Below are 93,158 nucleotides of genomic sequence, written 5' to 3' on the forward strand. Positions count from 1 at the left end.
CGCACGTCCGGTGGTGTGGGAGGGCGGTGAGCGCAAGCTCACCCCCTACCCGATCAGGGAAGGATTTTTTCGAGAACCCGGGCGGGCTCTTCGCTCTCGTGCGCCGTGCGGATCGCCGCGCGCACTTTCGTCACCAGCCAGTCGATTGCCGGATCGGAACCCGCCTGGGCGCGACGCAGTGCAATCACCGAGTGCGAGCCGTATTCGAAGGGCAGGGTGAGGATCTGCAGCCGCAGGCTGTCCGCGTAGCGGCGTGCCAGCCGCAGCGGAACGGTGGCGATGGAATCGGTCTGCGAGACCACGGTGAAGGCAATCAGGAAGCGCGGCACGCTTGCCACGACCCGGCGCGTAACGCCCAGTTGCTGCAACGGACGTTCGCCGACATCCGTCATGGTGCCGCTGGCCGTCACGATGACGTGACCCGCCGAGGTGTAGGCGTCGAGATCAATCTCGCCCCGGATGCGCGGGTGACGCTGCCGGGCAATCACGCAGTAGCGCTCTTCGTACAGCGCATCCGCATACAGCGCCTCCGGAAGCGGGCAGTCGAAACGGCCGATGGCCAGATCGATCTCGTCCAGCGAGAGCGCCCCGAGCGCTTCTTCGCCCATCAGCATTCGAAACGAGATGCGCGCATGCGGCGCCTCGCATTCGAAGGATCGCAGGATGCGCGCGGCTGTCAGCGTGCAGTCGAAGTCCGCACCGGCAAGGCGGAACTGCCGGTAGGTCGTGGCCGGATCGAATCCGCGACCGATGTCCATCGTCTCCTGCGCGCGCAGGATCAGATCATCGATCATCGGCGCGATTTCGAGGGCGCGCCGCGTCGGTTCGAGGCCATTGGGACGACGGATGAAGAGCGGGTCCTCGAACAGCTGGCGCAATCGGCCGAGTACGTGACTCACTGCCGACTGACTCAGTCCCAGGCGTTCGGCCGCAGCAGTCGTGCGGCGGCAGCGCACCAGTTCGCGAAACACCAGAAGCAGCGTTCCATCGAGACGCTTGATCCTGTTGCGATCGATGTGAGTCACGATGTCCCTGACCCCCTGCAAGTCTCTGCGCATGTGCGACGGCGACGATGCCGGCGCGCTGCGCGAGGTTGTTTAATCAATGCCGTCGCTTCGTGCGACCAGATACTGCAGCGACGTCGCCAGTTCAGTGACGCGCGTGCATACCTTAAATGCAAATTTTGACTTTATGCGAAGATTATCCTTAGGGGTTATCCGTATTGCAACGATAATTAGTCGACAATTGCCGTATTGAGCCGACTAAGTAAGATATTTCAGTCGGTTGACTGATTTATTGATGCACATACCATAGAATCAGAATATAGGGCATGCCCGGAAGATGCGGCACTGCAGTGCTGCGAAGCAACGCAGAAAAACTGCGTGTTTTCGAGATCTCTTCGCGGCGCGAAATACGGGGGAGGCATCGATGATGCGTGACTCGGGGAGGTTCGAGCCGCCATTCGGATCGGAGCGGCGCGGGCAGGCACGATTACCCGTACGCGGGTTCGCCGTCGTCCAGGGCAGGCGCGGGCAAGCGCAGGCGGTGGATATTTCGGCGTCAGGAGTGTGTCTTTCGCTGTCGTATCCGCTCAAAGTGGGCGAGACGTATCGCCTCGATCTGGAGATTCACGGCGAGCCGCCGCGTGTGAGGTCGGTGCTCGCCCGTGTGTGCTTTTGCCTGGCGTCGAACGGCACGTACCGGATCGGATTCAACTGCGCCCTGGCGGATTTCGTCGATTGAGACATAAGCCTGTGCGGGCGGGCTGTCAGGACAACAACTACCGCGGACGGCAAACAGATCGCCGTGGTTCGTCAGAAGGAAGCTCCTTGAATCTCAACGTCCTGCTGGATCTGGATGGCACGCTGACTGACCCTCGCGTCGGATTCGTGGCCAGCGTCAATCACGCTCTGGTGAAGTTGCGGATGCCCTCCCTCCCGGAGCGGGCGCTCACGCGCCACATCGGTCCGCCGCTGCGCGAAACGCTTTCATGCCTGCTCGGCCCGTCGCGTCAGCACCGGCTCGCGCTTGCCCTCCGGCACTACCGCGAACGCTATGCGGGCGGCGGCGTACTCGAATGCACCGTCTATCCCGATGTCGCCGAAGCGCTGGCGATGCTGCGCGAAGGCGGCGTTCGCCTGTTCCTGGCGACGTCGAAGCCGACGCTGTTCGCCGAACGCGTGCTCATCCATTTCTCGCTGCAACAGTACTTCGACCGGATCTACGGGAGCGAACTCGACGGCATGCATGCCGACAAGCACGCATTGATCGCGCATATCCTGGAGCGGGAGCGGCTCGATCCCAGGGCGACGGTGGTCGTCGGAGACCGATGTCATGATGTGCGCGCTGCGCGGGCGCACGGTCTGTCATCGGTCGGCGTGCTATGGGGCTATGGTTCGAGGTTGGAGCTGGCGGAGGCGGGTGCGACTTTTCTCGTTCGTCATCCGCAGGCGCTCGTCGACTCGCTGTTGCCTGATCCACGTCGCATCGCGCGTGCGCGCCTGGCAGCCTCGCCGCTGCGCGTGGTCAGGTCGGGATCGGCTCGATAGCGTCGCGCGCCTGGATCGGCGCGCGACGCGGGCATCGACGTCTGCCCTTACAGATGCTGGTTGAACCAGTCGGCAGCGGCGTTCGAACTGATTTCGAACGCTTTGTCGATATACATCTGGAAGTGCGTGGTGTCCGGCACTTCGATCCACTTCTTCGGTCCCTGGATGTCGGCGAATGCGGCACGGCTGGCGACATTGCCGCCCAGTTCCTCCTTCTCCGCAACGACCATCAGGATCGGCCGTTCACCCAGGAATCGGGCGTGGTAGAACGGGTAGTACTCCCGCACGGCCTGCTGGGTTTCGACGTCGACCATGCGCGGGATGGAGAATCCCGTTTCGTACTCGTCGCCCTGACCGGTGCGTGCGCGTTTGATTGCATCGGCGAGCAGCGCACCCTCGAGCTTGAGCGGGGCGGGCTGCGCGTTGCTGCCTCCGGGGATCTGCGCCACGACCGCCTTCACGCGCGCGTCCTGGCCGGCGACGGTGATGACGTGACCTCCCGCGAAGCTCGAACCCCACACGCCGATGCGCGCCGGATCGACGCCGGCTTCTCCCTGCAGATAGGAGATCGCATTGCGGAAATCCTCCACCTGGCGTGCAGGTAGAAGGCGTGTGCGTTTGATGACGACGTTCGCCTGCGTGCGCGTGAAGCGCACGGCATCGTCGTTCTTCAGACGATCGGTGACGGTCGGGAAGCCGTCGCTGCCGCCCCAGCCGCGGTAGTCGATCACCATCGCGACCAGTCCGCGCTCGGCGAAACGGGCGCCGTATTTCTCGATCGAGTTGTGATAGCCGGCCCAGCCCTGCCCGAGCACGACCCCTGCGAGTTTCTTGTCGGCAGAGAAGTTCTTCGGGAAGAACAGCTTCGCGTAGCAGGCAATGCCGTCGCTGTAGTAGATCACCTCGCGCGTCGTCACGCCGTCGGCGAGCTTGTAGGCCCAGTCCTGCGACGTGAGCCCGCGTTTGATGGGCGCGTCCGCCGCCATGGCGGTGGCGCCGAGCGCCAGGGCGGCTGCCAGCATCGGCGCCGTGATCAGCTTCAATCGCATCATGTCAGGTCCTCTTGGTGGGTGCTGCGGTCGAAAGGATGAGTTGCGTAGTCATTGAAGGGTCAACCCTCGGGCGGCGGCATCGCCGGCCCGGGAGACGGCGCGCGTGAGGGGCTCGCGCGCAGCGATCTCACGACGTACTTCGCGACGGCGTCGATCTCCTTGGGAGCGAGTGCGGCGCTCAGCGGCGGCATCTGGCCCTGGCCTTCGGCGATGATGAGTGCAACGTTCGCCAGATCGGTGCGTCCCGTGAGCGAAGGCCCGACGCCGCCCTGGCCCGTAGCGCCATGACAAGCTGCGCAGAGACGACCGAACACCTGTCCGCCGAGCGCGAGTTCCTCGGCACTGACGGGAACGGAGGCTGCAGCTGCTGTCTTGGTGACGGGCGCCGCCTGGACGGCGACGCCCGCGGCCGGCGGTGCTCCGCTTTCGCTGGTGCCGTCGAGGCTGAGCGCAATCATCTCGGCGGGGCGTCCGTTCTGTGAGACCGTGAGGACGACATACTGACGACCGCGATGCATGTACGTCATCGGCGCGCCGGTCACGAGTGCAGGCATGGCTTCCTGCCACAACACCGCGCCGTCGCGTTTGTCGTAGGCGCGCAGCATCGGGCCGCCGGTCTGGCCGGGCAGGCTCCCCGATTCGCCCATGAAGATGAGTTCCTTCGTGAGGACGAGACCCGGGCGGATGTCGTACTGCCCCATGCGGTCGAAGTCGAGCTTCAGGCCTTTCAGCGCCGGATGATTGCGGATGAAATCCGACGCGCCGCCGACCGGAATGCGCCACAGATGCTCGCCGCGATTCATGTCCAGTGCGACGAGTTCGCTGTACGGCGGTTTCAGGATCGGCAGTCCCTGCGGGCCGGTCACCACATGATTGCCGGAAGGCAGGTACGCGTAATTCGTGCGCGCAGGATCGGCCTTCGCCACCGCAGCGGCATAGGGTTTGTGGCGGATCGGGACGTAGAGCACGCCGGTATCGGGATCGAACGCGCCGCCGATCCATTCCGCGCCGCCGCCGTAGCCGGGATTGATCCAGGTGCCGCGCAGCCCGTTCTCGCCGGCAACGATCGGCGGCAGGAACAGCGGTCCCTTGGCGTAGCGCTTCATGATCTCCACCGCCTCGGCGCGAAGCTGCGGCGTGAAGTCGATGAGCTGATTCTCGTCGTAGCCGAGGAAGGACAGCGGCGCGGGTTTGCTCGGGAACGGCTGCGTCGCCGAGGTCTTCTCGCCAGGCACGGTGCTTTGCGGCACCGGGCGTTCGTGGATCGGCCAGATGGGTTCGCCGGTGATCCGGTTGAACGTGAACACCAGGTTCTGTTTCGTCAGCAGGGTCGCGACCGGAATGCGCTGCCCATCGCGCACGATGTCGTGCAGGATCGGCGCGGCCGGGTTGTCGTAGTCCCACAGACCGTGATGCACGGTCTGGAAGTGCCACACGCGCTTGCCGGTGCGGGCATCGAGCACGAGGATGCTTTCGGCGAAGAGATTGTCGCCGGGCCGGTCGACACCCGCGAAATCGTTGGCCGGCGTATCGGTCGGAATGTAGACGTAGCCGAGCTTCGGGTCCGCGCTCATCATCGTCCAGGTGCCGGCGTTGCCGCCCCAGCGCCAGCTGCCCGCTTCCCAGGTCTCGTTGCCGACCTCGCCGGGACGCGGCACGACGTGGAACGTCCACAGCTGCTTTCCGGTGCGCACGTCGAAACCGCGGAAGTTGCCTGGCGTCGCTTCCTTCTTGAAGGTTTCGCGCGGCAGCGACTGCGCGACGATCACATCGCCGACGACGATGGCCGGCGAGACCGAGCGCACGTCGACGCGCGGACGCATGTCGTCGAGGTTGTCGCGCAGATCGAGCCAGCCGTTGCGGCCGAAGTGCGGATCGGCGCGTCCGGTGCGTGCGTCGATCGATATCAGGCGACCATCGAGCGTGTTGTGGATCAGGCGCTTCTCGCGTCCGTCGCTCCAGAAGGCGAGCGCCCGCGAGTTGAGCGAACCCGTGCCATTGCCGATATCGGCGGGTTGCGGCTCGAACGTCCACAGGGTCTTGCCCGTGCCGGCATCGATCGCAGCCACGCCGTGATTGAGCCACGGCACGTAGAGCACGCCGTCATCCAGCAGCGGTGTCGACTTGAAGTTGTTGGAGGCACCCGTTCCATTCGTGTCGGCGCTCCAGCGCCAGGCGATCTTCAGCCGCGCGACATTGGCGGCATTGATCTGGTTCAGCGGTGCGTAGCGCGTCTGGCCGGCGTCGCCGCCCCAGTAGGACCATCGCGAGGCGTCGTAGGCGGGCGGTGCTGCTCCTGCATCATCGGCCAGCGACGCGGTGCCATGTACGGCGCAGCAGGCGAGAGCCATCGATAGCGTGCGGAGGCGGAAAGAGGATCGGGCGGTTTTCTTCATGCTGGAGACAGAGGTAGTGAAAATGGAGCGGGCCGCTCATCAGGGAACGCGATAGTACTCGCGCATGAAGTCCATGTCGGCCTGCGCGCCGGTGAACATGCTGACGATGTCGGCGTAGGGGAAAGTGCCGCCCCAGCTCGGCGCCGTGAAGGCGGGCGGTGCATCCAGCACCGCGGCGCGCCAGGCATCGAAGTCATCGAACCACAGCTCGCTCATGCGCACCCAGGCGTCGGCGCGCGTGAGCGGATCGGCGGACTTGTAACTGACGAATCGTCGCAGTCCCGTGAGTTTGGCCAGCTGCGGCGCATGAACCTGCAGGAACCAGCGCTCGCCGTCGTCGACCGAGACGCCGGCCGGATAGCGCACGAAGTAGACCCAGCGGACATAGGTCGCGCGGTCGCGCGGCATCGCGTCGAGAAATTTCTCGGTCGGAATGGCCGGGACGACGATCTGCGCGATGCGGTTCTTCCCGGGAAAGCGCTGCGGGTCCATCGGCGGGGGCGAGAGTGGATAAAACGCACCGCGCGATTCGTCGCGGGCCTGGAGGCTCGGATACCACATTTCCGTGAGCCGGTAGTTCACGACGTTGAAGCGCTTGGCCACGGATTCCGGAACGTCCTGAGCCCGATACGTCCAGTATCGCGTGAGCCAGGGCCCGACCGATTGCAGCGTCTCCTGCGAATGCGTACGTCGATACCACTGATCGAGCAGGGTGTTGTCGCCGGGTACTTCCCAGATGGAGGCGAACTTCACCATCTGCGCCTCGGCCGGAGCAGCCAGTGCAGTGAGTAGCGACCAGCAGGCGAGCCAGTGTGTCTTCTTCATTCGTGAATTCCTCGCGCGAGGGTTTGCGGCAACGCGAAAACCCAGAGGGTCGCGCCGCCGTTGGGTGTGCCGGCGATGCCTGCGCTCTGAAGCATGGCCGTGGCGTGGACGAAGCCTTCGTTGGTCGCGACCGCGACGTACTGCTGGCCGTTCACGCTGTAGGTGATCGGATAGGAAACAGGCATGTTGTCGAGACGCGCCTGCCACAGCAGTCGGCCGTCGCGATCGTCGTAGGCGCTGAAGCGGCGATCGGCGGAGCCGGTGAAGAGAAGTCCGCCGGCCGTGGCAAGCATGGCGCTCGTGAAGGGGGCGGACTGGCGATGGGTCCAGGCAACCTCGTGCGTATCGAGATTGATGGCCTTGATGAGCCCGAAGCCATCGCCTTCGCCGGGCTCCTTCTGCCAGCGCGGTCCGTTGGGGAAGGGATGGCGGCACGTGTCCGTGAGCGGCACGTACAGCGTTCGACGCCCGGCGTCGTAGGCGCTCGCCATCAGGTTGCGCGCGCCGAGCAGATCCGGGCAGATGCCCGGCAGGGTGATGCGCTTGAGCACGGCATCGGTCGCGGGAATCGCGGCGGGATTGAGCGTCTTTGCGCCGCTGACCGGATCGATCGAAGCGATGACGTTCTGCATGCCGAGGTCGATCGAGAAAAGATATTTGCCGGTTGCGGCATCGAGCGCTTCGAAGATGGCCAGCTTGCCGCCGGTGATGACGGCCTTGCGCGGTTTGCCGTTGACGTTGATCTCCACGACCTGGCGTTCGAACGCCCAGTCATGATCGAGCTGATCGTTGGCCTGGTGCTGGAAGTACCAGACGAGCTTGCCGGTGTCGGCATTGAGCGCAATCGTGCTGTTGGTGTAGAGCGCCTCGTTCGTGACGCCGGGCCGCTGCACCGGTGCACGCAGCGGCTGCGTGTCATACGTCGGCGCGGCGCCGAAGTAGACCAGGTTGAGATCCGGGTCGTAGGTGGCGCCGACCCAGATCGAACCGCCGCTGCGCGCTTCGAGCGGCAGGCCGTTCCAGCTCTCGCCGCCCGGTTCGCCCGGGCGCGCGATCGTGTAGAAGCGCCACAGTTCCCTGCCGCTGTCGATGTCGAGCGCGACGATGAAACTGCCGCCCTTCACCGTGTGAAATCCGTTCAGACCGACGATGACCTTGTTGCCGACGACGAGCGGGGCGCTCTTGATCTGGAAGTCCTTCTGGCCGCGCGTGTCGATCGCGTGTTCCCAGCGTACGGCGCCGGTGCGGGTGTCGAGTGCCAGAACGCGCACGTCGGAGGTCGGTACCAGCAGCGTGTTTCCCTGGATCGCAACGCCCTTCTTGCCCTGATGAACGGCGGTGCCTTCGAGCTTGCGTTCATGCCGCCACAGCAGATCGCCCGTCGTCGCATCCAGCGCCTCGACGATGTCTCCATAGCTGTACGCAAAGAGCACGCCGTCGTGAACGATGGGCGTCATCATGTTGCCGCCTTGCGGCAGCGACCAGCTCCAGGCGAGCCGCAGATCCCCGGCGTTGTGCCGATCGATCTGCTCGAGCGGACTGAAGCCGAAGCCATCGTACGTGCGGCGCCACATGAGCCAGTCGGACGACGGTGGCGATCGCAACGAAGCATTCGTAACGGCGGTGAGATGATCGAGACGGCTCGGACGGCCCGATGCAGTGCCCGATGGCTGGCTGGCCGGCGCTGTGCCGTGCGCGGCGTCGGCAAAGACGGGCGCCTGCAGCGATGCAGGATCGGCGGGCAGCGGCTGCTCGCTGCTCGCAGCGCCGTTGGTCTGAAGCACATACGCAAGCAGATCCCCATACGTCGCTGTCGGCAGTGGCTTCGCGCCCGGCGGCATGCGAACGAACTGCGCGTAGAGCGCCGCGCCGCTTTGTCCTGCCCACTTGCGCTGAAAAGTCGCGCCGCTCAATGCCGGACTCATTCCGGATCCTTCGAGGGAGGCGCCATGACAACTGGCGCAGAGCTGCGAGTACGCGACCTTGCCGCGATTCGCCTGTTCGATGCTGAAGGAAAGCGCTGCGGGCGCAGGAGCCTGTGCGGCCATTGCCGACACGACGTTCAGCGAGAGGACTAGGCTGGTCAGCGCAATCGCGCAGGATCGATTCTTCATGGAGCTCGGGCATGGCGCTTGTGGAGATAGGTATAGTTAACTACACTGATCTACGAAACTACAACGTCGTCGACGAGATCTGTCATGACCGACAGCGACAACGCCTATCCGCTTCGCACTGCACGAAAGCACAGCACGCGCACCGCACTGGTCGATGCCGCGGCGGAATTGTTCGCGCGCAAAGGCGTCGAGGATGCGACGCTCGACGAAGTGGCCGCTCACGCGGGCATGCACGTGCAGACGCTCTACCGGCATTTCCCCAGCAAGGCGGCCCTGGCGCAGGCCATCGAACTCAAATACCTCGAGCGTTTCCGCGAGCGGATCGAAGATCCGGCGCGGACCGAAGACACACTCACGTTCTGGCGCGACTGGGTGGAGACGGCCGCTCGCGAAGTCACCGAACGCGACGGCGGCCGCGGTTATCGAGCCGCCATTCAGCAGCGCTTTGCAGCAACCGCGGTGCCGGGAAACCTGCTTGCGAGCTGGTTCGAATATGAAGAGCTGCTTGCCAGATCGCTCGCGCGCGATCTCGGCGTGCATCCCGATAAAGATCCGCAACCACGCTTGATCGCCTGCGCCCTGTGGGCCGGCAACGTGAATGCGGCGCGGCGCTGGGTTATGAGCGAGAAGCCTGGCCAGACCCTGAGTGCTGCGTGTGTCGCCGTCGTGGACGGCGTCGTCGCGCTCCTGGGCGGAGAAGCGCTGCGGAAATCGAAAAAGACCGGATCCTCGCGCGCGGCCGTCAACCGTCGCCGTCGATAGTTTTCATCAGTTCAAACTCATCAAGGAGTCATCACATGCGTATACCGTTGCTTCGATTCGGACTGGGGAGTCTGTTGGCGATGATGGCCATCCCCGTGGTTGTCGCCAACGGTGGCGGAGCCGGTGTCATCGACCCTGTCGCCGATGCGGACAAGCTCGCCGCGCGTCCGAACATCAATCAGACGCCGGTCGGCACGTCGGGAAAATGGACCATGGAGAAGCTGAACGCGCTGACCCAGGAAGAGGGCATCGCGCTGTGGCGCACGCTGCCGGCGCCGACGCTCGAGGAAATGAACGGTCACTACACGGGACTCGGCCCCGGCGCGGACGATCCGGCCTATCAGAAGGGCTATGCGGACTACATGTTCAACGAGAAGTCGGTGCGCGGTTACTGGCTCGGCAAGGCCTTCCATCCGCTGACGGCGAGCACCGGCGAGGGCTACAACCGCTGGCGTTTCCCGGGCGGACGCATCGAGCGCAACTTGCGGATGGCGACGAGCGTTCGTCCGTCCATCATCGACGGCAAGCCGGCGTACGTTCTCGACTACGGCGCTTTCAACAAGACGACGTTGTTCGATGAGCTGCGCAAGCTCGAAGACGGCATCTATATCGGCACGGCCACGGTCGCCCGCCCGGATGGGACGCGATCGAAGCTGGACATGTTCATCCTGGTCGGTCCGACGGATGAATGGGTCGGTGCGCCCTACACACTGGGACCGACGCCGCTGAAGGAAGGAACCAAGCTGCCGACGAAATGAGTCGGAGCGACGGCCGCCTGCGCGAACCCGCAGGCGGCCCTTGAGACATATCTATATGACCGGGGCCGGAGAACGGACCCCGGCTCCTTCGGCAGAGACATCACCCACACCCTTCGATGTACTTCTCGCAGCAAATTGTTGCGTGGACGGCACGCTTTTGCGTTCGCAACAAGCCGCCGCCCGGCGTTGTGTGCGGGTGCAGCACGCTGCGTGCATTTGCGGATGCGAGAGGGAAGTCGAGGATGGATCATCTGCCTGGTCTCATCGGCATCCGGGAAAATCAATCAGTTGACGGAATCAGTCTTCGATCGTAGACCGTCGGTGCAAAAAAACAGTTTGTCTCTGCAAGGGATATTGCAAACGTCCTGAAAGTAGCTCAATAATCAACATACCGAGTATTAAAAAATATCCAGCGGCCTATACATCCGTGACTGGCTATTCGGTTCACAACTCTCACATGGGGGAACATGCAATGCATCGAAAACTGGCTAAACGCGCATCCCGCTACTGGCTCACCACAACGCCTGTCCTGCTGGCGGGCCTGACGGTCGGACCGCTTGCTTCGGCGGCAGATGATGGAAAGCTGCAACTGGAAGAGGTCATCGTTACGGCGAACAGCTACCAGGAAGACATCGCCCAGAAGCCGTTGTCCGTAACCGAGTTCAACGCCGAGCAGCGCAACATGACGGGCACGGCCACCGCCACCGATATGTATCGATTGACGCCGGGCGTCGAGATCTCAGACCGCGGTGTCACGATTCGCGGCGTGGGCCGCACGACGGCGACGTCGGCTCTCGGCACCACGGAGCCGGTCGCCTACTACGTGAACGGCTTCTATCTGCCGGATTCAAGCGTCGTCGGCGAAAACACGCTGATCGGCGGCAGCGTGCAGATCCTTCGCGGCCCGCAGGGCACGCGCTACGGAACGAACGCCATCGGCGGCGCCGCCAACCTGATCAGTCGCGCACCGACGGACACCTTCATGGGCGAGGCCCTCGTAGGCTACGGCCGCTACGACTGGAATACCCTGGGCTTCACCGTCTCCGGACCGTTGAGCGAAAACTACGGCGCACGTGCCAGCGTGCAGCGCTTCGAGCAGCCCGAGCGTTCGCAGAAGAACGTCGGACCGATCGAGGCGGGGTACAAGGGCGAGAATCTGTATGCGGAACTCCAGTTCGAAGGCCAGGTGACCGACGATCTGCACTTCCACCTGCGCTCCAGCACGTTCTCCTATGACAACGCCCGCGGCTACACGGCGCCGGCGGTCTACAACAATGCAGCGCCCTTCATGGGAGGCAACATCCCGAACGTAACCTACAACTACGACAAGAATCCGCCGCAGCAGCCGCGCGTGATCGACGTCGACGTCGAAGGGTACGACAAGCTCTCGGACAACCAGGTGCACATCCTGAATGCGGACTGGAATCTGGGGGCGGCGACGTTGTACTACGTCGGCGGCTATCAGGCCTATGTCTCGGAAGGCAGTGGCGACTACGACGCCACGTCGCGCATCGGTTACGTCACAGGGCCGGGGAATCCGGGGACGGTCCCCGATGGTATCTTCATCAGTACGTCGATCGTGGATCACTACTACAACGACGACGAGCGTTATTCTCATGAGTTGCGTCTCGAAGGTAACGCTCACGATGGCCTCGAGTGGAATCTCGGTCTGTACTACTCGAAGGGCAAGTACGATCGCTTCTACCAGATTGGCAATCCCAATCAGCCTGAGCTGGCTAACCCGACCTATCGTTGGTACAACAATGCCGTGCAGTCGCCGGCGGCGCCCATTGCTCCGAATCCTGACCGCGATACCTACCGCCAGCACAACCTCCTCGACGTGGAGTCCCGCGCCGTGTTCGGTCAGCTGACTTACGCGCTTACGGACAAACTCGAGCTGACCGCCGGTCTTCGCTATACCGAGGATGAGAGCGACGGCACCAACGAGTATCACAGTTTCTACTGGGATACGGCGGCCGCTGGCGATGTCACGCCGCTGGTCAATGGCGCCAACACGGTCGTCAAGGATGAGGAGATCACCGGGCGAATTGCCGCCGACTACCAGGCAACTGATGACGCCAACTTTTATCTCAGCATTGCACGCGGTTCGAAGCCGAGCAGCTTGTCGCTCGACAGCATCGTCCCGGATCCGGCTCAGGGCGGCAAGAACAACGTGTCCGATCCGGAAGAGCTGATTGCTTATGAGCTGGGATGGAAGCAGTTGGTGAGCAGCCAGTTCTTCAGCACGGTGGCGCTGTTCTTCAACGACTACACGGACATGCAGATTCCGCTGACGGTCTGGCTGCCGAATCCGATCGACGGCCGACCGACCGTTGCTGCAACGCGCTATGACAACGTAGATACGGAAATCTACGGCATCGAAATCGAAGGCACCTGGACGCCGACGCCGGATGTGTGGGTGCGAGGCAACTACACCTATACCAACGGCGAATATACGGCGATGGACGGCTTGGTCGTCGATCCGGCTGATGTCACAGGAACGCCGCAAAGCATCGTGGGCAACCAGCTTTCGCGCATCCCGCGCCACAAGGCGAGCCTTGCCGGGTACTACACGCTCAACTTCACGCCGGGCTCGCTCATCCTGGGCGGCTACGTGTACTACGCGGGTGAACGTTACTGGTCGTACTTCAATACCGATACCTGGAAGATGAGCGATTACTCGGTCGTCAACGCCAGTGCAACGTGGCGTGCGCCGACCAATCGGTATGAGGTGAATCTCAGCTGCAGCAACCTGCTGGATGACGACTATGTGACCGGCATCGGCGTCGCCAGTCCGGATCTGGGGCTGGCTCGCACGAACTACCTCGGACCCGAAAGCTTCTACAGCCTTCAGGTTCGCGTTCGCTTCTGATGTAGCTGTTTGATGATGACAAGGCCGGCCCCGTTCTGGGGCCGGCCTCCTTCCGGTCCCAAGGGTCGGCAACAATTCCTTTACTGCGCGCCGTCCGCTGTTGATTGCGCCACTCACGCTCGCAGACTCCTCCCGCTCTGTCGCTTCCTCCGCAAGAAGCAATGTCTGCAATCCTGCAGGCGATCCTTGGTGTGATCGGCGTCCTCGTCCGCGAATGGACTTGCTGGCGTGTCAGGTTCGTCGCAGTTCGAACTCGACGGGCACCAGCACCCACGCTTCCACGGCTTCGTCGCCGCGACGTGCCGGCACGAATCGCCAGTGCTGTACGGCGTCGACAGCGGCGGTATCCAGGCGCGGGAAGCCGCTGGTTCGGTCAACCTGGACAACGGCTGCCGCGCCCGCGGGCGTGACGCGCACGCGCAAAATTACCAAGCCTTGTTCGCGCAGGCGCCGTGATACTGACGGGTAGGTAGGGGCGGGGTTGCTCAGGTAGTCGGCATCGAAGCGCGGCAGCGTGATTGCAGGCGTCGGCGTACTCGGCTGAGCCGGTGGTGCAGACGGTGGCGCTGCGGTCAACGTGATCGCGTTCTCCGCGGGCGGCGCATCGAACTCCAGCAGGTCCGGCATGACCGCATCGATGCGCGGACGTTCGATTTCCACCGGGGGCGCCGGAGGCGGCGGTCGCGCCTCCGAGGCATCGGCGATCATTTGCACCTGAATCGGCATGGGAGGCGTGACGTCGTCGTCGCGCTGCATGCTCGCGATGAGCAGAAACGCGAATAGCCCATGCAGGAGTCCCACCGAAGCGAGCGGCACCGTGCGTTGCCGGGCGTACTCCATCGTGGCGTGAATCAACGGGCTGTCTTTCAAAGTGAATGTCGACATGGGTGCCTGCTGCCGGTCCCGGCAGGTTCTACTGGTATGACGAATGAGATGAGAAAACAGGCATGCCCGGCGCCAGAAAACAGCGGGAAGCGTTCCAGCACGGATGGCTGGGTCCGGCGCTGGGCCCGCGCAGGACGCCGGCGCTAGACTGCCGCCCCGCCTCAGCCAGTCCGCGCAGCCAGGGCGCCCCATGTTCCTGGCTGCTGCGATGACCGAAACCACGCTCCGAACCGACGCTGTCCAGTCGCTCTGCCGCGAACACCATTCCTGGCTGCAAGGATGGCTGCGGCGCCGGCTCGGCTGCCCGGAACAAGCCGCCGATCTGACGCAGGACACCCTGCTGCGCATCCTCGCCAGTCCTGCGGCTGGCCGGCCCGCCGGCGGCATCCGCGAGCCGCGCAGTTATCTCGCGACGATTGCGCGCCGTGTGCTGGTCGATCACTTCCGCCGCAAGTCGCTGGAGCGCGCCTATCTGGAAGCGCTTGCATCGACGCCGGAACCGGTCGAGACATCGCCGGAGTCGCGTGCGCTGATCGTCGAGACATTGTGCGAGATCGACGCGATGCTCGATGGACTTGGTCTCAAGGCGCGACAGGCGTTCCTGCTGTCGCAGCTCGAGGGCCTCACGTATGCCGAGATTGCACAGCGGCTCGGAGTGTCGACCAGCTCGGTGAAGAAGTATGTGGCGCGTGCGGTCGAGCAGTGTCTGTGCCTCGCACTGGATGCGGAATAGTCCATGGACCGCGCAATCCTCAAAGCAGCGGCGCACTGGCATGCACAGCTGTGTTCCGGCGAAGCCAGCGACGCCGACCGCAAAGAATGGAGCGACTGGCTTCACGCCCATCCGGATCATCGGCTCGCGTGGCAGCGCGTCGAATCGCTGCAGAAGTTGCTGCAACAGCTGCCGGTGGAACCGTCGACGAAAGCATTGATCGCGGGCTCGCAGCAGGACACGGACCGACGGCGTCGCACACTGCTGAAGGGCATGACCGGGTTCGCGATAGGTGGCGGCGCCGTATGGCTCGCGCATCGACAGATGCCGTGGCCGCAGCGTTTCGCCGACTACCGGACGCAGATCGGCGAGCGCCGCGAGTGGCAACTCGCCGACGGCAGCCGACTGCTGCTGAACACGGCGACCGCTGTGGACGTGAATTTCGATGAAGCGCAGCGACTGGTGCGCCTGCATGCCGGAGAACTGCTGATCGAAACCGGCAAGGATTCGCGGCCGTTCTTCGTGCGGACGGCGCAAGGGACGATGCAGGCATGGGGGACGCGCTTCGTCGTTCGCGCGCAAGACGATGCGACCCTCCTGACCGTGCTCGAACATCGCGTCGAAGCGATTCCGATGCAAGCCCACGATGCGCGGGTGCTGCAAGCCGGCGAACAGGTAAGCTTCAACGCGCACCGCTTCGACGAGACCGTCGCAGTACCGACCGCTACCGCGGACGCCTGGACACGCGGCCTGCTCATCGTTGCCGGCTGGCGGCTGGACCGGTTCGTGGCCGAAATTTCCCGCTACCGCCGCGACTCCCTGGACTGCGACCCTGCGGTGGCGGGCCTGCATATCTCGGGAGCCTTTCCGATCGACGACACCGATCGCGCGCTCGACGCGCTCGTCATGGCCCTGCCGGTCAGGCTGACGCGGCGCGAAGGCGGGTTGTGGAGACTGTCTCCCGGAATGCGGGTCGAGCCGCGCTGAACGGCCGCGCCTGCATCTGCGCCGGCCGATTGTCCCTTTTCGATTCTCATCCGACCTCCCTGGATAGCGAGGCTGGCCGTGGCCAGCACTAGAACAGCAATCACAAGGGAGCAGGGCATGTCACACACGATCTTCCGCAGCAGGCAGCATGGATCGGCGCGGACGCGCGCGTTGCTGCTCGCCGCATTCGCCATGGCGGCAATGGGCACGGCGTCGACACAAGCACGTGCGGCGAACGCCTCGGCCGAAGTGCAGCCGGTGGAAGTCGACATTCCCGCCGGACCGCTCGGCAGCGTGCTCGGCCAGTTCGCAGGCGCTGCGGGCGTGGTGCTTTCCTTCGATTCGACGCTGACCGAAAACCGCACCAGCGAGGGACTGCGCGGCCGCTATACGGTCACCGAAGGCTTCTCGCGCCTGCTCTCAGGACATCGTCTGCTGGCGGTGCGCAGCGATGACGGCATCTACCTGCTGCAGAAACTGCCGACCAGCACCGACAGTCCCGCCGTGTTGCCGCCGGTCAAGGTACGTGCGGAGGTTGATGCTGCCCCGACGGATTTACCGGACGTGTATGCCGGCGGCCAGGTGGCAAATGGCGGCAGGCTGGGTCTGCTCGGTGCGGTCGACGTGATGGAGACGCCTTTCAGCGTCGTCAACTTCACGGAGGAATTCACGCGCGACCTGCAGGCGAAGGATGTCCGCGAGGTGCTGCGTTTCGACTCCTCGGTACAGGACATCAACAGCTTCGGTCTCTCGCCCGTCTTCTCGATCCGCGGCTTCCAGCTGGGCAAGGGAGAACTCGGCGTGAACGGCCTGTACGGCATGGGCAACGCCGATGGCTACCTCGAAGTGCAGCCTTACGAGCGCATCGAGATGATGAAAGGCCCGAGCGCGTTATTGCAGGGCGCGCTCGAAGGCGGCATCGGCGGTTCCGTCAGCATGGTCACCAAGCGGGCGGCTGATGAACCGCTGACCCGCGTCAGCGCTCTCTACGAAACCGAAGACGTGCTGGGCACGACCGTGGATTTCGGCCGGCGCTTCGGCGCCGACGGTCAATGGGGCGTGCGCACCAACCTGCTTTATCGCAAGGGCACGTTCGGCGATACGCGCTTCGAACAGGAGATGAAGCTCGCCAGCGTTGCACTCGACTACCGCGGCGAACGCTTCCGTGCGTCGCTGGATTACGTCGGCCAACGTCAGCATACGCAAGGCGACGGGACCGACAGCTGCGATGGCTGGGATCTCGACGCCAACCCCGATCGAGACACCTGCCCGAACCCGACGAACTGGTGGAATGCCGAGCAGAACTTCGACCTGTTCATCGCCGCGCTCGAATATGATCTGAGCGAGCACTGGAGCGTCTCGTTCAAATACGGCCAGAACGAAGCCGAGGATTTCTGGCCGGCCACCTATCCGGACTGGAGCAGTGAAGATCCCGACGGCACCGTCGCACTCATGAACCAGATGTGGGCCATGGTGCTGCAGCCCAAGTCGAGTGAGCTGAATCTGTACGGCGAGTTCGCGACCGGTCCGGTCCGGCACGAACTGGTCGTGGGCGCCAGCCTCTACGAGCGCAAGGGCTGGAGTCTCTGGATGGAAGAAGCCACCGGCGTGCGCGTGCCCATCGCGACAACGCCGCCCGATATCACGCTGCCTACGCCGGATCGGTCCGATCTTCCTTATGACGGCAAGAATTCCTTCCGCAGCTACGCCGTGGTGGATCGCCTCAGCCTCGCCGATGAGCGTTATCAGTTGCTGCTCGGCCTGCGACACCAGAATGTGGAGCAGGAGGGGTACTACGATGAAAGCGCCGTGACGCCTTCGGTCGGACTGGTCTACCGGCCGTCATCGCAGTGGATGGTCTACGGCAGTTACATCGAAGATCTCGAGCAGGGGCCGCAGGCGCCGGAGAACGAACCGAGTGCGCTGCCGCCACGCTACTACGTGAATGCGGGCGCGTTCTTCCCGCCAACCGAGAGCGAGCAGTACGAGATCGGCGCCAAGTGGGAGAACGGCAGTCTCGGCGCGACGGCCGCACTGTTCCAGATTTCCCAGATGAACGGTATCGCCGAGCCCACCGACACGCCCAATACATTCCACTACAGCATCGACGGCGAACGACGCCATCGCGGGCTGGAGTTGTCCGTGTTCGGCGAGCCGTTCGCAGGCGTGCGTCTGCTGGGCAGCTACACCTACATGGATGCGGAGTTCGTGAAGACCGAAGGCGGCGCCGCCGACGGCGAGAAAGTCATGGGCATTCCGGATCACCGGTTCGTACTCAACGCCGAGTACGACTTGCCAGCCGTGCAGGGTCTGACCTTCACGGGCGCGATCACCGCCTCCACGGATGCGAGTCGCTGTTCGGTGTATCTGGGAGACCCGACGCTGTGCGGCACGTTGCCCGGCTATACCACCCTCGATGCCGGCGCCCGCTACCGGTTCGCGCTGGGCGGCAAGGCGACGACGCTGCGGTTGAACGTCACGAATCTCACGGACAAGAAGTACTTCGCCACCGCAGCGCCTGCCGAGGGCTGGCTGACCTACGGTCAGGAACGGCGGCTGTCGTTCTCGGCGGAGGTGGATTTCTGAAGACGGGTTTCCATTCTTTCCCTCCTCCGCTTGCTGGGGAGGGCACACTCGTGCCGGCGGTTCAGGCCTTTTCGAGCGTGAACACTTCACGCACCCGCAGCCTGAGTGCATCGGCCACCTGCTGCAAGCGCTCGGCCGCGACGCCGCGGTACTGAGTGGCCTCGTAGCGCTGTACCTGTTGCTCCGCCAGCGACAGCCGTTCGGCGAGTTCCTTCTGCGTCAAGTTGCGCACGATGCGCGCCTTGATCAGTGCTTCGCCAATGCCAACGATGGATTCGGCCTCCAGCGTGACGACGCGCCCCCCGCGCAAGGCGTCGTATTCGGCCAGTTCGGCTTCCAGGTCTTCGAGTTGGCTGCGCAGCCCGTCTCGCATGGCCTTCGCCGCTTTCGGATGCACACCTTTCGCGTCGGGCGCGGCCAGCGCTTGCCGGAATCGCTCGGCCTGGGCCTGCGTGTTGAGGTACTGGCGCTGGTTGGTGATCATGGCAAGCCCTTCAGGTCGATGACGATGATGCCCTTGCGACCGCCGTCGCGATCGGTCTGGAAGAAATCGCGAAACAATGTGCCCTGCGGATCGGCGCGTGAGTCGGCGATGAACAACTCGCCGAGAAACGCTGCCTTCTGTGTGGCACGCCCGCTGTCGAACGTCAGCAGCCGATCATCCACCAGGTCAAAGTCGACTCCTTCAGCATCCCAGCAGGCATCGAAGTCGCCGGGTTGCTCCTTCGCTGTGATGAAACTGCCGTCGATGTAGGCCCGCGCGCAGCCAGCAGTGCGCAGCCGCCGTAAGGCATCAAGCAAGCCGTCCAGCAGACGGCGGCGCCACGGTGTGTAGCCATAGCGATCCAGCATTTCCTGCCACGTTGCTGAGTGCTCGCCGGCGGGCAAGTTGCCGGTAGCGGCGTCAAAGTCAGGAATCACAACACAACTTTATCATTGTGTTTGTCAGGTGACAAAACGCGTTTTCGCTTCTGTTTCTTCGTCCTGGTTCCGGCACACCAGCGTCACGCGTACACTGCCGCCGTCCGCCTCAGCCAGCAATGTGCAGCCAGGTCGTGGATCTCACGAAACATCTGTCCGTCTACGCCAGCTACACCGACATCTTCAAGCCCGCGACCGTACGCGATGCCAACAGCAATCTGCTGGATCCGGCGGTGGGCTCCAACCTGGAAGGCGGGGTGAAGCTCGCGTTCTTCGAAGACCGGCTCAATATCTCGGGTGCGTATTACGAGACGAAGAAGGACAACGTGCCCGAGTACGTGCCGGGGCCCGGCGGGACGGTCAACTACGGGCCGACCGGCGACTATGTCTATGAAGGCGTCGATGGCACGAAGACCACGGGCTTCGAACTCGACGTCTCCGGACAGCTCACGGCGAACTGGGAAATCAGCGGCGGGTACAGCCATACCCGACCGGTCGATGCGAACGGCGAAAAGCGCCTCACGCAGATTCCCACCGTGACCTTCAAGTTGTTCAGCGCCTATACGTTCCTGACGGCGCGGGTGGATTTCTGACCATGCGCAATTGCGGGATCAGCGGATGAAGAGTCCGCTGCTCCCGCATCACCTGGCGATGCCAATCTCCTTCAGCGCTGTCAGCAGTTCCGTCTCATCGGCAGCGCCCGGTCCCCAGCCCATGATGCGTCGGCGGACCTTGCCGTTTTCGAGGAACACGAACGTGGGTGTGGGAATCGCGGTGGTCCCGCCGGTGATCGAGTCGGGCCATTCCCTGGCGTCGTACATGACCAGCGGCGGGAACCACGGATAGTTCTGGTTCCACTTCGTGAAAGTCTCGCCATAACCGAGGTCATAGGCCGGTGCGATCCAGGCGCCGCGCGCCATGAAAATTTCCTTGAGCCTGGGATCGTTCGAGATATCCCTGGCTGCTTCCAGGCAGTGCGGACAACCGGGACTGGAAAGCACGATGACCTGAGCATCCCGCGTCACATCGAAGGGCTTGCGGGTGAGCTTCGGACCGTCGACGGAAAGAACGGTAGGCGAGTTCGCTCGTGGCGCCAGATTCTCGATCGTGAACTCGAAGCCCTGGAGTCCGCTGGCTTGCGCGAGCCTGCGTGCGGCGGCGAACTGGCGCTGGTTCAGCAGCTCGCGACAGACCAGCTCGATCTCGTTGGCTGAGCCTTCGCGGTGGCGAATGCGGCTGTCGATGATCAGCTCCAGTTGGCGCGTGTACTTCGGCCATCGGGCGCCGAAGTTCGCACTCTCTGCCATGAACAGCAGTTCCTTGCGCTCGTGCGGCTGCAGTCCATCGATCATCCGAACATCGAGGTGATCGCCGAGCAGGCGATCGTATGCGTGCACGTAGGAGTCGAAGGATCCAGTGCAGGCCGAACATCCACTTCGGCAAACCTCGATGCCCCTTTTTCGATCTCGTTCGTCATACATCCATGAGTCCTTGAAGCTGGGCGGTGGAGAACGAGCGGTGAGCGAGCACGAAACCCGGCGCGATCACAGCACGAACACGGCGCCGGCAAGCGGACTTCAGCCCCTGGTAGCGTGGATCGTCGGGGCGCTGTGGCGCATCGGCGCCATTGTCATCGACGTATTCGAGTCATGCGTGCTGCTGTACGACGTGATCTGGAAGGCGCGCGACGATTCGAGCGCGCTGTATCGCCGGCTGCGTCGCGTCGGCTTCTTCATGCTCGCCGTGGCGCTCGCCCTATGCATGGGCGACTGGGGCCTGGATGTGGGGGTTGCCGTCTGGCTGGCGTGCGTGAGCGCATCGACGTTGTTTGTCGCGCTGATGCTGATGCCATTGTCGCGCTGGTCTCTCAGCGTCATTCCACATGCGACGGTTCTGGTCCTGACGGCAGTCTGCGTATGGCTCTTCTGAGGTCCCATGACCACGATCGTCAGACCTGACCGCCACACCTTGTCGACAGAACCGGTGCCGCCAGGGCCGTGCTTCTACATCCTGGCCAGAGGTCGCTTCGGCGCGCTCAGCCTGCGAACGAGCGAAGATCTCGCCGCCGAACTGCGACGGGACCGTCTGGCAAAGCAGCACAACCCACGCGTATACGTGCGGCGCCTCGTGCACCTCGAACTGCATGATGATCCACGGTCCGCCAAGGAACGGTGGCGCCAGGTGATGCGCTGGAGCGCGGGCCACAAACTGCTGCTGATCCGCAGCACTAATCCGGACTGGATCGACTACGCGCAGCACTGGTTGATCTGAGATCGTGAAAGCGCGCCCAGCGCGTACGCATGAGGCCACGCCGCCTCTGCGGCCACTCTGCTTGAAACGCCAGGATCACCTCCCTAAGATGCGAACCGTTCTCATTTAAGGGCCAGCCCCCAGCGACGGCCCTACATATATAAGAGGGGAGCGCCGTGGCGGGCTCTGAGTCGGTTCTTCAACGTGAAGTCGGTGCGCTGTACAGCGACCACCATGGATGGTTGCGCAGCTGGTTGCGTCGGAAGTTGCAGTGTCCCGAGCAGGCGGCGGATGTCGCGCACGACACGTTCTGCCGATTGCTGGGTCTGCCGCGTACGGAGTTCAGGGAACCGCGCGCCTTCCTCGTCACGACGGCGACCCGCCTGCTGATCGACCGGTCGCGTCGCGCGCAGATCGAGCGCGCCTATCTCGACACCTGGGCGGCGATTCACGCCGATGCAAACGCTGCCTCGCCGGAACAGCAGCAGGAGGCGATCGACACGCTGCTCGCGATTGCCGCGCTGCTCGAAGGACTGCCGCGCAAGGCGCGCGAAGCGTTCCTCATGAGCCGGCTCGAGGAGTTGTCGCAGAGCGAGATCGCTGCGCAGCTCGACGTTTCCGTCAGCATGATCAAGCAGTACATGGCGCAGGCCATGCGGCATTGCTATGCCGTGCTGCACGGAATGCCGGAACAGTGAACGCAACGAGCGCAGAGCCGACGATGGAGCCGACGCGTGCGATGGTGGAGCAGGCGCTCGCGTGGCACATGCGATTGAGCGAGTCTGCAGTCGCAGAGTCGGAGCTCGAATCCTGCGCCCGGTGGCGCAGCGAACATCCCGCGCATGCGCTGGCATTCGCGCGCATGGAGGCGATCTCGCAACGCTTCGAAAGCGTGCGCGGCAAATCATCGGCAGCGGCGCTGGAAGCGGGGTTTTCCGTCAGGTCGAGAAAGCGCCGCGCGGCACGATTCGCGGCCGGCGCGGGTGCGCTGGCACTGTATGCCGGTGCAATGCTCACGCTCGCGGACAGCTACGTGGGCGGGTTGTCGATCACCGCGTTGCGCGCCGATTACCGGACGGGTGCGGGCGAGCAGGCGACCGTGGATCTGGAGGACGGCAGTCGCGTCGTACTGAACAGCCGCTCCTCCGTGGACGTGTCGTATTCCGGGACACAGCGCCGGGTGGTGTTGCGCGAAGGCGAAGTGCTCGTGGAAGTGGCCAGGGATGCCGCGCGTCCCTTCGTCGTCGAAACCTCGCAGGGAACCGCTCGCGCGCTGGGTACGCGCTATCTGGTGCGCAAGGCGGATGAGCAGACCACTGTCGTCACTGTGCTGGAGTCAGTCGTACGTACGTGCGTCACACCAGAACACGACGTCGCGTGCGTGGATCTGCATCCCGGAGAGCAGGTGAAGCTTTCCGGAGATGCGTTGCATTTCCCGGTCAAGGTGGATGGGGCAGCGGCGGCAGGATGGCGCGAGGGTTCGCTGCTCGTCGACGATCGTCCGTTGTCGGAAGTGCTCGATGAACTGGCGCGTCATCGCAAGGGGAGGTTGCGCTACGACGCGGCTGCCCTGGCGGGCCTGCGCGTCTCCGGCGTGTTTCCTCTGCATGACACCGACAGGGCGCTTGCGGTGATCGCAGAGACGCAGACGCAGCCCGTCGTCTTGAGGTCGCAGTGGCCATGGACCGTCCGTGTCGAGCTGCGCGAGGACGGTCATCGCTAGCGACGCGGCAGGGAATCTTCGCCTGCCGCTATACCTGCGCCCGACTCGTCCGTCATGACTCCTGAGAACCGCTCAGGAGCCTGATTCATGTACGCCTCACTCGCCCGACGCCGTCTTGCCGTCGCCGTTGTCGCGGTCCTTTGCGGCAGCGTCACTGCCTTCTCCACTGTGATCGCGCAGACGCCCGCTGTGAGCAGCGAAGTACGTTCGTACGACATTCCTGCCGGCTCCCTCACCCAGGTCCTGAATCAGTTCGCCCAGCGCGCGGGCGTGGCGCTGTCGTTCGATCCCCAACTCACCAGCGGCAAGCAGAGCGGCGGACTGAGCGGCAGCTACGCCGTCGCACAGGGCTTCGCACAATTGCTCGGCCCGCATGGTCTGCAGGCCGTGCCGGGCGCCAACGGCTATTCGCTGCAGCCCGCGCCGATCGGCACAGGATCGTCATCCGCTTCCGAACAGACCCTGCGGGCGATCAAGGTGCAGGCCACGCTGGATGCAACCACCGAGGGCACCGGTTCCTATACCACCGGCGCCGTCGCGGTCGGCAGCCGCGTTCCTCGCGACCTGCGGCAGATTCAGCAGTCGGTCGGCGTCGTGACGTCGCAGCGGATCCTGGACCAGAACCTGACGACTACCGATGAAGCGCTGAAGCAGGTGACCGGCATCACCGTGATCCCCGATTCCGGCGGCGCGCATTCGGCCATCCTGTCGCGCGGTTTCGACGTGACCAGCGTGCAGTTCGATGGCGGTCCGCCGTCCATGATCGGCTACGGCGCCATCGATGGATTCGACGAGCAGGGACTGCCGGACCTCGCGCCCTACGATCACGTCGAAGTGCTGCGCGGTTCCGACGGGTTGTACTCGGGATCGGGCGAACCCGGCGGCAGCATCAATCTCGTCCGCAAACGGCCGCTGGGCGAATTCCAGTTCGTGGCCGATCTGCTGGCCGCCAGCTGGGACCGCTTTCGTGCCCAGGTCGACGTGACCGGCGCCATCGCATCGAGCGAGCGGGTGCGCGGCCGTTTCGTCGCGGCCTTCGAAGATCGCGAGTACTACTACGACGTCGCGGAGCAGGACAAGGTGGTTCTCTACGGCGTGCTCGAAGCCGACGTCACCGATCGTACATTGCTCACGGTGGGCGCGACCTACGAGGACGACGACCAGCGGCCCAACTTCATCGGCCTGCCGCGCTATGCAACGGGCGACGATCCGCGGCTGCCGCGCGACACCTGCCTGTGTTCGCTCGACGGCTACTGGAACCGGCAGGCGACCGATGTGTTCCTGGGTCTCGAACAGATCCTGTCGGCGCAATGGAATCTGAAGCTCAATCTCACGCGTCGCGACACCGAGACGCGCGCGAAGCATCTGTATCCCGTCGGTGCGGTAAACCCGGTGACATTGCTGGGCCCGCAGATCTACACGTATCACTACGCGCCCGACGTTCGCCAGGTCCTCGCCGATCTGTCGGTGAACGGCAGCTTCGATGTCGCGGGACACCGGCAGGAACTGACGCTCGGCGTCAACCTGCAGGATATCGATCACGTCGGCGACGGCGGCTACTACTACCTCGACGACACGACACCGGTCATCGACGTTTTCGATTTCGATCCTGCGGCATTTCCGATGCCGGTCGATCGGGCGCAGGGCAATCCGTTCGGTACGGGCCAGCGTCAGGAAGGCGTGTTCGCAAGCCTTCGCTCCGAATGGACCCGCAGGCTGCACAGTGTCCTGGGACTGCGGGTGAGCGACTACCGCTATGAAAGCTTCGACAGCACCAGCAGTGACCAGTACGAGGATTCCGGCATCGTCACGCCCTTCGGCGGCGTGACGTTCGACCTGACGCCACAGGTCTCGCTCTACGCCAGCTACGCCGACACGTTCGTCGTCCAGAATGTTTTCACCGCGCAGGGCGAGCGACTGGATCCGAAGACGGGCGAGACCTACGAAATCGGCGCGAAGGGCGCGTGGTACGAGGGCCGGCTCACCGGCTCGGTGGCGGTCTATCGGGCGCAGCAGAAGAACGAGGGCATTCTGGATTTCGAAGATTTCAGCAGGCCGTATCAGTGCTGCTACATCGAAGGTCCGAACGTGCGTCGCAGCCGCGGCTTCGATGCGGAGGTATCGGGCGAACTCGTGCCCGGATGGGAGTTTTCCGCGGGCTACACCTACAACGACAATGAACTGCGCACCGCCGAAGGCGCGAGCCGGCGATTCAGTTCGCAGACACCCGAGCATCTGTTGAAGCTGTGGACCATGTACCAGCTGCCCGGAACCCTGTCGGCTTGGCGCCTGGGAGCAGGACTCAACGCGCAGTCGAAGAGCTACTTCACCGGTGAAGTCTGCGACGGACTGCGCGACGACGAAGGCGAGTGCATCTCGGAAACCTACGTCCCGTACGACATCACCCAGGACGCCTATGCGATCGTCGGCGTGCGCGTCGAGCGCCGCTTCGGCGACCGGTGGAGCGCCGCATTGAACGTCGACAACCTGTTCGACGAGACGTACTACGCCAGCGTGGGCTATCTCGAAGGGTTCAACTACTACGGCCAGCCGCGCAATTTCACGCTGTCCCTGCGGGGACGGTTCTAGCGGGCAACGGTGACACCGCGGCGAAACCCGGGCTAGACTCGCGCGCATCCGCCTCAGCCAGCATGCGCAGCCAGGGCGCTTCAACGCACTGGCTGGTCGCATGTCCAATTCCTCCGTCTCCGGGGCCGATTCCCTTCATTCCCTGTACGCCAGCCATCACGGCTGGTTGCGCGACTGGCTGCGCCGCAAGCTGAGCTGTTCCGAGCAGGCGGCGGATCTGGCGCAGGACACATTCCTCAAGTTGCTGGGCAAGCCTCTGGATATTCGCGAGCCGCGCAGTTACCTGACTGCCGTTGCACGCGGGCTGATGGTCGACCGCTTTCGACGTCAGGCGATCGAGACTGCGTATCTCGCGGCGCTGGCAGCGCGACCCGAACCGGCATCGATCGAACTCGAGACGCAGGCGATCATCATCGAGACGCTCGTCGCCGTGGATCGCCTGCTGGATCAGCTCGGATCGCGCACGCGCGCAGTGTTCCTGCTGGCGCAACTCGAGGGGCTGACGCAGGTCGAGATCGCGGAGCGCCTGAAGCTGTCGTTGCCCACCGTGCGCCGGCATCTCGTGCGTGCGTACACCGAATGCCTGTCGCTCACGGCGGGTTGAACGATGAGTGCGGCACTTCCTGTCCTGGACACGACGCTGCCGCGGGCGGTGCTGGAAGCGGCTGCCGATTGGCATGTGAAACTCCGGTTCGACGAGGTTTCGCAACGCGCCCAGGTGGAGTCCGCGCTGGCGACGTGGCTGGCGGAAAACGAGCAGCATCGACTGGCGTGGTCGCTCGTGCAGCGCATGGAACAGCGGCTCGGACTGTTGCCGCAAGGCACGTCGCAATCGGTGCTCACCGAATCGCACGAGCGGCGGCTGCATCGACGCACGGTGCTCAAGAGTCTGTTGTTGCTGGCTGGCGGCGCCGGGGTCGGCTGGAGTGCGTACGAACAGATGCCGTGGCGAAGCTGGGTTGCGGGCCATCGTTCCGCGGTGGGGGAGCGTCGGCATCTCGCATTGGCCGACGGCAGCGGCATCGATCTCAACACTGCCACTGCGCTCGACGTGCACTACGATGCCCGTCAGCGTCTGCTGCGTCTGCACGAAGGTGAAATCCTCGTACAGACTGCCGTTGACGAGATTTCCGATCCGCCGCGTCCTTTCATCGTCGACACGCCCCAGGGCCGCGTCCGCGCGCTGGGCACGCGCTTCAGCGTGCGCGTCGACAAGGGTGTCAGCCGCGTCGCCGTCTTCGAACATGCGGTGGTGGTGAGCACGCGAACCAGCGGCGGTACCGTGCGTCTCGATGCAGGCGAGGCAGTGACGTTCACCAGGACCTCGATTGCATCGAAGCAGGCGGCCGACAGCGTTGAGGTCGCCTGGACGCGCGGCATGCTGGTCGCGGTCGATCAGCGGCTCGATGATTTTCTGAATGAGCTGTCGCGCTACCGTCGCGACCGCATCGGCTGCGATCCGGCCGTCGCGGGGTTGCACGTCACCGGTACCTACCGCATCGACGACACCGACCACGTGCTGCAAAGCCTCACGCTTTCGCACCCGGTGCGCATACACCCGTCCCTGTTCTCGACCCGCGTCATCGCGCGCCGCTAGCCGGGGCTGCCCGGCTCTGTCCGGGAGCGGTTTCGGGAAATCTCACCGCAGAACTTTCCATTTCGGCGGGCTCGTTCGTCCTCCATGAAACCGGGCATGCAATGCCCGATCCGGCCTGTCCATTTGTCTACGGAACTCATCATGTCCAACCGTCCGTCGCGCAGCCTCAGTATCCGCGCCAGTTCTTCCGCAGCTGCCGCACCCCGCCACGCCGTGTTGCGGCTGGCCCTTGCCTGCATTCTCGGCACGGGCGTCAATGTCGCCGCGTTGCTGCCCGGCGTCGCCGTCGCGCAGGAACAGCAGCACTTCGACGTAGCCGCAGGTCCGCTCGGTGAAGCACTCACCCGATTCGCCGCGCAGGCCGGCGTATCGCTGTCGACGGACGCCGAAACCACGCGCGGCCTGCAGTCGCCGGGCCTGAAAGGCAGCTTCACGGTAGGCGAAGGGTTCGCACAACTGCTGCGCGACTCCGGGCTGGAGGCGGTTCAGCAGGCGAACGGGACGTACACCCTGCGCAAGGCGCCGCTTGCCGCGACGTTGCCGCGCGTGACGGTAACGGATGACGCAGAGCCGTCGGCTGCACTGGCGCTGCCGGGGGAATACGCAGGAGGGCAGGTCGCCCGCGGCGGAAGTCTGGGACTTCTGGGTGAGGGCGATTTCATGGAATCTCCCTTCAGCCAGACCACCTACACCGCGGCGCTCATCGAGAACAGTCAGGCCACCACGTTGAATGAAGTGCTGGAGAACAGCCCTTCGATCACGCGCATTTCAGGCCGCTTCTACTCCAACGACGGCTACAAGATCCGCGGCTTCGAAGTGTTCAGCACCGACAGCGCCTTCGATGGCTTGTTCGCGCTCGGCTCGGTGCGGCGCGTGGGCATCGAGTCGCTGGAACGGGTGGAGCTTCTCAAGGGCCCCAACGCACTGCTCTACGGCGTGCCGCCCGGCGGCGCGGTCGGTGGCATGGTGAATCTCGTGCCCAAGCGGGCCGGCAGCGAACCCGTCGCGCGGATGACGCTCGGCTACCTGGCGGACAGCAATTTCGGCGCACATGCGGACGTCGGGAGCCGCTTCGGTGCCGACAAGGCGTTCGGCATCCGCGTGAACGTCGCGGGCCGCACCGGAGACACCAACCTGGATTTCAATCGTGACGATTCGAGTCTGGGCAGCGTGTCGCTGGACTATCAGGGCGAGAAGCTGCGTCTGTTCGGCAACTTCAACTATCAGAAGCAGGATCTGGATGCGCCCACCTTTACCGGCTTCGCCCCGGCGGCCGGCATCGGCATACCGAAGGCGCCGGATTCGAGCACCAACCCGGCCAGTCCGTTCACCTACGTCGATACGGAACGCGGTTTCCATGTCCTGCGGGCAGAGTACGACCTCGCCGACGACTGGACTGCCAGCGCCGCGTATGGCTGGCAGAACTACGACGAACAGAATCTGTTCGGCTACTACCGAAGCATCATGAACGAGCAGGGAGATTCGCAGGAGCCCGGGACGTATCGGGAATGGGTCGCCAGTCAGGACAATACGTCGATCGATGTGAAGCTGAAGGGGCGTTTCGTGACGGGCCCCGTCAGCCATGGACTCGCCCTCGGGTACTACTCGGCGACTCGCGATTACGACTACAGCCGCAGGACCGTTGCAGGCAGCGGCGCGATCTCGAACCTCTACGACCTGCAGCACGACTATCCGGCCCCCGATTTCACCGGGATTCCATTCGTTCGCAGTCACGCGGAAGTCACCGCCGACGGCGTGGCGCTGGCCGACACCCTGAGCTTCCACGATGAACGCGCGCGCCTGACGCTGGGCGTGCGTCACCAGAACATCCGCAACGAGAACCGCCTGACGAACGTGGTGACCTACGATGAATCGGCCGTGACGCCGGTGATCGCCGCGCTGTACCGGGCGGGCGATCGTGTCGCTGTCTACGGCAGCTACATCGAGGGCCTTTCCGAAGCGCCGCAGCCACCCGCGACGGCTGCCAACTACGGCGAGGTGTTCGATCCGGCAAGAACCAAACAGTATGAGATCGGGGTGAAGTACGACGCCGATACGCTGGCGGGCACGATCGGCATTTTCGAGATCACTGCGCCGTCCGGCATCCTCGATCCGCAGACCAATGTCTTCAGTCTCTCCGGTCGCCAGCGCCATCGCGGGATCGAAGTCGAGAGTTTCGGCGAAGTCACCCGGACCGTGCGTCTCGTCGGTGGCGTGACATGGCTCGATGCCGAACTCGTCCGGACCCAGGGAGGCGTCAACGAAGGGAATCGTCCGGTCGATGTGCCGGAATGGGTGGCCACCCTTCGCACCGAATTCGACGTCAGCCGGCTGTCCGGACTGACCCTGACCGCCGGGCTGGTCTACAACAGCAGCCGGTTCTATGACGTGGCCAACACCCAGAGCATTCCGGACTGGACGCGGTTAGATCTCGGCGCGCGTTACGCTGCAAGACTGGGCGGCCGCAATGTGACCGTGCGTGCAAGTCTGGTGAACGCGCTGGACGACGACTACTGGGAAAGCACCAGCTACAGCCTGATCAGCGGCGCTCCGCGAACGCTTGCCATTTCGGCCTCGGTGGACTTCTAGCCCGGCGCCGGGCCGGAGGGGCGCAAGCAGTCGGTTTCCGGGCGGTGGTCGGTGACATCGTAGCGATGCGCCAGCTAGACTCCTGCCCGTCCGCCTCAGCCAGCATGCATAGCCAGGGCGCTTCAACGCACTGGCCATTCGCATGTCCCATCCTTCCGCCACCGGGGCCGATCCGCTTCATTCGCTGTACGCCAATCATCATGGTTGGCTGCAGAACTGGCTGCGCCGCAAGCTGAGCTGCTCCGAGCAGGCGGCGGATCTGGCGCAGGACACCTTCGTGCGCGTACTGCGCACGGCGGGCGATGAGCCGATCAGGGAGCCGCGCAGCTATCTCATCAGGATTGCGGGCGGACTCGTCGTCGATTACTTCCGGCGTCGCCGGGTCGAAAGGGCGTTTCTCGAATACCTCGCGCGCGTGCCCGAGTCCTGCGCACCGTCGCCCGAAACCCGGGAGATCCTGATTGAATCGCTGGTGCGGATCGATGCGATGCTGGATGGACTCAAGCCCAGGGTGCGCGAAGTATTTCTGCTGTCGCAGATCGACGGGTTGACCTATCCGCAGATCGCGCAGCGCGTGGGGATCAGTCTGCGCAGCGTCAGCAACCACATGACGGTCGCGTTCGATCATTGCTTCGGGGCGACGGAATCATGAGTGCGACCATCCATGTCGACGCCGCCGTGCGGCGCGTGGCCGTCGCCTGGTTCGTGCGTCTGAACTCAGGGACGGCGACCGAACAGGATCATCGCGCCTGCGCGGAGTGGCGCCATCAGGATTCGCAGCACGAACAAGCCTGGCTGCGCCTGCAGAACGTGCAGAAAACGCTCGGCAGCGTTCCCGGCGACATTGCAACGCCGACGCTCAAGGGTATTGCACATGGCCGGCGCACCGTGTTGAAAGGGCTGGTCTGCGTTGCGGTGAGCGGAGCGGGCGTCTGGCTCGCGCATCGCGAACGGCTCTGGCAGCCCTATCTCGCGGAAGAGCGGACCGCCATCGGTGAACGGCGGCACGTCGTGCTCGACGACGGTTCCACTTTGCACATCAACACGAATAGCGCGGTTGATGTCGAATTCGATTCGCGGGCGCGGCGCGTGCATCTGCATCGCGGCGAGATCCTGCTGGTCTCCGCACATCCCGCTGGCGAGCAACGCCCGTTGCTGGTCGAATCCCGGCATGGCGTGATGCGCGCACTCGGCACGCGCTTCAGCGTGCGACTGCACGAAACCCACACGCGCATCGCGGTGCTCGAACATGCCGTCGAGATTCGTCCGCGCGATGCCGCCGGCATGCGACTCGATGCAGATCATGCAACGAGTTTCGATGAACGCGGTGTGCAATCGATTCACGAAGCGGCCGCGGGTTCCGATGCATGGACGCGCGGCCATCTCATGGTCAGCGATCGTTCGCTTGAGGAAGTGATTGCAGAACTGGCGCGCTATCGCTCTGACAAGCTGCACTGTGCACCTGCCGTTGCTGGTATCCGCGTCTCCGGCGTGCTGCCCGTCGATGACACCGATCGCGCGCTCGCGATTCTTGCGGGACGGTTTCCGATCGTGATCGGCGCACGGGCAGATGGGGTGGTGGTGGTGGACGCAAGGCGATAGGGTCCTGGCCGCCCGCAGCCTTCCGCTCGATTTTTTGCATGTTTCGTCATCTCGTCCGGCTTCCCCCGTAACAGCCACCCATTCGAGCTGAACCAGGGAGTCGTCTGACCATGCCCACCCATCGCGGCCACTCGCGTGTGCTCAAACTTGTTGTCGCTCTGTCGCTCGCGGGACTGGGTGTCCCGCAACTTGCCGTGGCCCAGACGCAGGCGGCTGCGTCTCGCAGCTACAGCATTCCCGCCGGCGCGCTGGGTGAATCGCTCAATCGATTCGCGTCTGAAGCGGGCGTGTCATTGGTGTTCGAGCCGTCCGAAGTGGCGTCGCTGCAGGCGCCCGCGCTGAGCGGCAGCTTTACTGTCAAAGAAGGTTTCGCTCGCTTGTTGAGCGGCACCGGCTATGAAGCTGCCGCGGAATCCAACGGCAGCTATTCGCTGCGGAAAATGTCCGCCTCGTCTGCAGACGAGGCCACGATGCGGACGATCAAGGTACAGGAGACGCTCGATGCGACGACGGAAGGCACCGGCTCCTACGCCACCTCGGCGATGAGCACGGCGACCCTGTTGCCGCTGACTGCGCGCGAGACGCCGCAGTCGGTGACCGTGATTACGCGTGCCCGGATCGAAGATCAGAACATGATCAAGGCCAGCGATGCGCTGAAGTACATCCCCGGCATCACGCCGCACACCAACAGCGGGCCGAACCGCGAAACCTACTGGTCGCGCGGCTTCGAAATCACGAACTTCACCTACGACGGGTTGCCCGCCGCCTACACCGACAGCGGCGGCCATGGCCTGCTCAACGACATGGCCATCTACGACCGGGTGGAGATCGTGCGCGGCGCGACTGGCCTGTCCCAGGGAACGGGAACACCGTCGGCGACGATCAACTTCGTGCGCAAGCGACCGACTGCGACCTTTCAGGCCAGTGTCGAGGGCATCGTCGGGGAGTGGGACTACTTCGGCGCGACGGCCGATGTCTCCGGGCCGCTCAATCAGGCGGGCAGCGTGCGTGGCCGCGCGGTGGCCAGTGCGAGCACGGCGGACAGCTTCCAGGCTGTGGTCGGCGAAGACCGCAGCGTGTTTTACGCCATCGGCGAATTCGACTTGGGCGAGCACACCCTGTTGACCGCCGCGGTCTCATACCAGAGCAACAGTGACATCTCGACCTGGGCCGGTCTGCCTACCGCCCAGGACGGCGGCGACCTGAACCTGTCGCGGTCGAGCTTCCTGGGCAACGACTGGAACTACTGGGACACGGTAAACACGTCTGCTTACGCCAGCATCAATCATCAGTTCGCAAATGACTGGCAGGTAGTGTTTGCGGCCAACTACATCGACGTCGAACAGGAACACTTCGTCAACGGTCTGTACCTGAACGAGGCGGGCGGATACAACCTGAGCGGTCACTACGCCGACGAGGGCAACGAGCGCACCAGCTTCGACCTGCGCGCGCAGGGTCCGTTCGAACTCTTCGGCCGCCAGCACGATGTAGTAGTCGGCGCCGCCGTGCGCGAAGCAGAGGACGACGGCACTGTCGCGGGCTACGGCGGTTTCATCGTGGCCAGCGACATCGACATCTACAACTGGACTCACGACGCCGTGAAGCCAGACCCGCGCGACCTCATCGATTTCTACTACGCTGGGAAAACGCGCGAGCGCGGCATCTACACATCGGCTCGCTTCAACATTTCGGACCCGCTGAAGCTGATCGTGGGCGCCCGGGTCGACTGGTTCGAGTACGAGTTCCAGGGCGACTACTACAACATCTGGGTCACGCCGCCGGAGCAGCCGTTCTGGGATGGCTGGACCGAGGCCTACGACTACGACAAGCACGTCACCAAGTACGCCGGCGTGACTTACGACCTGGCCGGGCAGGCGACGGTGTATGCGAGCTACACCGACATCTTCCAGCCGCAGTCGGCGATGGACAGGAACGGCGAGTTCATCGACCCGATCGTCGGCAAGAATTACGAAGTCGGCGTCAAGAGCGCATGGGCGGACGGCTTGCTGGAACTCGATGCTGCGGTGTTCCGCATCGATCAGGACAACATCGCTGTCAGCGACCTCGCGGCGTGCCCGCCCCCGGGCCAGGGCTGTTCCCGTCCGGGCGGCCTGATACGCAGCGAAGGTTTCGACATCGAACTGCTGGGCCGCCTCACGCCATCCTGGGAGATTGCGGCCGGCTATACCTACGCCAATCCGAAAACCATCGAGAACGCTGACGACCCCAGTGCGGAGGGACAGGACATCGATCCCAACCTCCCGCGGCGTCTGCTCAAGGCCACAACGACCTACCGACTGCCCGGTGGCAAGTGGCGTGTGGGCGGTGGTTTTCGCTGGCAGAGCGACGTCGACCACTTCAACGACTGGATGGGCTACGACTACCGGACGGAGCAGAAGGCCTACACCCTCGTCGATGCAATGGTCAGCTACGAGCACAACGCGAACTTCAGCGTTCAGCTCAACGTGACCAATCTGTTCGACGAGACCTACTGGCGTGTCATCAACACGCAGCCGGTCGAATGGGGCGGCAACGCGCTGTACGGCGAACCGCGACGCGTCATGGTCACGGCGCGCTCCAGGTTCTGAATCGAGCCGGGCTGACGTGGATCCGCGCCTGAGTGTGACCCTTCGCGTCGCGCTGGCATTGCTGGGAGGCTATGCATTTGCGTGGGGTTTCATCGCCTCGGGCATGACGGCGCTCCATGCTGCGGGTATGGAATTCCACGATGCGCAGGGCCTGGCTTCGCTGCTGGGCTTCCTGCTCTTCCTGTGCGTTTTCCTGTGGACCTTCGCAGCGCGCAGCCTGCTGCGAGTCGGCGTGGTGCTGGTCGGGGGCGGCGCGCTGCTGATCGTGGCCGCATCATCGCTGCAATCCGCACTGGTGCGCTGACGGTACGAGCGAGGCCCTGATGTTCCAGAGCTTCCGCCTGGCAATGAGCTGGGTCCACACCTGGTTCGGCCTGGTGCTGGGGTTCGTGCTGATGGCCGCATTCTTCTTCGGCACCCTGTCGGTCTTCGATCGCGAGATCGACCGCTGGGCCGTGCCGGCGACGCGTGTGGCCGCTCAACCGATGCCGTCCTTCGACACCGTGTTGCGACCCGTGCTCGAGGGCATGCAACCCGAAGCGGAAGATGTCGCCGCGCTGCGGGACGAGCTGAGCGGGCCGGTGCCGACGCGCTTCGACATCAACTACTGGGACATCCGCAGTACCCGCGACCCGGTCACCTATCTGTATGCCGGGTACGAAGTGCCGGGGGCGAAGTCGCCGGACGAACTGGCGTACGACATGCGCCTGCTGGTTGCGGCCACAGGAGAGTTGCTGGAAGAGGAGCCCGCGTTCATCGGTACCGGTCTCTTCTATCCGCTGCACTTCAATCTGACGCTGGCGTGGGCCGACCTGGGCGCGTGGATCATCGGGCTGGCGGCATTCTCAATGATGGCGGCGCTGGTCAGTGGCGTGGTGATACACCGCAAGATCTTCCGCGAGTTCTTCACCTTCCGCCCGCGCAAGGCGCTGTTGCGCAGCACGCTGGACCTGCACAACCTGAGCGGCGTGGTGGCACTGCCGTTCCACTTCTTCTTCGCACTGACCGGCCTGCTTATCTTCGCCGGCATTTACTTTCCGATCGCGGAGACTCAGCTACAGCCGCTGCACGAGCTGCACGAACGCCACGAAGAGGCGCAGTCGGCAGTACCGAAGCGGCGCGCAGGCGTGCCTGTGCCGTTGGCATCGGTGGACGCGATGGTGGTGCAGGCGCAGCAGCGCTGGGCAGCGCGTGGCCAGTCGGACAAGGTCGAAGCGCTGATCCTGCTGCACGTGGGCGACGCGAACGGCCGGGTGGTTCTCAGTAATGCCGGTGAGGATCGCGTCACTTCTGCGCCCGGCAGCGACATCCATTTCCGTGCCAGTACTGGCGAGGTGATGCACGAGAGCCCGAGGCCCTCGGCGACCGGCCAGGTTCTCGAGTACCTCGCGGGGCTGCACCTCGTGCACTTCCGTCACTGGCTGCTGCGCTGGTTGTACGTGTTGGGCGGCCTGCTGGGCTGCGTGTGCATCGCCACCGGCTTCATCTTCTTCGTCGAGAAACGCAAGGCGCAGCACGCCAGGGCGGGCAGCCAGGGCAGCCGCATCGTCGATGCCGTGGCGGTCTTCGCAGTCACCGGGATGCTGATCGCGACGGTGATGCTGCTGGCGGTCAATCGCCTGGTGCCCGAGGGTCTGCCCGGCAGGAACGGCATCCAGGGGTTTGCCTTCTGGGGCGCGTGGGTGATGGCCTTCATCCACGCCGCGCTGCGCAGTGGTCCGGTGGCGCGCGCGCAGATCAATCCGGCGTGGCGCGAGCAGTGCTGGGTGCTGTCGATGCTGGCCGCAGCTGCGGTTGCGCTGAACTGGCTGACGACGGGCGACCATCTGATCAAGACCGTATTCACGGACACCTACTGGCCGGTGGCCGGCATGGACCTGAGTCTGATCGCGACGGGGCTGCTGGCCGCGATTGCGGCGCGTCACCTGACTCGGCGCGAGCGGGAACGGCCTGCGGTCCGGGCGCACGCCGTCCCCACTTGACCTGGCGATCACCGTCCACGCATGGCTTGGCGAATCGGTGAAGCCGTGACACCGAAGCAGATCGGGCGCTAGACTCCCGCCCGTCCGCCTCAGCCAGCATGCACAGCCAGGGCGCCATCAAGCACTGGCTATGCGCATGTCCAATCCTTCAGTCACTGGCGCCGATTCCCTTCATTCCCTGTATGCCAGCCATCACGGCTGGCTGCTCGACCGGTTGCGTCGCAAGCTCGGCAATACGAGCGATGCGGCGGATCTGACGCAGGACACTTTCATTCGCGCGTTCGTTGCCGGCGGCATCGAGAACATCCGCGAGCCGCGCGCGTGGCTGACCACCATCGCGCGCAATCTGCTGCTGGCGCGCTACCGTCGTCGTTCGCTGGAACAGGCGTACCTCGATGCGCTCGCGACATTGCCGGAACCGGTCGCGCCGTCGCCGGAACATCAAGCGCTGGTGATCGAGGCGATCAATGAAATCGACGCGATGCTGGACGGCCTGCCGACGCGCGTGCGCGATGCGTTCCTGCTGGCGCAGCTCGAAGGTCTGACCTATGTGCAGATTTCCGAACAGCTGGGTGTCTGCGAACGCAGCGTCAAGCGCTACGTCGCGCAGGCCTTCGCGCACTGCATTCTCCTGGCGCCATGAGCGAAGCCGCCCTCGATCCGCGCATCGCGCAACAGGCCGCCGAATGGTTCCTGTTGCTGCAGTCCGGCGAAGCCAGTGCGGACGATCGTGCGGCATTCGAGCACTGGCGACGCGGCGATCCGCAGTGTGAACGCGCCTGGCAGCGTGCGGAGCACGTCGGCGCGACGCTGGGGAACATTCCGGCGAGCGTCGGCATGCCGGCGCTGCGTCGTCGTCGAAGAAGCGACCGGCGCGATGCATTGAAGACGCTTGCGCTGCTCGTTGCGGCGCCATCGGCGGCATGGCTCGGCTACCGGCAACTGCCGTGGCAGAGCTGGCGCGCCGACTACCGCACGGACATCGGCGAACGACGCGACTTCGCGCTTCCCGATGCGAGTCATGTCTGGCTCAACACCGACTCTGCAATCGACGTCGATTACGGCGAGCGTGAGCGACTGCTGCATCTGCGAAGCGGGGAGATTCTCGTGCAGACGGCGCCGGACCGCGCGGCCGTGTCGCGACCGTTCGTCGTGGCCACCCGCGATGGGCGCATTCGTGCGCTCGGTACGCGTTTCATCGTTCGTCGTCATGATGATGCGACGACGGTTACGGTGCTGGAACGTGCCGTGGAGATCAGGCCGGGCGGGGCAGGTATGTCGAGGATCATCGAAGCAGGCACGAGCACGCGCTTCGATGCGCTGGCGATCGGGCCTGCCGTACCGGCCGCTGTCCAGGCGGATGCGTGGACGCAAGGAGTGATCTACGCGGATGGCATGCGGCTCGATGACTTCATTGCGGAGTTGGGTCGCTATCGTCCCGGCGTCGTGCGCTGCCATCCCGATGTCGCCGCGCTGAAAGTCTCGGGCGCGTTCCAGGTCCGCGACACGGAGCCGGTGCTGCGCAGTCTCACGCGCGCCTTGCCCGTCAGCCTGGTCTATCGCACGCGCTGGTGGGTCAGCGTCGAGCCGGGCTGAGTCCAGTGCGCCGCAGGGGGCGCTGGACGATTGAGGGTGATGTCGAACGATGCGTCCCTTCCTCCGCGTAGCAGGGAAAGATGGGGTTTCTGTAGGTCAGGCTTTAGCCTGACTTCTGAAAATACGCCGGCTGAAGCCGGCCCCACAGAGGAGGGGATCAGGCCGCTGTCCCCTTTGGTTCTTTCGCGCATCAAGCACGGAAATACCCTCGCGTGTGCGAGCGGAACCATGGGGCAGTCGATGTATTTTCAGAATCAGCGTCGCGCGACAGTGTTGCAATCCACCATCAGGGCGCTGCTGTTCGCAGCAGGGACGGTCGCCGTGTCGGCCGCAGCCATTCAGTCCGCTGCGGCCCAGGCGCAGACATCTCCGGAAAGCCGGCGCTACCAGATTCCCGCGGGACCGCTGACGCAGACGCTCGGGCAGTTCGTCACCCAGTCAGGCGTCAGCGTCACTGCTTCCTCGTCGCTCACGGACGGCAAGACCAGCCCGGGTCTCACCGGGACTTACTCGATCACCGGCGCGCTGTCCGCATTGCTGCAGGGCACGGGACTCGAGGCGTTCGATCAGGGCGATGGCGCCTACGTACTGCGGGTGGCCAGTCCAGCCGCTGCCGCAACCGAGCAGACGATGCAGAAGGTGAGGGTGGTGAGCGCGGAGGAGACGGGCACCACTGAAGGCACGAGGTCGCTGACCACCCCGGGCCCGGTGGCAGCCGCCACCGGCCTCAACCTGTCGCTGCGCGAGACGCCGCAGTCGGTCACGGTGATCACGCGCGAACGCATCGATCAGCAGAGCCTCAATTCACTGGCCGACATCGCCGAGCAGGTGACGGGCGTGTACTACAACTCCCGGGGCACGCCGATCGGTGGACGAACCCTGATGTATGCGCGCGGCTACGAGGTGGACAGCTACCAGATCGACGGCGTCAACGTACCCTGGGAAACGCTGGCGGAATCCGAGCGCTACGGCCACGGTTCGCTGGACACCGCCATCTACGACTCCGTCACGGTCGTGCGCGGTTCGACGGGCCTGATGACGGGCGCGGGCGATCCCAGTGCGCTCATGGCGCTGACCCGCAAGAAACCCACGCACGAACTGCAGACATCGTTCGAAGCCACGCTGGGCAGCTGGGATCACTATCGCCTCATGGCCGACGTCGGCGGCCCGCTCAATGCATCGGGCAGCCTGCGCGGACGCGTCGTGGCTGCCTATGATCAAGGCGATTCCTGGGTCGACGACTACAGCAATGACCGCAGCGTCTTCTACGGCGCATTCGAGGCGGACCTCGGCGAGCGCACGTTGCTGCGACTGACGCTGGAGCATGGCACCGCCGACAGCAAGGGAGCGCCCTGGGCGGAGGACTACGGCTCGTATTTCTATTTCGACGACGGCGTCACGCCGATGCCGAAGAGCACGTCCACCAACATTTCGCCGCACTGGTCCTATCTGAACAGCGACCGTACCTACGCGTCAGCGACGCTCGAACATCGGTTCAATGACGACTGGAGCGCGACGTTCACCTACGGGTTCGGCAAGTTCAATACGGACATGCGCCGCGGCATGGTCAACTCCATTCCAGAGGATGGTTCGCCCGTCATCGCGCGCCTGCTCAGCCTCGATTTCAACTACGACACGCATATCGTCGACGTCAGGGTGGACGGCAAATACCGGCTGTTCGGTCGCGAGCATGATCTGGTCGTCGGTCTCAACATGTATCGCAACGATCAGGCGGCGCCGCTCAGCGTCTACGATGATTTCAGAGGTTTCGGTTACTCGTCCGCGTCATGGAGCAATGGCCGGTTGCGCTACACCGATCCTGACTGGAATGCGATGCCCGGTTCGGAAGCAGACTATCCGTACGACATCGATACCCGACAGGAGGGCGCGTACGTCGCCACGCGGCTGCGTCCCATGGATCGTCTGTCGGTGATCCTGGGCGGACGCATCACCAACTGGGAATACTTCTATGCCGAGCGTGCGACGGCCAACCATGATTCTTACGTCTACAGCGATCTCGACTACAACAACGAATTCACGCCCTACGCCGGGGTGGTCGTCGATCTCACGGACGCGCTCTCCGCTTACGCCAGCTACACGCAGATTTTCAAGCCGCAGGAGAAGCGGGATGTCAGCGGCAACCTGCTGGAGCCGGAAGAAGGCGACACCTACGAACTCGGGCTCAAGGGCGCGTGGTTCGAAGGCCGCCTGAACGCGAGCGCCGCCGTGTTCGAATCGAAGCGCAACAATCTCGGCGTCGCGCTGCGGGATGCCGAGGGTCCCATCCTGACCCCGAATGGTGATCAGGCCTACAGCGCCGAAGATCACACCGAGGGCCGTGGCTGGGAAATCGAAGTCGCAGGCGAACTGACGCCGAACTGGCAGATCCAGGCCGGCTACACGCGCTTCAAGAATGAAGATAGCGCGGGCGACGTGCTGAACCCGGAGCAGCCCGAACAGCAGTTCAAGCTCTTCACCCAGTATCGGCCCGAGGCGCTGTCGAAACTGAGCGTCGGCGGCAGCCTGCGCTGGCAGGACGACACCGCGGCGGTTGCGGGCTGGGGTACCGGCAATCCCGACTTCGACAACCTCGACAGCTACGTCGTCGTGGGCGTGAATCTGGGCTACGAGCTGAACGAGCAGGTGTCGCTGTCCCTGCTCGTCAACAACGTGCTGGACGAGGAATACCGCGTCAGCAGCTACAGCCATTCCTACGGCGCGCCGCGGAGCGCGACCTTCAGTGTGCGAGCGCGGTTCTGAAGACTCGCTTCCGGCGATGCGGCGGGACGTGCTGACCTAAATCGAGCTCAACTCGTGATTGACCACGAAGTCTGCTGGCACCGCCGGGCCCCAGACATACAGCGAGTCTTCCGGCGGATGGTCAGCCGCAGGCCAGTCGTGGCCTGCTTCGACGAAATCGATGTCGTAGGAGTATTCGGCGTAGCTGCCCCAGGGATCGCGCACGTAGCGGAAGTAGTTTGAGCCCAACACGTGGCGTCCAACTCCCCAGCCAGCTCCGTAGCCTGCCTGCTCCATCTGCTGACTGCCCAGCCCGACTGCATCGATGGAGGGGACGCACCAGCTGCTGTGGTGCAGACCGAGTCCGCCGCCCAGAGCGAACGCGAGCAGGTGGTGGTCGCTGCCGTGCGGGGTGTGCAGGAAGGCGATCACGGAGCCGGACTTGTCGGAGAGGCGCAGTCCGCACACGTCTTCGTAGAATTTGACGGCCGCATCCACATTGCCGCTGAAGAGCAGGATGTGCGACAGGTATAGCGGGTGCACTCGGTCGATCTCGCTGCGGCTGGGCGCACGTCCCCGGTTGTTGGAGAGCGGCGGGAAGTCGCGGGGCGCGGGTTGCGACGGCGACGACTTCGCGGCGACACGCAGTTGCAGGGCCAGTCCATCGGGACCCTCGATCCACAGACCTTTCGGGTCCGCCCCCTCCGGCGCCGCGATGCGCGCGACTCCGAGCGTTGCCAGCCGCTGTTCGAAGCGCGCCACGTCACTTTCATAGATGCCCATGGTCAGCCAAAGCAAACGCTTGTGATTTCCGGGGACGATGCGCGCCCAGCGGTGCGCATGCCCGTAGCTGTAGAGGGCGAGGCCGTTGTCTTCCGCGCGCACGTCGAGGCCGAAGCTCGCGTAGAAGTGACGCGCCTGAAGCAGGTCAGGCACGCTGAAGACAAATTCGTCGACCGAGTGGATGGCCAGGGGGTCGCTGCTGCTGTTGACGGTTGCCATGCTTTATTTCCTGGCGCAGGCGCAGACAGGACTGCGCCGCGTTGTGGGATCCGGTTTTTCTGTCCGCGCTTCAGACGACCTTTTGCCGCTGGGTGCCGAGAGGCCCGGCGTTCAAGGTCATCACATCGCCGCGCTTCAGGAACTGCGGAGTCGGTTTCATGCCATGGCCCACTCCGTGGGGCGTGCCGGTGATCACCACGTCGCCGGGCAGCAGCGTCATGAACTGGCTGAGATAGGACACTACGTCGGCCACCGGGAAGATCATGTCCGCGGTGCTGCTCTGCTGCTTCACTTCGCCGTTGACTGCCAGTTCCAGCGCGATGGTCTGCGGATCGGGGAGTTCGTCGGTGGTCACGAGCCACGGACCGAGCGGGCCGAAGCCATCGAAGCTCTTGCCCTTGCTCCACTGACCATTGCGCCTGGTCTGCCAGTCGCGTTCCGAGACATCGTTGGCAAGGCAATAGCCCGCCACGTGCGAGAGCGCTTGCGCGACCGGCACCTTCCTTGCCTGCGTGCCGATGACGAAGCCGAGCTCGATCTCCCAGTCGCCGGCTTCCGATCCTTCCGGCAACTCCACGTCGTCATTCGGTCCGGCGATCGACGTCACCGCCTTGGTGAACACCACCGGTTCCTTCGGGATGTCAAAGCCTGCCTCTTGCGCGTGCTTGCGGTAGTTCAGGCCGATGGCCACGAACTGCCGCACGCCGGCGACGGGCGTGCCGAGGCGGGTGCCCGGCGGCACGACCGGCATTCGCGTCAGGTCGATGGCGGCGAGCGCGGCGATCTTCTGAGGCGCCATCCAGTCGGGCGTGAAATCGGGGACCAGCAGCGACAGGTCCCGAATCCGGCCCTGGCCGTCGAGGGCTCCGGGCTTTTCGTTTCCTCTGGATCCATGACGAAGCAGTTTCATGCAGTGCGATTCCTTGGTCTGGGTGCGTGATGGCGCACTCTAGTGAACTCGACGTGAGTGTCAATATGCTGTCAATATGACAGCTTGTGAAGTCAACTGATACTTTACGTGCGGGTGTATGAGTTCTCGGCGGACTGCGCGGTGGTGTGGCAGTTCGACAGTGGAAATTAAAAACAACGAATGGCAGACTAGTGTCATCTAGGCAGTATGCTGTCAAGATGACAAGATAATAAACAGGGTGGAGCCGGCTGATCGCCGACAGCGATCGGCCGGTGACAAGAAACAACAGGAGAACCAAATGCACGCAGTCCGGATTCTCACGGCGGTATCGCGGGCAGTAGCCCCATCCCGCGTCCTTGCACTGACGGCCCTCTTTCCCTTGGGAGCTTTCGCGGCTGGCGACGAACTCGAGGAAATCACTTTGCCCGACGTTCAGGCGGTGTCGCAGTTCAACTGGACCACGTCTGTGAAGCAGACCTTCATGGGACGTACGGGAAATCGCGACGATGCCCTGGTCTCGGGCGGCTCATCTGCAGCCCAGGATGACGGCGATCGCAACTTCTCCCGCGGACTGGTGAGTGTGCGCACGGATCTCTACACCGAGTTCGACGCAATCTTCGATGGATTCGGCATTCGCTTCAGCGGTGCGGGTTGGTACGACGAGATCTACCAGCGGACGAACGACAACGATTCTCCGGGTACGAGCCAGGGCGCGGGGCCGACCGGCAACGAGTTTCAGGACGCGACGCAACGGCTGCATGGAAACAAGGCCGAACTTCTCGATGCGTTCGTCTTCGCTACGGGTGAGGTCGGAGGCTTTGAGGCCAACGCGAAGCTCGGTCAATACGCGCTCGTGTACGGAGAAAGTCTGTTCTTCGGCAACAACGGCATTGCCTACGGCATGGTGCCGCTCGACATCATCAAGGCGACGTCGTTGCCTGGCGTGCAGTTTCGCGACATCGCCCTGCCTGTGCGGCAGATCTCCGGACAGATCACATTGACGCCGTCGGTGAGCCTCGGCGCCTACTACCAGGTCAAGTGGAAGAAGACACGCTTGCCCGCCGTGGGCAGCTACTTTTCGACTTCCGACATGCTGGACGTCGGCGGATCTCAGCTGCAATTCATTCCGGCGATCCCGTTCCTTACGCCCGGCGTGTCTGCAGATCGCACCGCCGATCGTGATCCCGGCGACTCCGGGCAAGGCGGCGCCCAGCTGCGGTTCAGCCTTGCAAGCATCGGCACGGATTTCGGCCTGTACGCGATCCGCTATCACGAGCGCGTGCCGACACTCATTCTCGATGCTCCGGCGCCCACCGGTCTGCCCCCCGGCTTCCCGCCCTACTTGCCGACGCAGTACTACCTCTACTACGGCAAGGACGTGAACGCCTATGGGTTTTCCTTCGCCAAGGCTTTCGGCAATTCCAGCTGGGCCGGCGAGGTGTCCGTGCGTGATGGCGCCTATCTGGCCGCTGATCCCGTTCCGGCCTATGCGGGCGTGGGTGTGCCGCGTGGTACGACGCTGCATCTGAATCTGTCGACACTCACGGCCTTCGAGCCGAACTTCCTGGTCAAGGAGTCCACCGCACTCGCCGAGCTCGCGTGCAATCGCACTCAGAAGGTGACCAACGATCAGCCCGTCGCGGCCAACAGCACGAGGTCCGCCTGTGCTGCGCGCGTGCAGTACGAGCCGAAGTTTCGCCAGGTCATGTCCGGTGTCGATCTGTCGATCCCGATATCCGGCAGCTACACCTATGGGCGTTCCTCGGCCATTCCGTACTTCGGCGCCGACGATTCCGGGGACATCAATGTGTCTTTCAACTTCAGCTACCTCGACAAGTGGCGCATGGGTCTCGGCTACACCTATTTCTACGGCGAGCCGGGAACCATGCTGGATAGCAGCGGACAGGCCTTCTCCTACAAGCAATCGCTCGCCGATCGGGATTTCGTCTCGCTGTCGCTGGCGGTGACCTTCTGATCGCTCAAACCAAAACCACTAGGGAACCCCACATGAAGAAGCAATTCGTTCTGCTGGCCATGACGGTGATGCCGTTCATCGTTCAAGCCGCGGTAACCAGCGAAGAGGCCGCCAAGCTCGGCAAGGAACTCACTGCGCTCGGCGCCGAAGCAGCCGGCAACCAGGCCGGCACCATCCCCGCCTGGACCGGCGGCTTCACCAGCACCGCCGCCGCCCGGATCGTCGGACGCCGGCCCGACCCGTTCGCGGCCGACAAGCCGCTGTACACGGTGACCGCAGCCAATGCCGGCGAGCACGACCAGCAGTTGACCGACGGCCTGAGGGCGATGTTCAAGAGGTACCCCGACTTCAAGATCAACGTCTATCAGACGCGTCGCACTGCTGCCGCGCCGGCCTTCGTCTACGAGAACACCAGGCTCAACGCGACCCGTGCCGCCTTGAACAACGACGTGCTGACGGGCGCGTATGGGGGCATTCCGTTCCCGATCCCGAAGAGCGGTGCCGAGGCGATGTGGAACGCGGTGCTCAACTGGAACGGCACCGCCTATCGCTGGGACGTTACCGGCTATCTCGTCACCGCCGACGGCAAGCCGGTGCTGACGGTGGATGCCAAGGCCGACGTCAACCGGCCCTACTACCAGGAAGGCGGCGACCGGGCGGCCTTCGAGAAGCAGGGCGGGGTGCACTTCGAAGCCAAGATCGTCAATACCGGTCCGCCGATACGCGCCGGCGAAGCCTTCATGAACAAGATCAACACCGATTCCAGCCGGGACGAAGCCTGGGTCTATCTGACGGGACAGCGCCGCGTGCGCAAGCTGCCGAATGCCTGCTGCGACACACCGACACCGCAGACCGCCGGGGTCATGACCTTCGATGAGCAGCTGGTGTTTTCCGGGCGACTCGACCGCTTCGACTGGAAGCTCGTGGGCAAGGAAGAGAAGCTGATCCCGTACAACACCAACCGGCTCAACGTGCCCAAGCGCGATGCCGACGTGATCGGCAAGAACTTCATCAACCCTGATCACGTGCGCTGGGAACTGCACCGGGTATGGGTGGTGGAAGCCACGTTGCGCCCCGGCCAGCGCCACCAGATGCCGCGCAGCCGCTACTACCTCGACGAGGACACCTGGGTTGCCGTGCTCGCTGATCGCTGGGATGCGCGCGGCAATCTCTGGCGCACCCTGACGCAATACCCGCTGGTGATGCCCGATGTACCGGCCACCGCGCCTGTGACCTTCGACATGCACGACCTGGTGTCAGGTTCCTGGTTCGTCAACGGACTGATGAACGGTAAAGCCGCGCAAACGGTGTTCGTGCCGAAGTTCAGCGACAGCAATTTCCAGCCTGACACCCTGGCTGCCGAGGCGGTGCGATGAGCGGTTCGCCATCCATGAAGACGCCTGCTGCGACAGAGGGCGCAGCAGGACATCCTCAACCCCAACGTGGGACTCGTTCCATGCCTTATCTTCTCAACACCTGGTATGTCGCCGGCTGGTCCGAAGACGTCCAGCCCGGCGCTTTGCTGCCTCGTACCTTCCTCGACCAGGCGGTGGTGATGTTTCGTGATGAGGCCGGCGTGCCTCACGCGCTGCAGGACCGCTGCCCGCATCGATTCGCCCCGTTGTCCATGGGCAAGCTCTGCGACGGCGGCAAGGCAGTGCAGTGCGCCTATCACGGCCTGCGCTTCGACGGCCAGGGCGCGTGCGTGCACAACCCGCATGGCGAAGGTCGTATCCCGCCCGCGGCCAAGGTGCGTACCTATCCGCTGGTCGAACGCTACGGCATCCTGTGGATCTGGATGGGCAAGGCCGAGAAAGCCGATGCGGCGCTGATTCCGGACTTTTCCCTGATCGATCCCGAGCACTGGTACGTCGGCAAGCGCTACCTGCATGCCAGGGCCAACTATGTGCTCGAGACCGACAACATCATGGATCTGTCGCACGTGGAGTTTCTCCACCCGAGCACGCTGGGCACCGAAGCGGTCAGGCACGCTTTGACCAACATCGAGCAGAAGGGCAACACCGTGTACTCGATGCGGCAGACGGTCAGCGAGATCATGACTCCCTTTCTTTATGACGCGCTCGGTTATCCGCAGGGCACGCCGGTGGATCGCTGGTTCGACGTGCGCTGGGACGCGCCTGCCAACATGCTGTTGATGGCGGGCGCGACACTCGCCGGCCGGCCGCGCAGCGAAGGGCGCGAGAATCCGCTGCCGCACCTGTTCACGCCCGAGACGGCGACGACGACCCACTACTGGTTCGGCATCTCCTTCCCCAAGGCAATGGGCCCGCAAGGCGACGAGATGGCCCAGAAGATCGTCGACGGAATCAACGTGCCGTTCACTCACGAAGATCTGCCGATGCTGGAAGCGCAGCAGCGCGCGATGGGGGATGCCGAGTTCTGGTCCTTGAAGCCCGTGTTGTTGTCGGGCGATGCACCCGCCGTGCGGGCGCGTCGCGTACTCGACAAGCTGATCGCCGAGGAACAGGCGCAGAACTAGCAACGCTCTGGCAGCGCCGTTGACGGCGCAACCGGAGACCGTCAGGTCGCCTGGTCGGCGGCAGCTTTTGTGGAAGGCAAGTGATGACGAAGACGTTGGCGGCCGCGCTGCTGTGCGGCTGCGCGATGATCGGGGGCGTGGCGATCGCCACTGCGCAGGGCGTGCCGGCGGACTCGCGACACGATCCTCTGCAACGTGCGGCGCTGCAGGCTCCGCGAGCGGCGCACGGCGTGATGCTGGCCGTAGCCGTGGCCGGCCAGCGCATGGTGGCTGCGGGCGAACGCGGCATCGTGCTGTGGTCGGATGACGGCGCCAGGCAATGGCACCAGGCCCAGGTGCCCGTGTCCGTCACGTTGACTGCCTTGAGCTTTCCCAGTCCGCAGCAGGGCTGGGCGGTCGGTCACGGCGGCGCCGTACTTCACTCCACCGACGGCGGCAAGCGCTGGAAGCTGCAACTCGATGGGCGGGCCGCTGCACAGATCGAGCTGAACGCGGCTCGGGCGTCGGACGACGCGAGGCGCATCGCGCTCGCCCGGCAACTGGTGAGCGATGGTCCCGACAAGCCGCTTCTGGGCGTGCATTTCTGGAACGAACGGCGCGGCTTCGTGATCGGTGCGTATGGACTGATCTTCGGCACCGAGGATGGAGGAGCGACCTGGTCCTCATGGGCCGGGCGGGTCGACAATCCCAGAGGGTTGCACCTCAACGCGCTGTATGCAGGACCATCGGCGGTCTTTCTGGTTGGCGAGCAGGGCCTGGTCCTGCGCTCGACAGACGACGCGCGCAGCTTCCATCGCCTCACCACGCCCTACAACGGCAGCTGGTTCGCCGTCACGGGCCGCGACGACGTCGTGCTGATCGGCGGCCTTCGCGGCCATGTATCCCGGTCCACCGACGGCGGCGACTCATGGACTGCGGCGCGAGTCCCCATGCCGGTCACCATCGGTGCCGCTTCGGCGACCCGCAGCAGCTTCATCATCATCAACCAGGCCGGTGCCTTGATGACCAGCGATGATGGCAGCGAGTGGCGTCCGATGCTGCGGCCAACCGGTCCGCCGCTGACAGCTCTGGCGGTCGCGCCCGAGGGTGACCTGCTGGTCGCCAGCTTTGCAGGCGCCATGCGCTTGTCGAATTCAGGTTCCTGAGCCCTTTCAATGCACGCTCCCACAACCCTCTCCCCGCCGTCCGGCGACCTGGCCAGTTTCGACCGCAGCTCCGGCTCGGTGGTCGAGCGCGCGCTGTTCAATCATCGGCTGATCGTGCTCGTGCTGTGCTTGCTGGTCACGGCATTGCTGGGCTCCCAGGCCACGCGGCTGCAACTGAACGCCAGCTTCGAAAAGATGATCCCGGGCGATCATCCGTACATCGTCAACTATCTGAAGTACCGCGACGAATTGAGCGGCCTGGGCAACGCATTGCGCATCGCGGTGGTGGCCAGGGGGCAGAGCATCTACGACGCGCAGTACATGCAGATCCTGCAGCAGATCAACGACGAGGTGTTCCTGCTGCCCGGCGTGGATCGCGCCTTCATGAAAAGTCTGTGGACACCGTCCACGCGCTGGGTGGGCGTGACGGAGGAGGGCCTGGAAGGCGGCCCGGTGATTCCGGAGCACTACACCGGTTCGCCGGAATCGATGCAGCAGCTGCGCCGGAACGTCGAGCGCTCGGGGCAGATCGGCCAGCTCGTCGCGAGCGACATGCACTCCAGCATCCTCTTCGTACCGCTGCTGGCGCATACGCCCGACGGCCAGCCGCTGGACTACGCCACGTTGTCGAAGCAACTGGAAGAGATCCGCGACAGGTACCACGAGACGGGCGCCGTCGACATCCACATCACCGGCTTCGCCAAGGTCGTTGGCGACCTGATCGACGGGCTGCGCCAGATCCTGCTGTTCTTCGGCGCTGCGCTCGCGATCACCACTGCGATGTTGTACGCGTACACCCGCTGCGTGCGCTCGACCGTGCTGGTGGTCGCCTGTTCGCTGATTGCGGTGGTGTGGCAGCTCGGGTTGCTGCCGTTGCTCGGGTACGAGCTCGACCCGTACTCGGTGCTGGTGCCCTTTCTCGTGTTCGCCATCGGCATGAGCCATGGTGCGCAGAAGATGAACGGCATCATGCAGGACGTGGGCCGCGGCATGCACAAGGTAGTGGCCGCGCGCTTCACCTTCCGCCGCCTGTTCCTGGCAGGGCTGATGGCATTGCTCTGCGACGCGGTGGGCTTTGCAGTGCTGAGGATCATCAACATCGAGGTCATCCAGGACCTGGCGCTGGTCGCCAGCCTGGGCGTCGCCGTGCTGATCTTCACCAACCTGATTCTGCTGCCGGTGCTGCTGAGCTACATCGGCGTCAGCAGGAAGGCCGCCAAGCGAAGCCTGCGCGAGGAGCAGGCCGAAGAGGCGGGCCTCGAACAGCCCGGACTGTGGCGCTTTCTCGATCTGTTCACCCAGCGTCGCTGGGCCACGTGGACCATCGCCGCCAGCGCGCTGCTGGCGACACTCGGTTTCATCGCCAGCCTGAATCTGAAGATCGGTGACCTGGATCCCGGCGCCCCGGAGCTGCGAGCCGACAGTCGCTACAACCGCGATGCGGCGTACATGACCGCCCACTACGGCGCCAGTTCCGACGTCCTGGCGGTGATGGTCAAAACGCCCGACCAGGCCTGCTCCAACGTCGGCACGCTGCTCAGCGTGGACCAGCTCGAATGGGAACTGAACCAGCTGCCCGGGGTGGACAGTACCCACTCGCTGGCGCGGTTGAACCGTGGCGCCAGCATCGGACTGAACGAAGGCAATCCGAAGTGGTACGACGTGGTGAACAGCCAGAGCGTGGCCAACATGATCACCGCCGGCGCGCCGCGCGGGCTGTACAACGAGTACTGCAATCTCCTCACCGTCTACGCCTTCCTGACCGACCACAAGGCCGACACGCTGACTCGCGTGGTCGACAAGGTGGAACAGTTCGCGAAAGCCAATGACACCGCCGACGTGCAGTTCCTGCTGGCCGCGGGCAACGCCGGCATCGAGGCGGCGACCAACATCGTGGTCAGGCAGGCCAATCGCGAAATGCTGTTCTACGTCTACGGCGCGGTGACTCTGCTGTGCCTGTTGACCTTCCGCAGCTGGCGGGCCGTGGTGTGCGCGGTGGTGCCGTTGGTCGTGACCTCCATCCTGTGCGAGGCGCTGATGGTCGGTCTGGGCATCGGCGTCAAAGTGGCGACGCTGCCAGTGATCGCGCTGGGGGTGGGCATCGGCGTGGACTACGCGCTGTATGTCATGAGCATCCTGCTGAACCGCATGCGCGCGGGCGACACGTTGTCGCAGGCCTACCGGCAGGCGCTGCGCTTCACGGGCAAGGTGGTGCTGCTGACCGGCGTTACGCTGGCGGTGGGCGTGGCCACCTGGGCGCTGTCGCCCATCAAGTTCCAGGCCGACATGGGCATCCTGCTGGCCTTCATGTTCATCTGGAACATGGTCGGTGCGCTGGTGCTGCTGCCTGCGCTGGCGCACTTCCTGTTGCCGCGTTCTCACTTCGCCGCGGCAACAGTGGCGCCTTCTCTCGATCGAATCAGGCAGCCGGCCGAAGCGTCGAATGCGGGTCGATGACGAATTTCTTCGGTGCACCCGCATCGAATTCTCCGTAGCCCTTGGGCGCGTCATCGAGCGAAATGACTTCCACGCCGACCACGCCTGCCACATCGATACGATCCCACAGGATGGCTTGCATGAGCGCGCGGTTGTACTTCATCACCGGCGTCTGGCCGGTGAAGAAGCTGTGCGACTTGGCCCAGCCGAGGCCGAAGCGGATGCTCAGCGCGCCTTTCTTCGCAGCCTGATCCACGGCTCCCGGATCGTCGGTGACGTACAGACCCGGAATGCCGATCCTGCCGGCCGCGCGCGTGACATCCATCAGCGAGTTCAGCACGGTGGCCGGTGCTTCGTGTTGCGCGCCGTGATGACCGTGCCCGCGCGCCTCGAAGCCCACTGCATCGACCGCGCAGTCGACTTCAGGCTCACGGAGGATTTGCGCAATCTGTTCGCCGAGCGTGGCGTCTTTCGACAGATCGACCACTTCGAAGCCCACCGACTTCGCATGCACGAGCCGCTTCGGATTCACATCGCCCACGATCACCACCGCGGCGCCGAGCAATCTCGCGGATGCCGCCGCTGCAAGGCCCACCGGACCAGCGCCTGCAATGTAGACGGTGCTGCCAGGTCCGACGCCCGCGGTCACGGCGCCGTGATAACCCGTCGGCAGAATGTCCGACAGACACGTCAGATCGCGGATCCTGGCTCTGGCGCGGTCGCGGTCGGGGAACTTCAGCAGATTGAAATCGGCATACGGAATCATCACGTACTCGGCTTGCCCGCCGACCCATCCGCCCATGTCCACGTAGCCGTACGCACCGCCGGCGCGCGACGGGTTCACGGTGAGGCACACCCCGGTGTGCTGTTCCTTGCAGGAACGGCAGCGGCCGCACGCCACGTTGAAGGGCACCGACACCCAGTCACCCACCGCGAGCGATTGCACGTCGCGTCCGGCTTCGATGACTTCGCCGGTGATCTCATGCCCCAGTACCAGGCCTGCAGGCGCCGTCGTGCGGCCGCGGACCATGTGCTGGTCGGAGCCGCAGATGTTCGTGGTGATCACCTTCAGGATCACGCCGTGATCGGCCTTGCGGCCGCGCGGGTCGACCAGTTGCGGTGTGGGAATGTTGCGTACTTCCACCTTGCCTCGCGCGACGTAAACCACGCCTCTGTTGCCTGTCATGTCGTCTCTCCGCGTTGGGTTTCGTTCGGATGTCCCATCGGGGAATGTAGGCACGGCTCGCATGCCTCGTAAGTGGCGAAGATTTGCCGAGCGTTATCCGTTTGGAAACCCGTCATGAAGCTGAACCAACTGCAGAACATGGTGGCCATCGTCGACCATGGCAGCCTGCGCGCGGCCGCGCGCGAACTGGATACGCCGCAAGCGGCGTTGTCCAAGAGCGTGCGTGCGCTGGAGCGTGAACTGGGCGTGGTGTTGTTCGATCGCGAATCGCGCGGGATGAGCCTGACTGCCTTGGGACGGCTGTTCCATCAGCGCGCCAGTTCGATCGTCAACGAACTGCGGCGCGCGGGCGACGAGCTTGCTCAGGCGCAAGGTGCCGATGAGGGACACCTCACCGCGGGGCTGTCGATCGTGCCGCACGTCAGCATGCTGCCGCAGGCGCTGCCGCAGTTCCGCCGGCGTTACCCTCGCGTGAAGCTCCAGCTGGTGGAAGGACTGTTCCCGGAGCTGGAGGCCCGGCTGCGCGACGGCACCCTGGACTTCTATCTGGGCGCCGCTCCGCACGCATCCGCGGTTCCGGGACTGCTCACCACCGTGCTCTTCGAGAACACCCGCACAGTGATCGCACGCAAAGGGCATCCGCTGGCGGCGACACGGTCGCTCGAGGATCTGCAGGACGCCGACTGGGCCACCACCGCCGTCGACTACAAGGCCGAAGAAGATCTGCAGGCGGTGTTCAAGTCGCATGGCTTGAAGTCGCCCTCGGTGGTTCTGCAGGCGCAGTCGGCGCTGTCGATGATCGTGGCGCTGACTTCGAGCGACCTGCTGGCACTGTTGCCGCTGCAGTGGGCCGAGTTCCCTTTGACCCGTGACGGGCTGACAAGCTTCCGGCTGCAGGAACACCTGCCCGCGCCACCCATCGTCATGGTCCGTCGCCCGGACCTGCCGCTGACACCGGCTGCCGCGTACTTCTGCGATGTCATGGAAAGGTACGCGCCGCGGCCCGTCTGTGAATGTACGAGCGTGGAGCGGGGGAGATGACGGTCCTACAGTTCGAGCTGCCGCACGGGTATCTCCAGCAGATAACGCAGCCGGTCGAGTCCCAGCGTGTGATCGGCCAGGTCGGCACTGAGCCACTCGTGCAGCGAATGGATATAGAGAGAGAAGAACAACTCAGCGGCCTGTTCGGAATCGAAGTCGCTCTTCATGCGCCGCAACTCCTTGGCGCGATCCAGCCATTGGATCAGGCACTGCCGCAGGTGCGCGCGGCGTTCCATGATGGTCTGGACATGGGGATTGCCCGAGGTGTTGAGCATCGGCAGAACGATCTGGCTGAGTTCGGGTTTGCTCGCCCAGAACTGGAAGCTGACGGAGAAATCGTCCATCAACTGGTCCAGCACCGGCCGGTCAGGCTTGATGGGTGCCACGAACAGCGGTGGCAGATGAGTGAGATCGTCGACGAACAACATGGCGGCCAGGCCGGCCTTGTCGGATGCGTAGGCTGCCACCGTGCCAAAGCCGACATCGGCCACCCGCGCGATCTCTCGCATGGGGGTCATGTGAAAACCATGTGTTGCAAACAGCTGTCGCGCCGCTCGTTTGATGGCATCCAGCTTTTCATTCTTGCGCCGTTCGCGAAGCCCCGTGCCGCGCGTTGGGCCTTCGGCTGCCGCCGAAGTCTGCGTTGCCATGCGTTTGCCGGCTTTCATTCGAAACCCTCTGCCCGTGTCGCCCGCGAGAATTGCCATTCTCGCAAAAATCCGATCGAGATCAATTGTGATTCTTGAGAAAATCTGAGCAACGCAAGTATTCAGCCTTGGCTTGCGTGTTTTGCTTGACTCCAAATCGATATGCAATCAAAAATGATTGCAATCGAATTGGAGGGGATATGATCCGAGACGACCTGATCACATTGGGCGAGGCGCGCAGTGTGGTGATGAGAGCCGTCGCCAAGACAGAGGCGTTGCGGCAGGCGGGTACTTTCGTCGTGGCCGATCTGTCGGGCGAGCCCGTCGTGGCTCGCCGCATGGATGGCACCGGCGGAGCTGCGCTGGACATCGTGCGGGGCAAGACCCTGGCTTGCGCGGTGCTCGGCGAGCCGGGTTCGACCTTTGCCGGCCGCATGATGAAGTTCCCGCCGCAGATTTTCGCCGCGTATCAGCAGTTGATGCGCGTCCAGCCGTTTCCTGGCGCCGGCGCAGTCCCGCTGCTGCGTGGCCAGGTGGCCATTGGCGCCGTCGCATCGGGTGTCGGCATCGGTCCTTTCGTGAAGCTTCCCGGCGTGAACCCCGAGGAGTTTCTGATCGACGGCCAACCCGCCAACCTCGAGGACTTGATCATCAGCTACGCCGTGGGCGGTGGTTACCGTCCCGAGCATGGCGACGACAAAGTCCGTTGGCAGGAAGCGTACGGCGCACCCCCCGATGCCTCCCTGAAGGGAGATGCCCTGCGCGAGGTGCCGCCGGCAACCCGCCAGCCCGTGCTCGATGGCGCGGTGCAGCTGGCCAACCGTGTCATCGAACTCGTGAGCGAACGCGGCGAGCCCGTGGCCGTCGTGGTGGCCGATCGATATGGCCATGTCATCACGATCGATCGAATGGATGGCGCGCCGCCGGCCGCCGTGCGACTGGCGGAAGGCGTGGCGCTCACCGCGGCCGCGCTGCAAATCAGGACCGAGGCACTGACGGGAAGTGCACCGCCCATTCCTGCAGAAGTCCTGCGGAGCATCGGCAAACACATGATCCCGATGGCTGGCGGCTGCCCGATTTTTTCGAACGGGCAATGTCTGGGCGCCGTGGGAGTTGCGGGGCGAGATGCCGCGCGGGCGCAGCGATTGGCCGATGAAGTGGCCGCCCAGCAGTGAAACAACTCAATCGAACGAGGGGGAACAGAGATGGTGTTGAACAATGAAATCGTGACGGGTCTTCCCGATGGCACGCCCGTCGACTACATCAGAACCGGCCCCGGTACCCTGGCGGGGCAGTACCTGCGCAAGTTCTGGCAGCCGGTGTATGTCGCGCGCAAGCTCGAACCCGGGCGCTCCGTGCCGCTGGTGATCATGAGCCAGAAGCTGGCGCTGTATCGAAGCCAGGAGGGCAAGGTCCATTGCGTCGACAACCGGTGCGCCCATCGCGGCGTGATGCTGAGCGCGGGGTGGGTCGAGGGCGACAACATCCGCTGCCCGTATCACGGGTGGATGTATGACGGCACCGGACAGTGCGTTCAGCAGCCGTTGGAGGGCCGCGGTTTCTGCAAGAACGTTCGCATCGGCGGCTATCCCACCCAGGAATATCTCGGACTCATCTTCATCTATCTGGGAGAGGGCGAGCCGCCGGAGTTCCCGCGATTCCCGGAATGGGAAAAGGCCAAGTTCAACGTCGCGGCCATCGACACGCGAGGCTGCAACTACTTCAACAACGTCGAGAACTTCCAGGACGAAGGCCACGTCTGGTTCACGCATCGCTCCTCGGCGTTCGAGGCCTTGAATCTGGAGATGCTGCCGAAGTTGTCCGTCGAGCGCACCGACTGGGGACTGCGCAATGTGGCCACCACGCCGGACGGCCGGCGTCGCGAGACCTTGTTCGGCATGCCCAATGCGGGAGCGTTCATGGTGGAGCCCAACAACATCAAGCGGGCAGGCGAGAAGAACTACAAGGCAGAAGACACGGCCTGGCAATTGTTCGCGGGCTGGCGCGTCCCCGTGGATGACTACAGTCACCTGCAGGTTCACACCATTGCCGTCTTTCTCGATGGTGAGCCGAGTCCCGAGTACGTGAAGCGGTGGCATGACTTCAGCGACTCCGACGAAGAAGGGCACGAGGTCGCCCGCAAAGTGATGGAGGGCAAGGTCCCGTACGACGACATCCCGAAGCTGTGCCACCACGTGCCGCTGGCGCAGGACGAGGTGTGCCAGGTGGGCCAGGGCGTGATTCCGGATCGCCGCAAGGGCGTGGAGTTCCTGGGTGCATCCGACGTCGCCATCGTCGCCTTGCGGAAGCTGTGGGTCGAAGAGCTCACCGCCCTGCAGGAAGGGCGTCCGCTTCGCAACTGGCAGCGACCGGCCGGTCTGCTTCCCAAGGGCGGGAATGAAGAACGAAAGATCGAGTGACATGTCGCTCGCTCCGAGGTGGGCCTGATCCTGGCGGCGAACGCGCGGCCAGGATCTCTCCGAACGACTTCAACAATCTCATCGATCTCATCATCCGCGATGGCTGTCTCTTCATCCGCATCGGCAATTCCGCTGCTCCAGGTCTGCGTCCGCCGCAAACGGCACGAGGCAGACGACATCTGCAGCCTCGAACTGGTCGACCCGCAAGGCCGCGCTCTTCCGCCATTCTCTGCCGGCTCCCACATCGATCTGCACCTGCCCAATGGCCTGGTGCGCCAGTACTCGCTGTGCAACCCGCCCACCGAGCGCCACAGCTACCTCGTGGCCGTGCTCAAAGATCCAGCCTCCCGCGGCGGCTCACAGGCCGTGCATACCCTCGTGCACGAAGGCGATACGATCCAGATCAGCGAGCCCCGCAACCATTTCGAACTGGTGCCCAGCGAGCACGCCATACTGCTGGGCGGTGGAATCGGCATCACCCCGGTGCTGTGCATGGCCGAGCGCCTGAGCCAGACGGGCGCCAGCTTCGAGCTGCACTACTGCAGCCGTTCGCCGTCGCGCACCGCCTTCAAGTCCCGCATCGAAGCCTCGGCCTTTGCCGATCGCGCCGCCTTCCACTTCGACGATGGCGAGGCGTCGCAGAAGCTCGACATCGACCGGGCGCTGGGCGCGCCTGCCGCCGGCAAACACCTGTTCGTCTGCGGGCCCAACGGCTTCATGGACTGGGTGATCAACTGCGCCCGCAAGCTCGCCTGGGCCGAGGACCACATCCACCGCGAGTACTTCGCCGCCGCGGCGGTGGATACCAGCGCAGATGGATCGTTCGACGTCACCATCGCTTCCACCGGCACCACGCTGCGGGTGCAGAAGGACGAGGCTGTCACGACGGTGCTGGCCAGGAACGGCTTCGAGGTGCCCACCTCGTGCGAGCAGGGAGTCTGCGGCACCTGCCTGGTTCGCGTGCTGGAGGGCGACATCGAACACCGGGACGTGTTCCTCACTGACGACGAGCACCGGGCCAACGATCAGTTCACCCCGTGCGTCTCGCGCGCCAAAGCGGGCTGCAAGCGGCTGGTGCTGGATCTCTGACCGCCGATGACCGACCCGTCGATCGGCGGTTTCGATGTCGTCGAGCTCAGCGGGGCTTTCGCCGTTCGGGGGCGGACGGTGCGGCGGGCGGGATCGTGGGGCCTGCGTCGCCAATCTTCGCGCGAAGGTGGCGCATGAATTTCAGTATCGCCTCCAGGTCGTGTTCTTTCAGCGAGATCGCAATCGAGTTGGCCCACTTGATCTCGCGGCGCATCACTTCCTTGTATAGCTGTGCGCCCGCCGGCGTGAGCTTGACCACCTTCGCCTTCTTGTGGTGCGGATTCTCCTCGAGTTCCACATATTTATCGGCCGCCAGCAGATCGACCACCCGTTGCACGCTCTGGCGCTGCAGGCCCATCAGGCGGGCAATGATCGAGACCGTGACGTCGTGGGGCATTGCGGCGATGGCGGCCATCACCTGCCATCGCGCGCTGGTGAGCCCGATGTCCTTGGTTATCGCATCGCCCCACGCAATCAATCGACCATTGGTTCGGAAGTACTCCAGGACGATCTCCGTGATTAACAGACCTCGCTCCGAATGACGTGGTTCCTTCATATGCTGTTTGCTGTTGCTTGCTGGTGATTCATCAAAAAAATGCTGACCGCGCCAATGAACGAGGCGGTTGGAGTCAGTGATCCCGGTTGGAGATATTAGCTGTCGAATTAGCTCTATGCTGCCAATTTGACACCTTACCACGGTGTCGACGCATGGAGCGGGTCCGGCCTGTCCCGGGCCGCTCTTCTGCCCGGCTGGCGGGTTGGCGGCTTCGAGGTGGACTGGCGCGGCAGAATCGAATGGGATGGCTGCAGGCTACGGCCTCGCCGGAACTTCAGAACTTCATTTCCGGTACCAGGGCCGGAACGACCAGGCGACCGGCGGTCTTCGCGCGGATCTCGTCGACGCTCACCCCGGGTGCGCGCTCCCTGAGATGGAAGGCGCCGTCGGCAATCTCGACGTAGGCGAGGTCGGTGAGCACGCGCTTGATGCAGGCGCAGCCCGTGAGCGGCAGGCTGCAACGATCGAGCAGCTTCGACTCGCCATCCTTCGAGGCGTGCATCATCGTCACGATGATGTTTTCGGCGCCGGCGACCAGGTCCATGGCGCCGCCCATGCCCTTGACCAGCTTGCCGGGCACCATCCATGAGGCGATGTTTCCCTGGACGTCCACTTCGAAGGCGCCGAGCACGGTCAGGTCGACGTGACCGCCGCGAATCATCGCGAACGATTCGACGCTGGAGAAGACCGACGCACCGACGCGCGCGGTCACCGTCTGCTTGCCGGCGTTGATCATGTCGGCATCGACTTCGCTGTCAGCGGGGAAGGGGCCCATGCCGAGCAGCCCATTCTCCGACTGCAGCATCACCTCCATCCCCTTCGGGACGTAGTTTGCGACCAGCGTCGGAATGCCGATGCCGAGATTCACGTAGAAACCATCGCGCAGTTCACGAGCGACGCGTTCCGCCATCTGTTCTCTGGTCAGTGCCATAGGGGAACCTCAGGCAGCACGCGTGGTGCGCTTCTCGATACGCTTTTCGAAACGGCCCTGGATCAGCCGGTCGACATAGATGCCCGGCGTGTGGATCTGGCTGGGCTCGAGCTGACCCGGCGGGACGATCTCTTCGACTTCGACGACGGTGATGCGGCCGGCGGTCGCTGCCGCAGGATTGAAGTTCTGTGCGGTGTGGCGGTAGACGACGTTGCCGTACCAGTCTGCCTTCCATCCCTTCACGATCGCGAAGTCGGCAGTGATCGACTGTTCCAGAATGTATCTGCGGCCGTTGAACTCGCGCACTTCCTTGTTCTCGCCGACTGGCGTGCCGTAGCCGGTGGCGGTGAAGAAGGCGGGGATGCCTGCACCGCCAGCGCGGATCTTCTCGGCGAGTGTGCCCTGCGGAGTCAGTTCGACTTCCAGTTCTCCAGACAGCAGCTGTCGCTCGAACTCGGCGTTCTCTCCCACGTAGGAGGCAATCATCTTTCGAATCTGGCGATCCTTGAGCAGGACGCCCAGGCCGAAGTCATCGACGCCGCAGTTGTTGGAGACGACCGTCAGTCCCTTCACTCCGAGGCGGCGGATCTGGGCGATGAGATTCTCCGGAATGCCGCACAGACCGAAGCCACCGGCAATCACCGTCATGTTGTCCGTGAGGCCGGCCAGGGCCGCCTCGTAACTGTCGACCCGCTTGTCGAAGCCTGCCACCGCGTGTCTCCGTTGTTCCGACGACGAAGCTTGGCCGGCGGCGTTTCGCTTGTTAAGTTTGAAAAATCTGTTGATTGTTTTACCCGGCAAATGAATCCATGACGCCCCGTCAACTCTCGGCCTTCGTCGCCGTCGCACAAACGCTGAGTTTCGCGCGGGCTTGCGAACGGCTGCACATGTCGCAGCCAGCGCTGAGTCTGGCGATCAGGAGTCTGGAGGATTCCCTGGGCGGACGGTTGTTGTCGCGCACGACACGGCAGGTCAGGTTGACGCCGGAGGGTGCAGCGCTGTTACCCCAGGCAGTTCAGCTGCTGGCCGATTGGGACAACGTTCGCCAGCGCTCGCGTCAACACTTCACGTTGCAGCGCGGGCACGTGACCATCGCGGCCATGCCGTCCTTTGCCGGCAACGTGCTGCCACGGATCCTGGAAGAATTTCGCCGGCGCTTTCCGAATATCGAGGTGACGGTGCATGACGTGATTCACGAAGACGTCGTGCGCATGGTGGCCACCGGGCGGGTGGAACTTGGCTTCGGCTTCGAGCCGGAAGGATCGAATCAGCTCGATTTCCAGCAGCTGTTCATGGATCGGTTCGTGGCGATCGTGCCTGCCCGATCGCCACTGGCCGATTTGCGTTCGGTGTCGTGGACGCAATTGCTGGGCAACAACTTCATCGCCTTGCAGAGACCGTCCACCGTCAGGCAGTTGCTGGAGAGATCGCTCGCAGCCAGCAACATGAAGCTACGGGTCGGACTCGAGTGCCACCAGCTCGTTACGGCCGGGCAGTTCGTCGCCTCGGGTCTCGGCGTCAGCGCCGTGCCCAGTTTGTGCAAGGAACAGATGACGGCGTTGGGGGCGAAGAGCGTGCAGTTGATCCGGCCTGCGATCCGCAAGGCTGTAGGCTTGATGAAGCGCAACGACCAGCAACTGTCCACCGCCGCCGAGGCCATCCGGCAGGCTTTGGTTGCGAGCAACCTGACCGCCCGTCCGCGCAGGTGACAACCGCGCAAGTGCCTCGCCGGTGGACGCTCAACGGCCCAGCAGGGCCTCGATTTCCTTGCGTGTCCGGCGCAGTTCGGTGACGAGTTTCGTTTCGATCCTGCCGAAGCGAGTCGTCGGGACGGGAATCGAGATCGCGAGCGGACGCCCGATCGGATCGAGAAACGCGGTGCCCACCGCCGCAATGCCTTCTGTGTGCTCCTCCCGATCGTACGTGATGTGAGTGCGTCGGCATTCCTGGATCTGTTGGTGGAGCGTATCGATATCGGTGATGGTGTGTGCGGTGTGCGCTCGTAGCGATCTGCCGATCAGCTTCGTCCACTTCTCATCCGGCAACAGGCTCAGAAGTGCCTTGCCGTTCGCCGTGCAATGAAGCGGAAAACTTTCGCCTATGGCGGACACGGCCCGGAGTCGATGCTCCCCCGGGATCTGATCGATGAAAATGGCGCCGCTACCTTTCAACTGCGAAAGATCCACCGTTTCCTTGAGTGCCTTCGAGAGCCTGGACAGCGCGGGCCGGACGAGTTGATCGATGTCGACGTTCGCGGATGAAGCCAGACGTACCAGTGCCGGTCCGAGCTTGACTCCCGCAGAGGGTGCGGCAGCGATCAACAAGTGCTCGTCCGCAAGCGCTGCGACGATGCGTTGTACGGTGGAGCGGGCGAGATTCACGCGTTGAGCCAGCTGTCCGAGACTCAATCCTTCCGGCTCATCCTCCAAGGCGCGGAGCACTGCCGCGGCGCGTGCGATGACCTGGATTCCCTGGCGGTTGCTGTGCGGGGTTCTGCTTTTTTCGCGGGGCACGGGTGTTCTGGACTCCAGGTGAGAACGCGGCAGCTTGAACGCCGATGAGTATATCCGAGCGGCCCGTGGGGCTGGATCGTCGTCGCCAGCAGCAATCCGACGCTTGACTTTGATTCGTGTCTATAGCCCACTATATGAGACAGATGTACCGTATCGTGGTTATAAGAACAGAGGTGGAATCATGTCAGGGTGGGAGCAGGGCGATTGGCGCGATGAGACGTTGTGCAAGTTCGGGGAGTCCAATCTCAGGAACAGCATGGGACTGGAGTTCTACGATCTGAGCCATCCCTGGGGGCTCGGCCAGCCGTGCTGGCCGTACTTCGAAGACGTGAAGATCGAGCGCCTGCACGGCATGTCGAAGTCGGGCGTACTCACTCAGCGCATCACCACGGTGATGCATTCAGGCACGCATATCGACGCGCCCGCGCACGTCGTGCAGGGCACGCCGTTCATGGATGAAGTGCCGCTGCCTTATTTCTTCGGCACGGGCGTCGTGGTGTCGATTCCCAAGAAGAAATGGGAAGTCATCACCGCGAAGGATCTGGAGAACGCGCGGCCGCAGATTCGTCGCGGCGACATCGTCATCGTCAACACTGGCTGGCACAAATACTACGGCGACAACTCCTTGTACTACGGCTACTCGCCGGGCTTCTACAAGGAGGCCGGCGAATGGTTCGTCGAGCGCGGCGTCAAGATGTGCGGCTCGGATACGCAGGCGCTGGATCATCCGCTCGGCACTGCCATCGGTCCGCACGGCCCCGGTGCGCCGAACGGCCTGTTGCCTCAGGTCAACAAGGAATATGAGCAGGAGACTGGCCGCAAGGTCATCGAGGACTTTCCGGAATGGGAGCCGTGCCATCGCGCCATCCTGTCGGCGGGAATCTGCGGCTTCGAGAATGTCGGCGGCGATATCGACAAGGTCACTGGCAAGCGCGTCACCTTCGCGGCCTTTCCATGGCGCTGGAAGAAGGGCGACGGTTGCATCGTGAGATTGGTTGCCATCGTCGATCCGTCCGGATCGTTCCGGCTCGAAACCGGCCGGGCGGAGTAGTCCCATGCAGATTACCCGGCTTGCCGATGCCAGGCGCTACGACGCGCCCAGGCACTTCGATATGCGCTCGTTGCGGCTGCAGGGATTCGACGCAAGCGCCGCCGACTTTGCGTGGACCGGCCTGAGCTATTTTCTCCCGGGTGGAGGCGCGGACATGGATGTCGGCGCGCTCGGGAAGATCTACGTGGTTCTCGAAGGCGAGATCACCGTCGAGCTTGGTACGGGTGAGACACACGTGCTGCGCGCTCTCGACAGTTGCTTCATTCCTGCCGGCGAAGGGCGCGCGATCCGGAACGAAGGAAATGTCGTCGCGTCGATGATCGTCGTGATGCCGTATCCGAAGGGGGCGACATGACGCTGCCTCGTCTGGAGATCGACAAGCTTTTCGATGTCAGCGGCAAGTCGGCGATCGTCGTCGGCGCGACTGGCGCCTTCGGGAAAGTCGCCTGCAGCACGCTGGGCGCTGCCGGGGCGCGTCTCACGATCACTGCTGGTGATTCAGCGAACCTCAACGTGCTGGCCGATGAATTGAGTGCGGCGGGCATCGCCGCGCACAGCGTGGCGCGACGGCCGAACAGCGAGGCCGATTGCGAGGCGATCGTCGCTGCGGCGGTGGCTGAGCATGGTGGCGTCGACGTGCTGGTGGTTGCGTCGGGCATGAATGACGTGGCGCCCATCGTCGAGATGGCGCCCGAGCGTTTTCAGCGCGTCATGCTCGCCAATGTCGAGGGTGCGTGGTTGATGGCGCAGGCTGCGGGTCGACAGATGATCAAGCAGGGTCGCGGCGGCAAGGTGGTGTTCACCTCATCGGCACGCGGCAAGCTCGGGCATCCTGCGGGCTACTCCGCCTACTGCACCTCGAAGTCGGCAGTCGATGGACTGACCAAGGCATTGGGATGCGAGTGGGGCAAGCACGGCATTACCGTGAATGCGTTGGCGCCCACCGTGTTTCGCAGTCCGCTCACCGCGTGGATGTTCGAAGAGACCGAGAAAGCGCAGAGCGTGCGAACCGGCTTTCTTGCGCGCGTCCCGATCGGACGACTGGGAGAGCCTGAGGATCTGGCAGGCCCATTGCTGTTTCTCTGCTCGCGGGCGTCGGATTTTCACACGGGCCATATCGTCTATGCAGACGGTGGCTACACAGCAGGCTGATCATGCCTGGCGAACGGATTGCAGTCATCGGCGGCGGGCTCATGGGCGCGGGGATCGCGCAAACATTCGCCGCCGCCGGCCATTCCGTGATCGTGCATGAGCCGGTTGCAGCCGTGCGCGAAACGGTCTTGTCGAGGATCGCCGACGGCCTTCGGGCACTCGGTGCGGATGCTGGCGGCGCCCGGCATGTATCGGTCGTCGATGATCTTGCCGGTGCGGTTCGACAAGCCGACTACGTGACCGAGGCGGTTCCGGAGCGCTTGCATCTCAAGCGCCAGGTCTTCTCCGAACTCGTGACGCATGCGCCGGCACACGCGATGCTTGCGTCCAATACATCGGTCATTCCCATTGGTCAGATCGTTGCAGGCCTGGCAACCGCCGAGCGCATCGTCGGCACGCATTGGTGGAACCCGGCGCCGCTGATTCCGCTCGTCGAGGTGGTTCAGGCAAAGGCTTCCGACGACACCGTGGCCCGCTGCATGGCGCTCTTGCGAAGCATCGGCAAGGTGCCGGCCCATGTTCGCAAGGACGTGCCGGGCTTCGTCGCCAATCGTCTGCAGCATGCGTTATGGCGTGAAGCCATCGCCATGGTTGCCGACGGCATCTGCGATGCGCAGACGGTGGATGATTGCGTGAAGAACAGCTTTGGCATGCGCCTGGCCGTGCTGGGGCCGCTCGAGAACGCGGATCTCGTCGGCCTGGATCTGACGCTCGACATTCATCGCACCATCATCCCGGCGCTGGACCGACATGATGGACCCCACGAGTTCCTGAAAGCGCAGGTCGACGCAGGCCGGCTGGGTTTCAAGTCCGGTACCGGCTTTCGATCGTGGACTGAGGCGCAGATGAGTGCGCTGCGCGAACAGTTGACGCAACACCTGGTCGCCGCGCGAACGGCGCGTCAGTGAAGAAACATCCATGAGCAACAAAGCCATCATCACCTGTGCAATCACGGGCGCGATGCATACCCCGACCATGTCGGACGCGCTACCGATCACGCCGGAGCAGATAGCGGCGGAATCGGTTGCCGCTGCGGCCGCCGGTGCGGCGATCATTCACCTGCATGCCCGGGTGCCGGAGACCGGACAACCGACGGGAGACCCGGAGGTATTTGCGCAGTTTCTGCCGGCGATCAGGCAGAAGACGGATGCTGTCATCAACCTGACGACTGGCGGCAGCCCGACCATGACCGTACAGGATCGTCTGGCGGCAGCGGCGAGGTTTCAGCCGGAGATGTGCTCGTTGAACATGGGAAGCATGAACTTCGCGATCTTTCCGGCGGCGAAGCGCGTCAAGGAATGGAAGTATCCGTGGGAGCAGCCCTACGTCGTCAACAGCGACGATTTCATCTTCCGCAATACGTTTCGAGACATTACGTACATTCTGGAGACGCTCGGTGGAGCGGGGACGAAGTTCGAGCACGAGTGCTATGACATCGGCCATCTCTACAGCCTGGCGCACTTTCTGGATCGCGGCCTGGTCAGGCCGCCGTTCTTCGTGCAGATGATTTTCGGCATCCTCGGCGGCATCGGCACGGATCTGGACAATCTCATGTTCATGAAGCGCACGGCGGACCGGCTGTTCGGCGCGGAGAACTACCAGTGGTCTGTGCTGGCCGCCGGACGGCATCAAATGCCGTTTCTCACCCAGGCTGCGCTGCTCGGTGGCAACGTACGCGTCGGTCTGGAAGACAGCTTGTTCCTGGAGCGCGGCAAGCCCGCGCGCAGCAATGCTGAGCAAGTGGCAAAAATCCGGCGAATCCTTGCAGAGATGGGCGTGGAGCCCGCGACGCCGGCAGAGGCGCGCGCAATGCTGAATCTCAAGGGGCCCGGCAGTGTGCGCTTCTGATCGTGTTTGACGCTATCGTTGAAGGACTACCAATGCTGAAGAAAATCGCCCTCGAAGAACACTGCATGGCCCCCGAACTCGTCTCCTACTGGGAGCCGAGCGTCGCGGCATTGCCGAGTTCGCTCAAAGAGACCATCACTCGTCGACTCCACGACTACGATTCCGAACGACTCGGCATCATGGATCAGTCGGGCGTCGCGCTCAGCATCCTCTCGATGGCTGGTCCGGGCGTGCAGATCGAGAAGGACGCAGGCGTTGCGATTCGAACCTCGCAGCGAGCCAACGATTTTCTGGCGAAGCAGGTCGAGCGTCATCCGGCCCGTTTCCGCGCGTTCGCCCATCTGCCGATGCAGGATCCGGTGGCTGCGGCGAATGAGCTGGAACGTTGCGTGCGCGACCTGCGATTCTGCGGCGCCCTGATCAATGGACAGACGCACGGAGTGTTCCTCGACGATCGACGCTATGACGTGTTCTGGGAGCGGGCATCGGCATTGAATGCCCCCGTCTATCTGCATCCGGCCGATCCGGTGGCGACCTTCACGACGCTGCTGGACTATCCGGAGCTGACTCGCGCGACCTGGGGATGGACGATTGAGACAGCGAGTCATGCGCTGCGCATCGTGTTTGGTGGCGTATTCGATCGATACCCGCAGGCGTCGTTGATCCTCGGGCACATGGGAGAGACGCTGCCGTTCATGCTGTGGAGATTGGACAGTCGCTATCAGCTGTATCGTCAGGAACGCCCGTTGACGCATCTGCCGTCTCACTACATCCGGAACAATCTCTACATCACCACGTCCGGTCAGTGTTCGAACGATGCGCTGCTGTGCTCGATCGGTGCGCTCGGTGCGGGACGAGTGATGTTCTCGATCGACTATCCGTTCGAGACGACTGAGCTTGCCGGAAGGTTCATGGAAGAGGTTCCGCTGGACTCCGATGCTCGCGCCCGGATCGCCAGTGGCAACGCGGAGCAGTTGTTCAAGCTCAGCTAGGTCGGTGCAAGACGTTCGTTGTTTCGACATCGAAGTCGGTGAGATGGGAACCTCCACCGGCTTCGCTTTGTCGGGCATGCGCGATCTAGCCAGCAAGCTTCTCCGCCTCGCCCAGGAACTCCTTTGCTTTCCTCGCAAAACCCTGTGTGATGCTCGTCCAGACGGACTCCTTGAAATCCCCGGGCAAGCGCTTCTCCACCGAGGCGATCGCATCCGGCACCGCCTGTGCCGTTCCCTTCATGCCTTCCCATACGTACCGAGCGGGCAGCTGGTCGGCAAGCGCCTTGAAATGGCGCGGCTGGATTTCGTCCCACCTGTAGTGCGGACGTGCGCCTGTGCGCATCGTCATCGCCATACGCACCTTCTGCGGCGGTAGCTGACGTGCCTTGTTGCCAATCACTGGCCAGGCGGAGAGCACATCGTAGAAGGGCGTGAGACGGTTGCCGTCGCGCCGCTGGAAGACGGAGAAGTTCTTGGCATGTCCATCGGTGGCGGCGAGCATCCAGAAGAGCAACTGGGAGAGGGCAAAGAAGTAGCTGTCCTGCTCGGGCTGGCTTCCTGCCGTGAGAATCCTGAGGATTTCGGTCATGCCGGGCCCCCCATCCTTCTCATACTTGAGGTCCGGGGGACGCCCGGTGGCCTGGCAGAAATCTTCCTGTGGCAGTCGCGCGATCCATGCCTTGGTCGGCGGCTTGAACTTCGCTGCGTTCGGATTCTGCGTCTTCGGAATCTCCTGCCATGCGCGATCGAAACGCTCGACGATGAGCACGCGCTGATCGCCGAAACGACCGATCTGTGTACTGACGACGGGCAGGTTCAGGGCTTCGAAGAGCGCGGAACACAGCCACTCATTGTCGACGGAGTCCGAGAGATCGAGCTGCAGGCCGCCGCCGACGACGCCGAGCGGCAGTTTGAAAATATGGGTTGTGGGTGTCGCGCCAGTGGGCAGGTGCCACGTATTGCCGATCTTCAGCAGCGCGGTCTTCTCCTGTACGCCAGCGATCGAAATGCGAAACTCCTCTTCCTTCTCGACGCCGGGGAGGAGGGGGACTTCCGTGCCCGGGACGGACCGCAATAGTGTTTCCACTTCTCTCGGCTTGAGCGGCGCAGACGTGATCCGGTCCCAGCCCACGGGCGTCTGGCCTTCCGGCGTCAGCTGTACGGCGCCGACGCAATCGCGGCCGATCGTCTCGAGCAGATCGAAAGCCTGGGTCGAGCGCGCGTTGTGCCTGATGCGAAGCCGTTCGCGAATCCGCTGGCTGTCCGGAAGCAGGTTGTCGAAGTAGTTGCGGACTTCGGGTGCGCGGATTTCGCGCGTCGACGTCACCGGCAGCGACAGCGACAATGGCCGGAATTGCGCATCTTCGAGCCAGCTCGCGGCGTAGATGAACTGATCCTGCTCGCCCCGGGTCTGCCGCCAGAGGCCGACGTGACGGCCATTCATCCAGACCTCGAGCGCGCTCACCAGTCACCCTTGGGCGCCGGGCGTTCCGGTGATGTGGACTTCTGGCGCAGCAGGACTTCGACGCCGAGGGCGGCGAGCACCTGGATGAACTGCGCCGTGGAGATGAGTTCGGGGTGCTTCTCGATATCCGCCATTCGCGCCTGCTTGATGCCAAGGCGCCTGGCGAGCTCAGTCTGGGTCAAGCCGCTGGCCTTGCGCAGGGCTTTCAGATGCGCGCGCAGCTGCGCTGGTGCGTGTAAGGGAAGGTCCATGGCGGTACCATATCGTCTATGTACGATAATTTCAAATTATCGTCTTAAGGCATTGTATTTGATATATCGTTTTGGGGCGATAGTCTGGGTGGCCAATACGGCGCCGCGCCTGGAGATCGCGAAGGCAAGTCCGGACGCACGGCATTTCGATGCCTCCACATGGATATTCCTCATGAGGGGCGCGAGCCGGAGAGCGAAACCGTTGAGACTTCGGTACTGTTCAGCTATTCAGACCGCGTCGTGCAGGAACAGCTCGGCCTGTGGCGCGAATCGCGCGGCTGAGCGTTTCTTCTTTCGCTACTTCGTTCCATCCAGAGCCATCGCATGTCATACGTGTTTCCGCCTCCCGCTGCCGTGTCGGTCGAAGTGAAGGGCCGCAGCGAACGTTTTCCGGTCAATCGCGTCTACTGCGTCGGCCGCAACTACGCCTCGCACGCGCGCGAGATGGGCAAGGATCCGGACCGCGAACCGCCGTTCTTTTTCACCAAACCGGCGAATGCGCTGGTGCCGAACGACGCGACGATTCCCTATCCGCCGCGCACCGCGAATCTCCACCACGAGATCGAACTGGTCATCGCCATCGGCAAGGGCGGCAGGGACATCGCGGTGGGTTCGGCGCTGTCGCACGTGTTCGGCTACGCCGTGGGCAATGACCTCACGCGCCGCGATCTGCAGTTCGCCGCGCGCGACGCGGGCCGGCCCTGGGATACGGGCAAGGCGTTCGACCGTTCCGCGCCGATCACCGCCATTCAGCCAGCCGAAGGCAAGGGCTTCGAGAAGGGTCGGATCTGGCTCAAGGTGAACGGCGAAGTGAAACAGCAGGCCGACGTCGCCGACCTGATCTGGGGCGTGCCGGAAATCATTGCCGAACTGTCGACGCTGTTCGAACTGGCGCCCGGCGATCTGATCTTCACCGGCACGCCGGCCGGCGTCGGTGCGATCAGGTCGGGCGATCGCGTCGAAGGCGGCATCGACGGACTCGATACGCTGGTGACGACGATCGGCTGATTTCCGTACTTGCCGGGCCGAGCCGCAATCCCGGCATCCGCATCCGCCTGCTCGGCTTCGGTCAGGCGCGCCGCGATCTGGCGCACATGCCGGAAGCACCGGTGCTCGCGACCAGACGCGCGCTCGAGCACGCGGGCGTGTCGATCAAGGACATCAAGGACATCAAGGCCGTGAAGTCGCACAATCCGTTCGCCGTGAACGACATCGTATTCGCGCGTGAAACAGCTTCCCGCTGGAGAAGATGAACAACTACGCATGCCGCGACGGGACTGCGTGCCATCATCGAACTGATCGAGGAACTGACGCTGCTCGGCGGCGGGCTCGGTCTGTTCCAGGGCTGCGCGGCGGGGGATTCAGCGATGGCCGTGGTGGTGTCGGTGGAGGATGCGGCGCGACGCTGACGTGTCTGGGCGCGACGGATCTGTGCCGGCCGACCCACATACGGTAAGGTCTGCTTACTATGGACGCAGCCATGAAGCTCTACACGTTCTTTCGCAGCTCCGCCGCCTTTCGCGTCCGCATCGCGCTCAACCTGAAGGGCCTGACCTACGAATCCATCCCGAAGGCGTTCGCGAAGAACGAGCATCGCGCGCCGGACTATCTGTCGCTGAATCCGCAGGGCCTGATCCCGGCGCTGGAGGACGACGGCGTGGTGCTGTCGCAGTCGCTGGCGATCATCGAATACCTGGAAGAGAAGTATCCATCGCCCGCATTCCTGCCGACTGCTGCGGTCGCCCGCGCCCAGGTGCGCTCCATGGCCCAGGCGATCGCCTGCGACATCCACCCCATCAACAACCTGCGCATCCTGAACTACCTGCGCAAGCAGCTCGGTCAGAACGACGATGGCGTCAATGCCTGGTATCGCCACTGGATCACGGAAGGCTTCAAAGGTCTGGAACAGCAGGCACGCGCGCATTCGGCGTCGCAGCGCTTCTGTTTCGGCGACGCGGTCTCGATCGCCGACATCTGCCTCGTGCCGCAGGTGTTCAATGCGCGCCGCTTCGATACCGATCTCAGCGCGTTCCCGACGCTCGTCGCGATCAGCAGGCATCTCGAATCCCTGCCCGCGTTCGCCGCCGCGCGTCCCGAGGTCCAGCCGGACGCGGTCTGAGCGCTGACGTCCAGGCGCTGTGCTGCGGCAAGGAACGTATCTTCAGTCCATGCGAATCACCTTCAGCGTTCTGGGGATGGTGCTGATCACCGCCTGCTCAGGCGACAACGCAGGAACGTCTGCAGTGACGGCCGCAGCGCCGCCACCTGCGGTGATCGCGTCGGAACGCGATGACGCCTTGCTGGCCGCGGCGGCGGCGGAAGCACCCGCCACGCTCGCCACTCTCGAGCGTCTCGTCAACATCGAGACCGGCACCGAGGATGAGACCGGCATGGCCGCAATGAGCAGCTTGCTGGAACAGGAACTGCAGTTGCGCGGATTCTCCGTCATCCGCTATCCGACGACGGGTGCGCGGGCGGGACGAGCCAGTGTGGGCGAGAACATCGTGGGTCGCCTGCAGGGCAGGGGCGGCAGGCATCTGCTGCTGATGGCCCACATGGACACCGTATATGCGAGGGGCAGTCTCGCCAGTGCTCCGTTTCGTGTCGATGGCAATCGCGCCTACGGACCGGGCATCGCCGATGCTAAGTCCGGAATCGCGGTGATCCTGCATTCCATCACGCTGCTCCGGCAGCGCAACTTCACTGACTTCGGCACGCTCACCGTGCTGTTCAACACAGATGAAGAACAGGGTTCGTCGGGTTCCAGCGCGTTGATCGAGCGCCTGGCCGGCGAGAGCGATGCCATCTTCTCCTTCGAGCCCACGGGCACGAGTCCGGAGGGTCTGACCTACGGCACTTCCGGCATCGGTTCGGTGATAGCCACCGTCACGGGAAGATCGGCGCATGCTGGCGTTGCGCCGGAACTCGGCGCGAATGCGCTCGTTGCCGCGGCGGATTTCGTGCGTCGTACGGTGGATCTCGATCAGGGTCCGGGCAAGCTGCGCTTCAACTGGACCATCGCGCGTGCGGGCGCCGTCCGCAACATCGTGCCGGACAGCGCCACGCTGGAAGCGGACGTGCGCTATCCGACGAACGAGTCGTTCAATGCACTGGTGGCCGAGATCGCGCGTGCGGCATCGCAACCGGCCGTCGAAGGAACGAAGATCGACGTGGTGACCGATCCGGGTCGGCCTGCATTCGCGGCTGATGAGGCGAGTCAGGTACTCATCGCCGGGGCGATCGGCATCTACAACAGTCTCGGCCACGAACTGCCGGTCGCTCCCATCATCGGCGGCGGAACGGATGCAGCCTTCGCCGCGCGTTCCGGAAAGCCGGTGATCGAAGCGCTGGGCCTGCCGGGATACGGCTATCACACCAACGACGACGAGTACGTGCTCGTCGATGCCATACCGCGGCGACTCTACCTGGCCGCGCGGATGATCATGGACGTTGCGCAGCGTCGGTGAGGCTGCGTTCGCGGAGGCGACAAGCTATTCTCGTCGCCGCTATGGCACCTCCACAATCCGGGAATCACGCCAGATTCGCGGAAATGTCACACGAACGCCGATGATGGAAAACACGGGAAAAACAGACGTTTTCAGCGAGGAACAGGCAGTTTCGCTGGATCGGCGCATCTCGGTAGCCCCAATGATGGACTGGACCGACGCAGTCGATCAGGCGTGATGATACAAGTACTTACAAAGACGATCGGGCGCGTGTCGCCTCTATGTCCCCTCCCTGTGGAAATTTCACGTTGATGCGACCATGGAGCAGGGCGGAAGCACCCACTTGAAGGTGTCCGAAGGGGAGCCTTGTGAGAGCTTGAAGCCGTCGCAGATCTTTACAGTCACGTGATCCGGGCTATCTCGGTTCGATCCCTTGGCTATACTCGGGCTGCATCGACTCGGCTCCGTACCTGAGAACAGCGTAGTGCCATGGATCAGTCGGTAGGGTCTGCAGATGCAGGCGAAGAAGCACTAATCGGGCAATTGGGTATTCCCGCGATTCTCGCGGGGTCCCATGGCAAGGTACGTGCTGTCAATCGCGCCGCGGTTGAGCTGCTGGGCGAAGGACTGCGCCCCGGTAGTGCCATCGTCACCTTCCTCGGCATTCAACCCGATACGATCGATGATCAGGCGCTGTGGCACCGCTTGCTGCTCGCGCCCGGTGGGCATTTGAGCGGCGTAACGGTGCGCTTTCACTTCGCCGATGGAGCGAAGCGCGACTGCGTGGCATCGCTCGCGCGAGACCTGCAGCAAGAACTGATCCAATGTGTTCTGATCCCCGGCGCGTATGAGTTGCATCATGCGATAGCCGAAGTCGCGCTCACGCTGACCAGCGGACGGGAACTGGATGCCACGCTCAAGCAGATCGGTGCTCATGCCTGCCGGCTGTGCCGTGCCGACCGCGTCTACTTCGAGATTCACGATGAAGCGCGCAACAGCAGCAAGTTTCGTGCGATCTCGGCCCGTAGCAGTAGTGACGTCTTGCCACATGTGGAGGCAAGTCCGGTCGGCGGCCTTACGGCGTTTGTCATGAATTCCCACACCACCTACCGTTCGGGCGATATTCGGACCGATGGCCGGGTCAAGTTCTCGCCGCTGTTTGCGAATACGGTTTCCAAGGTGGCGGTTCCGCTGTTCTTCACTGAGGAGAAAAGCCAGCCCGATTCGGAGCGCTTCCTCGGTGTGCTCATGGTCGATGGCAATTCCTGCGATCAGTTCGGTAGTGACACGGAGATCATCCTCGACACCTTCGCCCGGTACGCGACGCTCGCGATCGCGCACGCGCGGCTGCTGCGGCAGATGCGCGAGGATTCCGCCGCCATCGTGACCCAGTTGCGTACGCTGCAGGACAGCCTCGGCGGTTCGAAGATATTGCACGAAGGCAAGAACGTGATCCGCCAGGCACTGTACGAGCTTGAGCAGATCGAACAGGAAGTTGCAGCCCACGCCAGCCGCCGCCGGCGAACCCCCTTGCGTCAGGCGATGGAAAAGCTTCAGGAGATGGGTCTGATCTTGACCGACCTGCTGCAGTCGCTGCGGAGTCCATCTGATGACGGCGCGGAGACGGAGCTGGCTGACCTGAACAAAGTCGTGCGCCGTGTGCTGAATATCGTGGCAGTGCCGGAGGACAAGGTCGAGATCAATGTGGCCTCGCAGCCCGGCGCCGGGATCGTGATCGCCAGTGCGCGCGAGACCACGTTCATGGTCTTCAACCTGATTCAGAATGCCATTGCGGCGGTAGTTGCCTCAGCCAAGAAGGGCAGGATCGACATCGAGATCGGACCGTCGCCGGAGCGTGCCACGTATTGCCGACTCGTCGTCGAGGATACGGGCATCGGGATGGATCGACGCTTTCTGGAACTGATCCGTGCCGATCAGGGCGTGTCGAAGTTCCGCGGCGGATCGGGTGTAGGGCTGGTGTCGATCAAGGAAACCGTCCTGAAGACGGGTGGGTTTATCGCGGTCGACTCAAATTTTGGTAAGGGCACGCGGATCACGATTGATTTGCCGGCAGATGTCTAGGGAGGCAGGGGATGCAGGGGATGCAAACAATATTGGTCGATGACCAGGTGGCCGCCAACCAGGCCATGATGCGCGAGCTGGGCAAGCTGGGCGACAACGATGCGCTCGCCTTTACGACGCGACAGGATTGCCTGCAGTTCCATCAAGCCCAGCAGGATGGCAGCGAACTCCACTACGTCGTGGATCTGGACCTGGGGAAGGGCCTGGAAGTTGATGGGATCAAACTCGTCAAGGAACTGCGGGCCGCGGAACTGAGCGGGCAGACAATCCTGATTTCTGCGCTGAGTTCGCACATCGACCTGCGGGACAAAGCCATCAAGGCCGGCGCCAATTCCTTCATTGCCAAGACCAAGCCGCAGAGCGATGCGCGGGAAGTGCGCCTGAAGGAACTCCACTTCGGCATGGATGCACGCGCTACGGAAGCAAGGGTCATCGAACAGGGTCTCGCGCAGCAGCAGTACCAGGAGGTTGAGGATCTGATGAAGCTAGCTCGGGAGCAACGCATCAGTTCGGGCGCCGTGCGCGACCGGCTGCGCAAGTTGCTCGCCTTTCGACATCTGGAGAACGGCGCGCTCGATGTGTTGTCGGCCTTGGATCAGTGGCTGATCGAGTGCCCGCCCGCACAGTTGTCCAAGAACGACTACAGCTTCTTCGTGCGTGGCCTGCGATTGTTGAAGAAGGACGATGCGGACGGTCTCACCCGGTGGATTGGCGATGCGCACAAGCGCAGCACTGACGTGATCCTGCCGTGGCTTGCGGAGGGTGATGTACCCGAGGAGGAGGAATCGTGGCCGATCGAGGATGAGGGCACCACAGACGACGATTCCAGGGAGCAGACGGGGAGATAGACCGATGCGGTGTGCGGGAGACGGACTATTTCTGGAAACGAGCGCGCAGATCGCGCGTCTGCTGGAGGGTAAGAGCAGTCGCGAAGGCGTGGCGAGTCTGTGCGAGCGATTCAACCAGGTGGGCACTTCCGCCTTTGTCGAGGCGGAGTTCAATGCGCTGATTTTCGGCTTCATGAAGGCCGTGGTCACGGCCTTGGCACGACTGCCGAATCGCGACCGCGAGCAGGCGTTCAGCGAGATCTGGAATGAAGTCCTGGACCTGCTGCCCGCCTACTACCCGGGAAAGTCTCTGACGCAACGATTCTCGCATGCCCTCGCGGACAGATTTCGCGAGACACCAGTGTCACCGCGTTACATCGAGAACACGTTGCAAGCGCAAATGCGGCTGCTGAAGGGACGCTTCGGTGTTATCGGGCGGCGCAACATGCGATCACTGGGCACCGTCTTCGACCGCACGTCCTGTTGTCTATGGCAGTCGTCCACGAGCTCGCGGTGCGAGCGCGAGGATGTGGAAGGCGAATGCCGGCTGCACGGCAATTGCTGGCGCGAGCGAAGTGCCTGCGAAGCGGCGGTGCAGTGCCTGGCGCAAGCGCCGGTGGAGGAGAAGGAAATCCTGAGCAAGCGCCTGCCGCAGCTCATGTCCGCGACCGATCCTTTCGAATTTCTCAAGATCATTACGCACCATCCGAATGCCTTTGGCGATGTGCTGATCTTCTCGGAAGTGCCGGAGCGTTGGTCGCTTCTGACCAAGGACTACTCGTTCTTTCGGTTGCACAAGGAACTGGACCGCCCCGTCGAAGTGTTGAAAGTACGGTTGCCCCGGACGCGCGTACAACAGCACTGTCAGGTGCGTATCGGCAAAGAGTCGTCACCCATGATCGTAGAGGGCATGATCGAGAACGCATCGCCGCGCGATCTTGGTGTTCGCACGACTCAGCCTCTGGGTCGCAAGAATGCACCTGTGGCAGTGCACCATGACGGACGCTGGTGCATTGGTCGGATAGCGCGCATCGAGGATCCGGCTGCGGATGGCAGTCGCATGTACGGCATCCGCGTTACCCGATACGAATAGCACGCCTGCAACTGTCGTAAGCGTGCAAAGCACGCCTGCGATGGATCGATGCCTTGCGACAGAGGCAGACAACGAATCGCTGAATCACGGCGTCTGACCCGCGACCTGGCGAGTTGGGACATGTGACGGGGAACACGATGGCGAAGCAACTCAAGGATGTGAAAGTGCGTGGCAGGTTCCTGCCGAAGGATCCGCTGGTTGCGCGTCGCGATGGCTTGTGGGCTGTTGACTGCAAGTTGAAAGCCGGCGGCGTCGATAGCGGGCCGACCGGCCCGCGTGCCGTCGTCGTCGACTACAACGCGGATCTCGATGTGCGCTTTGCGCCAGTACGCCTGCAGAAGAATCTGGAGTTTGAGGGACTCGCCAGACTTTCCGGCGAGAAGCTTCTGAACGATGTTCGCTTCCACCAGGTCAACGTGTGGACCATTGTCGAGCGCACGTTGGCCATGATCGAAGACGAAAGTGTGCTCGCGCGCACCATTCCTTGGGCGTCGCAGCTCGGGCGGCTGATCCTGATCCCGCATGCGGGTTACATGGACAATGCGTTCTACAGCCGTGACACAGGCGCATTGCACTTTTTCTACTTCGAAGGACACGACGGTCGCCCCGTCTACACCTGCCTGCACCACGACATCGTTGCGCACGAACTTGGACATGCCGTGCTCGACGGACTGAAGCCGTACTACAACGAAGTCTGTTCGGCGCAAACCGCGGGCTTCCACGAATACTTCGGCGATGCGCTGGCGATGATGGCGAGCCTCAACACGCGGGAGGTTGCGCTGCAGGCGCTCAGGAACAGCAAGAGCAAACTGGCCCCGAAGAACATCGTATCGGCCATCGCCAGTGAATTTGGAGCGGCTATCCGCGGGATGGAGGAGGAGGACTATCTGCGCGGCGCCTGGAACAACCGCACCATGAGCGATCTGGCAGGGACATATGAAGAGCATGACTGGTCGGAGGTGCTGACCGGCATCTACTACGACCTGCTCGAATACCTGCATCCCAAGATACGCCGGGATCTGGAGAAGGCGCATGTCGGGGCCATGAGCGCCGGGCAAAGCCGCTACTACTCCGTGCGCGCGTTATATCGGGCAGCCTCGATGACGGCAGCGGTGATGTTCCGGGCCCTCGACTACTGTCCGCCGGCCGACCTTCGCTATGACGAGTACGCTCGCGCCCTATTGAAAGCCGACGCCACGGCGTACCCCATCGATGCCATGGGAATCCGCGCCAAGCTGCGGACGATCTTCAAGGACCGCAAGATCAAGGTGCCGGAAGAAGACGCCAAGCGCAGCGTCCAGATCCAGTTGGAGTTACGCGGCGTCGATGTGCAGGTGATTGCCTCCACCCATGCCGACGCCTATCGATTCCTCGATGCCCGGCGCGCGCTCTTCTGCATTCCTTACGATGCCAATTTCCAGGTGATCAATGTGTATCGTACCAACAAGGTCTCGAAGGACGGCTACCGGCCGCCACGCGAACACATCATCGAGTTCCTGTGGGAGGAGGATGTGTTGCTGGAGGGCAAGCGCTTTCGTGGGTTGAGTGGGTCGAGCATGCCGCTGTACTGCGGTGGCACGCTGGTGTTCGATACCAACGGCAACTTCCTTCATGAAGTGGCTGTGCCAGCGACCGATCAGCGTCGCAAGGAGCTGAAAAACTACATTGCCTACCTCGTCAGGGAAGGGCAGTTGGGCGTACTCGATGGCGTACGCGGTATCGGTGCACCGCGTGGCAGCGAATCGCGTATTCATGCCACGATCGAAGGCGGGCGAGTACGCCTCAGGCGCAACGCCGCCATGCGCCATCGCTGCGCTCACGGTGACCTATGAGCGGCATCACGATTCGAGCCTACGTCGTGGGGTTCGGTGACTGCGTCCTGCTTAGCCTGCCGGACGGTGCAGCGACCCGGCATGTGCTGGTGGATTTCGGTCGTGCGCCCAATGATGCTGAGAGCCTGCAACGATTTCCCGCCATTGCACGCGACATCGAGCAGGTCTGTCACGGTCACCTGGATCTGGTGATCGCGACCCACGAACATCTGGATCATATCGAAGGATTCTATCGCGAGCGCGCCATCTTCGATCGCATGCGGGTGGACCAGGTATGGCTCGGGCTGCCCAGCCATCCGGACTACTACGCCAACTATCCGAAGGCCCAGTTGAAGAAGCGGCTGCATGACAGCGTGCGCGCGTTCTCTCAATCCGTACACCAACGAGGATTGGTGCTGCATCCGGGCTTCCGCTCCTTGCTCGAGAACAACCTCTCGAACAAGGACCGCATGAACTATCTGCGTACATTGGGCAAGAAGCCGGTGGTCTATCTCGCGCGCGGTAGCAAGGGTATTGCGGCGACGCGCTGGTCGAAGAAGATCAGTATCCATGTGCTGGCGCCCGAGGAGGACACCAGCGTCTACTACGCTAGCGGTCGCGCTCGGGCGCGTCTGCGTGCGCTCGCGGCGGCGGAAGGAATCGCGTTGCCCGATGATGAAGGGCAGTCGTGGACGTTTGCCGACGTGCCGCGGGCCAAACCCAATGATCATCGCGGCTTTTCTCGCAGCGACTTCGAACGCCTGCGCCGCGCCATTCGCGAGGACGGGGTGGCAGCCGCACGTCTCATTGATCGGGCGGAGAACAATACTTCGCTGTGTCTGATCTTCGAAGTGGCGGGCAAGCGCTTGATGCTGGCGGGTGATGCGGAGTTGGAAAGCTGGGCTCACATCCAGCGGCACTGCACACAGCACCTGAAGCCCGTGGATTTCCTCAAGGTTTCACATCATGGCAGCCACAACGGCACACCACCCGAATTGCTCGATACGTTGTTGCCGGTGCGCCGAGCAGCACGAGCGAGCGTGCTGGTATCGACCAAGCGCAACGTGTATGGCACCCAGAATCCCGTGCCCGATGAGGCATTGCTCAACAATCTGCGGCGTCGCTGTCATCAGCTGAAGACCACTGACGGGGTGACCGGTAACTGCGTAACGCTGACCCTTTAGGAGCAGTCAGCATCGCCTGGTGCTGGATCGGACTCCCGCATTCGGACCGCGCCCTGGGGTCCTCAACACCGTATCAGACACCGACTGGAGAACTTCGCGATGGCAACGAAGAAACGCAAGAGCAGTCCACGAAAGCCTGCTGTCCGGCGCCCGCGCACGGCTGCGCTGCCGCGGAGCGTGGGGCCTGTCACGTTGGGGGAAGCGCAGCGTCTGGCTGCCGCCAAAGTCCCGTCCATGCGGCGCGCACTCGTGGGCCGACGTGGCGCGGCCGCGCCGACACCAGTGGAGGCGGCCGAAGCAGTCACGGTCGGTCAGGCGCGCGCGACGCTCGTACGAACGCAGGACGAGGAGCGGCGACGCCGGGAAAAGGAATATGCCCAGATCATTCGCATCATGAAGCAGCGGGGAGCGACCGACATCGCCTTCGCACCGGGAGGCCGCCGCTCGGCGCGCGCAGCCAAGACCATCATCCAGCCGCTGAAAGTATTCGCAGAAGGCGATTCGTGGTTCGACTATCCGCCGTTCCTGTTGTCTGGTGGTGTGATTCCGCGTCTGCAGCGATTGATCAAGGTTCCGATCCTGAACATGGCACGAGCTGGCGATGAGGTGCGTTTCATGCTCGGCGTCAAACAAAGAAAATCGCTGATCGAAAAATTCACTGCGGGATGCCCCGCGGGCGGGCCGTGGGATGCACTGCTTTTCTCTGGTGGAGGTAACGATATCACCGACAATCCGATGGTGCTGTGGGTCAAGGACTTCATCGCGGGTGGCAACGCCAAGGCTCATCTGGATCCTGCGCGCTTTGCTACGGCATTGTCGCTCGTGCGGATCGGGTACGAAGATCTCATCACGTTGCGGGATCAGCTCAGTCCGAAGACTGCACTTTTCTTTCATGGTTACGACTTTGCCATTCCTGACGGGCGCGGCGTGTGCGGACTCGGTCCGTGGCTCAAGCCGACGTTCGACATCCGGCGGATTGTTGATCCAACGCTGGCGTTCGAGATTGTGAAAGAGATGCTGTTCCAGTTCGAGGCCATGTTAACGACCCTCGCGGCCAAGCACGCAAATGTGCATGTAGTCGGAACTCAGGGTACGTTGAAGCCGGTGTCGGGCTCCTGGCACAACGAATTGCATCCATCGAAGAAGGGCTTCGATCAGATCGCTGCCAGGTTTCACGCAAGCATCAAGGGTGTGTTTCCGGATCGTGTCTTTTGATTCGCCCGACAAAGGGGCAAGGCCACGTTCGTCACCTAGCTTGAAGTTGTTTCGGGCTCCGCGATCCGGCCGCCGCCCTTCATGTGATTCTTGACGATGTAGGCAACGGTCGGGGCTGTGTTTGAAGCCCGTGGCCTGTTCACCGTATGACCGTAGTTACTGCAAGGAGTATGAGTTGAACAAACCGAATCTGTTTCGGGCACCGAAGGAATGGTCGCTCGCCGATATCTCGAAGGGGTTGGCAGTGGTTGCCGTTGGTTTTGGCTTTCACTTCCTGCGCGCATATTGCGCTCAGAATAGTGTTCCCTTTCCCATGTCGTTGAGCGAATTGCCCGTGTTGCTGAGCACGGTAGCAGCGATTGCGTTGTTTTTTGTGGTCATTGCGGCTGGATTCATCATGTTGCCTGCGCTCAATTCGCTGGGACGATACGAATCCTACCAGCAGGCCCTGGACAGGCTGCTGGATGGCGGCAAATGGCCGAAGTTTTGGCTACGTTGTGCGCTCCCGCTGGCGGCGCTCAGTTATGTCCCCTTGGGCGTAGTGCTTTCAGCCCGCGTGGAAGAGCCCCAATGGCATGTGCTTGCAATAATCGCCGCTTTTTTCTACGGCATACTTGCGTGGATATGGATATTGAAACATCGATCCGATGGCGATTTTGTGCCGATGATCCTTCTATTCGGATTCCTATGGATGACGATCACTTCAAGTGTGGCGGTGTTGGCTGGGGCGACGCGGTTATCGACATGGGCAGCCGGCCTGGCAGGTGCTATTGGTGGCTTTCTGCCTGCTCGTCCTGTCGTTCGTGTATGCGGTTCTTTCATTCGCGAAAGCCACCAAGCGTGCACGAAATCAAGTGCTGTTCGGGGCAGCGTGTATCTTGATGTTGCCCTTGTTGTTCGCACGTCCGGTGGCTGCATACTTTGGCGGCCTTGCGCTCAACGTGCTCAATATGGGTGGTGGCCTGAATCTGTCGTACTTGAGTGTCAGCGCGGATCCGCTTGAAGATGGAGCGCTGTATCAATTGGTGTTTCAGACTGCTGACCGCACCTATCTGAGGAACGTGAATGGGAATGGAGCGATCGAGTTCATTCCCACGAGTTCGATCCGGTGTCTCAAGATCGATGACACAGCCAAAGTGACCTATACGCGTCGTTGTGGGTCAACGACAACGGCAGGAGATGCTGACGCGATTGGATGACGCTTGGCGCCGGGACTACTCAAGATGACGGCGAACGACGTTTTCGTGCGTAGCACGAGCAGGGGCCGGGTGGGACTGTCGGGGCCTTCGGCAGGCATCACAACCCTCGCGTACTAGCTGAAACGGATCGCGCAGAACGCCGCCGCCGCATCGGCTGCAATGACTCAGTTGAATACTCTTGCCGGTCTGCAGTCCGCGGGCGAGCAGCAGCAATTGATCGAAGCTGATAGAAGGTGCCTGATAGCTTTGTCGATGAAACTCCAGCAGGTCGCAGAGTCGCTCACCCGTGGCGAGGCGATAGAACGAATTTGCAGATCCTGCATGGTCGTCCCCAAGAACGCCGAATGTTCTGCAGAGGATCGCGAGATAGGCACCTTCGGCGCGCAAGGCCGGAAAGCGGAAGAAGGGGGTGAAGGAATTCGGGGCCGGCCCGCGACTGCGGTCGGTGTCGGAAAATCCCCAGCGCTTGCGCCACTTGGCCAGCCGATGCGGCGACAGCGAGGTAAAGCGGCAGATGGTCTGGGTGCGTGCCTCGGCGCACAACAACCGGTACGCCAGGCGAGTCTGCCGGAACTCCCACTGTGCGCGATCGGCATGCGTCGGCGCGGCCATCGTCTTCAGTGCCTGTAGGTTCGCGCAGTTGCACCGAAACTCAGACAGCGCGCATTCGGCGCAGCCGATAGGCTCCCATGGAGAGGTAATCTGACGGAGGTGATCGCATGTCCGCAGCAGAAACAATGGTGACGGCAGAGGCGGAGGAAGCGCTGCGGGTCATGGCGCACATTCGCGACTCGAACCGGGAAGTGGCCGAGGTGATGCTGCAGATGCGGGAGGGACATGGCGCGGCTTCCGCATCGACTGCGAAGGCACTGCAACGGCTGGAAGAGCTGCCGTGTCTTCTCGGCGATTTTCGATTTTCGGATGAGGCGTTCTGGAACGACCGCGTGCGGGGTCTGACGGCGGATTCGCCGAATGCGGTTGCGTCGAACGTCGACCTGCCAATGGCGCAGCACCTGCTCAGCATCGCATGGCACTGTGGACGGGCGGGCGTCGGGCCGCGATTGTTGCTCGGGATCCGCCGAGAGGTCGGACTGCTGATCACCACGCTGCGATTCCGGCAGCTCGATGCGATTGCGTTGACCTACGCGGGCGAGGTTCGGCGACGCTGGGACGATGTGCCGCAATTCTGGGAACAGCTGCTGGCGACGGCGCAGCACGGCAGCGACGAACAGTGGTCGCGATTCCAGGTGCATGCTCTGCGACTCCTTGGGCGCGAATCTCTGTGACGTCCCGAGGGTGCCTGAAGACGGCTATTCCCGCTCCGATCTGATCAGATCGGTTCTGGTGGGATTGGCTGGTGCGGGTCTTGCCGGGGCCGTGGCCAGAGGCTGTCGCGTGTCCTCTCGTCGAGGTTTCCTGACAATCTGAATCGAAACTCGAACCGAGTTCAGTCGAGTGGCGTGATTCGCTCTGTCGCAGTCGGCGATGAGGTCACGGCCCATGAACACACGGATCAGCGGTTCTCATCTGGGATCGGTGGCGACAGTGGCGGTAGCGCTGTCGCTATACGTTTCATCGGTTCTCTCCCAGTCGGTGTTCGATACCGGTGCCAGCTCGATGGTGGATTGGGTGCTCACCATTGCCACACCCATCGCGATCATCGTGGTCATAGGTGCAGGTGTTGCCGCCATGATCGGCAAGATCACCTGGAGCTGGGTGGTCGGTGGTCTGGTCGGCATCGGGGTCATCTTCGGCGCTCCACAGATTGTGCCGTGGGTGCGGGACATGTTCGGGGTTTAGGACGCCATGGACGAGCGCAATCAGGGCCTGCGGGCAGACCCGTTGTTCGTCGGTGTGACACGGCCGGCGATGCGCTGGGGCGTGGCGTATCCGGCATTGCTCCTGAACCTGGTCGTCGTCATGGAAGTCTTCCTGGTCACCAAGAACCTGCTGACACTGCTCATCGCGGTGCCCATCCATGGCCTGTGCCTGTTGCTGTGCGCGCGTGATGCGCGGTTCTTCGACTTGTTGTTTCTCTGGGGTGTCACGCGGTTGCCGGGATACTTCGGCAATGTGCGTTTCTGGAAGGCAGCCTCCTACAGTGCGCTCGCATTGACCTTGCCGGATCGTTCAGGGCGTCGGCGCAGCACGGTGAGGGTGGGGCTGGAGAGGCAGCAGTGAGCGGGTTGAACGCCGTACGCGATGCGCGCTCGCGGCGGGAGCTGTGCGCATCGCTGCGTATTCCGTACACCTCGCAGGCAACGGCGAGTCTGGTACGGACCAAGGCCGGGGACTTCGTGCAGGTCTTCCGGTTGCAGGGTGGCAGCTTCCAAAGCGCCGATGATGAAACGCTCAACCAGTGGCATGAACGATTGAATCTGACCTGGCGCAACCTGGCGTCGCCGCAGGTAGCGATGTGGGTGCACGTAGTGCGTCGGCGCGAGCGGCTGGAGGGCGCCGGTACGGGCGGCGATACCTTCGCCGAACGATTGGCGCATCGCTATCGGCAGCGGCTCGCTGGTGAGACGTTGATGGTCAATGAGCTGTACCTGTCGATCGTGTACCGGCCGGCGGTCGGCGTGACGGCAGGGCTCGCGGCGCGGCTCATGCAGCGGCGGAACGACGTAGGGATGGCGAACGCCACGACCGAAGCCATCGAAACCAGCGAGAAGCTCGCCGGTGCGGTGCTTTCATCGTTGGATCGGTATGAGCCGGAGCGGCTGACGGCCTATTGCAACGGCGGGCGTTGGTACTCGCCGGTGCTGGAACTCCTGGGTGGCCTGATCAATGGCGAAATGCAGCCGATGCCGATGCCGCGTGCGCCGCTGGATGAGGTGCTGGCGACCAGCCGGCTGGTGTTCGGCACCGAAGTGATCGAGTACCGGTTGCCAACGAAGACGCGACTGGGTGCGATGCTGGGCATCAAGGAGTATCCGACACCGAGTGTGGTCGGCATGTTCAATCCGCTGCTGTCGGCGCCGTTCGAATTCGTGCTGACGCAGTCGTTCACCTGTCTCACCAAGGCCACGGCGCAGGGGTTGCTGCAGCGACAGTACAACCGCATGGCCAATGCCGGAGATTTTTCTGTCTCGCAGGCGGAGGAACTGACCGAGGCACTGGATGAGTTGACGTCGAACGGATTTGTGATGGGCGACCATCACTTCTCGCTGCAGGTGATGACGGAGGCGGATACGGGACGCGATGGACGCTCGGCTGAGGAACGCATGGCGCGACTGAATGATGCCGTGGCGCTGGCGCGCGCGCTGCTGTCGGATAGCGGCATGACGGTGGCGCGCGAGGACCTGGGGCTCGAAGCGGCGTTCTGGGCGCAGCTGCCGGGGTGCTTTGCCCTGCGGCCGCGCAAGTCGCCGATCACTTCGCGCAATTTCTCGGCCATGGCGCCGTTCCACAACTTTCCGGCCGGTCGCGCCCAGGGCAATCACTGGGGCGAGGCACTGGCGGTGCTGATGACGCAGGCGCGCTCCCCATATCACTTCAGCCTGCATGCCAGCGATCCGCGCGATCCGGATGGGGGCAGTCGCAAGGATACGGGGCATACCTTCATTTGCGGTCCCACGGGATCGGGCAAGACGGTATTCATCGGCTTTCTGGTGTCACTACTGGCGACGCGCGGCGTGTCGCAGGTGGTGTTCGACAAGGACCAGGGGCTGGAGATCCTGGTACGTGCGCTCGGTGGCGAATACTTCTCGCTGCAGAACGGCGCGCCGACGGGACTCAATCCGCTGCAGCTGGAGGCGAATGCCACGAATGTCGAGTTCATGAAGGCATGGCTGGGCATGCTGGCGCGCGGTTCGCGGGTGCTCAAGGCCAGTGAACATACGGAGCTTGAGCAAGCACTGCGTGGCACGCTGGCGCTGCCGGTGGCCTCGCGACGACTGTCGCGGCTGATTGAGTTCACCGATGCCACGGTGGTCGATGGCGTCCATGCGAATCTGTCTCGCTGGTGCGAGAGCTGCGGTGGGGAGTACGCCTGGGTCTTTGACAATCCGGTCGATACGGTCGTGCCGCGGATGGGTGCCGGGACGCTGGTCGGCTTTGATGTCACGCATTTCCTGAATCATGAAACGATCCGCGGGCCGCTGAATCGCTATCTCTTTCACCTGGTCGAGCGGTTGCTGGATGGTCGGCCGCTGGTGTGCTGGGTGGATGAATTCTCTACGGCGCTGGCAGATCGGGACTTCCAGGGCTTTGCGGACAATGCACCGAAGACCTGGCGCAAGCTGAATGGCGTGCTGTGTGCGGCCACCCAGACGGCCGGCAGTGTGCTCGACAGTCCGATCGCACGAACGATCGTCGAGCAGACGGCGACCAAGATCTTCTTCCCGAATCCGGATGCCAATGCCAAGGACTATGTGGAGGGATTCGGGCTCACGCAGCGCGAGTTCCATCTGATCCATGAGCAGCTGGAGCCGGGATCGCGCTCGTTCCTGGTGAAACAGGGGCATGCGAGCGTGGTGTGTCAGCTGGATTTGCGGGGATTCGATGCCGAGTTGCGGGTGATCTCCGGGCGACGGCGCTCGGTGGAGCAGATGAGAGTGGCGCTCGAGAGGGCGGGCGGCGATCCGCAATGCTGGCTGCCGGTGTTTCTTTCCATGGGAAGCCAGTGAAATGGCTTGGTGCGCGGAGAGTGTCATGTGTCAGAAGGCAGTAGGGAGTGTCGTTCTCGCGTTGTGTCTGTTGCAGGTGGCGCCGACGGCATCGGCGCAGTTCGCGGTCGTTGACGCGGCGGCCATCGTGCGGCTGACACAGCAGATCCAGTCGATGCGTGAACAGCTGGAGACGACGCGGCAGCAATTGACGCAGGCGAGACAGACCTATGAGGCCATGCGCGGTGGTCGCGGCATGGAGCGTCTGTTGGAAGGGACGGTAAGAAACTATCTGCCGCCGTCGTGGGAGGAACTGGAGTCGGCAGTGGTAAATGCGAGCGTGCAGTACCAGCAGCTGGCGAATGAAGTGCGAGCGCTACAGCAACAGAACGCCGTTCTCGGTCCCCAGGCGCTAGAACTGCTGTCGCCGCGGGATCGACAGGAGCTGGAACGGGCGCGCCAGGCGGTGGCCATGCATCAGGTCACGGCACGTGCGGCATTGACTGCGAGCAGTCAGCGCTTTGAATCGCTGCAACGGCTGATCGATGCCATTCCGGCGGCGGGGGATCAGAAGGCGATCCTGGATCTTCAGGCAAGGATTGCGGCGGAGCAGGGGATGCTGGTGAATGAGCAGACAAAACTGCAAATGCTCGCGGTTGCAATCGAGGCGGAACGAAATGCACGGCGCCAACGATTGAAGGAACAAGCCATCGATGCATTTGGATCTCTGAGAGACCTGCCGCCGATCGGATTGTGATCGAGGAGCTACTCCGATGATGAGCCTGCATATGTCCCGCCTGCTAGTCAGCGTACTTGCCGTGTTGATGCTTGTGGCGTGTAGCCGGAAGCCGTCCGAGTACACAGTCGGTTACTACAAGGCTCACAAGGAGGAAAGAACGGAGAAGTTGCGGGAATGTGCAGATGATCCGGGCGCCCTACGGGATGATCCGCTGTGTATCAACGCGAAGCAGGCGGATCGTGACGAGGCGATCGGCAGCCTGCGAGATCTCCCGCCTGTGGGGTTGCTTGATGATTTGAAGGACGAGAAGAAGGACTAGGTCTTTAGATGGAGTCGAACCATGGGCTTCTCTGCGGAACTTAACGCTTGGCTCGTTCGCGTTCTCGTTGGATATGTATCTGACAGCACGGTGAGGATGGCAAACATCTTGGAGCCGGTTGTGGTGTCACTGGGCGTTCTCTACATCATCGTGTGGGGATATCTACAGCTGATGGGGAAGGTTGAAGAGCCCTTCATGACTGGTATGAAGCGAATATTTACGCTCGGCATCATCATGGGAGCATCCATTCAGCTCTGGGCGTTCCATGAACTCATGGTGGATACATTCTTTAATGTTCCAGCCGCCCTGGGCGCTCAAATGGTAGGTGCGTTCGATCAGGTGGAAGTGGTCGACGCGATATTTTTCAGAGGATTCGATGCAGCGCGCTTACTGGTGGATCGCGGAACGATCTTCGATGACAACATCATCTTTTTCTTTGTTGGTGGTGCGGTCTATCTGATCGTCTTTCTCACAGGCGTCTATACGCTCTTTCTATTGACGCTTTCAAGAATCGCTCTGTCAGTTCTCCTTGCCTTGGGTCCTCTCTTCATTGCCTTGCTGCTCTTTGAAACGACGAAGAAGTTCTTCGAGTCATGGATCGCGCAGCTGGCGAACTATGGCTTCATTGCCCTGCTGACGACCCTGGTAGCTGCGCTCATGATGACTGTGGTTCTGAAGACAGCAGAAGCGGCCGTCCGCATAGGGGGCGAGATCTCCGTCGCCGATGCAGCACGGCTGTTGATTGCCGCTGGTTTGACGTTCCTTGTGATGCGCCAAGTCATGCCCATGGCCGCAGGATTGGCCAGTGGTCTGGCGCTCAGTACGTTCGGCGTGGTGAGCGCCGGTTTGAAGTGGGGACTCGGTACATCGAGCCGCAGTCTGGGGCACTTCGCTCGTGGCCTGACCGATACACAGACGACCCGCTGGGATTCGTATAGCCGTAAGGCGGGCCATTGGATGAGAAGGGGTGTGGTGAGTGGAGCCCGATGGGCCGGTCGGCGCGACAACTATGTGCGGCGGGCATGGTAGATCCGGGGATCTCCAATGAGACTCATCTTGATCTCGATCCTTTTTCTGGCGGCGTGTACATCGGTTCCTGCGCACAAGGATTGCGAGCGGAAGTTGGTGCCAATCAATGGGCATGTGGCGGGTACAGCGGGTACCGACGCGACTGATCCGGGCGAGACGGGCACCCGGTAGGGAGCAGTGCAGTGGCCAAGGATGCAGCATTGGAGCAGTACCTGACGGAGGCGGCGTCGTGGGATGCCGATCGTGCCGCTCAGGCGCAGCGCAGTGCGCGGATCGCCTGGTCGGTGGCGGCGGGGGCGGGAACCTGCGCGACACTCACGGCATTGGCGATTGCGATCTTGATGCCGCTCAAGCGGGTGGATCCGTTCGTGATCCGCGTCGATGAAACCAGTGGCGTTGTGGATGTGGTGCCGGTGTTTGAAGGAGGTGTGGATCTGCCGCAGGCGGTCACACGGTATTTCCTGGATCACTACGTGACCGTGTGTGAGCGCTTCAATCTCGCGACGGCGGAGAGCGATTACGAGGAGTGCGGTGCGTTTCATACGGCGCAGCGCAATCAAGTCTGGTATCAGCAGTGGAATCGCGCCAATCCGGAGTCGCCGCTCAACCGCTATCGCGATGGGACGGTGCTGCAGGCGCAGGTCCAGTCGATCAGCTTCTTCACGCGAGGCAACGGGGTGGCGGACCTGGCGCAGGTGCGCTACGTGAAGCGGCGGCGCAATCCCAGTGGTGCGGAAGTGGAGCGAAGCCAGTGGATCGCGACGGTGCAGTATGCCTATGCGAAGCCTTCCAGCGACGCGCGGACGCGTCGCTGGAATCCATTGGCATTCAAGATCATTGATTTCAGGCCGGAGCCGGAGCTGGCACCGCGTCAGGAGCCTGGTGCATCGGTCGTGCGCCGTGAGATGCAGGCGCCATGAAGGCCCTTGTCGGCGCGCTGGCGTTGCTGGGCTGCACGACACCTCCGATGGCCGAGGTCATGCCGTCGCGTGGGGCGGTGGATTCACGCATTCGGACGGTCACCTACGATCCGCAGCAGGTCTATCGGCTGGAGGCGTTCGTCGGCTATCAGATCGAACTGGTGTTCGCGCCGGGTGAGTCCTTTGCCGGGCAGGCAAGCGGCGATGGCGAAGGCATTACGGTGGGGGCACATGCGAACCATGTGATCGTCAAGCCGCGGGCCGAGCAGGTGGGCACGAATCTCGTCATCTATACCAATCGGCGGGCCTATCGCTTCGACTACCGGGTGCATGCGCATGCGCCGGATCCGCAGTCGGATGAGGTGATCTATGCCCTGCTGTTCACTTACCCGTCGGAGTCGCGAGCCAAGAGCGGTGAATGGGAGCGTTCGCTCACGCAGGCGCAGGCGGTGCGCGAGCGCAACTGGGACTACTGGTTCTGTGGCAGCGAGGCGGTAAGGCCGGTGGCGGCGTTTGATGATGGAGTGCAGACGCACCTGACGTTCGGATCGCGTGCGGAGCTGCCGGCGGTGTTCGTGCTGAATGACGATGACAGCGAGTCGTTGCTCAATTTCACGGTGGTCGATGGTGTGGTCATCATCCATCGGGTGGCGCGGCGGTTGATCGTACGGCGCGGCGGGTCGACTGGATGCATCGTCAATCGCAGCTACTCAGGTGGTGGCGAGCGGCTGGAGTCGGGAACGTTGGCGCCGGACGTGATGCGCGAGCGCAGGGCGATCGAATGAATACCTCCGACCCGCAGCAGGAGCATCAGGAACCGCCGAGGCATGAAGAGACGCGCGGGACGATCGAAGAATCGATCATTGTCGGAGAGCGCGGCATTCCGTCGGTGAATCGCACCCGTTCGCTGAACTCGAAAGCGAGCCATGTGCTGGCCATGGGATTGATGGGGGCGATCGGACTGGGAATGCTCACCTGGTATTTCGCGAATGCGGCGGCAAGGCATGCGCGGCAGCAAGCGAGCGCGCGATCCTCGGGCGAAGAGAAAGCCAAAGCGGAGATGGTGCTGCCGGCGCTGGGGCGTGTTGAGCCGCCACCGGTGCTGGAACGAGTCCTCGGACCAGAGCCCGAGCTGCCGCCACCGAATGAGGCGTGGGTCGCGCCGAGGCCTGCATCGACGCAGTCCGCTGCGGTTGAGGCTGCGCCCGGGCAGGCGAAGTCGCCGGCGCAGCTTGCGCTGCAGCGGCAGTTGTCGGGGCCGGTGTTCGTGGCGCATCGCGAGGCATTGAGCGAGGCGGCGCAGCAGGGAGCGGGCGGACGTGTATCCGCAATGGAGCAGGGCAATGCGCGGGGACTCGATGAGTGGTTTGCGTCCACGGTAACGCCAGCAGCGCTGGCGGGCGTGTTGCCGAGTTCACGATTGTTGCTGCCGAAGGGAGCGTTCATCGATTGCACCCTGGAGACTGCGCTGGATTCGACGTTGCCGGGGATGGCGACATGTGTCACGGCGAGCGATACGTTCAGTGTCGATGGCGGCGTGGTGTTGCTGGAGCGGGGCACCAAGCTCGTGGGCGAGACGCGCGGTTCGGTGCGGCAGGGGCAGGCACGGATTTTCGTGTTGTGGACGCAGGCGCGCACGCCGTCCGGTGTAGTGGTGGAGTTGGCATCGCCAGGGACCGATGAGTTGGGACGAGCGGGATTGCCGGGCGAGGTGGACCGTCACTTTGGCGAGCGCTTCGGTGCGGCGATGCTGATCTCGCTGATCGATGGCGTGGTGCAGACGGCAGTGCAGTCATCGATGGAGGGCGCCGCGGTTATCTACAACCCGTCGACCTCGCAGGACATCCTGACGGAAGTACTGCGCAGTACCGTGAACATCCCGCCGACGGTGCGCAAGCAGCAGGGCGATCGTATCCAGGTGCTGGTCGCACGCGATCTGGATTTTCGGGCGGTGTATCGGCTGCGTGCGGCCGCGACGGAAGGACGGTAAGTGGCTACTTCACCTAGGTCACGTCCGAGGGGTGATCGCTTCCTCTACGGCGCGAGCCCGGACGAGTCCACACGCCGCAGAACTGAGGGTTATCCGTCCAGGTTGGGATGCACACATATATATGTGCAGGCAATCGGGAAGAGAGGGCGCAGGCGTTGACTTGCGGTACGCACCCAGATCGCTGCTGGTGTCCTATCCAATTTTATCTATGAAATCATTTAGTTGCGAATGGAGTTCTGGTGTGACAGAAGACCTCGTGGGAGCGACCTAAGGACGAACACGCGCACCCTATTGGTGCTGGAATGGGAGTGATTTCTGTCGGTGAAATCATTTCTTCGGATAGAGAGATATTTCAATAATATCAGTAACATGAGGTGTTTTTTCGGGTTGTCATCTGTCGGTTTTTTGCATATCATTGTGTCGGGTTTTTGCAAGCAGGTTTCGTATGCGCGGTCGACGCAGAAGGACATTACGCGACAAGGTGGAGGCATTGATCGCTCGCAGGGGCGACGATGTATTTCTGACGCGCGAGTTCGCTCGCCTCGGAGGCGAGGATCAGATCATTCGAGCCCTGCGGGAGTTGGTGAGAGAGGGGCGGCTGATTCGGCTTGGCTATGGCGTTTATGCGCGTGCCGAGCCCTCCAGGCTTTCGGGTCGTCCTGTCATTTCTGCTCGCGACGGCTTCGTTGGGGCTTCGCGCGAAGCTTTGACCAAGCTGGGCGTCGCTTGGGAGCCGACTGAAGCAGAACGTGCGTACAACGAAGGTCGGTCGACGCAGGTGCCGGCTAATGCGGTCGTCCGTATCAAAGGCCGCTTTGCTCGCCGTTTAGGTTACGGCAGCAACAGCCTCGTGGTTGAGCGCCGCACGTGACCTATGATCCGGCCGAAATTCGTGAGGCCCAGGAATATTTCGGTTTCGCGCGACCCGTACTGATCGAGAAAGACTGGCACATCATTCGCGCAATGAGCGCCATCGCTGCTACGAACGCTGCTCCGTTTCAGCTGATATTTTCTGGCGGAACTTGTCTGGCACGCGCCCACAAGCTGATCCGACGCATGTCGGAGGATATCGATTTCAAGATCGTGTCTATCGAAGCAGATGCGGTTAGCAAGACACAGCGCCGCAAGCAGCTTGCCGAGTTGCGCGACAAGATCACCGCGAGCCTTCAAGGAGCTGGATTTCCAGTCGATCCTGCCGACAGCGAGCAACTTCGCTCGCGCGACGACAATCGCTACACGGTCTATCAACTCCAATATGCAACGCCTGGGAAAGAAGATCTTCCCTTGCGGTCGACGATCCAAATCGAATTGAATCACGCAATCCTGCGGAAAGCTCGTGTGGAGCTTCCAGTTGCGTCGTTCGTCGCCGAGGCGTTTGGGCGTGTTCCGGAAATACTCGCAATCCCTTGCGTCACGGTCGAGGAGACTGCGGCGGAGAAACTGATATCACTTACTCGTCGAACGGCAATGGAGATCGCGGGATTGAGTCGCGCTCCCGACCCTACTCTTGTGAGGCACATCTACGATCTGCATGTCATCAGAGAGCGCTGTGACGCCCGGTCGGTCATGGCGCTGGCTCAAGAAGTCCTGCAACAGGATGCTGAAGAGTTCCGCAATCAGTTTCCGGCTTATCGTGACGATCCCGCTGAACAGACGCGCCGTGCGCTCGCGGCGCTCGAGAAGGAAGAGCTGTATGCGAGCAGGTATGCCGAGTTCGTCCAGTTGATGGTCTATGGCGAGCGACCCTCTTATGTTGATGCAATGCAGACCGTGGCGTCGCTGACAAAGGATCTGCTCGTATCGCTTTCGAGATAGATGAAACGTGGTGAGTCCTATGGAGAAGGCTCGCTGGTTTCGGTCATAGTTCTAGCGAGTGGGCTGTATGTGCTGGAACTCGTTGGGGGGGGCAATGACCTGCGATTTCGCGCAGTCGCTCGGCCAGGTGTGGCCGTATCCGGAGGCGTGCGGTGGCTGGCACACATATAGTTGGGTACCAGTCGGTTAAGTGATTGGCTTCATTTTCTATTTGGACATCTGATATACACGATGCATGTCCAAAGATACGACTTTCCGTATCGATCCGGCGATCCAGGGCGGGCTCAAGACACTGTCGCGGCTGCTCGGCAAGCCGGTGAACAAGCTGGTCAATGACGCCTTGCTCCAGTACGTGAAAGCACAGGCCGGAAAGATGGAAGTCGATCTGCTGCGCGAGTACCGAGATCTGGATCCAGATCTGAGCCGCTCCGTCGGTCAGGCGGTACAGCGTGAGATGGGGTATGTGGGTCGTGATCCGATGGAAGGAATCTTGCTGCCCGAGGGTGAGGACGCACCAGTGAGCGACCGCAGGATGAGAATGCTCGGCACACCTGCTGCGCCGAGTCCGGCCCAGCGAGAGTTGCGCGCGATCCTCAAGCGACGCTGAACTTCCCCCATGCCTCACTGGGATGCCAACAGCAAGCACCTGCTTGAGAACATCCGGCGCGTTGTCACGTCCATTCATCGGTCGGCGGTCGAGCGCGAGCCGCTCACCCTCGAGGTTGCCCGGCAGTGGCATTTTGGATTGATGGAGGGACTCACGATTCCAGAAGGCGAGCAGTGGCGCGGTGCGTTTCGTGGCGAACCGGGCTGCATACCGACAGGTACGCATCGGCCTTTGTTTGCTCAGTACCTCGAAGGATACTTCGCTGACCAGCTGTTCGATGACGATGAGCCACCGCAAGCCGACTGGATGCGTCGCCCGCTTGTTCTGCCAGTGCCGAATTCGACAGGCCGGACGACATGAGCACCTGGCAGATTTCCGCGCGCAGCCGCGTGATCAGTGGCCATCTGTTCTTCTTCTCGGTTGCGTCGTCAGCTTCCGGTAGAGTCGAGATGTGGCGCGGTGACAGTAGGCTTGGTTTGTCTGTTGCCGTC

86 protein-coding genes and 1 pseudogene are annotated in these 93,158 nt (G+C 63.1%); 67 read left to right on the plus strand and 20 right to left on the minus strand.

The genetic code is table 11. The annotated features are described in order from the left end of the window. Nucleotides 1-53: 53 nt before the first annotated feature. Nucleotides 54-1,025, minus strand: coding sequence for a LysR family transcriptional regulator (locus tag V7D81_RS04230; protein WP_324314723.1), 972 nt, complete (start codon nt 1,023-1,025; stop codon nt 54-56). A gap of 403 nt (nt 1,026-1,428) precedes the next feature. On the opposite strand from V7D81_RS04230, the gene V7D81_RS04235 reads away from it, so the two are divergent. Both V7D81_RS04235 and V7D81_RS04240 read left to right on the plus strand, forming a co-directional pair. After that, nucleotides 1,429-1,743 carry a PilZ domain-containing protein gene (locus V7D81_RS04235; RefSeq protein WP_324314724.1) on the plus strand — a complete coding sequence of 105 codons (315 nt, stop codon included), beginning with the start codon at nt 1,429-1,431 and terminating at the stop codon, nt 1,741-1,743. Between the two features lie 86 nt (nt 1,744-1,829). Further along, on the plus strand, nt 1,830-2,549 hold the full coding sequence (locus V7D81_RS04240) for an HAD hydrolase-like protein (protein ID WP_324314725.1): 720 nt from the start codon (nt 1,830-1,832) through the stop codon (nt 2,547-2,549). Nucleotides 2,550-2,596: 47 nt separating this feature from the next. Here V7D81_RS04240 and V7D81_RS04245 read toward each other — a convergent pair whose 3' ends face one another. The 4 genes from V7D81_RS04245 to V7D81_RS04260 form a co-directional block, all read right to left on the minus strand. Beyond that, entirely contained in the window at nt 2,597-3,601 is a 1,005-nt protein-coding gene (locus V7D81_RS04245) for an alpha/beta hydrolase (RefSeq protein WP_324314726.1), read from the minus strand. Between the two features lie 59 nt (nt 3,602-3,660). Beyond that, nucleotides 3,661-5,952 (minus strand): outer membrane protein assembly factor BamB family protein, encoded by a 2,292-nt coding sequence (locus V7D81_RS04250; protein ID WP_324314727.1) that lies wholly within the window; start codon nt 5,950-5,952, stop codon nt 3,661-3,663. 84 nt (nt 5,953-6,036) lie between these two features. Next, on the minus strand, nt 6,037-6,822 hold the full coding sequence (locus V7D81_RS04255; protein ID WP_324314728.1) for a hypothetical protein: 786 nt from the start codon (nt 6,820-6,822) through the stop codon (nt 6,037-6,039). Beyond that, a complete protein-coding gene (locus V7D81_RS04260; protein WP_324314729.1) occupies nt 6,819-8,936 on the minus strand; it encodes an outer membrane protein assembly factor BamB family protein in 2,118 nt (705 codons plus the stop codon). Before V7D81_RS04260 ends, V7D81_RS04255 begins: the two co-directional genes overlap by 4 nt. A gap of 84 nt (nt 8,937-9,020) precedes the next feature. Here V7D81_RS04260 and V7D81_RS04265 point away from each other — a divergent pair, with 84 nt between their 5' ends. The 3 genes from V7D81_RS04265 to V7D81_RS04275 all read left to right on the plus strand — a co-directional run bounded on the left by V7D81_RS04265 (nt 9,021) and on the right by V7D81_RS04275 (nt 13,328). Further along, complete coding sequence (locus tag V7D81_RS04265) at nt 9,021-9,698, plus strand: TetR/AcrR family transcriptional regulator (protein WP_324314730.1); 678 nt, start codon at nt 9,021-9,023, stop codon at nt 9,696-9,698. A gap of 35 nt (nt 9,699-9,733) precedes the next feature. Then, entirely contained in the window at nt 9,734-10,456 is a 723-nt protein-coding gene (locus V7D81_RS04270; protein ID WP_324314731.1) for a hypothetical protein, read from the plus strand. Between the two features lie 472 nt (nt 10,457-10,928). Further along, nucleotides 10,929-13,328 (plus strand): TonB-dependent receptor, encoded by a 2,400-nt coding sequence (locus V7D81_RS04275; protein WP_324314732.1) that lies wholly within the window; start codon nt 10,929-10,931, stop codon nt 13,326-13,328. A 231-nt stretch (nt 13,329-13,559) separates the two neighbouring features. Here V7D81_RS04275 and V7D81_RS04280 read toward each other — a convergent pair whose 3' ends face one another. Then, entirely contained in the window at nt 13,560-14,213 is a 654-nt protein-coding gene (locus V7D81_RS04280; protein WP_324314733.1) for an energy transducer TonB, read from the minus strand. A gap of 190 nt (nt 14,214-14,403) precedes the next feature. On the opposite strand from V7D81_RS04280, the gene V7D81_RS04285 reads away from it, so the two are divergent. The 3 genes from V7D81_RS04285 (at nt 14,404) to V7D81_RS04295 (ending at nt 18,498) form a co-directional block, all read left to right on the plus strand. Further along, nucleotides 14,404-14,946 carry a sigma-70 family RNA polymerase sigma factor gene (locus V7D81_RS04285; RefSeq protein ID WP_324314734.1) on the plus strand — a complete coding sequence of 181 codons (543 nt, stop codon included), beginning with the start codon at nt 14,404-14,406 and terminating at the stop codon, nt 14,944-14,946. Nucleotides 14,947-14,949: 3 nt separating this feature from the next. Further along, nucleotides 14,950-15,912 (plus strand): FecR domain-containing protein, encoded by a 963-nt coding sequence (locus V7D81_RS04290; RefSeq protein WP_324314735.1) that lies wholly within the window; start codon nt 14,950-14,952, stop codon nt 15,910-15,912. A gap of 117 nt (nt 15,913-16,029) precedes the next feature. Beyond that, a complete protein-coding gene (locus tag V7D81_RS04295; protein ID WP_324314736.1) occupies nt 16,030-18,498 on the plus strand; it encodes a TonB-dependent receptor in 2,469 nt (822 codons plus the stop codon). A gap of 61 nt (nt 18,499-18,559) precedes the next feature. Here V7D81_RS04295 and V7D81_RS04300 read toward each other — a convergent pair whose 3' ends face one another. Further along, complete coding sequence (locus tag V7D81_RS04300) at nt 18,560-18,982, minus strand: helix-turn-helix domain-containing protein (RefSeq protein ID WP_324314737.1); 423 nt, start codon at nt 18,980-18,982, stop codon at nt 18,560-18,562. Continuing rightward, on the minus strand, nt 18,979-19,419 hold the full coding sequence (locus V7D81_RS04305) for a DUF6932 family protein (RefSeq protein WP_442958331.1): 441 nt from the start codon (nt 19,417-19,419) through the stop codon (nt 18,979-18,981). Before V7D81_RS04305 ends, V7D81_RS04300 begins: the two co-directional genes overlap by 4 nt. 119 nt (nt 19,420-19,538) lie before the next feature. Between V7D81_RS04305 and V7D81_RS04310 the strand changes: the two genes are divergently transcribed. Further along, complete coding sequence (locus V7D81_RS04310; RefSeq protein ID WP_324314740.1) at nt 19,539-20,012, plus strand: TonB-dependent receptor domain-containing protein; 474 nt, start codon at nt 19,539-19,541, stop codon at nt 20,010-20,012. Between the two features lie 48 nt (nt 20,013-20,060). Here V7D81_RS04310 and V7D81_RS04315 read toward each other — a convergent pair whose 3' ends face one another. Then, nucleotides 20,061-20,816, minus strand: coding sequence for a hypothetical protein (locus V7D81_RS04315; RefSeq protein WP_324314742.1), 756 nt, complete (start codon nt 20,814-20,816; stop codon nt 20,061-20,063). A gap of 121 nt (nt 20,817-20,937) precedes the next feature. On the opposite strand from V7D81_RS04315, the gene V7D81_RS04320 reads away from it, so the two are divergent. From V7D81_RS04320 to V7D81_RS04395, 16 genes are all read left to right on the plus strand, one after another. Continuing rightward, the gene (locus V7D81_RS04320) at nt 20,938-21,348 is read left to right on the plus strand and encodes a DUF3325 domain-containing protein (RefSeq protein WP_324314743.1); all 411 of its coding nucleotides are present in this window, start codon (nt 20,938-20,940) and stop codon (nt 21,346-21,348) included. Between the two features lie 6 nt (nt 21,349-21,354). Further along, nucleotides 21,355-21,690, plus strand: a complete 336-nt coding sequence (locus tag V7D81_RS04325; RefSeq protein ID WP_324314744.1) for a hypothetical protein — start codon at nt 21,355-21,357, stop codon at nt 21,688-21,690. 155 nt (nt 21,691-21,845) lie between these two features. Continuing rightward, nucleotides 21,846-22,367 carry a sigma-70 family RNA polymerase sigma factor gene (locus tag V7D81_RS04330; protein ID WP_324314745.1) on the plus strand — a complete coding sequence of 174 codons (522 nt, stop codon included), beginning with the start codon at nt 21,846-21,848 and terminating at the stop codon, nt 22,365-22,367. 23 nt (nt 22,368-22,390) lie between these two features. After that, entirely contained in the window at nt 22,391-23,392 is a 1,002-nt protein-coding gene (locus tag V7D81_RS04335; RefSeq protein ID WP_324314747.1) for a FecR family protein, read from the plus strand. Between the two features lie 87 nt (nt 23,393-23,479). Next, nucleotides 23,480-25,981 (plus strand): TonB-dependent siderophore receptor, encoded by a 2,502-nt coding sequence (locus tag V7D81_RS04340; RefSeq protein ID WP_324314748.1) that lies wholly within the window; start codon nt 23,480-23,482, stop codon nt 25,979-25,981. 100 nt (nt 25,982-26,081) lie between these two features. Beyond that, entirely contained in the window at nt 26,082-26,585 is a 504-nt protein-coding gene (locus V7D81_RS04345; protein WP_324314749.1) for a sigma-70 family RNA polymerase sigma factor, read from the plus strand. Nucleotides 26,586-26,588: 3 nt separating this feature from the next. After that, entirely contained in the window at nt 26,589-27,578 is a 990-nt protein-coding gene (locus V7D81_RS04350) for a FecR domain-containing protein (protein WP_324314751.1), read from the plus strand. 141 nt (nt 27,579-27,719) lie between these two features. Next, nucleotides 27,720-30,167 (plus strand): TonB-dependent receptor, encoded by a 2,448-nt coding sequence (locus tag V7D81_RS04355; protein ID WP_324314753.1) that lies wholly within the window; start codon nt 27,720-27,722, stop codon nt 30,165-30,167. 142 nt (nt 30,168-30,309) lie between these two features. Then, nucleotides 30,310-30,819 carry a sigma-70 family RNA polymerase sigma factor gene (locus tag V7D81_RS04360; protein ID WP_324314754.1) on the plus strand — a complete coding sequence of 170 codons (510 nt, stop codon included), beginning with the start codon at nt 30,310-30,312 and terminating at the stop codon, nt 30,817-30,819. Beyond that, entirely contained in the window at nt 30,816-31,769 is a 954-nt protein-coding gene (locus V7D81_RS04365; protein WP_324314755.1) for a FecR domain-containing protein, read from the plus strand. The genes V7D81_RS04360 and V7D81_RS04365 overlap by 4 nt, the downstream gene beginning before the upstream one ends. A gap of 110 nt (nt 31,770-31,879) precedes the next feature. Next, entirely contained in the window at nt 31,880-34,357 is a 2,478-nt protein-coding gene (locus tag V7D81_RS04370; RefSeq protein WP_324314756.1) for a TonB-dependent siderophore receptor, read from the plus strand. A gap of 34 nt (nt 34,358-34,391) precedes the next feature. Further along, a complete protein-coding gene (locus V7D81_RS04375) occupies nt 34,392-34,661 on the plus strand; it encodes a hypothetical protein (RefSeq protein WP_324314757.1) in 270 nt (89 codons plus the stop codon). Nucleotides 34,662-34,680: 19 nt separating this feature from the next. After that, nucleotides 34,681-36,339: a PepSY-associated TM helix domain-containing protein gene (locus V7D81_RS04380; protein ID WP_349257606.1), complete on the plus strand. Its 1,659-nt coding sequence runs from the start codon at nt 34,681-34,683 to the stop codon at nt 36,337-36,339. A 136-nt stretch (nt 36,340-36,475) separates the two neighbouring features. Further along, nucleotides 36,476-36,982: a sigma-70 family RNA polymerase sigma factor gene (locus tag V7D81_RS04385; protein WP_324314760.1), complete on the plus strand. Its 507-nt coding sequence runs from the start codon at nt 36,476-36,478 to the stop codon at nt 36,980-36,982. Then, a complete protein-coding gene (locus V7D81_RS04390; protein ID WP_324314761.1) occupies nt 36,979-37,935 on the plus strand; it encodes a FecR domain-containing protein in 957 nt (318 codons plus the stop codon). The genes V7D81_RS04385 and V7D81_RS04390 overlap by 4 nt, the downstream gene beginning before the upstream one ends. Before the next feature lie 240 nt (nt 37,936-38,175). After that, nucleotides 38,176-40,695, plus strand: coding sequence for a TonB-dependent siderophore receptor (locus V7D81_RS04395; protein ID WP_324314762.1), 2,520 nt, complete (start codon nt 38,176-38,178; stop codon nt 40,693-40,695). A gap of 36 nt (nt 40,696-40,731) precedes the next feature. Here V7D81_RS04395 and V7D81_RS04400 read toward each other — a convergent pair whose 3' ends face one another. Next, on the minus strand, nt 40,732-41,676 hold the full coding sequence (locus tag V7D81_RS04400; protein WP_324314763.1) for a VOC family protein: 945 nt from the start codon (nt 41,674-41,676) through the stop codon (nt 40,732-40,734). 70 nt (nt 41,677-41,746) lie between these two features. After that, nucleotides 41,747-42,586: a fumarylacetoacetate hydrolase family protein gene (locus tag V7D81_RS04405; protein WP_324314764.1), complete on the minus strand. Its 840-nt coding sequence runs from the start codon at nt 42,584-42,586 to the stop codon at nt 41,747-41,749. A 298-nt stretch (nt 42,587-42,884) separates the two neighbouring features. Here V7D81_RS04405 and V7D81_RS04410 point away from each other — a divergent pair, with 298 nt between their 5' ends. The 5 genes from V7D81_RS04410 to V7D81_RS04430 all read left to right on the plus strand — a co-directional run bounded on the left by V7D81_RS04410 (nt 42,885) and on the right by V7D81_RS04430 (nt 50,663). After that, nucleotides 42,885-44,561 (plus strand): DUF1302 domain-containing protein, encoded by a 1,677-nt coding sequence (locus tag V7D81_RS04410; RefSeq protein ID WP_324314765.1) that lies wholly within the window; start codon nt 42,885-42,887, stop codon nt 44,559-44,561. A gap of 59 nt (nt 44,562-44,620) precedes the next feature. Then, nucleotides 44,621-45,937, plus strand: coding sequence for a DUF1329 domain-containing protein (locus tag V7D81_RS04415; protein WP_324314766.1), 1,317 nt, complete (start codon nt 44,621-44,623; stop codon nt 45,935-45,937). A gap of 80 nt (nt 45,938-46,017) precedes the next feature. Then, a complete protein-coding gene (locus tag V7D81_RS04420; protein ID WP_324314768.1) occupies nt 46,018-47,061 on the plus strand; it encodes an aromatic ring-hydroxylating dioxygenase subunit alpha in 1,044 nt (347 codons plus the stop codon). An 83-nt stretch (nt 47,062-47,144) separates the two neighbouring features. Then, nucleotides 47,145-48,206: a WD40/YVTN/BNR-like repeat-containing protein gene (locus tag V7D81_RS04425; RefSeq protein WP_324314769.1), complete on the plus strand. Its 1,062-nt coding sequence runs from the start codon at nt 47,145-47,147 to the stop codon at nt 48,204-48,206. Nucleotides 48,207-48,215: 9 nt separating this feature from the next. After that, nucleotides 48,216-50,663: an efflux RND transporter permease subunit gene (locus V7D81_RS04430; protein ID WP_324314770.1), complete on the plus strand. Its 2,448-nt coding sequence runs from the start codon at nt 48,216-48,218 to the stop codon at nt 50,661-50,663. On the opposite strand, the gene fdhA is transcribed toward V7D81_RS04430, so the two are convergent. Continuing rightward, on the minus strand, nt 50,626-51,828 hold the full coding sequence (gene fdhA, locus V7D81_RS04435) for a formaldehyde dehydrogenase, glutathione-independent (RefSeq protein ID WP_324314771.1): 1,203 nt from the start codon (nt 51,826-51,828) through the stop codon (nt 50,626-50,628). The genes V7D81_RS04430 and fdhA overlap by 38 nt on opposite strands. A 114-nt stretch (nt 51,829-51,942) precedes the next feature. On the opposite strand from fdhA, the gene V7D81_RS04440 reads away from it, so the two are divergent. Beyond that, a complete protein-coding gene (locus V7D81_RS04440) occupies nt 51,943-52,869 on the plus strand; it encodes a LysR substrate-binding domain-containing protein (RefSeq protein ID WP_324314773.1) in 927 nt (308 codons plus the stop codon). A gap of 5 nt (nt 52,870-52,874) precedes the next feature. On the opposite strand, the gene V7D81_RS04445 is transcribed toward V7D81_RS04440, so the two are convergent. Beyond that, a complete protein-coding gene (locus V7D81_RS04445) occupies nt 52,875-53,537 on the minus strand; it encodes a TetR/AcrR family transcriptional regulator (protein WP_324314775.1) in 663 nt (220 codons plus the stop codon). A 179-nt stretch (nt 53,538-53,716) separates the two neighbouring features. Between V7D81_RS04445 and V7D81_RS04450 the strand changes: the two genes are divergently transcribed. The 3 genes from V7D81_RS04450 to V7D81_RS04460 all read left to right on the plus strand — a co-directional run bounded on the left by V7D81_RS04450 (nt 53,717) and on the right by V7D81_RS04460 (nt 57,025). After that, nucleotides 53,717-54,691 carry a GlcG/HbpS family heme-binding protein gene (locus V7D81_RS04450; RefSeq protein WP_324314777.1) on the plus strand — a complete coding sequence of 325 codons (975 nt, stop codon included), beginning with the start codon at nt 53,717-53,719 and terminating at the stop codon, nt 54,689-54,691. Nucleotides 54,692-54,721: 30 nt separating this feature from the next. Next, complete coding sequence (locus V7D81_RS04455) at nt 54,722-55,936, plus strand: Rieske 2Fe-2S domain-containing protein (RefSeq protein WP_324314779.1); 1,215 nt, start codon at nt 54,722-54,724, stop codon at nt 55,934-55,936. 99 nt (nt 55,937-56,035) lie between these two features. After that, the gene (locus V7D81_RS04460) at nt 56,036-57,025 is read left to right on the plus strand and encodes a PDR/VanB family oxidoreductase (RefSeq protein ID WP_324314782.1); all 990 of its coding nucleotides are present in this window, start codon (nt 56,036-56,038) and stop codon (nt 57,023-57,025) included. 46 nt (nt 57,026-57,071) lie between these two features. On the opposite strand, the gene V7D81_RS04465 is transcribed toward V7D81_RS04460, so the two are convergent. The 3 genes from V7D81_RS04465 to V7D81_RS04475 all read right to left on the minus strand — a co-directional run bounded on the left by V7D81_RS04465 (nt 57,072) and on the right by V7D81_RS04475 (nt 59,223). After that, entirely contained in the window at nt 57,072-57,581 is a 510-nt protein-coding gene (locus tag V7D81_RS04465; RefSeq protein WP_324314784.1) for a MarR family winged helix-turn-helix transcriptional regulator, read from the minus strand. A gap of 274 nt (nt 57,582-57,855) precedes the next feature. Further along, a complete protein-coding gene (locus V7D81_RS04470; protein WP_324314786.1) occupies nt 57,856-58,512 on the minus strand; it encodes a 3-oxoacid CoA-transferase subunit B in 657 nt (218 codons plus the stop codon). A gap of 9 nt (nt 58,513-58,521) precedes the next feature. After that, nucleotides 58,522-59,223 (minus strand): CoA transferase subunit A, encoded by a 702-nt coding sequence (locus V7D81_RS04475; RefSeq protein WP_324314787.1) that lies wholly within the window; start codon nt 59,221-59,223, stop codon nt 58,522-58,524. Between the two features lie 98 nt (nt 59,224-59,321). Between V7D81_RS04475 and V7D81_RS04480 the strand changes: the two genes are divergently transcribed. Further along, the gene (locus V7D81_RS04480) at nt 59,322-60,221 is read left to right on the plus strand and encodes a LysR family transcriptional regulator (RefSeq protein ID WP_324314789.1); all 900 of its coding nucleotides are present in this window, start codon (nt 59,322-59,324) and stop codon (nt 60,219-60,221) included. 30 nt (nt 60,222-60,251) lie between these two features. On the opposite strand, the gene V7D81_RS04485 is transcribed toward V7D81_RS04480, so the two are convergent. Continuing rightward, nucleotides 60,252-61,025: an IclR family transcriptional regulator gene (locus tag V7D81_RS04485; RefSeq protein WP_324314790.1), complete on the minus strand. Its 774-nt coding sequence runs from the start codon at nt 61,023-61,025 to the stop codon at nt 60,252-60,254. Nucleotides 61,026-61,281: 256 nt separating this feature from the next. Between V7D81_RS04485 and V7D81_RS04490 the strand changes: the two genes are divergently transcribed. The 6 genes from V7D81_RS04490 to V7D81_RS04515 are packed head-to-tail and all read left to right on the plus strand — an operon-like array spanning nt 61,282 to nt 66,068. After that, on the plus strand, nt 61,282-62,076 hold the full coding sequence (locus V7D81_RS04490; RefSeq protein ID WP_349257607.1) for a cyclase family protein: 795 nt from the start codon (nt 61,282-61,284) through the stop codon (nt 62,074-62,076). A gap of 4 nt (nt 62,077-62,080) precedes the next feature. Continuing rightward, complete coding sequence (locus V7D81_RS04495; protein WP_324314792.1) at nt 62,081-62,431, plus strand: cupin domain-containing protein; 351 nt, start codon at nt 62,081-62,083, stop codon at nt 62,429-62,431. Continuing rightward, nucleotides 62,428-63,228, plus strand: a complete 801-nt coding sequence (locus V7D81_RS04500) for an SDR family NAD(P)-dependent oxidoreductase (RefSeq protein ID WP_324314793.1) — start codon at nt 62,428-62,430, stop codon at nt 63,226-63,228. Before V7D81_RS04495 ends, V7D81_RS04500 begins: the two co-directional genes overlap by 4 nt. Nucleotides 63,229-63,230: 2 nt before the next feature. Continuing rightward, nucleotides 63,231-64,136 carry a 3-hydroxyacyl-CoA dehydrogenase family protein gene (locus tag V7D81_RS04505; RefSeq protein ID WP_324314794.1) on the plus strand — a complete coding sequence of 302 codons (906 nt, stop codon included), beginning with the start codon at nt 63,231-63,233 and terminating at the stop codon, nt 64,134-64,136. A gap of 10 nt (nt 64,137-64,146) precedes the next feature. Next, nucleotides 64,147-65,076 carry a 3-keto-5-aminohexanoate cleavage protein gene (locus V7D81_RS04510; protein WP_324314795.1) on the plus strand — a complete coding sequence of 310 codons (930 nt, stop codon included), beginning with the start codon at nt 64,147-64,149 and terminating at the stop codon, nt 65,074-65,076. A 32-nt stretch (nt 65,077-65,108) separates the two neighbouring features. Continuing rightward, on the plus strand, nt 65,109-66,068 hold the full coding sequence (locus V7D81_RS04515; RefSeq protein WP_324314797.1) for an amidohydrolase family protein: 960 nt from the start codon (nt 65,109-65,111) through the stop codon (nt 66,066-66,068). 85 nt (nt 66,069-66,153) lie between these two features. Here V7D81_RS04515 and V7D81_RS04520 read toward each other — a convergent pair whose 3' ends face one another. Then, the gene (locus V7D81_RS04520; protein ID WP_324314799.1) at nt 66,154-67,533 is read right to left on the minus strand and encodes a type II toxin-antitoxin system HipA family toxin; all 1,380 of its coding nucleotides are present in this window, start codon (nt 67,531-67,533) and stop codon (nt 66,154-66,156) included. Continuing rightward, entirely contained in the window at nt 67,530-67,784 is a 255-nt protein-coding gene (locus V7D81_RS04525) for a helix-turn-helix domain-containing protein (RefSeq protein ID WP_324314800.1), read from the minus strand. Before V7D81_RS04525 ends, V7D81_RS04520 begins: the two co-directional genes overlap by 4 nt. A 159-nt stretch (nt 67,785-67,943) precedes the next feature. Here V7D81_RS04525 and V7D81_RS04530 point away from each other — a divergent pair, with 159 nt between their 5' ends. The 12 genes and pseudogenes from V7D81_RS04530 to V7D81_RS04585 all read left to right on the plus strand — a co-directional run bounded on the left by V7D81_RS04530 (nt 67,944) and on the right by V7D81_RS04585 (nt 80,445). Then, nucleotides 67,944-68,066, plus strand: a complete 123-nt coding sequence (locus V7D81_RS04530) for a hypothetical protein (protein WP_324314801.1) — start codon at nt 67,944-67,946, stop codon at nt 68,064-68,066. A gap of 42 nt (nt 68,067-68,108) precedes the next feature. Continuing rightward, a complete protein-coding gene (locus V7D81_RS04535) occupies nt 68,109-68,792 on the plus strand; it encodes a fumarylacetoacetate hydrolase family protein (RefSeq protein WP_324314803.1) in 684 nt (227 codons plus the stop codon). Between the two features lie 20 nt (nt 68,793-68,812). Then, a pseudogene (locus V7D81_RS23180) lies at nt 68,813-69,193 on the plus strand (thiolase family protein); the annotation flags it as partial. A 71-nt stretch (nt 69,194-69,264) separates the two neighbouring features. After that, complete coding sequence (maiA, locus tag V7D81_RS04545) at nt 69,265-69,903, plus strand: maleylacetoacetate isomerase (protein WP_324314806.1); 639 nt, start codon at nt 69,265-69,267, stop codon at nt 69,901-69,903. Between the two features lie 49 nt (nt 69,904-69,952). Beyond that, the gene (locus tag V7D81_RS04550) at nt 69,953-71,251 is read left to right on the plus strand and encodes a glutamate carboxypeptidase (protein WP_324314807.1); all 1,299 of its coding nucleotides are present in this window, start codon (nt 69,953-69,955) and stop codon (nt 71,249-71,251) included. A 468-nt stretch (nt 71,252-71,719) separates the two neighbouring features. After that, entirely contained in the window at nt 71,720-73,312 is a 1,593-nt protein-coding gene (locus tag V7D81_RS04555; RefSeq protein WP_324314809.1) for a GAF domain-containing sensor histidine kinase, read from the plus strand. An 11-nt stretch (nt 73,313-73,323) separates the two neighbouring features. Further along, nucleotides 73,324-74,160 (plus strand): response regulator, encoded by an 837-nt coding sequence (locus V7D81_RS04560; RefSeq protein WP_324314811.1) that lies wholly within the window; start codon nt 73,324-73,326, stop codon nt 74,158-74,160. Between the two features lie 88 nt (nt 74,161-74,248). After that, nucleotides 74,249-75,232 carry a hypothetical protein gene (locus V7D81_RS04565; protein ID WP_324314813.1) on the plus strand — a complete coding sequence of 328 codons (984 nt, stop codon included), beginning with the start codon at nt 74,249-74,251 and terminating at the stop codon, nt 75,230-75,232. 137 nt (nt 75,233-75,369) lie between these two features. Then, the gene (locus V7D81_RS04570; protein ID WP_324314815.1) at nt 75,370-77,064 is read left to right on the plus strand and encodes a hypothetical protein; all 1,695 of its coding nucleotides are present in this window, start codon (nt 75,370-75,372) and stop codon (nt 77,062-77,064) included. Then, nucleotides 77,061-78,227, plus strand: a complete 1,167-nt coding sequence (locus V7D81_RS04575; protein ID WP_324314816.1) for a ComEC/Rec2 family competence protein — start codon at nt 77,061-77,063, stop codon at nt 78,225-78,227. The genes V7D81_RS04570 and V7D81_RS04575 overlap by 4 nt, the downstream gene beginning before the upstream one ends. Nucleotides 78,228-78,326: 99 nt before the next feature. Beyond that, nucleotides 78,327-79,442 carry a hypothetical protein gene (locus tag V7D81_RS04580; RefSeq protein WP_324314818.1) on the plus strand — a complete coding sequence of 372 codons (1,116 nt, stop codon included), beginning with the start codon at nt 78,327-78,329 and terminating at the stop codon, nt 79,440-79,442. 175 nt (nt 79,443-79,617) lie between these two features. Next, nucleotides 79,618-80,445 carry a hypothetical protein gene (locus tag V7D81_RS04585; RefSeq protein WP_324314820.1) on the plus strand — a complete coding sequence of 276 codons (828 nt, stop codon included), beginning with the start codon at nt 79,618-79,620 and terminating at the stop codon, nt 80,443-80,445. A 211-nt stretch (nt 80,446-80,656) separates the two neighbouring features. Here V7D81_RS04585 and V7D81_RS04590 read toward each other — a convergent pair whose 3' ends face one another. Continuing rightward, complete coding sequence (locus V7D81_RS04590) at nt 80,657-81,253, minus strand: hypothetical protein (RefSeq protein WP_324314822.1); 597 nt, start codon at nt 81,251-81,253, stop codon at nt 80,657-80,659. Nucleotides 81,254-81,360: 107 nt separating this feature from the next. On the opposite strand from V7D81_RS04590, the gene V7D81_RS04595 reads away from it, so the two are divergent. The 14 genes from V7D81_RS04595 (at nt 81,361) to V7D81_RS04660 (ending at nt 93,027) form a co-directional block, all read left to right on the plus strand. After that, nucleotides 81,361-81,927: a hypothetical protein gene (locus tag V7D81_RS04595; RefSeq protein ID WP_324314824.1), complete on the plus strand. Its 567-nt coding sequence runs from the start codon at nt 81,361-81,363 to the stop codon at nt 81,925-81,927. A gap of 214 nt (nt 81,928-82,141) precedes the next feature. Then, entirely contained in the window at nt 82,142-82,441 is a 300-nt protein-coding gene (locus V7D81_RS04600) for a TrbC/VirB2 family protein (protein WP_324314825.1), read from the plus strand. A 6-nt stretch (nt 82,442-82,447) separates the two neighbouring features. Further along, complete coding sequence (locus V7D81_RS04605) at nt 82,448-82,822, plus strand: type IV secretion system protein VirB3 (protein WP_324314826.1); 375 nt, start codon at nt 82,448-82,450, stop codon at nt 82,820-82,822. After that, a complete protein-coding gene (locus tag V7D81_RS04610; protein WP_324314827.1) occupies nt 82,819-85,269 on the plus strand; it encodes a VirB4 family type IV secretion/conjugal transfer ATPase in 2,451 nt (816 codons plus the stop codon). The genes V7D81_RS04605 and V7D81_RS04610 overlap by 4 nt, the downstream gene beginning before the upstream one ends. 25 nt (nt 85,270-85,294) lie before the next feature. Continuing rightward, complete coding sequence (locus tag V7D81_RS04615) at nt 85,295-86,005, plus strand: type IV secretion system protein (protein WP_324314829.1); 711 nt, start codon at nt 85,295-85,297, stop codon at nt 86,003-86,005. A 16-nt stretch (nt 86,006-86,021) separates the two neighbouring features. Next, on the plus strand, nt 86,022-86,306 hold the full coding sequence (locus V7D81_RS04620) for an EexN family lipoprotein (protein ID WP_324314831.1): 285 nt from the start codon (nt 86,022-86,024) through the stop codon (nt 86,304-86,306). A 96-nt stretch (nt 86,307-86,402) separates the two neighbouring features. After that, nucleotides 86,403-87,335: a type IV secretion system protein gene (locus V7D81_RS04625; RefSeq protein WP_324314833.1), complete on the plus strand. Its 933-nt coding sequence runs from the start codon at nt 86,403-86,405 to the stop codon at nt 87,333-87,335. 200 nt (nt 87,336-87,535) lie between these two features. After that, nucleotides 87,536-88,255: a virB8 family protein gene (locus V7D81_RS04630; RefSeq protein ID WP_324314834.1), complete on the plus strand. Its 720-nt coding sequence runs from the start codon at nt 87,536-87,538 to the stop codon at nt 88,253-88,255. Continuing rightward, entirely contained in the window at nt 88,252-89,040 is a 789-nt protein-coding gene (locus tag V7D81_RS04635) for a TrbG/VirB9 family P-type conjugative transfer protein (protein WP_324314835.1), read from the plus strand. Before V7D81_RS04630 ends, V7D81_RS04635 begins: the two co-directional genes overlap by 4 nt. Then, nucleotides 89,037-90,245, plus strand: coding sequence for a type IV secretion system protein VirB10 (gene virB10, locus V7D81_RS04640; protein ID WP_324314837.1), 1,209 nt, complete (start codon nt 89,037-89,039; stop codon nt 90,243-90,245). Before V7D81_RS04635 ends, virB10 begins: the two co-directional genes overlap by 4 nt. A gap of 445 nt (nt 90,246-90,690) precedes the next feature. Further along, entirely contained in the window at nt 90,691-91,116 is a 426-nt protein-coding gene (locus tag V7D81_RS04645; RefSeq protein WP_324314838.1) for a hypothetical protein, read from the plus strand. Beyond that, nucleotides 91,113-92,060, plus strand: coding sequence for a nucleotidyl transferase AbiEii/AbiGii toxin family protein (locus V7D81_RS04650; protein WP_324314839.1), 948 nt, complete (start codon nt 91,113-91,115; stop codon nt 92,058-92,060). The genes V7D81_RS04645 and V7D81_RS04650 overlap by 4 nt, the downstream gene beginning before the upstream one ends. A 235-nt stretch (nt 92,061-92,295) precedes the next feature. Then, the gene (locus tag V7D81_RS04655) at nt 92,296-92,667 is read left to right on the plus strand and encodes a hypothetical protein (protein ID WP_324314841.1); all 372 of its coding nucleotides are present in this window, start codon (nt 92,296-92,298) and stop codon (nt 92,665-92,667) included. A gap of 9 nt (nt 92,668-92,676) precedes the next feature. Further along, a complete protein-coding gene (locus tag V7D81_RS04660) occupies nt 92,677-93,027 on the plus strand; it encodes a hypothetical protein (protein ID WP_324314843.1) in 351 nt (116 codons plus the stop codon). Nucleotides 93,028-93,158: the final 131 nt, after the last annotated feature.

Source organism: Povalibacter sp. (assembly GCF_036735925.1).
Classification (GTDB): domain Bacteria; phylum Pseudomonadota; class Gammaproteobacteria; order Steroidobacterales; family Steroidobacteraceae; genus Steroidobacter.

Excerpts from the sequence above, each read along its gene's own strand:
- V7D81_RS04235 (WP_324314724.1), top strand. The coding sequence starts at position 1,429 with ATGATGCGTGACTCGGGGAGGTTCGAGCCGCCATTCGGATCGGAGCGG.
- V7D81_RS04245 (WP_324314726.1), bottom strand. The coding sequence starts at position 3,601 with ATGATGCGATTGAAGCTGATCACGGCGCCGATGCTGGCAGCCGCCCTG.
- V7D81_RS04250 (WP_324314727.1), bottom strand. The coding sequence starts at position 5,952 with ATGGCTCTCGCCTGCTGCGCCGTACATGGCACCGCGTCGCTGGCCGAT.
- V7D81_RS04255 (WP_324314728.1), bottom strand. The coding sequence starts at position 6,822 with ATGAAGAAGACACACTGGCTCGCCTGCTGGTCGCTACTCACTGCACTG.
- V7D81_RS04260 (WP_324314729.1), bottom strand. The coding sequence starts at position 8,936 with ATGAAGAATCGATCCTGCGCGATTGCGCTGACCAGCCTAGTCCTCTCG.
- V7D81_RS04265 (WP_324314730.1), top strand. The coding sequence starts at position 9,021 with ATGACCGACAGCGACAACGCCTATCCGCTTCGCACTGCACGAAAGCAC.
- V7D81_RS04270 (WP_324314731.1), top strand. The coding sequence starts at position 9,734 with ATGCGTATACCGTTGCTTCGATTCGGACTGGGGAGTCTGTTGGCGATG.
- V7D81_RS04275 (WP_324314732.1), top strand. The coding sequence starts at position 10,929 with ATGCATCGAAAACTGGCTAAACGCGCATCCCGCTACTGGCTCACCACA.
- V7D81_RS04280 (WP_324314733.1), bottom strand. The coding sequence starts at position 14,213 with ATGTCGACATTCACTTTGAAAGACAGCCCGTTGATTCACGCCACGATG.
- V7D81_RS04285 (WP_324314734.1), top strand. The coding sequence starts at position 14,404 with ATGTTCCTGGCTGCTGCGATGACCGAAACCACGCTCCGAACCGACGCT.
- V7D81_RS04290 (WP_324314735.1), top strand. The coding sequence starts at position 14,950 with ATGGACCGCGCAATCCTCAAAGCAGCGGCGCACTGGCATGCACAGCTG.
- V7D81_RS04295 (WP_324314736.1), top strand. The coding sequence starts at position 16,030 with ATGTCACACACGATCTTCCGCAGCAGGCAGCATGGATCGGCGCGGACG.
- V7D81_RS04300 (WP_324314737.1), bottom strand. The coding sequence starts at position 18,982 with ATGATCACCAACCAGCGCCAGTACCTCAACACGCAGGCCCAGGCCGAG.
- V7D81_RS04310 (WP_324314740.1), top strand. The coding sequence starts at position 19,539 with ATGTGCAGCCAGGTCGTGGATCTCACGAAACATCTGTCCGTCTACGCC.
- V7D81_RS04325 (WP_324314744.1), top strand. The coding sequence starts at position 21,355 with ATGACCACGATCGTCAGACCTGACCGCCACACCTTGTCGACAGAACCG.
- V7D81_RS04335 (WP_324314747.1), top strand. The coding sequence starts at position 22,391 with ATGGAGCCGACGCGTGCGATGGTGGAGCAGGCGCTCGCGTGGCACATG.
- V7D81_RS04340 (WP_324314748.1), top strand. The coding sequence starts at position 23,480 with ATGTACGCCTCACTCGCCCGACGCCGTCTTGCCGTCGCCGTTGTCGCG.
- V7D81_RS04345 (WP_324314749.1), top strand. The coding sequence starts at position 26,082 with ATGTCCAATTCCTCCGTCTCCGGGGCCGATTCCCTTCATTCCCTGTAC.
- V7D81_RS04350 (WP_324314751.1), top strand. The coding sequence starts at position 26,589 with ATGAGTGCGGCACTTCCTGTCCTGGACACGACGCTGCCGCGGGCGGTG.
- V7D81_RS04355 (WP_324314753.1), top strand. The coding sequence starts at position 27,720 with ATGTCCAACCGTCCGTCGCGCAGCCTCAGTATCCGCGCCAGTTCTTCC.
- V7D81_RS04360 (WP_324314754.1), top strand. The coding sequence starts at position 30,310 with ATGTCCCATCCTTCCGCCACCGGGGCCGATCCGCTTCATTCGCTGTAC.
- V7D81_RS04365 (WP_324314755.1), top strand. The coding sequence starts at position 30,816 with ATGAGTGCGACCATCCATGTCGACGCCGCCGTGCGGCGCGTGGCCGTC.
- V7D81_RS04370 (WP_324314756.1), top strand. The coding sequence starts at position 31,880 with ATGCCCACCCATCGCGGCCACTCGCGTGTGCTCAAACTTGTTGTCGCT.
- V7D81_RS04380 (WP_349257606.1), top strand. The coding sequence starts at position 34,681 with ATGTTCCAGAGCTTCCGCCTGGCAATGAGCTGGGTCCACACCTGGTTC.
- V7D81_RS04385 (WP_324314760.1), top strand. The coding sequence starts at position 36,476 with ATGTCCAATCCTTCAGTCACTGGCGCCGATTCCCTTCATTCCCTGTAT.
- V7D81_RS04390 (WP_324314761.1), top strand. The coding sequence starts at position 36,979 with ATGAGCGAAGCCGCCCTCGATCCGCGCATCGCGCAACAGGCCGCCGAA.
- V7D81_RS04395 (WP_324314762.1), top strand. The coding sequence starts at position 38,176 with ATGTATTTTCAGAATCAGCGTCGCGCGACAGTGTTGCAATCCACCATC.
- V7D81_RS04400 (WP_324314763.1), bottom strand. The coding sequence starts at position 41,676 with ATGGCAACCGTCAACAGCAGCAGCGACCCCCTGGCCATCCACTCGGTC.
- V7D81_RS04405 (WP_324314764.1), bottom strand. The coding sequence starts at position 42,586 with ATGAAACTGCTTCGTCATGGATCCAGAGGAAACGAAAAGCCCGGAGCC.
- V7D81_RS04410 (WP_324314765.1), top strand. The coding sequence starts at position 42,885 with ATGCACGCAGTCCGGATTCTCACGGCGGTATCGCGGGCAGTAGCCCCA.
- V7D81_RS04415 (WP_324314766.1), top strand. The coding sequence starts at position 44,621 with ATGACGGTGATGCCGTTCATCGTTCAAGCCGCGGTAACCAGCGAAGAG.
- V7D81_RS04420 (WP_324314768.1), top strand. The coding sequence starts at position 46,018 with ATGCCTTATCTTCTCAACACCTGGTATGTCGCCGGCTGGTCCGAAGAC.
- V7D81_RS04425 (WP_324314769.1), top strand. The coding sequence starts at position 47,145 with ATGACGAAGACGTTGGCGGCCGCGCTGCTGTGCGGCTGCGCGATGATC.
- V7D81_RS04430 (WP_324314770.1), top strand. The coding sequence starts at position 48,216 with ATGCACGCTCCCACAACCCTCTCCCCGCCGTCCGGCGACCTGGCCAGT.
- fdhA (WP_324314771.1), bottom strand. The coding sequence starts at position 51,828 with ATGACAGGCAACAGAGGCGTGGTTTACGTCGCGCGAGGCAAGGTGGAA.
- V7D81_RS04440 (WP_324314773.1), top strand. The coding sequence starts at position 51,943 with ATGAAGCTGAACCAACTGCAGAACATGGTGGCCATCGTCGACCATGGC.
- V7D81_RS04445 (WP_324314775.1), bottom strand. The coding sequence starts at position 53,537 with ATGAAAGCCGGCAAACGCATGGCAACGCAGACTTCGGCGGCAGCCGAA.
- V7D81_RS04450 (WP_324314777.1), top strand. The coding sequence starts at position 53,717 with ATGATCCGAGACGACCTGATCACATTGGGCGAGGCGCGCAGTGTGGTG.
- V7D81_RS04455 (WP_324314779.1), top strand. The coding sequence starts at position 54,722 with ATGGTGTTGAACAATGAAATCGTGACGGGTCTTCCCGATGGCACGCCC.
- V7D81_RS04460 (WP_324314782.1), top strand. The coding sequence starts at position 56,036 with ATGGCTGTCTCTTCATCCGCATCGGCAATTCCGCTGCTCCAGGTCTGC.
- V7D81_RS04465 (WP_324314784.1), bottom strand. The coding sequence starts at position 57,581 with ATGAAGGAACCACGTCATTCGGAGCGAGGTCTGTTAATCACGGAGATC.
- V7D81_RS04470 (WP_324314786.1), bottom strand. The coding sequence starts at position 58,512 with ATGGCACTGACCAGAGAACAGATGGCGGAACGCGTCGCTCGTGAACTG.
- V7D81_RS04480 (WP_324314789.1), top strand. The coding sequence starts at position 59,322 with ATGACGCCCCGTCAACTCTCGGCCTTCGTCGCCGTCGCACAAACGCTG.
- V7D81_RS04490 (WP_349257607.1), top strand. The coding sequence starts at position 61,282 with ATGGGACTGGAGTTCTACGATCTGAGCCATCCCTGGGGGCTCGGCCAG.
- V7D81_RS04495 (WP_324314792.1), top strand. The coding sequence starts at position 62,081 with ATGCAGATTACCCGGCTTGCCGATGCCAGGCGCTACGACGCGCCCAGG.
- V7D81_RS04500 (WP_324314793.1), top strand. The coding sequence starts at position 62,428 with ATGACGCTGCCTCGTCTGGAGATCGACAAGCTTTTCGATGTCAGCGGC.
- V7D81_RS04505 (WP_324314794.1), top strand. The coding sequence starts at position 63,231 with ATGCCTGGCGAACGGATTGCAGTCATCGGCGGCGGGCTCATGGGCGCG.
- V7D81_RS04510 (WP_324314795.1), top strand. The coding sequence starts at position 64,147 with ATGAGCAACAAAGCCATCATCACCTGTGCAATCACGGGCGCGATGCAT.
- V7D81_RS04515 (WP_324314797.1), top strand. The coding sequence starts at position 65,109 with ATGCTGAAGAAAATCGCCCTCGAAGAACACTGCATGGCCCCCGAACTC.
- V7D81_RS04525 (WP_324314800.1), bottom strand. The coding sequence starts at position 67,784 with ATGGACCTTCCCTTACACGCACCAGCGCAGCTGCGCGCGCATCTGAAA.
- V7D81_RS04530 (WP_324314801.1), top strand. The coding sequence starts at position 67,944 with ATGGATATTCCTCATGAGGGGCGCGAGCCGGAGAGCGAAACCGTTGAG.
- V7D81_RS04535 (WP_324314803.1), top strand. The coding sequence starts at position 68,109 with ATGTCATACGTGTTTCCGCCTCCCGCTGCCGTGTCGGTCGAAGTGAAG.
- maiA (WP_324314806.1), top strand. The coding sequence starts at position 69,265 with ATGAAGCTCTACACGTTCTTTCGCAGCTCCGCCGCCTTTCGCGTCCGC.
- V7D81_RS04550 (WP_324314807.1), top strand. The coding sequence starts at position 69,953 with ATGCGAATCACCTTCAGCGTTCTGGGGATGGTGCTGATCACCGCCTGC.
- V7D81_RS04555 (WP_324314809.1), top strand. The coding sequence starts at position 71,720 with ATGGATCAGTCGGTAGGGTCTGCAGATGCAGGCGAAGAAGCACTAATC.
- V7D81_RS04560 (WP_324314811.1), top strand. The coding sequence starts at position 73,324 with ATGCAGGGGATGCAAACAATATTGGTCGATGACCAGGTGGCCGCCAAC.
- V7D81_RS04570 (WP_324314815.1), top strand. The coding sequence starts at position 75,370 with ATGGCGAAGCAACTCAAGGATGTGAAAGTGCGTGGCAGGTTCCTGCCG.
- V7D81_RS04575 (WP_324314816.1), top strand. The coding sequence starts at position 77,061 with ATGAGCGGCATCACGATTCGAGCCTACGTCGTGGGGTTCGGTGACTGC.
- V7D81_RS04580 (WP_324314818.1), top strand. The coding sequence starts at position 78,327 with ATGGCAACGAAGAAACGCAAGAGCAGTCCACGAAAGCCTGCTGTCCGG.
- V7D81_RS04590 (WP_324314822.1), bottom strand. The coding sequence starts at position 81,253 with ATGGCCGCGCCGACGCATGCCGATCGCGCACAGTGGGAGTTCCGGCAG.
- V7D81_RS04595 (WP_324314824.1), top strand. The coding sequence starts at position 81,361 with ATGTCCGCAGCAGAAACAATGGTGACGGCAGAGGCGGAGGAAGCGCTG.
- V7D81_RS04600 (WP_324314825.1), top strand. The coding sequence starts at position 82,142 with ATGAACACACGGATCAGCGGTTCTCATCTGGGATCGGTGGCGACAGTG.
- V7D81_RS04605 (WP_324314826.1), top strand. The coding sequence starts at position 82,448 with ATGGACGAGCGCAATCAGGGCCTGCGGGCAGACCCGTTGTTCGTCGGT.
- V7D81_RS04615 (WP_324314829.1), top strand. The coding sequence starts at position 85,295 with ATGTGTCAGAAGGCAGTAGGGAGTGTCGTTCTCGCGTTGTGTCTGTTG.
- V7D81_RS04620 (WP_324314831.1), top strand. The coding sequence starts at position 86,022 with ATGATGAGCCTGCATATGTCCCGCCTGCTAGTCAGCGTACTTGCCGTG.
- V7D81_RS04625 (WP_324314833.1), top strand. The coding sequence starts at position 86,403 with ATGGCAAACATCTTGGAGCCGGTTGTGGTGTCACTGGGCGTTCTCTAC.
- V7D81_RS04635 (WP_324314835.1), top strand. The coding sequence starts at position 88,252 with ATGAAGGCCCTTGTCGGCGCGCTGGCGTTGCTGGGCTGCACGACACCT.
- virB10 (WP_324314837.1), top strand. The coding sequence starts at position 89,037 with ATGAATACCTCCGACCCGCAGCAGGAGCATCAGGAACCGCCGAGGCAT.
- V7D81_RS04645 (WP_324314838.1), top strand. The coding sequence starts at position 90,691 with ATGCGCGGTCGACGCAGAAGGACATTACGCGACAAGGTGGAGGCATTG.
- V7D81_RS04655 (WP_324314841.1), top strand. The coding sequence starts at position 92,296 with ATGTCCAAAGATACGACTTTCCGTATCGATCCGGCGATCCAGGGCGGG.
- V7D81_RS04660 (WP_324314843.1), top strand. The coding sequence starts at position 92,677 with ATGCCTCACTGGGATGCCAACAGCAAGCACCTGCTTGAGAACATCCGG.